The sequence below is a fragment of the Sphaerisporangium rubeum genome, from assembly GCF_014207705.1.
Classification (GTDB): domain Bacteria; phylum Actinomycetota; class Actinomycetes; order Streptosporangiales; family Streptosporangiaceae; genus Sphaerisporangium; species Sphaerisporangium rubeum.
Genome location: NZ_JACHIU010000001.1, coordinates 2007616 through 2121671, shown reverse-complemented (window position 1 = coordinate 2121671; position 114056 = coordinate 2007616). Strand labels below are relative to the sequence as shown.

General features: G+C 70.6%; 112 protein-coding genes, 1 tRNA gene and 2 riboswitches (2 of these 115 only partly in view). Of the genes, 41 read left to right on the top strand and 72 right to left on the bottom strand.

Features of this window, described 5'->3' with window-relative positions; genetic code table 11:
• Positions 1 to 849, bottom strand: the 5' portion of a protein-coding gene (rpsB, locus tag BJ992_RS09095) for a 30S ribosomal protein S2 (RefSeq protein WP_184979470.1). 102 nt of this gene lie to the left of the window's left edge; the window shows 849 of its 951 coding nt (coding positions 1-849); it begins with the start codon at positions 847 to 849; its stop codon lies off the left edge, out of view.
• 232 nt (positions 850 to 1081) lie between these two features.
• Complete coding sequence (locus tag BJ992_RS09090) at positions 1082 to 1657, bottom strand: ArsR/SmtB family transcription factor (RefSeq protein ID WP_184979469.1); 576 nt, start codon at positions 1655 to 1657, stop codon at positions 1082 to 1084.
• Between the two features lie 352 nt (positions 1658 to 2009).
• Between BJ992_RS09090 and BJ992_RS09085 the strand changes: the two genes are divergently transcribed.
• Positions 2010 to 3308, top strand: coding sequence for an MFS transporter (locus BJ992_RS09085; protein ID WP_184979468.1), 1299 nt, complete (start codon positions 2010 to 2012; stop codon positions 3306 to 3308).
• On the opposite strand, the gene BJ992_RS09080 is transcribed toward BJ992_RS09085, so the two are convergent.
• Entirely contained in the window at positions 3241 to 4845 is a 1605-nt protein-coding gene (locus BJ992_RS09080; protein ID WP_246496568.1) for a CoA transferase, read from the bottom strand. The two genes, BJ992_RS09085 and BJ992_RS09080, sit on opposite strands and share 68 nt — an antisense overlap.
• 103 nt (positions 4846 to 4948) lie before the next feature.
• The gene (locus BJ992_RS09075; protein ID WP_184979467.1) at positions 4949 to 5410 is read right to left on the bottom strand and encodes a hypothetical protein; all 462 of its coding nucleotides are present in this window, start codon (positions 5408 to 5410) and stop codon (positions 4949 to 4951) included.
• 61 nt (positions 5411 to 5471) lie between these two features.
• Here BJ992_RS09075 and BJ992_RS09070 point away from each other — a divergent pair, with 61 nt between their 5' ends.
• A complete protein-coding gene (locus tag BJ992_RS09070) occupies positions 5472 to 6032 on the top strand; it encodes a M23 family metallopeptidase (protein ID WP_184979466.1) in 561 nt (186 codons plus the stop codon).
• Positions 6033 to 6236: 204 nt separating this feature from the next.
• Entirely contained in the window at positions 6237 to 6584 is a 348-nt protein-coding gene (locus BJ992_RS09065) for a hypothetical protein (protein WP_184979465.1), read from the top strand.
• A 681-nt stretch (positions 6585 to 7265) separates the two neighbouring features.
• Here the strand turns inward: BJ992_RS09065 and dprA are convergent.
• From dprA to BJ992_RS08980, 17 genes are all read right to left on the bottom strand, one after another.
• Positions 7266 to 8384, bottom strand: coding sequence for a DNA-processing protein DprA (gene dprA, locus BJ992_RS09060; RefSeq protein ID WP_246496567.1), 1119 nt, complete (start codon positions 8382 to 8384; stop codon positions 7266 to 7268).
• Between the two features lie 316 nt (positions 8385 to 8700).
• A complete protein-coding gene (locus BJ992_RS09055; protein WP_184979464.1) occupies positions 8701 to 10281 on the bottom strand; it encodes a YifB family Mg chelatase-like AAA ATPase in 1581 nt (526 codons plus the stop codon).
• Between the two features lie 2 nt (positions 10282 to 10283).
• Positions 10284 to 10637 carry a YraN family protein gene (locus tag BJ992_RS09050; RefSeq protein WP_184979463.1) on the bottom strand — a complete coding sequence of 118 codons (354 nt, stop codon included), beginning with the start codon at positions 10635 to 10637 and terminating at the stop codon, positions 10284 to 10286.
• Between the two features lie 1054 nt (positions 10638 to 11691).
• Positions 11692 to 12015 (bottom strand): DUF2469 domain-containing protein, encoded by a 324-nt coding sequence (locus BJ992_RS09045; RefSeq protein ID WP_030511723.1) that lies wholly within the window; start codon positions 12013 to 12015, stop codon positions 11692 to 11694.
• Positions 12016 to 12054: 39 nt separating this feature from the next.
• Positions 12055 to 12750 carry a ribonuclease HII gene (locus BJ992_RS09040; protein ID WP_184979462.1) on the bottom strand — a complete coding sequence of 232 codons (696 nt, stop codon included), beginning with the start codon at positions 12748 to 12750 and terminating at the stop codon, positions 12055 to 12057.
• A 509-nt stretch (positions 12751 to 13259) separates the two neighbouring features.
• Positions 13260 to 13991, bottom strand: a complete 732-nt coding sequence (gene lepB / locus BJ992_RS09035) for a signal peptidase I (protein WP_246496566.1) — start codon at positions 13989 to 13991, stop codon at positions 13260 to 13262.
• Positions 13988 to 14842: a signal peptidase I gene (gene lepB, locus BJ992_RS09030; protein WP_184979461.1), complete on the bottom strand. Its 855-nt coding sequence runs from the start codon at positions 14840 to 14842 to the stop codon at positions 13988 to 13990. The genes lepB (BJ992_RS09035) and lepB (BJ992_RS09030) overlap by 4 nt, the downstream gene beginning before the upstream one ends.
• Before the next feature lie 188 nt (positions 14843 to 15030).
• Positions 15031 to 15396 (bottom strand): 50S ribosomal protein L19, encoded by a 366-nt coding sequence (gene rplS / locus BJ992_RS09025; RefSeq protein ID WP_184979460.1) that lies wholly within the window; start codon positions 15394 to 15396, stop codon positions 15031 to 15033.
• A 158-nt stretch (positions 15397 to 15554) separates the two neighbouring features.
• Positions 15555 to 16340, bottom strand: a complete 786-nt coding sequence (gene trmD, locus BJ992_RS09020) for a tRNA (guanosine(37)-N1)-methyltransferase TrmD (RefSeq protein ID WP_184979459.1) — start codon at positions 16338 to 16340, stop codon at positions 15555 to 15557.
• 11 nt (positions 16341 to 16351) lie between these two features.
• On the bottom strand, positions 16352 to 16867 hold the full coding sequence (gene rimM / locus BJ992_RS09015; RefSeq protein ID WP_184979458.1) for a ribosome maturation factor RimM: 516 nt from the start codon (positions 16865 to 16867) through the stop codon (positions 16352 to 16354).
• Between the two features lie 129 nt (positions 16868 to 16996).
• Entirely contained in the window at positions 16997 to 17239 is a 243-nt protein-coding gene (locus BJ992_RS09010; RefSeq protein WP_184979457.1) for an RNA-binding protein, read from the bottom strand.
• 1 nt (position 17240) lies between these two features.
• Positions 17241 to 17711, bottom strand: coding sequence for a 30S ribosomal protein S16 (gene rpsP, locus BJ992_RS09005; protein ID WP_184979456.1), 471 nt, complete (start codon positions 17709 to 17711; stop codon positions 17241 to 17243).
• 194 nt (positions 17712 to 17905) lie between these two features.
• Entirely contained in the window at positions 17906 to 19459 is a 1554-nt protein-coding gene (ffh, locus tag BJ992_RS09000) for a signal recognition particle protein (protein WP_184979455.1), read from the bottom strand.
• Between the two features lie 114 nt (positions 19460 to 19573).
• The gene (locus tag BJ992_RS08995; protein ID WP_184987773.1) at positions 19574 to 20134 is read right to left on the bottom strand and encodes a GTP-binding protein; all 561 of its coding nucleotides are present in this window, start codon (positions 20132 to 20134) and stop codon (positions 19574 to 19576) included.
• A gap of 13 nt (positions 20135 to 20147) precedes the next feature.
• Positions 20148 to 20534 carry a DUF742 domain-containing protein gene (locus BJ992_RS08990; protein ID WP_184979454.1) on the bottom strand — a complete coding sequence of 129 codons (387 nt, stop codon included), beginning with the start codon at positions 20532 to 20534 and terminating at the stop codon, positions 20148 to 20150.
• Positions 20535 to 20539: 5 nt separating this feature from the next.
• Positions 20540 to 20962: a roadblock/LC7 domain-containing protein gene (locus BJ992_RS08985; protein WP_184979453.1), complete on the bottom strand. Its 423-nt coding sequence runs from the start codon at positions 20960 to 20962 to the stop codon at positions 20540 to 20542.
• The gene (locus tag BJ992_RS08980; protein ID WP_184979452.1) at positions 20959 to 23895 is read right to left on the bottom strand and encodes a sensor histidine kinase; all 2937 of its coding nucleotides are present in this window, start codon (positions 23893 to 23895) and stop codon (positions 20959 to 20961) included. Before BJ992_RS08980 ends, BJ992_RS08985 begins: the two co-directional genes overlap by 4 nt.
• Before the next feature lie 524 nt (positions 23896 to 24419).
• Here BJ992_RS08980 and BJ992_RS08975 point away from each other — a divergent pair.
• From BJ992_RS08975 to BJ992_RS08955, 5 genes are all read left to right on the top strand, one after another.
• Positions 24420 to 25415 (top strand): ABC transporter substrate-binding protein, encoded by a 996-nt coding sequence (locus BJ992_RS08975; protein WP_184979451.1) that lies wholly within the window; start codon positions 24420 to 24422, stop codon positions 25413 to 25415.
• On the top strand, positions 25412 to 26185 hold the full coding sequence (locus tag BJ992_RS08970; protein WP_184979450.1) for an ABC transporter permease: 774 nt from the start codon (positions 25412 to 25414) through the stop codon (positions 26183 to 26185). Before BJ992_RS08975 ends, BJ992_RS08970 begins: the two co-directional genes overlap by 4 nt.
• Positions 26182 to 27033 (top strand): ABC transporter permease, encoded by an 852-nt coding sequence (locus BJ992_RS08965; RefSeq protein ID WP_184979449.1) that lies wholly within the window; start codon positions 26182 to 26184, stop codon positions 27031 to 27033. The genes BJ992_RS08970 and BJ992_RS08965 overlap by 4 nt, the downstream gene beginning before the upstream one ends.
• Positions 27034 to 27077: 44 nt before the next feature.
• Complete coding sequence (locus BJ992_RS08960; protein ID WP_184979448.1) at positions 27078 to 27848, top strand: ATP-binding cassette domain-containing protein; 771 nt, start codon at positions 27078 to 27080, stop codon at positions 27846 to 27848.
• Between the two features lie 61 nt (positions 27849 to 27909).
• On the top strand, positions 27910 to 28914 hold the full coding sequence (locus tag BJ992_RS08955) for a methyltransferase (RefSeq protein ID WP_184979447.1): 1005 nt from the start codon (positions 27910 to 27912) through the stop codon (positions 28912 to 28914).
• A gap of 43 nt (positions 28915 to 28957) precedes the next feature.
• Here BJ992_RS08955 and BJ992_RS08950 read toward each other — a convergent pair whose 3' ends face one another.
• The 5 genes from BJ992_RS08950 to BJ992_RS08930 form a co-directional block, all read right to left on the bottom strand.
• Positions 28958 to 29554 carry an ATP/GTP-binding protein gene (locus tag BJ992_RS08950; protein ID WP_184979446.1) on the bottom strand — a complete coding sequence of 199 codons (597 nt, stop codon included), beginning with the start codon at positions 29552 to 29554 and terminating at the stop codon, positions 28958 to 28960.
• Entirely contained in the window at positions 29535 to 30002 is a 468-nt protein-coding gene (locus tag BJ992_RS08945) for a DUF742 domain-containing protein (RefSeq protein WP_184979445.1), read from the bottom strand. The genes BJ992_RS08950 and BJ992_RS08945 overlap by 20 nt, the downstream gene beginning before the upstream one ends.
• Before the next feature lie 23 nt (positions 30003 to 30025).
• Positions 30026 to 30448, bottom strand: a complete 423-nt coding sequence (locus BJ992_RS08940) for a roadblock/LC7 domain-containing protein (RefSeq protein WP_184979444.1) — start codon at positions 30446 to 30448, stop codon at positions 30026 to 30028.
• On the bottom strand, positions 30445 to 33600 hold the full coding sequence (locus BJ992_RS08935) for a nitrate- and nitrite sensing domain-containing protein (RefSeq protein ID WP_184979443.1): 3156 nt from the start codon (positions 33598 to 33600) through the stop codon (positions 30445 to 30447). The genes BJ992_RS08940 and BJ992_RS08935 overlap by 4 nt, the downstream gene beginning before the upstream one ends.
• Positions 33601 to 34095: 495 nt before the next feature.
• Positions 34096 to 35370 carry a glycosyltransferase gene (locus BJ992_RS08930; protein ID WP_184979442.1) on the bottom strand — a complete coding sequence of 425 codons (1275 nt, stop codon included), beginning with the start codon at positions 35368 to 35370 and terminating at the stop codon, positions 34096 to 34098.
• Positions 35371 to 35502: 132 nt separating this feature from the next.
• Between BJ992_RS08930 and BJ992_RS08925 the strand changes: the two genes are divergently transcribed.
• Positions 35503 to 36111, top strand: a complete 609-nt coding sequence (locus BJ992_RS08925) for a TetR/AcrR family transcriptional regulator (protein ID WP_184979441.1) — start codon at positions 35503 to 35505, stop codon at positions 36109 to 36111.
• Between the two features lie 2 nt (positions 36112 to 36113).
• On the opposite strand, the gene BJ992_RS08920 is transcribed toward BJ992_RS08925, so the two are convergent.
• From BJ992_RS08920 to BJ992_RS08905, 4 genes are read right to left on the bottom strand one after another with little or no spacing between them, the layout of a single operon-like run.
• A complete protein-coding gene (locus BJ992_RS08920) occupies positions 36114 to 37187 on the bottom strand; it encodes an ABC transporter ATP-binding protein (protein ID WP_184979440.1) in 1074 nt (357 codons plus the stop codon).
• Positions 37184 to 37957, bottom strand: coding sequence for an ABC transporter permease subunit (locus tag BJ992_RS08915; protein ID WP_184979439.1), 774 nt, complete (start codon positions 37955 to 37957; stop codon positions 37184 to 37186). The genes BJ992_RS08920 and BJ992_RS08915 overlap by 4 nt, the downstream gene beginning before the upstream one ends.
• Positions 37950 to 38882, bottom strand: a complete 933-nt coding sequence (locus tag BJ992_RS08910; RefSeq protein ID WP_246496564.1) for an ABC transporter permease — start codon at positions 38880 to 38882, stop codon at positions 37950 to 37952. Before BJ992_RS08910 ends, BJ992_RS08915 begins: the two co-directional genes overlap by 8 nt.
• Positions 38883 to 38892: 10 nt before the next feature.
• A complete protein-coding gene (locus BJ992_RS08905; RefSeq protein ID WP_184979438.1) occupies positions 38893 to 40032 on the bottom strand; it encodes an extracellular solute-binding protein in 1140 nt (379 codons plus the stop codon).
• A 154-nt stretch (positions 40033 to 40186) separates the two neighbouring features.
• Between BJ992_RS08905 and BJ992_RS08900 the strand changes: the two genes are divergently transcribed.
• Together BJ992_RS08900 and BJ992_RS08895 are read left to right on the top strand one after the other, a co-directional pair.
• Positions 40187 to 41299: an aminoglycoside phosphotransferase gene (locus tag BJ992_RS08900; protein WP_184979437.1), complete on the top strand. Its 1113-nt coding sequence runs from the start codon at positions 40187 to 40189 to the stop codon at positions 41297 to 41299.
• Positions 41300 to 41377: 78 nt separating this feature from the next.
• The gene (locus tag BJ992_RS08895) at positions 41378 to 42337 is read left to right on the top strand and encodes an SIS domain-containing protein (protein ID WP_184979436.1); all 960 of its coding nucleotides are present in this window, start codon (positions 41378 to 41380) and stop codon (positions 42335 to 42337) included.
• 21 nt (positions 42338 to 42358) lie between these two features.
• Here the strand turns inward: BJ992_RS08895 and BJ992_RS08890 are convergent, their stop codons facing one another.
• The 9 genes from BJ992_RS08890 to BJ992_RS08850 form a co-directional block, all read right to left on the bottom strand.
• The gene (locus BJ992_RS08890) at positions 42359 to 42946 is read right to left on the bottom strand and encodes a GTP-binding protein (RefSeq protein WP_425503649.1); all 588 of its coding nucleotides are present in this window, start codon (positions 42944 to 42946) and stop codon (positions 42359 to 42361) included.
• A complete protein-coding gene (locus tag BJ992_RS08885) occupies positions 42927 to 43286 on the bottom strand; it encodes a DUF742 domain-containing protein (protein ID WP_184979435.1) in 360 nt (119 codons plus the stop codon). The genes BJ992_RS08890 and BJ992_RS08885 overlap by 20 nt, the downstream gene beginning before the upstream one ends.
• Positions 43286 to 43708: a roadblock/LC7 domain-containing protein gene (locus BJ992_RS08880; protein ID WP_184979434.1), complete on the bottom strand. Its 423-nt coding sequence runs from the start codon at positions 43706 to 43708 to the stop codon at positions 43286 to 43288. The genes BJ992_RS08885 and BJ992_RS08880 overlap by 1 nt, the downstream gene beginning before the upstream one ends.
• 66 nt (positions 43709 to 43774) lie before the next feature.
• On the bottom strand, positions 43775 to 46735 hold the full coding sequence (locus BJ992_RS08875) for a sensor histidine kinase (protein ID WP_184979433.1): 2961 nt from the start codon (positions 46733 to 46735) through the stop codon (positions 43775 to 43777).
• 301 nt (positions 46736 to 47036) lie between these two features.
• Positions 47037 to 49397: a [protein-PII] uridylyltransferase gene (locus BJ992_RS08870; RefSeq protein WP_184987767.1), complete on the bottom strand. Its 2361-nt coding sequence runs from the start codon at positions 49395 to 49397 to the stop codon at positions 47037 to 47039.
• A gap of 7 nt (positions 49398 to 49404) precedes the next feature.
• Entirely contained in the window at positions 49405 to 49743 is a 339-nt protein-coding gene (locus BJ992_RS08865; RefSeq protein WP_184979432.1) for a P-II family nitrogen regulator, read from the bottom strand.
• Positions 49740 to 51053, bottom strand: coding sequence for an ammonium transporter (locus BJ992_RS08860; protein WP_184979431.1), 1314 nt, complete (start codon positions 51051 to 51053; stop codon positions 49740 to 49742). The genes BJ992_RS08865 and BJ992_RS08860 overlap by 4 nt, the downstream gene beginning before the upstream one ends.
• 355 nt (positions 51054 to 51408) lie before the next feature.
• A complete protein-coding gene (locus tag BJ992_RS08855; protein WP_184979430.1) occupies positions 51409 to 52350 on the bottom strand; it encodes a sigma-70 family RNA polymerase sigma factor in 942 nt (313 codons plus the stop codon).
• A gap of 237 nt (positions 52351 to 52587) precedes the next feature.
• On the bottom strand, positions 52588 to 53280 hold the full coding sequence (locus BJ992_RS08850; protein WP_184979429.1) for an SDR family oxidoreductase: 693 nt from the start codon (positions 53278 to 53280) through the stop codon (positions 52588 to 52590).
• A gap of 144 nt (positions 53281 to 53424) precedes the next feature.
• Here BJ992_RS08850 and BJ992_RS08845 point away from each other — a divergent pair, with 144 nt between their 5' ends.
• The 5 genes from BJ992_RS08845 (at position 53425) to BJ992_RS08825 (ending at position 59611) form a co-directional block, all read left to right on the top strand.
• Entirely contained in the window at positions 53425 to 54393 is a 969-nt protein-coding gene (locus tag BJ992_RS08845; RefSeq protein ID WP_246496562.1) for an ATP-binding cassette domain-containing protein, read from the top strand.
• A 28-nt stretch (positions 54394 to 54421) separates the two neighbouring features.
• Positions 54422 to 55180, top strand: coding sequence for an ABC transporter permease (locus BJ992_RS08840; protein WP_184979427.1), 759 nt, complete (start codon positions 54422 to 54424; stop codon positions 55178 to 55180).
• A gap of 194 nt (positions 55181 to 55374) precedes the next feature.
• Positions 55375 to 56766 carry a DUF4331 domain-containing protein gene (locus BJ992_RS08835; RefSeq protein ID WP_184979426.1) on the top strand — a complete coding sequence of 464 codons (1392 nt, stop codon included), beginning with the start codon at positions 55375 to 55377 and terminating at the stop codon, positions 56764 to 56766.
• 57 nt (positions 56767 to 56823) lie between these two features.
• Entirely contained in the window at positions 56824 to 58113 is a 1290-nt protein-coding gene (locus BJ992_RS08830; protein ID WP_184979425.1) for a tetratricopeptide repeat protein, read from the top strand.
• A gap of 82 nt (positions 58114 to 58195) precedes the next feature.
• Positions 58196 to 59611: a nickel/cobalt transporter gene (locus BJ992_RS08825; RefSeq protein WP_184979424.1), complete on the top strand. Its 1416-nt coding sequence runs from the start codon at positions 58196 to 58198 to the stop codon at positions 59609 to 59611.
• Positions 59612 to 59935: 324 nt separating this feature from the next.
• Here the strand turns inward: BJ992_RS08825 and BJ992_RS08820 are convergent, their stop codons facing one another.
• Positions 59936 to 60130: a hypothetical protein gene (locus tag BJ992_RS08820; protein WP_184979423.1), complete on the bottom strand. Its 195-nt coding sequence runs from the start codon at positions 60128 to 60130 to the stop codon at positions 59936 to 59938.
• A gap of 63 nt (positions 60131 to 60193) precedes the next feature.
• Positions 60194 to 60919 (bottom strand): FadR/GntR family transcriptional regulator, encoded by a 726-nt coding sequence (locus tag BJ992_RS08815; RefSeq protein ID WP_184979422.1) that lies wholly within the window; start codon positions 60917 to 60919, stop codon positions 60194 to 60196.
• A gap of 141 nt (positions 60920 to 61060) precedes the next feature.
• On the opposite strand from BJ992_RS08815, the gene BJ992_RS08810 reads away from it, so the two are divergent.
• From BJ992_RS08810 to BJ992_RS08780, 7 genes are all read left to right on the top strand, one after another.
• Positions 61061 to 62407, top strand: coding sequence for a type I glutamate--ammonia ligase (locus BJ992_RS08810; RefSeq protein WP_184979421.1), 1347 nt, complete (start codon positions 61061 to 61063; stop codon positions 62405 to 62407).
• 1 nt (position 62408) lies between these two features.
• The gene (locus tag BJ992_RS08805) at positions 62409 to 63752 is read left to right on the top strand and encodes an aldehyde dehydrogenase family protein (protein ID WP_184979420.1); all 1344 of its coding nucleotides are present in this window, start codon (positions 62409 to 62411) and stop codon (positions 63750 to 63752) included.
• Positions 63753 to 63772: 20 nt separating this feature from the next.
• Positions 63773 to 64537 carry a 3-oxoacyl-ACP reductase gene (locus BJ992_RS08800; protein ID WP_184979419.1) on the top strand — a complete coding sequence of 255 codons (765 nt, stop codon included), beginning with the start codon at positions 63773 to 63775 and terminating at the stop codon, positions 64535 to 64537.
• Positions 64537 to 65250 carry a gamma-glutamyl-gamma-aminobutyrate hydrolase family protein gene (locus tag BJ992_RS08795; protein ID WP_184979418.1) on the top strand — a complete coding sequence of 238 codons (714 nt, stop codon included), beginning with the start codon at positions 64537 to 64539 and terminating at the stop codon, positions 65248 to 65250. The genes BJ992_RS08800 and BJ992_RS08795 overlap by 1 nt, the downstream gene beginning before the upstream one ends.
• Before the next feature lie 18 nt (positions 65251 to 65268).
• Positions 65269 to 65365, top strand: a riboswitch (glycine riboswitch).
• A riboswitch (glycine riboswitch) is annotated at positions 65366 to 65468 on the top strand.
• A gap of 33 nt (positions 65469 to 65501) precedes the next feature.
• Positions 65502 to 66593 carry a glycine cleavage system aminomethyltransferase GcvT gene (gene gcvT / locus BJ992_RS08790; RefSeq protein ID WP_184979417.1) on the top strand — a complete coding sequence of 364 codons (1092 nt, stop codon included), beginning with the start codon at positions 65502 to 65504 and terminating at the stop codon, positions 66591 to 66593.
• Positions 66590 to 66979: a glycine cleavage system protein GcvH gene (gene gcvH / locus BJ992_RS08785; protein ID WP_184979416.1), complete on the top strand. Its 390-nt coding sequence runs from the start codon at positions 66590 to 66592 to the stop codon at positions 66977 to 66979. The genes gcvT and gcvH overlap by 4 nt, the downstream gene beginning before the upstream one ends.
• Positions 66980 to 67410: 431 nt before the next feature.
• Positions 67411 to 68787 (top strand): L-serine ammonia-lyase, encoded by a 1377-nt coding sequence (locus BJ992_RS08780; protein WP_184979415.1) that lies wholly within the window; start codon positions 67411 to 67413, stop codon positions 68785 to 68787.
• Positions 68788 to 68792: 5 nt separating this feature from the next.
• Here BJ992_RS08780 and BJ992_RS08775 read toward each other — a convergent pair whose 3' ends face one another.
• From BJ992_RS08775 to BJ992_RS08765, 3 genes are all read right to left on the bottom strand, one after another.
• Positions 68793 to 69002: a DUF397 domain-containing protein gene (locus BJ992_RS08775; protein ID WP_184979414.1), complete on the bottom strand. Its 210-nt coding sequence runs from the start codon at positions 69000 to 69002 to the stop codon at positions 68793 to 68795.
• A gap of 91 nt (positions 69003 to 69093) precedes the next feature.
• Positions 69094 to 69294, bottom strand: a complete 201-nt coding sequence (locus tag BJ992_RS08770; RefSeq protein WP_184979413.1) for a DUF397 domain-containing protein — start codon at positions 69292 to 69294, stop codon at positions 69094 to 69096.
• Entirely contained in the window at positions 69284 to 70105 is an 822-nt protein-coding gene (locus BJ992_RS08765; RefSeq protein ID WP_184979412.1) for a helix-turn-helix domain-containing protein, read from the bottom strand. Before BJ992_RS08765 ends, BJ992_RS08770 begins: the two co-directional genes overlap by 11 nt.
• A gap of 216 nt (positions 70106 to 70321) precedes the next feature.
• Here BJ992_RS08765 and BJ992_RS08760 point away from each other — a divergent pair, with 216 nt between their 5' ends.
• Both BJ992_RS08760 and BJ992_RS08755 read left to right on the top strand, forming a co-directional pair.
• A complete protein-coding gene (locus tag BJ992_RS08760) occupies positions 70322 to 71755 on the top strand; it encodes a hypothetical protein (protein WP_184979411.1) in 1434 nt (477 codons plus the stop codon).
• A 33-nt stretch (positions 71756 to 71788) separates the two neighbouring features.
• The gene (locus BJ992_RS08755; RefSeq protein WP_184979410.1) at positions 71789 to 72976 is read left to right on the top strand and encodes an amino acid deaminase/aldolase; all 1188 of its coding nucleotides are present in this window, start codon (positions 71789 to 71791) and stop codon (positions 72974 to 72976) included.
• 7 nt (positions 72977 to 72983) lie between these two features.
• Here BJ992_RS08755 and BJ992_RS08750 read toward each other — a convergent pair whose 3' ends face one another.
• Positions 72984 to 73295, bottom strand: a complete 312-nt coding sequence (locus BJ992_RS08750) for a DUF3618 domain-containing protein (RefSeq protein ID WP_184979409.1) — start codon at positions 73293 to 73295, stop codon at positions 72984 to 72986.
• Positions 73296 to 73445: 150 nt separating this feature from the next.
• On the opposite strand from BJ992_RS08750, the gene bcp reads away from it, so the two are divergent.
• The 6 genes from bcp (at position 73446) to BJ992_RS08720 (ending at position 79752) form a co-directional block, all read left to right on the top strand.
• Complete coding sequence (bcp, locus tag BJ992_RS08745; protein WP_343072564.1) at positions 73446 to 73919, top strand: thioredoxin-dependent thiol peroxidase; 474 nt, start codon at positions 73446 to 73448, stop codon at positions 73917 to 73919.
• Between the two features lie 100 nt (positions 73920 to 74019).
• Positions 74020 to 74095: transfer RNA gene (locus BJ992_RS08740), tRNA-Leu, on the top strand.
• 345 nt (positions 74096 to 74440) lie between these two features.
• On the top strand, positions 74441 to 75619 hold the full coding sequence (locus tag BJ992_RS08735; protein WP_343072563.1) for a sensor histidine kinase: 1179 nt from the start codon (positions 74441 to 74443) through the stop codon (positions 75617 to 75619).
• Complete coding sequence (locus tag BJ992_RS08730; RefSeq protein WP_184979407.1) at positions 75616 to 76299, top strand: response regulator; 684 nt, start codon at positions 75616 to 75618, stop codon at positions 76297 to 76299. Before BJ992_RS08735 ends, BJ992_RS08730 begins: the two co-directional genes overlap by 4 nt.
• 184 nt (positions 76300 to 76483) lie before the next feature.
• Complete coding sequence (locus BJ992_RS08725) at positions 76484 to 77242, top strand: ABC transporter ATP-binding protein (protein WP_343072562.1); 759 nt, start codon at positions 76484 to 76486, stop codon at positions 77240 to 77242.
• 2 nt (positions 77243 to 77244) lie between these two features.
• Positions 77245 to 79752 carry an FtsX-like permease family protein gene (locus tag BJ992_RS08720; protein WP_184979405.1) on the top strand — a complete coding sequence of 836 codons (2508 nt, stop codon included), beginning with the start codon at positions 77245 to 77247 and terminating at the stop codon, positions 79750 to 79752.
• Between the two features lie 21 nt (positions 79753 to 79773).
• On the opposite strand, the gene BJ992_RS08715 is transcribed toward BJ992_RS08720, so the two are convergent.
• From BJ992_RS08715 to clpS, 14 genes are all read right to left on the bottom strand, one after another.
• A complete protein-coding gene (locus BJ992_RS08715) occupies positions 79774 to 80052 on the bottom strand; it encodes a hypothetical protein (protein ID WP_221474733.1) in 279 nt (92 codons plus the stop codon).
• Between the two features lie 28 nt (positions 80053 to 80080).
• Positions 80081 to 80953 carry a toxin glutamine deamidase domain-containing protein gene (locus BJ992_RS08710; RefSeq protein WP_184979404.1) on the bottom strand — a complete coding sequence of 291 codons (873 nt, stop codon included), beginning with the start codon at positions 80951 to 80953 and terminating at the stop codon, positions 80081 to 80083.
• A gap of 337 nt (positions 80954 to 81290) precedes the next feature.
• Positions 81291 to 82907, bottom strand: coding sequence for a molybdopterin-dependent oxidoreductase (locus BJ992_RS08705; protein ID WP_184979403.1), 1617 nt, complete (start codon positions 82905 to 82907; stop codon positions 81291 to 81293).
• A 98-nt stretch (positions 82908 to 83005) separates the two neighbouring features.
• Positions 83006 to 83611, bottom strand: coding sequence for an RdgB/HAM1 family non-canonical purine NTP pyrophosphatase (gene rdgB / locus BJ992_RS08700; RefSeq protein WP_184979402.1), 606 nt, complete (start codon positions 83609 to 83611; stop codon positions 83006 to 83008).
• 167 nt (positions 83612 to 83778) lie between these two features.
• The gene (gene rph, locus BJ992_RS08695) at positions 83779 to 84498 is read right to left on the bottom strand and encodes a ribonuclease PH (RefSeq protein ID WP_184979401.1); all 720 of its coding nucleotides are present in this window, start codon (positions 84496 to 84498) and stop codon (positions 83779 to 83781) included.
• A gap of 76 nt (positions 84499 to 84574) precedes the next feature.
• Positions 84575 to 85327: an MBL fold metallo-hydrolase gene (locus BJ992_RS08690; RefSeq protein ID WP_184979400.1), complete on the bottom strand. Its 753-nt coding sequence runs from the start codon at positions 85325 to 85327 to the stop codon at positions 84575 to 84577.
• A gap of 56 nt (positions 85328 to 85383) precedes the next feature.
• Positions 85384 to 86274 (bottom strand): glutamate racemase, encoded by an 891-nt coding sequence (gene murI / locus BJ992_RS08685; RefSeq protein ID WP_425503648.1) that lies wholly within the window; start codon positions 86272 to 86274, stop codon positions 85384 to 85386.
• Positions 86275 to 86364: 90 nt separating this feature from the next.
• Positions 86365 to 87156, bottom strand: coding sequence for a thioesterase family protein (locus BJ992_RS08680; RefSeq protein ID WP_184979399.1), 792 nt, complete (start codon positions 87154 to 87156; stop codon positions 86365 to 86367).
• 77 nt (positions 87157 to 87233) lie between these two features.
• Positions 87234 to 88181 (bottom strand): PLP-dependent cysteine synthase family protein, encoded by a 948-nt coding sequence (locus tag BJ992_RS08675; protein ID WP_184979398.1) that lies wholly within the window; start codon positions 88179 to 88181, stop codon positions 87234 to 87236.
• 2 nt (positions 88182 to 88183) lie between these two features.
• Positions 88184 to 88462 (bottom strand): MoaD/ThiS family protein, encoded by a 279-nt coding sequence (locus BJ992_RS08670; RefSeq protein WP_184979397.1) that lies wholly within the window; start codon positions 88460 to 88462, stop codon positions 88184 to 88186.
• Between the two features lie 110 nt (positions 88463 to 88572).
• Entirely contained in the window at positions 88573 to 88698 is a 126-nt protein-coding gene (locus BJ992_RS33685; RefSeq protein WP_281390321.1) for a hypothetical protein, read from the bottom strand.
• 74 nt (positions 88699 to 88772) lie between these two features.
• Positions 88773 to 89180, bottom strand: coding sequence for a M67 family metallopeptidase (locus tag BJ992_RS08665; protein WP_184979396.1), 408 nt, complete (start codon positions 89178 to 89180; stop codon positions 88773 to 88775).
• Positions 89181 to 89189: 9 nt separating this feature from the next.
• Positions 89190 to 89717, bottom strand: coding sequence for a DUF2017 family protein (locus BJ992_RS08660; protein WP_184979395.1), 528 nt, complete (start codon positions 89715 to 89717; stop codon positions 89190 to 89192).
• Complete coding sequence (clpS, locus tag BJ992_RS08655) at positions 89714 to 90004, bottom strand: ATP-dependent Clp protease adapter ClpS (protein ID WP_184979394.1); 291 nt, start codon at positions 90002 to 90004, stop codon at positions 89714 to 89716. Before clpS ends, BJ992_RS08660 begins: the two co-directional genes overlap by 4 nt.
• A 45-nt stretch (positions 90005 to 90049) precedes the next feature.
• Between clpS and BJ992_RS08650 the strand changes: the two genes are divergently transcribed.
• Together BJ992_RS08650 and BJ992_RS08645 are read left to right on the top strand one after the other, a co-directional pair.
• Positions 90050 to 91396 carry a nicotinate phosphoribosyltransferase gene (locus BJ992_RS08650; protein WP_184987759.1) on the top strand — a complete coding sequence of 449 codons (1347 nt, stop codon included), beginning with the start codon at positions 90050 to 90052 and terminating at the stop codon, positions 91394 to 91396.
• Positions 91397 to 91423: 27 nt separating this feature from the next.
• Positions 91424 to 91999, top strand: coding sequence for an isochorismatase family protein (locus BJ992_RS08645; protein WP_184979393.1), 576 nt, complete (start codon positions 91424 to 91426; stop codon positions 91997 to 91999).
• Positions 92000 to 92180: 181 nt separating this feature from the next.
• Here the strand turns inward: BJ992_RS08645 and BJ992_RS08640 are convergent, their stop codons facing one another.
• From BJ992_RS08640 to BJ992_RS08620, 5 genes are all read right to left on the bottom strand, one after another.
• Positions 92181 to 93938, bottom strand: a complete 1758-nt coding sequence (locus BJ992_RS08640) for a DEAD/DEAH box helicase family protein (RefSeq protein ID WP_184979392.1) — start codon at positions 93936 to 93938, stop codon at positions 92181 to 92183.
• 237 nt (positions 93939 to 94175) lie between these two features.
• Positions 94176 to 94874 carry a hypothetical protein gene (locus tag BJ992_RS08635; protein ID WP_184979391.1) on the bottom strand — a complete coding sequence of 233 codons (699 nt, stop codon included), beginning with the start codon at positions 94872 to 94874 and terminating at the stop codon, positions 94176 to 94178.
• A 114-nt stretch (positions 94875 to 94988) separates the two neighbouring features.
• A complete protein-coding gene (locus BJ992_RS08630; protein ID WP_184979390.1) occupies positions 94989 to 95867 on the bottom strand; it encodes a zinc metalloprotease in 879 nt (292 codons plus the stop codon).
• 79 nt (positions 95868 to 95946) lie between these two features.
• A complete protein-coding gene (locus tag BJ992_RS08625; RefSeq protein ID WP_184979389.1) occupies positions 95947 to 96195 on the bottom strand; it encodes a DUF3039 domain-containing protein in 249 nt (82 codons plus the stop codon).
• A gap of 27 nt (positions 96196 to 96222) precedes the next feature.
• On the bottom strand, positions 96223 to 97791 hold the full coding sequence (locus tag BJ992_RS08620; RefSeq protein WP_184979388.1) for an MFS transporter: 1569 nt from the start codon (positions 97789 to 97791) through the stop codon (positions 96223 to 96225).
• 137 nt (positions 97792 to 97928) lie between these two features.
• On the opposite strand from BJ992_RS08620, the gene BJ992_RS08615 reads away from it, so the two are divergent.
• Positions 97929 to 98549 carry a TetR family transcriptional regulator gene (locus tag BJ992_RS08615; RefSeq protein ID WP_184979387.1) on the top strand — a complete coding sequence of 207 codons (621 nt, stop codon included), beginning with the start codon at positions 97929 to 97931 and terminating at the stop codon, positions 98547 to 98549.
• On the opposite strand, the gene BJ992_RS08610 is transcribed toward BJ992_RS08615, so the two are convergent.
• On the bottom strand, positions 98542 to 99120 hold the full coding sequence (locus BJ992_RS08610) for a YqgE/AlgH family protein (protein WP_184979386.1): 579 nt from the start codon (positions 99118 to 99120) through the stop codon (positions 98542 to 98544). The two genes, BJ992_RS08615 and BJ992_RS08610, sit on opposite strands and share 8 nt — an antisense overlap.
• Before the next feature lie 187 nt (positions 99121 to 99307).
• On the opposite strand from BJ992_RS08610, the gene BJ992_RS08605 reads away from it, so the two are divergent.
• Both BJ992_RS08605 and BJ992_RS08600 read left to right on the top strand, forming a co-directional pair.
• Entirely contained in the window at positions 99308 to 99997 is a 690-nt protein-coding gene (locus BJ992_RS08605) for a hypothetical protein (RefSeq protein WP_184979385.1), read from the top strand.
• 103 nt (positions 99998 to 100100) lie between these two features.
• Positions 100101 to 100994, top strand: coding sequence for a hypothetical protein (locus BJ992_RS08600; RefSeq protein WP_184979384.1), 894 nt, complete (start codon positions 100101 to 100103; stop codon positions 100992 to 100994).
• Between the two features lie 45 nt (positions 100995 to 101039).
• Here BJ992_RS08600 and BJ992_RS08595 read toward each other — a convergent pair whose 3' ends face one another.
• Together BJ992_RS08595 and BJ992_RS08590 are read right to left on the bottom strand one after the other, a co-directional pair.
• A complete protein-coding gene (locus BJ992_RS08595) occupies positions 101040 to 102449 on the bottom strand; it encodes a malic enzyme-like NAD(P)-binding protein (RefSeq protein WP_184979383.1) in 1410 nt (469 codons plus the stop codon).
• 212 nt (positions 102450 to 102661) lie between these two features.
• Positions 102662 to 103612 (bottom strand): tetratricopeptide repeat protein, encoded by a 951-nt coding sequence (locus BJ992_RS08590; RefSeq protein ID WP_184979382.1) that lies wholly within the window; start codon positions 103610 to 103612, stop codon positions 102662 to 102664.
• A gap of 166 nt (positions 103613 to 103778) precedes the next feature.
• Between BJ992_RS08590 and BJ992_RS08585 the strand changes: the two genes are divergently transcribed.
• Positions 103779 to 105494 (top strand): S8 family serine peptidase, encoded by a 1716-nt coding sequence (locus BJ992_RS08585; protein WP_343072561.1) that lies wholly within the window; start codon positions 103779 to 103781, stop codon positions 105492 to 105494.
• 92 nt (positions 105495 to 105586) lie between these two features.
• Here the strand turns inward: BJ992_RS08585 and BJ992_RS08580 are convergent, their stop codons facing one another.
• The gene (locus BJ992_RS08580; RefSeq protein WP_184987757.1) at positions 105587 to 106120 is read right to left on the bottom strand and encodes a MarR family transcriptional regulator; all 534 of its coding nucleotides are present in this window, start codon (positions 106118 to 106120) and stop codon (positions 105587 to 105589) included.
• A 354-nt stretch (positions 106121 to 106474) separates the two neighbouring features.
• On the opposite strand from BJ992_RS08580, the gene BJ992_RS08575 reads away from it, so the two are divergent.
• The gene (locus tag BJ992_RS08575; protein WP_184979380.1) at positions 106475 to 107842 is read left to right on the top strand and encodes a hypothetical protein; all 1368 of its coding nucleotides are present in this window, start codon (positions 106475 to 106477) and stop codon (positions 107840 to 107842) included.
• A 146-nt stretch (positions 107843 to 107988) separates the two neighbouring features.
• Positions 107989 to 108690 (top strand): DUF4230 domain-containing protein, encoded by a 702-nt coding sequence (locus BJ992_RS08570; RefSeq protein WP_184979379.1) that lies wholly within the window; start codon positions 107989 to 107991, stop codon positions 108688 to 108690.
• 91 nt (positions 108691 to 108781) lie between these two features.
• On the opposite strand, the gene BJ992_RS08565 is transcribed toward BJ992_RS08570, so the two are convergent.
• Entirely contained in the window at positions 108782 to 109987 is a 1206-nt protein-coding gene (locus BJ992_RS08565) for an acetyl-CoA C-acetyltransferase (RefSeq protein WP_343072560.1), read from the bottom strand.
• Between the two features lie 140 nt (positions 109988 to 110127).
• Here BJ992_RS08565 and mce point away from each other — a divergent pair, with 140 nt between their 5' ends.
• Positions 110128 to 110556, top strand: coding sequence for a methylmalonyl-CoA epimerase (gene mce / locus BJ992_RS08560; RefSeq protein ID WP_184979377.1), 429 nt, complete (start codon positions 110128 to 110130; stop codon positions 110554 to 110556).
• Positions 110557 to 110822: 266 nt separating this feature from the next.
• The gene (locus BJ992_RS08555) at positions 110823 to 112127 is read left to right on the top strand and encodes a DivIVA domain-containing protein (protein ID WP_184979376.1); all 1305 of its coding nucleotides are present in this window, start codon (positions 110823 to 110825) and stop codon (positions 112125 to 112127) included.
• Positions 112128 to 112290: 163 nt separating this feature from the next.
• Here the strand turns inward: BJ992_RS08555 and BJ992_RS08550 are convergent, their stop codons facing one another.
• The 3 genes from BJ992_RS08550 to BJ992_RS08540 form a co-directional block, all read right to left on the bottom strand.
• The gene (locus BJ992_RS08550) at positions 112291 to 113049 is read right to left on the bottom strand and encodes a glucose 1-dehydrogenase (RefSeq protein WP_184979375.1); all 759 of its coding nucleotides are present in this window, start codon (positions 113047 to 113049) and stop codon (positions 112291 to 112293) included.
• Positions 113050 to 113171: 122 nt separating this feature from the next.
• Complete coding sequence (locus BJ992_RS08545) at positions 113172 to 113876, bottom strand: alpha/beta hydrolase (RefSeq protein ID WP_184979374.1); 705 nt, start codon at positions 113874 to 113876, stop codon at positions 113172 to 113174.
• An 82-nt stretch (positions 113877 to 113958) separates the two neighbouring features.
• On the bottom strand, positions 113959 to 114056 hold the 3' end of the coding sequence (locus BJ992_RS08540) for an ATP/GTP-binding protein (RefSeq protein ID WP_184979373.1). The gene runs 220 nt beyond the window's last position; 98 of the gene's 318 nt are visible here — the last part of the coding sequence; the start codon falls outside the window, past its right edge; the stop codon is at positions 113959 to 113961.

The window sequence follows — 114056 nt, the reverse complement described above, 5'->3', positions numbered from 1 at the left end:
AGCGGCCTCTTCAGCCGGAGCCTCGGCAGCGGCGGCGGTCTCCTCGGCGGGGGCCGCGGGGGCCTCCTCGGAACGAGCGAGGAGCTCGCGCTCCCACTCGGCGAGCGGCTCGGCCACCGCACCGGCGGGCTTGTCGTCCCCGCCGCGGCTCGCGCCGGCGCGGGCCATCAGGCCGTCGGCCACCGCGTCCGCGATCACCCGGGTGAGGAGGCTGACGGCGCGGATGGCGTCGTCGTTGCCGGGGATCGGGTAGTCGACCTCGTCGGGGTCGCAGTTGGTGTCGAGGATCGCGACGACCGGGATGTTCAGCTTGCGGGCCTCACTGATCCCGATGTGCTCCTTCTTGGTGTCGACCACCCACACCGCGCTCGGCACGCGCGCCATGTCCCGGATGCCGCCGAGGGTGCGCTCGAGCTTGTCCTTCTCGCGGCGGCGCATCAGGAGCTCCTTCTTGGTGAGCCCGGAGCCTGCCACGTTGTCGAAGTCGAGCTCCTCGAGCTCCTTGAGACGCTGGAGCCTCTTGTGCACGGTGGAGAAGTTGGTGAGCATGCCGCCGAGCCAACGCTGGTTGACGTAGGGCATGCCGACCCGCGCGGCCTGCTCGGCGATGGCCTCCTGGGCCTGCTTCTTGGTGCCGATGAACAGGATGGTGCCGCCGTGGGCGACGGTCTCCTTGACGAAGTCGTAGGCGCGGTCGATGAACGACAGCGACTTCTGCAGGTCGATGATGTAGATGCCGTTGCGCTCAGTGAGGATGAAGCGCTTCATCTTCGGGTTCCAGCGCCGCGTCTGGTGGCCGAAGTGCACACCGCTTTCCAGCATCTGCCGCATGGTGACGACGGGGGCCATGAGTTATGGTCCTCCTGGGTAGAGCGCCTTTGCTGAGGGCGCGTGTCTCGGTTGTGCGCGAGGGCCCGCGGCCCCCGCCCTGACGCCCTTGAACCGCCCCATCCAGACCAACGGCCTGGACCGAGGGGACGGCCCGCATAGTGGGCGTGCGAAGTCGGCCCGCTCAAACGAGCCACCTGAAAGTGTACCCGTAACGCGACCACCCCAGGCCCGGGTCCGGCGGCCCCCGGGCTCAGGCCGGCGGCCGCGGGTACAGGTGGACGACCCCCTGGATCACCCGCGCGTCGGGTGGCGCGGCCTCGGGGCCGCGGGTGCGTGCGAGGTACGGCAGGAGGATGTCGGTGACCTTGCGGCCGAGCTCGGCCAGTTCCTCGGCGTTCACGCGCAAGGTCATCTGGTTCAGCGTCGCGGCCTGCCGCCACTCCTTGGACTCGCGGACGCTGGAGTCGAGATACCGCCTGACGTCCTCGGCCAGCCCGTCCAGCACCGCTTTGGCCAGCACGTTCTTGGCCTCGGCGAGCTCCGGCGTCTGGTCGTCCGGCTCCGGCACGGTGAACCCCCGGTGCGGCGCCTGCCAGACCCGCTCCCGGCCGTCCCCCCTCGGCGGCGCGTCCTCCACGAACCCGTACTTGGCCAGCATCCGCAGGTGATAACTCCCCGCACTCGCCGAGATCCCCGCCACGGCCGCGCACTCGGTGGCCGTGGCGGGCCCTTCGAGCTGAAGCCGCTTGAGTATGGCCAGTCTGGCCGGATGCGCCAGCGCACGCATGGCCCGCGGATCCTCGACCAGCTTGCTCGGCCTATTCATGCCCCGAACGCTACTGCGTCCACCCGGCCCCGCCCCACCTCCCGCCGGCCACCGAACCCAGCCGGGGCCCGGCCGCCCCGGCGTTCCGCTCCATCCAAGACCGAGTACCGCCTCCGGCCGTCCCGGCCTCCGATCAGCCACACGCCGGCCGACCCAGGGACCGTACCCACCCCGTCCTCCGCACCCGGACCGTCCGACAGCGGCCGACACCAGGCACCCCTTCACGTCCAGCCACTCGTCCAAGCCTCTGCACGTCTCCTGGATCACATCTGACGACCTTTCGTTGCCAGGCGGGGAGGCGGCCCAATATGAAGGGTAGCTTTTACAGTTATGAAGCATTATCTTCATAACTGTGACGCACACCACCCCCCTCCGGCGGCAGCGGGACTACCGGCTGCTGTGGACCGCTCGTGCCGTATCCGAGACCGGCAGTGAGATCTCCCGCCTCGCCGTGCCGCTGACCGCCGCCGTCCTGCTCGGCGCGTCTCCCCTGCAGATGGGGCTGCTGACGGCCACCGCCACGCTGCCGTATCTGCTCATCGGCCTGCCGGCCGGCGCGTGGGCCGACCGGCTGGTCCGTAAACGACCGGTGCTGGTGGGGTGTGAGATCGTCGCCGCCACCGCCGTGGGGACCGTGCCGGTGGCCTGGGCCGCCGGGGTGCTGAGCGTGGTGTGGCTGACCATGGTCGCGTTCGTGGTGGGGACGTGCACCGTCGTCTACCGGGCGGCCTGGTTCCCGCACCTGCCGAGCGTCGTCGCCGACCACCAGCGCACCGCGGCCATCGCGGGCTTCCAGGGGGTCTACTCCACCGCGAGCGCACTCGGCCCCGGCCTCGCGGGTCTGCTCGTCCAGACACTCACCGCACCCGTGGCCCTCCTGGCCGACGCGGCGTCGTTCCTGCTGTCCGCGCTGTGCCTGCGCTCGCTGCGCTCCCCTGAACCGGCGCGCACCACCGAAGGGACGGCGCGGCCCCGAGGCGGCCTCGCCGCCGAGATCCGCGACGGGGCCCGCCTCGTGTTCACCCAGCCGGTCCTGCGCACCCTGATCACCGCCGGTGTCCTGATCAACTTCGCGTCCGCCGCGGTGATGGCGCTGTACGTGCTGTTCGCCGTGCGGGTGCTCGGTCTGCCGGCCGGGATCATCGGGCTGCTGACGGCGTCCTTCGGCGTCGGCGGGCTCATCGGGGCCGCGGTCACCCCGGCGCTGACGGCACGGTTCTCCGAGAACAAGACGCTGCTCGTCTCGTCCGTCGTCCTCCCCGCCGAGATGGTGGTGCTCGCCGCCGCGCACGGCTCACCGGCCGTGGTCGTTCCCGTCGTGATCTGCGGCTACCTGCTCAGCGGCGTCTCCACGGTGATCTTCTCCATCTGTTACGGCAGCATCCAGCTCCGTGAGTCGCCGCGCGACGCCGTCGGCCGGATCAACTCCGTCATGAGCGTCTCCACCCTCGGCGTGATGACCCTCGGGGGACTCGCCGGCGGTGTGCTCGGCGACCTCGCCGGCCTGCGTCCCGCGCTGTGGACCTGCGCCGCTCTGGTGTGCCTCGCGCCTGTCCGCGTCTGGCTCTCCCCCATCCGCCGCATCACCAGCTCGGCGGATGCTCCCCCCTCAACGGCGGAGGAGAAGCCCAATACGGCCGCCTCCGGTTGATCATCCCCGGCTGCCGTACGTAGGTCAGCCTCCCGGACACGCTCTCCATCTCCTGCGTCAGATCACCCAGGTCCACGTCCGCTGCCATCGAGCCGCCGCGGCCCACATGCTCCGCCGCCGACCCGCCAGGATTCACATGCTCCGCCATCGAGCCGCCGCGCTTCGCACGCTCCACCATCGAGCCGCCGAGAGCCACGTCCTTGCCCGGGACCTCGCGTCCCAGCCGGTCCAGCCAGTGAGCCGTCTGTGCCAGCGACACCTCGACATGCCACGACCCACCCTCGGCCCTCCTCCGTGAAAGCCCCGCGACCGCGCCGAGCGCCGCCAGCCATCCCGTCGCGTGGTCGAGCACCTGCGCCGGCAGCGGCACCGGCCGTACACCCCCTCCTCCTTCGTGCGCGATCCCGGACACCATCTGCACCAAACTGTCGAACCCCCGCCGCGTCCCCCACGGCCCCTGTCCCCCATAGGCCGACACATCCACACAAACGACCCCGGGCCGTGCCGCCGAGATCTCCTCCACGCCGAAGCCCCACCGCTCCAACGCTCCCGGCCGGTATCCCCGCACCACCACATCGGCCCCCGCCACCAGCCTCCGCAGCGCCGACCTGCCCTCCTCCGCACGCAGATCGAGCTCACAGCTCCGCTTCCCGAAGCCCGTGCACAACACGAGCCCGTCCACCTCCGGCAGATGCGCCGCCCCCACCCGGAGCACCTCGGCCCCGAACCCCGCCAGCACACGTCCCGCCACCGGCCCCGCGATGACCCGGGTCAGATCCAGCACCCGCACACCGTCCAACTCCCTCACGACTCCCCCACCTTCCCGGCCGTCTCGCTCCCCCAGGCCGTCCTCCTGTCCCCCCCGGAGGTCATCTCGTCCACCGCGACGGACCTCGCCTCCTCCCCGGCCGACGTCCTGTCCTCCCCGTCCGGCGTCCTGTCCTTCGCCACCGGCGTGCACCGGCCCGCCTCCGCCGTCCAGGCGGTGGACACCGATCAACGGCTCCCCGGCCACCGCGTGTCCCTGTGGATGCTCGGCCCACTCGGCACGGCTCCGCATCGCGGCCGCGCACCCCTGCTCCGCGATCACCGCGTCCTCGATCTCCACCGCGCCACGGTGTCCGCACGCCGCCTCGACCTCCGCTCGGCCGGCCCCTGGGCCGAGACCGAGCGCGCGAAGCGCGGCGTCCCTGTGATGGCCGAAGTTGCAGTGGAGCCTCACCCACCCGTCCGCCGTGCGGTAATCACCGGACAGGTCCCCCCACACCGCCGGCCTGACCCCGTCGACCTGGAAGTACCGCTCGTCGAGAAACGCGGCCCATGCCTCGCGTGCGTCCACCTGAACATCGAGTTCCCCTCCGTGGCGCTGCCGTGCGAGAAGCCCGACGGCCGCGGTGGCGGCCCCCACCACGGCCGTCGCAGCCATCACGACACGGAACGCCGTACGAGGGGACGGCATCTCGTCCGCCACGACACGCACCGGCGGAAGCGCCACTCCAACCCCACGACCAAGCTCGTCGATGACCTCACGCACCATCACCGGCCTCCAGCCCCACGGCACTTGTCCACAGAACCACTTTCGGCCCCCCGCCTCCGCTCCGCACGCGCGACCCTGTCTTCATGCACCCGAACCCCCCACCTCAAGCCACGCCGTCACCGACCGAGAACGCATCACTCCCGGCCGCCTTCTCCCTCACACTTCGCTCACCGCTCAACGATCCCCCGTCACCCGTGATCTCCCGGACCCTCACATCGCACTCAGCGGACGGAACTCCCCGACCGCACGCGGAACCCTCGCCACCTGGCGGCTCCACATCACCGCTACCGCCGCCCCCATGTGTGACCCCGCCGCAATACGCCGAACCCCCGGTCCTCACATCTCCGGATTCCGCACTCCCGGTCTCCACACCCCTGGTCTCCGAACCCTCAGTCTCCGAACCCCCGGTCCCCACGCCACCAGAGTCCACACCGCCGGTCTCCACAGCCTCAATCTCCACAGTCTCGATCTCCACACCTCCACGTCCCACCCCCTCGATCTCCACACCTCCAGGTCCCACCCCCTCGATCTCCACACCTCCAGGTCCCACCCCCTCGGTCTCCACGAGGTCGCGCACCTCGCTGTGCGCGGTCGCACCACTCCCCGGCCTGCTTCTCGCTCTCTGCATGCTCGCCGCGCCGTCCTCCGTCCCCCGAGTCGCCGCGTCCGCCGCGCCGCCACAACCGAGCCGCACCGACGGTGGGGGCCGAGGGGACCGGAGCGACGATCCACCACGAGGCATCCGCTGGCGATCACCCCTGGACGGCGAGCCCGACGTCGGCCGTTCCTTCGCGCCGCCGCTCCACCCCTGGCTGCGCGGCCACCGCGGAGTGGACCTCAAGGCCAGGACAGGTCAGCCGGTCCACGCCGCCGGTCCAGGAACAGTGAGATACGCGGGGCGACTCGCCGACCGCGGTGTGGTCTCGATCGTTCACACCGGTGGCCTGCGCACCACGTACCTCCCGGTCCGTCCCATGGTCCGGCCAGGACAGCGAGTAACGCCGGAGACCGTGATCGGAGTCGTCGAGGACCATCCGGCGCACTGTCCTGCCACCTGCCTCCACTGGGGATTGATCTCCGACCGCTACCTCGACCCTCTGCTTCTGCTCGCACGAGGACAGGTGCGGCTCCTACCCCGCTGGAGTGCTCTCATCGGCCCTGCCACGACACCTCCTCAGGGCCCGTGACAGCTATCGGACAGCAGCGGTGATCATGCCTTTGACCAGCGGGTTCATGAAGCCGGTGTACCGGTTCCGGCATAGGCCTGGCGGGGCTGGCAGGAAGCGGTCACGCCACTGCAGCTTGCTGACTCGGTTTCATCTGGTTCGCGGGTGGCAGAAACCGCAAAGTTGGTCGTGCAGAGCAAAGCACACCCGAGAAAGCGAAATGAAATGATTTCTCTCGCCACCACCCCGGCCGACCGCAACTTCTTCACCATCAAGGTCTCGACCGCTCTTGTCACCGGCGCCATTTCCTTCGCGATCGCTCTCGGGATCTCCGCCGGCACCGGCACCACCTGGGACGCCCCCTCCCCCGTCGCCGGCACCACCTGGGACGCCACGTCCACCACCCACATCCTCGCCGCCGGCTCCGGCACCACCTGGGACGCCGCCCCCACCGGTGACAACGGCACCACCTGGGACACTCCCCCCGCCTCCACCGACGGCACCACCTGGGACTCCGCCTCCGCCCTCGCCGCCACCGTCCCCGCCTCCACCACCGGCACCACCTGGGACTGACCCCCGCCCCAAGCCCCACCCAGATCCCCCGCCGGCCCACCGAACCGTCCCACACCGCCCCGATTGACGACTCCCCAACCCACCGACCAGAACAGACCCCTCGCAGCGCCACACCACCTAGGTCGCGAAAAGCCCACGTCAGGAGACCACGACCAGACGCCACCCGCGAGACCCCGCACCACCGACCGGCCTGGACCGCGACAAACCTGCGGCACCGCACACGGCCCACACCACCGGCCCATCGGACCGCGAAGAACCCGCGACCAGGACGCGATACACACCGCATACTCTGTCCCGCGCTGTCCCGCGCTGTCCCGCACGGCCCCGCGCTGTCCCGCACGGCCCCGCACGGCCCCGCACAGGCGCGCTGACGAGCCCAGCGACCACGACGCGACAGTCGGTACGGTCCGCACGACCGGTCTGAATGCCCCCGGTCGGACGCCTGAGAGAACCGCGAGGATCACCTCCAGAGGCACGGACCGCGAGAATCGGAGCTGAGTCTCTTTCATGGCCGTCATATGAACGGATGCCTCCGGAAATCAGCACACCACCATTCGTCATTTCTCCATGCCTCACTCCTTCCGATCCCGGACCTCGAAAATCTCTGACACCTCCATAGCCATGTCCGCATGAGGACAAGCCGACGGTCCCGCCATAGCGGTGGTGCGCAGTGGAGACGGCTCAGGTGCTTCGGCGAAGGCGCCAGCCGTGGTCGGTGCGTTCCACGTAGCCCGCGGCGGCCAGGACACCCAAGTGGCTGAGAGTGGTCATCAGGTCGACCCCGGCGGAGACGGCGATGGTGGCGGGTCCGGCGCCGGAGCGGGAAGGAACGGCTTCCAGGATGCTCCGGGACTCGGCGTCCAATCGGTCTCTCGGCAGGACCGGGGCACGCGGCTCTGGGCTCAGGTCATCCCCTATAGCGGCCATCAGTTCGATCACCTCGTGTGTCGTGGTGACGCACACGGCTTCCGCGCGGCGGATGAGGCGGTGACAGCCGATCGAGTTGCCGGAGGTGACAGGGCCGGGGACGGCCGCCACATGCCGGCTCAGCTTGACGGCGTGGCCCGCGGTGCTCAGAGCACCGCTGCGGATGGCGGCCTCCACCACCACGGTGCCCCGGGTCAGGGCGGCGATCAGGCGGTTGCGTACGAGGAACCTGATCCGGGTCGGACGAACTCCCGGCGGACATTCGCTGACCAACAGGCCCCGGGCCCGCATGCCTTCGAACAGTCCGTGGTTTCCCGCGGGGTACGCGACGTCTGTGCCGCACGCCAGCACCGCGATGGTCTCCGCCACCCCGGCCAGTGCTCCGCGGTGCGCCGCCGCGTCGATGCCGTAGGCGCCACCGGAGACGATCGTCCAGCCGGCTTCGCTGAGCCCGGCGGCCAGTTCCGCGGCGACGTGGACGCCGTAGGGGGTCGCGGCCCGTGAACCCACGATCGACACCGACCGGAGACAGGCGAAGCGCAGGTCGGCGCTTCCGTGGAGCCACAGGCCGAGGGGACGTTCGTGGTGGAGGTCGTCGAGCTGGGTCGGCCACTCCACATCCCCAGGAACCACGAGACGCGCACCGAGCTCCTCACCCCGGGCCAGATCGGCCTCGGCGTCGACGTAAGGCAGGCGGGCTCGCCAGGCGGCGAGGCGCCGCTCGCAGTCGATCGGCTTGCCTCGCCTTGCGGCGATCTCCGCGACGAAGCCAGGACCGAGCCGGCCTTCCCGCACCTGCGCGAGTGCCTCCTCCGCTCCGTACCGTGCGACCAGCTGCCCCATGAGCGGATCACCGGCGTCCGCTATCCGCATCAACGCCACCCGCGCCAGCCTCACCGCGCACCCCGCCATATCTTCAGGAACCTCGACCACCGATGAATCCACCACCGGGACCGCGACGAGGGCTTTCCTTAAGTCACATGGCGAACCCGCAGAGGTCTCGTCCTCTGCGGATGAATCGGATGAGTGCTTCGTGGCGAGCAACGGCGACACGTCCGCCGGGGTCTCCGGCGGCGGGACGGAGGAAGCGTCGGACGAGGACGTCGGTGTGGCGGACATCGGGTGAGTGAGCATGCGGTGAGTGCCGTTTCGTGGTCGGGAGCCTGAGTTGAACGAGGTGGTCGTGGGGTCATTCGAGGCCGGTCCACATGGCCAGCGCGGTGGTGGTCTCGGTGAGCTCCGGCTGGGGCTTGCCGGTCAGGTCGGCGAGACTCCAGGCGATTCGGAGAACGCGATCCAGGCCTCGTGCGCTGAGTTCACCGGTGTCCAGGCAGCGGTAGAGAGGGGACATCGCCGGGGACGGGAGCCGGAAGCGGCCGTGCAGGGCTTGGGAGGGGACCTCGGCATTGCATCGCCATGGAGTGCCGGCCAGGCGTTTGGCCGTGTTCTCTCTGGCGGTGAGCACTCGCGCCGCGACGGTCGCGCTCGTCTCGATGAACTGACGGTCCGCCAGAAGTTCGCGTCTGGTCGACCTGGTGAGACGCACCTTGACGTCGACGCGGTCGAGGAGCGGGCCTGACAGGCGGGCCAGGTAACGGCGACGCTCACTTGGAGTGCACCGGCAGGGGTTCTCCGGCGTGGACGGCTCTGCGCAGGGACAAGGGTTGGCCGCCAGCACCAGCAGGAAGCGAGCGGGGAACGTGACCGTCACCGCGGCTCGTGCCACGGTGACCTGGCCTGATTCGAGGGGTTGCCGCAGGGAGTCGAGGACGCGGGCAGGGTACTCGGGGGCTTCGTCCAGGAAGAGGACCCCTCGGTGTGCCAGGGAGACGGCTCCGGGACGGACCACGGTGCTGCCGCCGCCGATGACGGCGGCCACGGTGGCGGTGTGGTGGGGAGCCACGAACGGTGCGTGCTCCAGCAGGGGACGACCGGGTGGGAGAGTGCCGGCGACCGAATGGATGGAGGTGACCTCCAGGGCCTGGTCACGGTCGAGCGCGGGGAGCAGGGTGGGGAGACGTTCGGCCAACATGGTCTTTCCTGTGCCGGGCTGGCCGAGCATCCACAGGTTGTGGCCACCCGCGGCGCAGACCTCAAGTGCGCGGCGGGCCACCGCCTGGCCCGCGACATCGGCGAGATCGGGAGGGCGAGCGATCTGGTCGGAGGCAGGTGCCGCAGGCGTGGCCGGTTGGAAGGCCTGCGGCGGCAGAGGCAAGGGGTCGGGGATGCCGTCGAGGGAGGTGAGGCGCGCGGGGTCCGAGGTGCGCATGGACTCGATCAGCTCGGCGAGGGTCGGGACCGGGATCACGCGGACGTCCGGGACGAGGGCCGCCTCGGCGGCGTTGGCCATGGGGACGACGACGGTGCGGGCCCCCGCCTCGGCGGCGGCCACCACGGCGGGGAGAACGCCGCGCACCGGCCGGAGTGTGCCGTCCAGCCCCAGCTCGCCTATGAAGAACGGCTGGGAGAGGTGGCGGCGGGGGACGAGGCCGGCGGCACCGATGAGGGCCACTGCTATGGCGAGGTCGAAGATGCTTCCCCGCTTGGGGAGGCTCGCCGGGAACAGACTGATGGTGACCCGAGCGTCAGGCCACGGGTATCTGCTGTTGACGACGGCCGACCGGACGCGGTCACGGGCCTCGCTCAGCGCGGTGTCGAGCATGCCGATGAGGCTGACGCCGGCCAGGCCGTGGCCGACATCGGCTTCCACCTCGACGACATGGCCGCTGACGCCGACCAGGGCCACCGAACGGGTGCGTGCGACGGCCATCTTCAGGACACCCCCCGCTCGTGGCGCAGCACGAACTCGCCCGCGAAACGCTCGATGGCGACCACGTCGATGCGGATGGCGGAGAACCATCGGCTCTGGGTGCTCAGCCATTTGCCGGCCAGCGCGCGCAGCCGGCCGAACTTGGCGCGGGTCACCGACTCGAATGCCGTGCCGTGACTGCGGCCTGAGCGGGTCTTCACCTCGACGACGACGAGCACCGACCCCTCGCTGGCGAGGATGTCGATCTCGCCGCCGTCGCACCGCCAGTTCCGCTCCAGGATCTTCAATCCTGCCGCCGTGAGAAAGTCGACGGCGAGCCGCTCGCCGTGTTTTCCCAGCTCATGTATCTCGGCCATAGGACCACCTCCGGCCCCGACCTTCCCTCATCCACACAACCGCCGTCGGCCCCGAATCCCGCCCTGTGGATAACGTGTCCGAGCGCGGCCACCCCCGCCGAGATGTCCGCCTCCTGTTGCCGCCAGACCCTGCCATGCCCTCCTCACCCTGAGCCGGAGGACTTACCGCCTGTTGGCCACCCCTTGGCCGTCTCCGCGCCATGACCCCCGCCACCGCACCACTTCCCACTGGCTCCTGTCTGTCGGCGCCGCAGGTGATGGGCCAAAGCCCTGTGACACGTGTGTCTGACCAGGAGATACATGCTTCGCCGTACGTGCTTCACGGCACGGACACCCTCGGCCGAGGTAACCGCGTTCCTCCTCGACGCCATACGAGTCGCGAGCTCAAACGATCACTGCTCGGACCGACTGATCCACAGGTTGGCCACCACCACCGGCCGACCGGGTATAGCAAGATCGAGGCGCCTCAACAGGACCGGGTGCAAACAAGGACAGCGTCAGCACGACACCCGGCCCGACCTAGACGACCGGCCCACCACAACCCGGAAAGCGTCCGGTCGAGCACCGTACGACGGCGCCGGATTCGCCGTACAACGTCCCACCGCGTCGGCGCCGAAAGAACGCCACGTCCGGGGGCCGAAGAGACACCCGGACCGAAGAGACACGCGGACCGGAGAGACATCAGGCCCGGAGAACCAGCCAAAGTCGCAGCACGACACCCGGCCCGACCTAGACGACCGGCCCACCACAACCCGGAAAGCGTCCGGTCGAGCACCGTACGACGGCGCCGGATTCGCCGTACAACGTCCCACCGCGTCGGCGCCGAAAGAACGCCACGTCCGGGGACCGAAGAGACACCCGGACCGGAGAGACACCCGGACCGGAGAGACACCCGGACCGGAGAGAACACCGGGTTCAGAGAAGCATGGGTCCGGAAAGGTAACGGACGGCGCCGGAGGGGCACGTGTGAGGAAGACCGGGGGGCGGCGAGACGGATCTTTGGTGGGGTGGAGTCCTGGTGTTCCGTGCCGGGGGGGTTATGGGGGGAGGGGGGTTAGGAGGAGAAGCCTTCCTTGGGCATTTCTAGGTCGGGTTTGGCTAGTTCTTCGACGTTTACGTCTTTGAAGGTGACTACTCGGACGTTCTTGACGAATCTTGCGGGGCGGTACATGTCCCAGACCCAGGCGTCCTGCATCTTGACGTCGAAGAAGACGTCGCCGTTCTCTGCCGTGCGGACGTCGAGGTCTACCGAGTTGGTCAGGTAGAAGCGGCGTTCGGTTTCGACGACGTAGGTGAACAGGCCTACTACGTCGCGGTACTCACGGTAGAGCTGCAGCTCCATCTCGGTCTCGTACTTCTCGAGATCCTCCGCGCTCATCCCGGCCCTTCCCCTTCCTTCTTGCCCCGGTGCGGCCTGTCAGGCGACACCGGCCCCCACACCATTGTCGCCTATCTCGATGGCTGGCCCGGACCGCATCACCGAGTTCACGGTCACAAAGGAGAACCGATGATGTGGCGTGGGGCCGTGGGATGCCAGTGCTTGGCGGTGTGCGGCGGTGACGTAGCCCTTGTGCTCGGCGAAGCCGTACAGGGGGTACCGCTCATCGAGTGAGGTCATGATGCGATCCCTGCTCACTTTGGCGACGATGGACGCCGCGGCCACACACGCGCAGACCTGGTCGCCTTTCCAGACGGCCAGGGACGGAGCGGGCAAGCCGGGCACCGGGAATCCGTCGATCAGAACGTACCCGAGATCGCAGCCGAGACCCGCGACGGCCCGCCGCATGCCGGCGATGTTGCATTTGTGCAGGCCACGACGGTCGATCTCGTCGGAGGGGATCACCACGACGCTCACGGCGCGCGCGCGAGCGACGATCTCGTCGTACAGGGTCTCGCGGCGGGCCGGGGTGAGGAGCTTGGAGTCGGTCAGGCCCTCGATGGGAGGGCCGAGCACGACGGCGGCGACGACCAGAGGGCCGGCGCAGGCGCCGCGGCCCGCCTCGTCGACACCCGCGATGGGAGAGAACCCGCGCCGGGCGAGCGCGCGTTCGTACGCGTAGAGGCCCGAGTCGCGCCGGACGATGCTGGGGCGCGGGCGATAGAGGACGCTCATAAGGCTGCCGGCTCGCCGCCCCACCGCAAGTCGACGGACCCGCGAGCCGGCCTGGCACCGGTGGCGTCGAACGACGTTTCGAGCACGACCATGCGGCCAAGCCTACGCCCGATCGGTCCCATCGGGTACGGCTATCGGCGGTCCGGAAGAGCGTCCTGGTCAGGGATCGACGCACGGCGGCCGGCGGTCCCGGGTACACGTGCCGGTCGGCTGCCGCAGAACGCGGTGCGGAACAGGACGCTGGTGGGTTCGCGTGCCGGTCCTGGCGCTCGTGCCCGTCGGCTGCCGCAGAACGCGGTGCGGAACAGGACGCTGGTGAGTTCGCGTGCCGGTTCTAGCGCTCGTGCCGGTCGGCTGCCGCAGAACGCGGTGCGGAACAGGACGCTGGTGGGTTCGCGTGCCGGTCCTGGCGCTCGTGCCCGTCGGCTGCCGCAGAACGCGGTGCGGAACAGGACGCTGGTGAGTTCGCGTGCCGGTTCTAGCGCTCGTGCCGGTCGGGGACGTCGTCGTCAGGGGAGGTGGGAGAAGGCGTCGGGGACGGGGAGTGTGGCGACGCGGTCGAGGGGCCAGTAGCGGGCCACGGCGCGGCCGATCACGGCGCTGGTCGGGATGGTGCCTTTGCCGGGTTCCTTCAGGTGAGCGCGTGCGTCCTCAGAGGCGGCCCGGTGGTCACCCATCAGCCACAGGTGCTCCTTCGGCACGGTCACGTCGAACTTCTCCTGGGAGGGGAAGTCCTGGGGGTGGAGGTAGGACTCCTCGTGCAGGGGTCTGCCGTTGACGGTGATGCGGCCGTCGGCGTCGCAGCACTTGACCCGGTCACCGCCGATGCCGATGACGCGCTTGACGGTCGGGGTGCCGTCCCAGCCGGTGAAGACGACGACCTCGCCGCGGCCGATGTCACCGGAGAGCTTGTTGACGATCACACGGTCGTCGATCTCAAGGGTGGGCTCCATGGACTCGGACGGGATGTAGAACGAGCCGATGACGAAGACGTTGGCCAGGAGCGCCGCGACGACTCCACCCCCTACCAGCAGTACCGACTCCAGCCATCCGGCGCGGCGCCGCTTCCTCGCGGATGGCGCGGAAGGGCCGGCGGCGGAGGATCCTGCCGTGTCCGTGTCCGTGTCCGTGTCTGTAGCCGTGTCGGGGGAGGTGGATGCGGACATGTCCGGGTCGGACGTGGCCGGGGAGGCGCTGGAGGGGTGGGGGGTGGCGGTGTCTTCGGGGGGAGGAGTGGTCATTTCTTCGTGTCGGTCACGCCGTGGCCCTTGAGGATGGAGGGCTTCTGGTGGATCGGGTGGCGACGGCGGCGCAGGGCCACCAGGGGTACGGCGCCGGCGAAGCCGAGGAGGAGCGGGGCGGCGCCGCCGGTCACGGCGGCGGCCTGGTGGAGGGCCGGCTGGGTGAAGGTGTCGGGGATGGGGAGGATCGCGGCGCGGGAGAAGGGCCAGACGATGACGAAGGCACGGCCTACGACGCTGTCCATCGGGATGGCGCCGCCGCCGGGGTCGCCCTGGTGGGAGCGGGAGTCGAGTGACACCGAGCGGTGGTCGCCCATGACCCACAGGCGGTCCTTCGGCACCTTGATCTCGAAGAACTTCTGGGACGGCTCGTCGGCGGGGAACAGGTAGGCCTTCTCCTCCAGGGGCACACCGTTGACGGTGATGCGTCCCTGTGCGTCGCAGCACTTCACGACGTCGCCAGGCAGGCCGATGACCCTCTTGATGTAGTCCTTCTCGCCGGGGACCACGCCGAAGGCGGTGCCGACCCAGCGGAAGAAGCCGGCGACGGGGTTGCCGGGCTCCGGCACCTCGACCTCGGAGGCCCAGGAGTCGACTCCGGAGAAGACCACGATGTCGCCGCGCTCGATGTCGCGGGTGTGGTAGACGAGTTTGTTGACGAGCACCCGGTCGTTGACCAGCAGAGTCGGCTCCATCGACTCCGACGGGATGTAGAAGGCCTGCACCACGAAACTCTTGATGATCAGCGCCAGGACCAGCGCCACCACCACGAGGACGGGCAGTTCACGCCAGAAGGAGCCTTTTTTCTCCTTGCCGCCCTTGGCTGACGGCTTGGTGTCTTCCGCGACCACGCTCTACCTCGTCTTCGACAGGGCGGCTCGGCCCGCCGTCCCCCGGATGTGGCAAGTCATCGCTGTCGAGCCTAAATGATGTCTCCCGCCCGGCGGGTCGCCGACTCGGCACGGCGGTCAAAGAAAGAGCGCCGTGCGGGCAGCAGAATGGCCCGCATCCCAGGTGGGTGCGGGCCAACGCCGGGACCCTACTTGCCCGCGGGCAGCGCGTCGCGCTTCTCGCGGATGCGGGCGGCCTTCCCGCGCAGCTCACGCATGTAGTAGAGCTTGGCGCGGCGGACGTCGCCGCGGGTCACGACCACGATCTTCTCGATGACCGGGCTGTGCACCGGGAAGGTGCGCTCCACACCGACGCCGTAGCTGACCTTGCGCACGGTGAAGGTTTCACGCAGTCCCCCGCCCTGGCGGCGCAGCACGAAGCCCTTGAAGACCTGCACGCGGGAGCGGTTGCCTTCGACGACGCGCACGTGGACTTCGAGCGTGTCACCCGGGCGGAACTGCGGGATGTCACTGCGAAGGGAGGCTTTCTCAAGCTCCTGGATCTGCGTGTGCATGACGGCGTTCCTCAACTTGTGAAGCGAGCACCCGGAGGTCCGCCCGGCCATGCCCGAGGCATGGCGGCGAGGAAGACGCGGGTGCTGGACTGAAATCGTCTCGGCTGCCGGGGTGATCTCCCGGCTCAACCGACCGCAGGGCAGTCGGAGACAGCGATTCAGTCTGCCATATCTTCCGGCGTGAAGCGAAACGAAGCCTCGCGAAGCACCTCATGGTCCCGTTTGTCGAGGACGTCCGGGTCGAGCCTGGCGGCCAGCTCGGGCCGGTTGGCGACGGTGCGGCGCAGCGCCTCGTCCCTGCGCCACCTGGCGATCGCGCCGTGGTTGCCGGACAGCAGCACCGGAGGCACCTCGTGGCCGCGCCACACGGGGGGCTTGGTGTAGACGGGGCCTTCCAGCAGGCCGGACATGGCGCCGGGGGCGAAGGAGTCGTCGGCGGCGGAGTGGACGTTGCCGAGGACGCCGGGGAGCAGGCGGCCCACGGCCTCCACCATGACGAGCACGGCGGCCTCTCCCCCGGCCAGGACGTAGTCGCCGATGCCGACCTCGTCGACGCGCAGGCGGTCGCCGTACTCGGCCATGACGCGCGCGTCGATGCCTTCGTAGCGGGCCGGCGCGAACAGCAGCCAGGGCTCCTTGGCGTACGCCAGGGCCGTCTCCTGGGTGAACGGCCGTCCGCTCGGTGTGGGGACCACCAGGCGTGGCGGGGTGGCGGCGTCGCCGATGACGGCGTCGAGGGCCTCACCCCAGGGCTCGGGTTTCATCACCATGCCGGGCCCGCCGCCGTACGGGGTGTCGTCCACGGTGCGGTGGACGTCGTGGGTCCAGTCACGCAACTGGTGCACCCGGATGTCGAGCAGGCCCTTGGCCCGGGCCTTGCCGATCAGTGAGACGTCCAGCGGCGCGAAGTACTCCGGGAAGATCGTGATGATGTCCATGCGCATGGCGGCCCCCGTCACAGCGCCTGGCCGGGGTCGAGCAGACCTGGCGGCGCGTCCACGACGAGGCGTCCGCCGTCGATGTCCACCTCGGGGACCAGCGCCTTGACGAACGGCACCAGCACGTCCTCGGCGCCGCGGCGGATCACCAGGAGATCCTGCCCGTGGTGGCGGACGTCGGTGACCTCGCCGACGATCTCGCCGCCGGCGGTGACCACGGTCAGGCCGATGAGCTGGTGGTCGTGGAACTCGTCGGGATCGGACGGCGGCGGCACGTCGGCCGAGTCGATGACGAGCAGGGTGCCGCGCAGCGCCTCGGCGCCTTCGCGTCCTGAGACGCCGGCGAGGCGGAGCAGCAGGATGTTCTTGTGCCAGCGCGCGCCTTCGACGACCAGCGGCCCGGTCTGCGGCGGGTCGGTGGCGAGCGACGTACCCGGGCTGAAGCGCGCCTCGGGGTCGTCGGTGCGGACCTCGACGGTGACCTCACCGTGGACGCCGTGCGGACGGCCGATGCGGCCGACGACGAGCTGCACGTCGCTGTTCCTCCCAATGACTGTGGCCCGAAAGAGTGTGGCCACGGGGAACGTGGCCGGGAACCACGACAGGGGACCGCCCGGCTGCCGGGGGTCCCCTGTCGCGAGGGTCTCGCGTGTGTCGCCGCGTTACCGGGCTTCGTTCAGGTCGAGCAGGTCGACCCGGACGTACTTGCCGTCGGCGAGTGCGTTGACGACGGTGCGAAGCGCCTTGGCCGTGCGGCCGCCGCGCCCGATGACCTTGCCGAGGTCCTCAGGGTGGACCCGGACTTCCAGGACGCGGCCGCTGCGGATGCGGCGGCCGCGCACGAGGACGTCGTCGGGATGTTCGACGATGCCCTTGACCAGGTGCTCAAGGGCCTCCTCAAGCACCTCAGGCCTCGCCTTCCGGCTTCTCCTCCGCGGCGGCCGGCTCGGCCGGGGTCGCGGCGGTGTCGTCGGCCTTCGGGGCGGCCTTACGGCTCTTGCGCTGCGTGGTGGCGGTGTTGCCACCGGCGTCCGCGGACAGCGACTCCTTGGCGGCGGCCTCGTAGGCGGCGTGGCGGTCCGACTTGGGCTCGGCCACCAGCAGCGGCGCCGGAGCGGCCTCGCCCTTGAACTTCTGCCAGTCGCCGGTGAGCTTGAACAGCTTCAGCACCGGCTCGGTCGGCTGCGCGCCGACCCCCAGCCAGTACTGCGCGCGCTCGGAGTTCACCTGGATGAGCGAAGGGTTTTCCTTCGGGTGGTAAAGGCCGATCTCCTCGATCGCACGGCCGTCACGCTTGGTGCGGCTGTCCGCCACCACGATGCGGTACTGCGGGTTGCGGATCATGCCGAGCCGCTTGAGCTTGATCTTGACTGCCACGGGTGTGGTCTCTCCTGGGCTTTGAAAAGGGTGAGCGGGCGACGCGCCGAGTGGGGCACGGCGGGAAGACCGCCCGAGGGACAGGCCGTGACCCGCGGAGGTGAGAGGGCATCCACGGTCACGGTGTTCCAACGTGCCATTGTGCCAGACAACAGGCGTGACGCCGAATCGACGCCCCGCTTCTCCCGTGGTGCCTACTTCTGCCCGGGAAGCTTGAGCTTGGACGGGTCGAAACCAGGAGGAAGCTCCAGGCCGGGGGGCAGTTGGCCCGCGCCGAGCCCGCCGAGGCCGGGAGGCAGGCGGGGGGTGTCGCCGGACCCGCCGGACGGCGCGGTCTTGCCGAGCGCGGCCTTGCGCGGGTCGCCGCTGACCCGGCGGCCCTTCTTGGCCTTCTTCTGCGCCGCCTTGCCCTTGTTGCGTCCGCCGGGCATGCCGGGGATGCCCATGCCGCCGGCCATCTGGCGCATCATCTTCTGCGCCTCGAAGAACCGGACCACGAGGTTGGCGACCTCGGTGACGGTGACGCCGGAGCCGCGCGCGATGCGCGCGCGCCGGGAGCCGTTGATCATCTTCGGCTCGGCGCGCTCGGCCGGGGTCATCGAGCGGATGATGGCGGCGACACGGTCGAGGTCGCGCTCGTCGACCTGGTTGAGCTGGTCGCGCATCTGCCCCATGCCCGGCATCATGCCGAGGAGGTTCTTGATGGGCCCCATCTTGCGGACCATCAGCATCTGCTCGAGGAAGTCGTCGAGCGTGAAGTTGTCACCCGAGACGAGCTTGCCGGCCATCTTGGCGGCCTCTTGCTCGTCGAAGGTGCGCTGCGCCTGCTCGATCAGGGTGAGGATGTCACCCATGTCGAGGATGCGGGACGCCATGCGGTCGGGGTGGAAGGCGTCGAAGTCCTCGAGCTTCTCACCGGTCGAGGCGAACATGATGGGACGGCCGGTGATGTGACGCACCGACAGGGCCGCGCCGCCGCGCGCGTCGCCGTCGAGCTTGGTGAGCACCACGCCGTCGAAGCCGACGCCTTCCATGAAAGCCTGGGCCGTGGTGACGGCGTCCTGGCCGATCATGGCGTCGACGACGAACAGGACCTCGTCGGGCCGGACCGCGTCGCGGATGTCGGCGGCCTGCTTCATCAGCTCCTGGTCGATGCCGAGGCGGCCGGCGGTGTCGATGATGACGATGTCGTGCTGCAGGCGGCGTGCGTGGTCGATCGAGCCGCGCGCCACGGCGACGGGGTCACCGGTGCCGTTGCCGGGCTCGGGAGCGTGCACGGCGACGCCGGCGCGCTCGCCGACCACCTGGAGCTGCTGCACGGCGTTGGGCCGCTGCAGGTCGGCGGCGACCAGCAGCGGCGCGTGGCCCTGCTCGCGCAGCCAGCGGGCGAGCTTGCCCGCGAGGGTGGTCTTGCCGGCGCCTTGGAGACCAGCGAGCATGATGACGGTCGGCGGGTTCTTGGCGAACCGCAGCCGGCGCGTCTCGCCGCCGAGGATGGCGACCAGCTCGTCGTTGACGATCTTGACGACCTGCTGTGCGGGGTTGAGCGCCTGGGAGACCTCGCTGCCGCGGGCCCGCTCCTTGACGTGGGACACGAAGTCGCGGACCACGGGGAGCGCGACGTCGGCCTCGAGAAGGGCGATGCGGATCTCTCGGCAGGTCGCGTCGATGTCGGCGTCGGACAGCCTGCCCTTGGACCTCAGGGAGGAGAAGACCGATGTCAGCCGGTCGGAAAGCGTCTCGAACACGTGATTGGCCAGCCTCTGCGCTACGGGTCGTCCGGGGTCGTGCGGTGTGCGACTCGACCTCCCAGCCTAGCCGCTTCCCGGGCCGGTCACGCGTGCCCGCGAACGGCTGAGGGGTCAGCCGCGCCGGCCTGGCACCGAGACGCGCATGGTGAGCGCGTGCTCGACCAGGGAGATCAGCGTGCTCTTCACCATTTCCCGTTTCCGTGCGTCGGTGCGCACGATCGGGATGTGCGGCCCGAGCGTGAGCGCGTCGCGCACCTCCTCCTCCTGGTAGGGGTGCTGGCCGTCCCAGCCGTTGAGCCCGATGACGAACGGCAGTTTCGCCTCCTCGAAGTAGTCGATGGCGGGAAAACTGTCGGCCAGGCGCCGGGTGTCGACCAGCACGATCGCGCCGATGGCGCCGCGTACGAGGTCGTCCCACATGAACCAGAAGCGGTGCTGGCCGGGGGTGCCGAACAGGTACAGGATGAGGTCCTGGTCCAGTGACACGCGGCCGAAGTCCATGGCGACGGTGGTCGTGGTCTTGTGGGGGGTGAGTCCCAGGTCGTCGATGCCGGCGCTGGCGTCGGTCATGACGGCTTCTGTGGTGAGGGGGACGATCTCCGACACGGCGCCGACGAAGGTCGTCTTGCCGACGCCGAAGCCCCCGGCGACGACGATCTTCGTCGAGGTCAGTGCCGGGGCCCGGTTAGAGCCTGCGAAGTCCACTGAGAACCCTTTCGAGCAAGTTGAGGTCCGGCTTTCCGGCGTCCAGTTGCGGCTGGTGCAGCTGGACGAGTCCTTCGGCGGCCATGTCCGAGATGAGGACGCGGGCCACGCCGAGCGGCACGCGCAGCAACGCGGAGATCTCGGCGACCGACCGCACCTGGCGGCAGAGCGAGCAGATCGCCTGGTACTCAGGAATCAGTCCGGAGAGGTCGTGGTAAGCCGGAATTGTGGAGTGCACCAGCGTCTCCATGGCCAGATGCGTCCGCGGCGCCGACCGGCCACCGGTGACGGTGAAGGGACGCACCGGTGAGGACGGCTCCGGCTGGTAAGGCCGTAAGCCGTCCTCCCAGCCGGGACCGCCACCCATGGACGTCACCGCGGCGACGACGCCTGAAGCTCGGCGCGCACGGCCGGGGTCAGCACTTGACCGGCGCGCTCGACCATCAGCGTCATCTGGTAGGCCACCAGACCCATGTCACAGTCCGGGGCCGCCAGCACGGCCAGGCACGAGCCGTCACTGATCGACATGATCAGCAACAACCCACGCTGCATCTCCACCACGGTCTGCGTGACCGCACCCCCCTCGAACACCCGGGAGGCTCCCTGGGTCAGGCTGATCAGGCCCGCGGCGACCGCCGCCAGCTGATCGGCCCTGTCCTTCGGAAAGCCCTCCGAGTAGGCCAGTGGCAGTCCGTCGGACGAGACGACCACCGTGTGCGCCACTCCCGGAACGCCGCGGACGAAATCGGTGATCAACCAGTTGATACCGCGAGCGGCCTGGCTCAGCTCCCTCACTGCTCTTCCTCCATGCGACGCAGCTCAGTTTTGTACGGCACCTCGTCCTCGCTCAGCTCGCCCCGGGCGACCGCGCGGCCCTGCCGGATGCCTTGCTGAAAGCTGGACAGGCGGTTGCGTGCCCGCTCGGGGGACAGCGGCGGCATTGCCGGCGCCGGCGACGACGGGCCCTGCTCGGCGGTGTTCGCCGAGCCGGGGACCAGGTTGGCCTTCGGTACCCGCTTCGGCAGACCGGCGGATGTGGTGCCGTCCCGCACCGGCTCCTGTACGACGGCCGCGGCCTGCCAGCCGCGGTCCGCCGCGGCCTCCTGCCAGCCGGCCACCGGGGCCTCCGGTGCGTTCGGCTCGGCACGCCGGAACCAGGCCGACTCGACGGCGGCGAAGATCGGCAAGTACTCCTCCTGTTCCATTGGCGCGCTGCGCACGACGGGAAGCGGGCCGGTGGCGGCGTCCTGCTCGGAGGTCTCGTAACGGCGGGGGCGCATCCGCACCGGTGGCATCTCGCTCGTCGGCGGGCCCGTAGGTGGACCGAAGCGTCCCGGCCCTGGAGGAGAACCCATGGAGGGGCCGGTTGCCGGGCCGCCGAACGCGCCGGTGGCGGGCCCGGTGGACGGGCCGGCGTACCCGCCGGTGGACGGGCCGCCGAACGCGCCGGTGGCAGGACCGCCGAACATGCCCGGCCCGGACGGCGGGCCGCCGTAGCCGCCGTGGTTGCCCTGACCGGTGGACGGATCCCCGTAGCCGCCGTGGCCGCCGGGGCCGGTGGACGGATCGCCGTACCCGCCGTACCCGTAGCCGCCTCCGGTGGTGGGGCCCATCGGCCCGAGGCCTCCGGCGCCGTTGGTGCCGCCGGTGGCCGGGCCGTAGGGACCGGTCATGGGGCCGAACGACGAGGACCCGGCGGTCGCGGCCGCCGGCGTGAACAGGCCGGCCGGCTGCCCGGACGAGGCCCAGGCAGGCGCTCCGGCGGTGGCGGGACCGCCAGGCGCGTGGGTGGGTGTGCCCATCAGCGTCTCCGGCAGCAGCACCATCGCGGTGAGCCCGCCGCCGTCGTGCCGCCGCAGCTGCACGCGAATGCCGTTGCGCAGCGCGAGGCGGCCGACCACGAACAGGCCCATGCGCCGGGACACCGACACGTCCACCACCGGCGGGTGCGCGAGGCGCCAGTTGGTCTGGGCCAGTTCCTCGTCGGTCATCCCGATGCCGGCGTCGGTGATGGAGATCATCACGCCGCCGCCGTCGATGCGGTTGGCCGTCATGGTGACCCTGGTCTCGCGCGGCGAGAACGAGATGGCGTTCTCCACCAGCTCCGCCAGGAGGTGGATGACGTCGTTGACCGCCTGGCCGGCGATGGACACCCCGGTCGGGACGTTCATCGCGACCCGCTCGTAGTTCTCGACCTCCGACAGCGACGCGCGCGCGATGTCCAGCAGCGGCACCGGCTGGCTCCACCGCCGCGCGGGCTCCTGGCCGGCGAGGACCAGCAGGTTCTCACTGTTGCGGCGCATGCGGGTCGCCAGGTGGTCCAGGCGGAACAGGTCGCCGAGCCTGCCGTCGTCCTGCTCGCCCTGTTCGAGACCGTCGATCAGGCTGATCTGCCGTTCCACCAGGGTCTGCGTGCGCCGCGACAGGTTGACGAACATGGCGCTGACGTTGCTGCGCAGCTGCGCCTCGTCGCTCGCGAGGCGGATCGCCTCGCGGTGCACCTCGTCGAACGCGCGCGCGACCTCGCCGACCTCGTCGTTGGACATCACGCCGATCGGCCGCACGTCAGGCGGCCCCTCCGACGCCTCGGACTCGCGCAGCTTCTGCACCAGCTCGGGCAGGCGGCGGCCGGCGATCTCCAGCGCCTCGCGGCGCAGCCGCCGCAGCGGGCTCACCAGTGAGCGCGCCACGACGGTGGTGATGACGAGGACCATGATGAGCAGCACGGCGAGCACGGCGATGTCGATCGCGGCCTGGCTCTGGTCGGACCGCGCGAACTCCGAGGCCTGGTCGACGATGGTGCGGCCGAGGGCCCGCTGCACGACCTGCATGCGGTCCAGCCCGTCGCTCGCGGCCTTGAACCAGTAGTCGACGTCGCTCTCGGCGCCACCGCTGAGGTTTCGCAGCTCCGCGCCTTCGCGTGCGAGTGACAGCACGCGGTCCACCACACCGGCGGCGCGGTCGATCAGCGGGCTCGTGACGGTGTCGGAGTAGCGTTGACGTTCGGTGGCGCCGGCCCGGAACAGGAAGGCGCTCAGTTCGCTGGCCTGCTGCGCGCGGGCCGCGTTGAACGCCTCCAGCAACGTCGGGTCGAACGCGTGGAAGGTCAGAGCGATGGACATCAGGCCGCGCTGGCGGGACGCCTGCTCGGCGGCCCGGACCAGTGAGGTGAGCGCCGCGGCCCGCGAGCTCAGCGCCTCGTCGCCACCGCCTCGGCCCACTTCGTCGAACAGCGCGAGGATGTCGTCGTTGACCTCGTTGTACTTCTGCATCGAAGGCAGCGGCGGAAGCTGGGACTCTCCGATGGTCTCGCGCAGGGTGCGGAGCTGGGCCATCCGGCCGAGCACACGCCGGTACGCCTGCCGGCCGATGCTGCCGAGACTGGGTTCCACGACCTCGCGCCGGTCCGCGACGATCTGCGCGGCGGCGTCCACGGCGTTCTGCTGGTCCCGGATGAGCAGGCGTGCCTGGTTCCCGCGGCGGCCGTTGGCGACGAACCGCACCGACAGGTCGCGTTCCAGGTCGATCTCGTGTACCAGGTCGGCCAGGTTGATGCCGAATTCGGCGACCGTGCGGAGGCGCTCGTACTCCGAGGCGCTCTGGATCGAGCCGTACACGCGGAGACCGCCGAGGAGGACGGCCACCAGTGTCGGCACCAGGATGAGCGCGATGAGACGGGTTCGCACCCGCCAGTTGCGCAGGGCCACCGACCTTCTGGACGACTGCATCGGAGGAGCGGCCTGCTCACCCGGGTCGGAGGAAGGCGGGGTTGCGCCCGGCGTGTCGCGGCGACCGCTCTCGATTGTTGCTGTCCTCACTGGTCGCAACCTCTCGCGGCTGGTCTGCGTTGGGGGGAAACCATGTGAATGGTGTGACACATGGCAAGTCAGGGGGCAATTGGAGCATATAGCCAGGAGTTCAACCAAGCAGTATGGCGGTTTAGAACGTTCCAAATCTTTATTCCGTCGCCTACGCTTCAGTCAATGACCAGGCACACGAGTTCACCGACATCACAAGCACACGGTCGGTCTGATATATCACCAGATCCGCATTTACCGCGTTCCAAGGTCCCATAGGCCGCCTAACTTCACATAGCACACCAAACTGGACTTTCTTACGAGTTTCATGACAAATGCGGCTTGGCGGTGTAAGCCCGGAATCGTGCACGCTAGGCTTCACGCTCGCCAAGTCAGCGTCCCCAAATGGCACCCAAAGTCACAAACCCCCCACATATCCCAAATAAGGACACCGAATGAGACGATTCAGGGGTCGTACCTTCCTCATCGGCATCGGCACCGTCGTGAGTCTCGGACTCACGGCCTGCGGCGGGGGTTCGACCCCGTCGGCGGCGCCATCAGCCGAGGGGAAGGCGCTGGAGAAGACCACGATCACCGTCGGTGCCCTGCCGATTCCCGACTCGGCGGGAATGCACATCGCCATCGCGAAGGGCTTCTTCAAGGAAGAAGGGCTGACGGTCAACGTCACGCAGCTGCAGAGCAGCGCCATCGCCGTGCCGAACCTGCTCGGCGGCAGCCTGGACATGATCCTCGGCAACTACTTCGCGATCATCAACATCCAGTCCAAGAAGGGTGGGGACTTCCGCTTCGTCGCGGACGCCTACCAGGCCAAGCCCGACACCTTCGCCCTGGTCGTCCCCAAGGACTCCAAGATCGAGACGCCGAAGGACCTCAAGGGTGCCAACATCGCCGTGCCCGCGGTGAACAGCATCGGCGAGATGGCCGCCGGCTCGACGTTGCGCACGGTCGGCCTCGACCGGCTGAAGGACGTCAAGTTCCAGCAGTACGCCTTCCCCGACATGCCGGCCGCGCTGGCGACCGGCAAGGTCGACGCGGCGTGGCTCACCGAGCCGTTCCTGACCGGCGTGCAGAAGAACGCCGGCGCGCGCAAGATCGCCGACACGATGACCGGCGCGATGGCCGACTTCCCGATGGCCGGGTGGACGGTCACCAAGAAGTGGGCCGAGGCCAACCCCAACACCGTCGCCGCCTTCCAGCGGGCCTACGCCAAGGGTCAGCAGCTCGCCGCCTCCGACCGTAAAGAGGTCGAGTCGATCCTGCCGAAGTACACCAAGATCTCCCCGCAGGACGCCGCGGTCATCACCCTCGGCGCGTTCCCGACGACGCTGAGCGCGAACCGCATCCAGCGAGTCGCCGACCTGATGCTCGAGTACGGCTACCTCACCGAGAAGCTCGACGTCACCCCGCTCCTGGTGCCGCAGCCTCAATGATCGGCCGGCGCGTGGCCCGCGGCGCCATCGGCGTCGCGGGCCTGCTGATCGCGGCGGAGGCCGCAGGCGCCTCCGGGCTCGTCGACCCCGCGCTGCTTCCGCGCATGTCGGCGGTCCTGGTGGAGGCGGTGCGCCTGCCGGCCGACCCGGAGTTCCCCCCGGACCTGCTCTCGACGCTGCGGGTCTGGGCCATAGGCCTGCTCGTCGCCGTGCTCGGCGCCGTCCCCCTCGGCCTCGTGCTCGGCAACCTGCGGCGGGCCGAGCTCGCGTCCCGTCCGCTGGTGGAGTTCTTGCGGCCGATCCCCTCCATCGCGCTGATCCCGCTGGTGACCCTGCTGGTGCCGTCCACCGAGGTCGTCAAGATCATCGCGGTGGTCTACGCCTCGGCCTGGCCCCTGCTGATCAACACCATGTACGGACTGAAGGACGTGGACCCGGTGGCCAAGGACACACTGCGCAGCTTCGGCTTCGGCCGGCTCGACGTGCTGCGCAGGGTGTCGCTGCCGAGTGCCGCGCCGTTCGTGATGACGGGGGTGCGGCTGGCGTCGTCGGTGGCGTTCGTCGTCACCGTGAGCACCGAGCTGCTGGCCGGCGGGGTCAGCGGCATCGGCGTCTACATGCTCCGCGCGGCGTCCGGCCTGCGCACCGACCTCATCCTCGCGTGCATCCTGTGGACCGGTGCGCTCGGCCTCGTGGCGAACATTTTGCTGGTGCGCCTGCAACGCCGCGCGTTCCGCTGGCACGCGGTCGCGGCGGTGGGAGAGTCATGAGCGTCACCACCACCGCGCCCCCCGCTCCCCCGGCGCCGTCCCGTCCCCGCCGCACGCGCGGGGCCCTCACCGCGCTGGCCGCTCAGGTGTGGCTGGTACCGGTCGCCGTCGCCGTGTGGGAGGCCGCGGCCAGGGTCGCCGAGTCGGTGTACTTCCCGCCGCCGTCGCAGATCGCCACGCGCATGTACGAGCTGTGGCTCACCGGCCCCGCCTCCCGGCTGTTCCTCACCGACGAGGCGCTGGACACGTTCGGGCCGAGCCTCGGCCGCCTGTTCGGCGGCTGGCTCATGGCGTGCGTGGCGGGGGTCGCGATCGGCGTCGCGGTCGGCCGTTCCCGCGTGCTGGCCGACTACGTCGACCCTGTCATCGAGTTCTGCAGGGCCGTGCCGCCGGCCGCGCTGATCCCCCTGTTCATCGTGCTGTTCAAGACCAGCACGCAGATGCAGGTGGCCACCATCGTGTACGGCGTGATCTGGCCCATCCTCATCAACACCATCGACGGCGCGCGGTACGTCGACCGCGTGCACACCGACACCGCGCGGGTCTTCGGGGTGCGCGGCGCGCGCCGGTTGGTGCGCGTCGTGCTGCCGTCGGCCGCGCCGAAGATCTTCGCGGGGCTGCGCCTGAGCCTGTCGCTCGCCGTGGTGCTGATGGTCGTGTCCGAGCTGGTCGGCGCGACCGACGGCATCGGCTACCAGCTCATGTTCACCCAGCAGACGTTCGACATGGCTGCGATGTGGGGCTCCATCGTGGTGCTCGGCATTCTCGGCTACACCCTGAACGCGTCCTTCCTGCTCGCCGAGAAGCGCATCCTCTCCTGGCACCGGCGGGCCCGGCAGACGACCTAGCGGTCGGCGCGCCGGGCAGTTCACAGCGACCCGAGGAAAACACCGTGCTCGATGTCGTCAACCTCGCTCACACCTACGGCCACGGCCCGGCAGCCCACCGGGCCCTCGACGGGATCGACCTGAAGGTCGCCGAAGGCGAACTGGTCTGCGTGGTCGGCCCCTCCGGCTGCGGCAAGTCCACCCTGCTGCGGTCCATCGCGGGACTCATCCGGCCCACCGAGGGCCACATCCGCATCAGGGACGCCGCGGTGTCGGACCGCATGGGTGACCTCGCCGTGGTCTTCCAGGACTACAGCCGGTCGCTGTTCCCGTGGCTGACCGTCGGCGACAACGTGGCGCTGCCGCTGCGCCGGCGCGGCATGGACCGCGGCGCGCGGCGGTCCGCGGCGGCGGAGGCCCTGGAGGAGGTCGGGCTCGCCGGTGCGGCGGCCAAGTACCCCTGGGAACTGTCCGGCGGCATGCAGCAGCGGGTCGCCATCGCGCGCGCGCTCGCCTACCGGCCGTCGCTGCTCCTGATGGACGAGCCGTTCGGCTCGGTGGACGCGCAGACCAGGGAGGACCTGGAGGACCTGGTGCTCAAGGTGCGCGAGCACCACCGGATGACCGTCCTGCTCATCACGCACGACATCGACGAGAGCGTCTACCTCGGCGACCGCGTGGTGGTGCTGACCGGCTCGCCGGCCCGGGTCGCCGGTGAGCTGCCGGTGAGCCTGCCGTTCCCGCGCGACCAGATCGCCACCAGGGAACTGCCGGCGTTCGTGCACCTGCGCGCCGAAGTGGGACGGCTGGTGCGCGCCAGAGACCGGCGGGACTGAGGCGGCGGGTGCGCGCACCCCCGCGGTCCCGCGTGTACCACCTGTACGACTGGAGGAAGACATGACCGATCCGGCGAGCCCCATCTGGGACACGCTGCGCAGCAGCTGGCGGGCCTCGGCGATGCGGACCATGGCGGAACTGCGGGTCGCCGACCACCTGGCGGACGGCCCGCTGACCGTGACGGAGCTGGCCACCCGCTGCGAGGCCCACGCGCCGTCGCTCGGCCGGCTGATGCGCGCGATGGCGTCGGTGGGGCTGGTGGAGACGGTCGGCGAGGACCGGTACGCGCTCACCGGCACCGGCGCGCTGCTGCGCTCGGACCTGCCGTCCTCACTGCGCACCAGTGTGCTGTTCAACACCGACCCCACGCTGGCGATCGCGCTGGCGGGGCTGACGAGCACCGTGCGCACGGGCCGCTCCCACTGGGTCGAGACCAAGGGGGTCCTGTACGACTACATGGCCGGCGACCCCGAGCTGCTCGCGCTGTTCAACGAGTACATGACCGTGCGCGCCGTGCCGATGGCCGCGGGTGTCGCGGAACAGTACGACTTCGCCGAGGTCCGCACGCTGGTGGACGTCGGCGGCGGCCGGGGTCACCTCACCGCGGCGATCCTTCGGGCCAACCCTGAGATGCGCGCCACGCTGTTCGAGCTGGCACAGGTGCTGCCGGCCGCGCAGGCGGCGTTCGAGTCGTGGGGGCTCGCCGACCGGTGCGAGTTCGTGGCAGGCGACTTCTTCGCCTCGGTCCCGGCCGGCGCCGACGCCTACCTGCTCGGCAGCGTCGTGCACAACTGGGACGACAACGACGCGCTGCGCGTCCTCGGCACGGTGCGGGTCGCCGTGCCGCAGCACGGCCGGGTGCTGCTCGTGGAGATGGTGCTGCCGGACGACGACGAACCGCACTTCGGCAAGGACCTCGACATCCGCATGCTCAGCATCTTCGGTCAGGGACGCGAGCGCAGCAGGTCGGAGTACACCGTGCTCCTGGAGAAGGCGGGCCTGGAGCTGACCCGTGTGATCCCGATCCCGTTCAACGCGAGCGTCGTCGAGGCCAGGCCCGTCTAGCGTCGGCGCGGGACCGCCGGGGTGGCGGTCCGCGGCCGGAGGCTCAGCGGCCTCCCCAGCCGGGGACCGCCACCCGCATCGTCAGCGCGTGTTCCACCAGCGCGATCAGCGTGGACTTCACCGAGTCGCGCGAACGCGCGTCGGTGCGGACCAGCGGGATGTGCGGCGCGAGGGTCAGCGCCTCACGGACCTCCTCGTCGGCGTGCGCGTAGTGCCCGTCCCAGCCGTTGACGCCGACCACGAACGGCAGCTGCGCCTCCTCGAAGTAGTCGATGGCGGGGAAGCAGTCGGCCAGCCGCCGCGTGTCCACCAGCACCACCGCGCCGATGGCGCCGCGTACGAGGTCGTCCCACATGAACCAGAAGCGGTGCTGGCCGGGGGTGCCGAACAGGTACAGGATGAGGTCCTGGTCCAGTGACACGCGGCCGAAGTCCATGGCGACGGTGGTCGTGGTCTTGTGGGGGGTGAGTCCCAGGTCGTCGATGCCGGCGCTGGCGTCGGTCATGACGGCTTCTGTGGTGAGGGGGACGATCTCCGACACGGCGCCGACGAAGGTCGTCTTGCCGACGCCGAAGCCCCCGGCGACGACGATCTTCGTCGAGGTCAGTGCCGGGGCCCGGTTAGAGCCTGCGAAGTCCACTGAGAACCCTTTCGAGCAAGTTGAGATCAGGCTTACCCGTGTCCAGTTGCGGCTGGTGGACCTGGACCAGGCCCTCGGCGGCCATGTCGGCGATGACGACACGGGCCACCCCGAGGGGCACGCGGAGCAGCGCGGCGATCTCGGCGACCGACCGCACCTGGCGGCAGAGCTGGCTGATCGCCTGCTTCTCCGGGGTGAGCGTCGAGATGTCTTGATGGGTCGACAACAAGGAGGAGACCAGGGCCTCAAGGGCGAGCGCGGTCCGTGGAGCGGTGCGGCCACCCGTCATGGCGTAGGGACGTACCAGGGAGCTCTGCTCCACCGGCCCGGGGCCCGGCCCCGGTGGTGCCGGCGCGTCGCCGGGGTACCGGCGCGCGTCGTTGATCGACGGGTAGGACGGCGGCCCGCTCAGCGGGTCACCGTCATCCGTCCAGCCGCGGGGTGCCACAGCCTTCTCCTCTCACCGGCGTCTCACCGAGGTTGAGACGCCTGGAGTTCTGCACGCACCGCCGGGGTCAAGACCTGACCGGCACGCTCGACAAGCAAAGTCATCTGGTAGGCCACCAGACCCATGTCACAGTCCGGGGCCGCCAGCACGGCCAGGCACGAACCGTCACTGATCGACATGATCAGCAACAACCCACGCTGCATCTCCACCACGGTCTGCGTGACCGCACCCCCCTCGAACACCCGGGAGGCGCCTTGAGTCAGGCTGATCAGGCCCGCGGCGACCGCCGCCAGTTGATCGGCCCGATCCTTTGGAAAGCCCTCGGAGAACGCCAGCGGCAACCCGTCCGAGGAGACGACCACGGTGTGGGCCACCCCCGGCACGTTGTTCACGAAGTCGGTGATCAACCAGTTGACTCCGCGAGCAGCCTGGCTCAGCTCCCTCACGAGTCCTCCTTGTTCCGTTCACTGTTTCTCATGGGTGAAGAAGAGTCCTCGTCGAGATGTTCGCCCCGGGCCACGGCCCGGCCCTTGCGCACACCCTCTTGGAAGCTCGACAGCCGGCTGCGCACCCGGTCGGGTGACAGCGAGGGTGGCGGGCTGAACACCGAAGGGGTCGGCTCGGCCGACCCCGGCACGAGGTTGGCCTTCGGGACGCGCTTCGGGAGGCCTGAGGAGGTGACGCCGCCGAGTGACGGCTCCTTGACCGCCTGCGCGGCCTGCCAGCCGGCGTCACCTGGGGACGACCAGGCCCGCGCCGGCTCCTCGTCGTCGTGCCTGCCGGCGGACGGCACCGGCTGCTCCTCGCGCACGACGACCTCTTCGCTCTGCGGCTGCGCGGGGAGGTCGCTGCGGCGGAACCAGTCCGACTCGACCGCGGCGAAGATCGGCAGGTATTCCTCCTCGCCGCCGTCGAGCGCGGAACTGCTCACGGCGGGGAGGGGACCGGTGTGGTCCAGGTCGGGTACGCCGCCGAAGCGGCTGGACCGGCCGAGCGGACCGGCCGCCAGCGGTCCTGTGGCCGAGCCGCCGGTCGGCGGGCCGAACATCGAGCCGCCGGTCGGCGGACCGCCGAACGACGACGGTCCCTGCGGGCCGCCGAACGACGACGGTCCTTGCGGGCCGCCGAACGACGAGGGGCCCTGCGCGCCGCCGTACGACGACGGTCCCTGCGGACCGCCGGGTACGGCGGGCCACGACGCGGTCTCCTGGTCGGCGAGACCCGGCCAGCCGGCGCCGGCGCCGCTGCCCGGCGGTGGCACGTCCGCCGGCCACGGGGTGTCGAGCGGCGGGTTGGGGTTGAAGTACTTGTCGAACGGGTCCTGGCCGTCGGCGCGCTCGAACGGATTGCCTCCCGGCGGCTGCGCGACGGCGGGGCTCTCGAACATGTCGCGTGGCGCGCCTGACCGTTCGAAAGGCGACCGGGCCGCGGCGGGCCGCTCGAACGGGTCGCGCTCGAACCGCTCGAAGGGATTGTCGCGCTCGAACGACCCGGGGAACGTGCCCTGGCCGCCGGCCGGGGCCGGCACGGCGTGGTCGTCGGCGCCGAAGGCCGCCGGACGAGCGCCGCCGCGCGCCGGTTCGAAGCCGCCGCCGGGAGCGCCGAACGACGGCGCCTGCGGCGCTCCGTACTGCCCGCCGGTCGCCGGGCCCATCGCCTCGGCCGGCATGCCGGCGAACTGCGGCGCGCCGGTCGCCGACAGCAGAGCGTCCGGCAGCAGCACCATGGCGTTGAGCCCGCCGGCGTCCTGCTGGCGCAACTGGACGCGGATGTTGTGGCGCAGCGCGAGGCGGCCGACCACGAACAGGCCCATGCGCCGGGACACCGACACGTCCACCACCGGCGGGTTGGCGAGCCGCCAGTTGGCCTCGGCCAGTTCGTCGGCCGTCATGCCGATCCCGCTGTCGCTCACCGAGATCATGACGCCGCCGCCGTCGATGCGGTTGCTCGACACCAGGACCTTGGTCTCGCGCGGCGAGAAGGAGATGGCGTTCTCCACCAGCTCGGCCACCAGGTGCACGACGTCGTTCACGGCCTGGCCGACGACGGAGGTGCCGGACTGGACGCGCAGGTCCACCCGCTCGTACCCCTCGACCTCCGACAGCGAGGCACGCACGATGTCGACCAGCGGGACGGGCTGGCTCCAGCGCCGCGCGGGCTCCTGCCCCGCGAGGACCAGCAGGTTCTCGCTGTTGCGGCGCATGCGGGTGGCCAGGTGGTCCAGCTTGAACAGGTTGGACAGACGGTTCTCGTCCTGTTCGCCCTGCTCCAGTCCGTCGATGAGGCTGAGCTGCCGTTCCACCAGCGTCTGGCTGCGCCGGGAGAGGTTGACGAACATCGCGTTGACGTTGCTGCGCAGGCGGGCCTCGTCACCGGCCAGGCGGATCGCCTCGCGGTGGACCTCGTCGAAGGCCCGCGCGACCTCACCCATCTCGTCCCTGGAGGACACGCCGATGGGAATGACCTCGGCCGACGGGTTGCTGTCGGAGGACTCGCGCAGACGCTGCACCGTCTCCGGCAGCCGCACGCCGGCGATCTCCAGTGCCTCGGCGCGCAGGCGGCGCAGCGGCCGGGTCAGCGAGCTCGCGACGACGGCGGTGATGATGAGGACCAGCAGCAGCAGTACGAGGATGAGGCCACCGGAGATGAGGGCCTGCCGCTGCGCCTCGTCACGAAGGGCCTGGCTCTGCTGGACGACCGATCCGGCGAGCCGTTCCTCGACCTGGCGCATGCGGTCGACCACCGCGGAGGTGGCGGCGTACCAGACCGAGGTGTCGTCGCGGCGCAGCGGGTCGAGGTCCTGGATCTCCTTGAACTGCCGCAGCTGCGCCAGCGCGAGCGCGCGCATCGAGTCGGCCCGGTCGACCTGCTGGCCGCGCACGGTGTCGTTGTAGAAGTCCACGTCGGCCGGGGAGGCCTCGGCGAAGAACCTCGTGGTCTGGCTCTCCTGGCGGCTGAACGAACCGGGGAAGTCGACGAAGTCGTCGTAGTCGAACCCGGTGCCGCCGGAGGCGCGGGAGGTCAGGGCGACGGTCATGAGGCCGCGCTGGCGCGCGACCTCTTCCTTGGCCTGGCTGAGCGCGTTGAGCGCGATGCTGTCGCCGAGCAGGCGCTGGTCGAAGCCGGAGGTGCCGAGCTCGCCCTGCATGCTCTGCAGGACGCCGATCACGGCGGAGTACATGCGCAGCGCCGCTCGGGGGGGCACCGACGGCTCGGCGATACGTTCACGCAGACCCGGCAGGCCTTCCAGCCAGCGGCGGATCTCGTCGGCTTCGGCGCGGACACGCGCGGTGTGCGAGGAGTCCAGGTCGGAGACCATGGAGAGCACCGGTTCGCGGGCCTGGTCGACGGCGTCCTGCTGTTCGCGCACCTTCTTGAAGCGGGCCTGGCGGCGGCCCTCCGCGATGTACCACGCGGTGAGGTCGCGTTCCTTGTCCACTTCATGGATGAGGACGTCGATGCGTTCGACGAGGGCGGCGACCTCGGTGAGACGGCTGTACTCGCCGGACGTGCCGACGGCGTTGGTGAGCTGCACGGCGCCGAGGATCACGCCGACGATGGTGGGGATGATGATGAGGGCGATCAGTCGTGATCGCACACGCCAGTTGCGCAGCCTGAGCCAGCTTCCGCCCTTCTGCGTGCGTGGCAAGGGGGACGCGGACCGCTCCACGCGGCCACTACGACCCGGATTGCCCCGAGGGTCCTGTGTGCTCACTGGATTTCGCAACCTCTCACCGGGCCTGGCGTGTAGGGGGGTACGTCACGCGCGGGGCGCATGAGACGTCCGAGACATCCATCAGGCGAGGGTAATTGCAACACACCCGTACCAGATCGGCCAACAGCACATTGATTGACAAATGTCACCAAACACCCATCTAAGCGGATAAATCCCCCTTCTCGCTTCCGTAACTATGCGAGCGGAGAGCACGGGGGACCGGGACGACACGTGTTCCTGACCCGGCGGCGGATCGACTGACATCGCCCATCATGGCCCAGTCGTCCTCGCTCCGGCGCCGGTTCCGGACCGGCGCCGGGAGACAATCACGAAGGTGGCAGAACGCGACAGATGTGACCACAGAGGCGGATCACGGGCTCAGGCCGGGGCCGCGGCGCCTTCGATCAGGTCGGCGGCCTTGCGCAGGCCGTCCCGCCTGCGGATCTCCTCACCGGCCGCGGCGAGCCGCGCGCGCAGGTCCGCGTCGCCGAGCAGGCGCTCCACCGCGCCGGTGAGCTCCTCGTCGGCGAAGCTGTACGTCGACAGCCGCACGCCGTAGCCCAGCTCGTGCACACGCTGCGCGTTGTCGTACTGGTCCCAGAACAGCGGCAGCAGGATCATCGGCTTGCCGAAGTGCAGCGCCTCGGTGGTGGTGTTGTTGCCGCCGTGCGTGATGACCAGGTCGACCAGCGGAAGGATCTTGGTCTGCGGCACGATCTCGGCGCCCCACATGTTGTCCGCCAGCTTGATCTCCTCGTGCAGCGGACCCTTGGAGACGATGTAGCGGTGCGGCGTGGTGCCGAGCAGGTCGATGACCCGCTGCATCAGCTCGACGTCGGCCGAGCCGAGCGAGCCGAGCGAGAAGTAGACCAGCGAACCCTCGCCGCCGGCCAGGGATTCGGGCATCAGGAAATTGTCGTCGGTCTCGCGGACCGAGGAGTCCAGCCGGTGCCAGGACGGCCCGAGGGGCCGCGCGTCGGTGTAGTCGAGGATCTCCGGGTACACGTAGAGGTTCAGGTCCCCCTCGTGGATGAACTCCAGGTCCGGCAGCGCGGGAGCCCCCTGCTCCACCACCCAGGCGTTGAACGCCTCCCAGATCTCACGGTGCGTGCGGTCGTACTCGGCGCGGAACGCGTCCCACTGCGAGGGGTCGTCCGCCGGCAGGCCGGAGAACACCGGCGCCACGCCGTCCCCCTTCACCTCCAGCGGGTTGCACGAGACGATGCGCACGAACGGCTTTCCCGCGGTGACCAGGGCCGGGAACGCGATCACGTTGTCCTCGACGATCACGTCCGGTCGTACCCGCTCGATGATGGCCTTGAGCTGCGGCTCGCAGTACTTGGTGCCGTCGATGAGCGCGTCCCAGATCGGCTTGGTGACGGTCTCCAGCTGCTCCAGCGTGGACTTGCGGTACTCGGGTGCGGTGTCGCGGATGAAGTCCTTCCAGAACTGTCCCGCGTCCTGCTCCTCCTCGGCCGGCGGGGCCAGGTCGACCAGATCCTCCTCGAAGCCGAGCGCGGTGAGCTTGCCCTTCCACGACGCCTCCGCGGCGAAGACCACGCGGTGACCACGCTGCCGAAGGATGTCGGCGACGCCGATGCAGTTGTTCGTCGGCCCGTAGGCGCTTTCCGGCATGAACAGAATGGTGGCCATCGGTCCTCCATTAGTTGAAGGTGGGTTCAAAAAACATGGGCTGGGTACTCGGGAACGCAGGTATCGCTAGCTAGGAAGAGACAGAGCACTTTAGACTCCGTCTTCAACATCGGGGTGAACGGGGAGGGACGCATGAGCGCGCGCAAGAGCCGGGCCGATCGGCGCGTGGACCTCATCGAGGCCGCGCGGCGTGCCATCCTGCGGTACGGCACCCAGGGGGTGCACCTCAACCACGTGGCCGAGGAGGCCGGGCTGACGTCCGGCGCGGTGCTCTACCACTACCCCGACCTCGGTGAGCTGCTGGTCGAGGCGCACCACGCCGGCATGGAGCGGTTCTACGAGCTGCGGGTCAAACGCGTGGCGGGGGTCAGCGAGCCGGCGCGCAAGCTCGTGGTGACGGTGCGCTCGGGCCTGCCGTCCGGTCCCGACGACCCGGGTGTGCGGCTGCTCAACGAGCTCGGTGGCGCCGCCGCGCGCAACCGCGTGTACGCCGTGCTGCTCACCACGCTGTACGACCGGCAGGTCGCGCTGTACCAGTCGATCCTCGACACCGGCGCGGCGCTCCAGGTGTTCCGGCTCAGCGGTGAATCGCTGATGATCGCGCGCAACCTGGTCGCGCTGGAGGACGCCTACGGCTACCGCATCACGGCCAGGCACCCGGTGATCGGGCCGCGGGAGGCGGCGGAGAACATCCTCGGCTACGCGCGGGTCGCCACCGGCAACGCGCTGGACTGCGACTGAGCTCACCGCGCGATCAGCACCGCGTCGGCGGCCCGCCAGTCGAGCCCGACCTCGGCGCCGGCCTGCACCTTGGCGGGTCCCTGCGCGGCGACCAGCACCGGCCGGTCGTGTCCCGGCACCCGTACGGCGATGTGCGACACGCCGCCGAAGAAACTCACGTCGGCCACGACGCCGCGCAGCACCCCGCCTGAGGTCAGGCGCACCGATTCCGGACGCACGCCGAGCAGCGCCGGCGCGCCGGCGGCGAACCCTCCCGTGGCCGGGAGCGTGCCAAGTCCCGGCACCACCAGGCCGTCACCGGCGGCGGTGCCCTCGAACAGGTTGTTGTCCCCGATGAAGCCGGCGACGAACGGCGTCGCGGGCCGCTCGTACAGCCGCACGGGTGCGTCGACCTGCTCCACGCGGCCCTCGTCCATCACCGCGATGCGGTCGGCCAGCGACATCGCCTCCTCCTGGTCGTGGGTCACCACGACGAAGGTGATGCCGACCTCGTGCTGCAGCCGCTTGAGCTCCAGCTGCATCTCGGCCCGCACCTTCTTGTCCAGCGCGGACAGCGGCTCGTCCAGCAGCAGCAGCCGGGGCCGTTTCACGATGGCACGGGCCAGCGCGACCCGCTGGCGCTGGCCGCCGGACAGCTGGTGCGGCCGGCGTCCCGCCTGCGGGGTGAGGCCCACGGTGTCCAGCACCTCTGCGACGCGGGTGCGCACCTCGGCGCGCGGCAGCCCTTCGCGTTCCAGGCCGTAGGCGACGTTCTTCGCCACGGTCATGTGGGGGAACAGCGCGTACGACTGGAACATCAGGTTGACCGGACGGCGGTGCGCCGGCCGGGACAGCAGGTCGGCGCCGTCCAGGGTGACGGTGCCCTCGTCGGGTGACTCGAAGCCGGCGAGGATGCGCAGGAGTGTCGTCTTGCCGCAGCCGCTCGGGCCGAGCAGCGCGAAGAACTCTCCCTGCCTGATGTCCAGGGTGACACCGTCGAGGGCGACGACGTCCCCGAACCTCCGCGAGACCCCGGTGATCCCCACCAGCGCCTCTGACGCGGCGCGGGCCTGCTCGGCCCGTGAAACAGCGGTCATCGAAGCGACTCCGTCAGTCGGGTCATGCGCTGCGCGGCGATGACCACGGTGAAACTCACCGCGAGCAGCAACGTCGCCAGCGCGTTGATCTGTGGGGTGACGCCGAAGCGCACCATCGAGTAGATGACGATCGGCAGGGTCGGCTCGGTCGGCGCGGCGGTGAAGAACGCCAGCACGAACTCGTCGATGGACAACGTGAACGCGAGCAGCGCACCCGCCGCGATGCCGGGGGCCAGCGTCGGCAGCGTGATGCGCAGGAACGTCGTCAGCGGTGTCGCGCCGAGGTCGCGTGACGCCTCCTCCAGGGAGGTGTCGGCGTGCGCGAGCCGCGTGCGCACCACGGCCGCGACGAACGCCATGCCGAACACCGCGTGCGCCAGGACGATCGAGTGCAGGCCGAGCGTCATCCGGATCGCCGAGTAGAAGATCAGCAGTCCGATGGCGAGCGCCAGGTCCGGCATGACGGCCGGCAGCAGGCCGAACGCGTCGAGCAGCCGTGACCTGGTGTAGCGCGCCATGCCGACCGCGAGGAGCGTGCCGAGCACCGTGGACAGCACGGTCGCGCCGACGGCCACGATCAGCGTGTTGACCAGGCCCTGGCGCACGGTGGCGTTCCCGGCGAGCTCGCCGAACCACTTCAGGCTGAATCCCTCGTAGACGTACGGCGACTTGCCGGAGTTGAACGACATCACGACGAGCACGAGGATCGGCGCGTACAGGAAGACGTACGTCAGCCAGAACGGGACAAGGATCAGGCGGGGTCTACGCACGCCGGTCGCCTCCGTACACCCGTGAGGCCCATGCCTGCAGGAAGAGCAGCACGATCAGCGCGGCGATCACCGCGAGCTGGAGCGTGGAGCCGAACGGCCAGTCGCGCGCCTTGAGGAACTGGTCCCTGATCAGGTTGCCGACCATGATGGACCGGCCGCCGCCGAGGAGTTCGGGGATGACGAAGTTGCCGAGGCACGGCACGAAGACGAACACGCATCCGGTGAGCGCTCCGGGTGCGGTGAGCGGCAGCGTGACCGACCAGAACGTGCGGGACGGCCGCGCGCCGAGGTTGGCCGACGCCTCGAGCAGGCTCGGGTCCAGGCGCTCGATCGCGGCGTACAGCGGGAGGATCATCAGCGGCAGGTAGGAGTACAGCAGGCCGGTGACGACGGCCCCCTCGTTGTAGAGCAGCTTCAGCGGCTCGTCGATCAGGCCGAAGCCGGTGAGCACCTTGTTCACCAGGCCCGGACCGCTGAGCAGGATGACCCAGGCGTACACGCGGATCAGGAAGTTGGTCCAGAACGGCAGCACGATCGCGATCAGCGCGATGGTCTTCCACTTGCGCGGCAGCCTGGCGATGACGTACGCCGTCGGGTACCCGATGAGCAGCGCGATCAGCGTCGTCAGGACGGCGATCTTGATGGAGTTCAGGACGATGTCGAAGTAGAGCGGATCGACCAGGCGGGTGAAGTTCTCCCCGGTCGTCTCGTACACCACGCCGCCGAACCGGCCCCTGCGGAAGATCGTGTAGCTCAGCATGAGAGCGAGCGGCACGACCAGCAGCACGATCAGGTAGGTGAGGCCGGGCCCGAGGAAGATCAGGCGCGCGGCGGCGAGGCTCAGTGCGCGCGCCAGGCGCGGCGGCCGTCCCTGAGGGGGGCCGGCCGCCGCGCCGGGCCGCGCGGCTTGTCGTTCGATGGTCAACGCGGGACCGTCACTGGCCGGCGGACACTTCGGTGGACAACCGGGTGTACTTGGTGGACGCCTCACCGAGGTCCACGATCGACTCGCCCTTGAGCAGGTCGGCCGGGGTCATCTGCAGCGGCTGGTTGTCCTCGATGAGCTTTTTGTTGTTGGCGGCGAGCAGGTCCATGGCGGCCTTGTTCGGCACCTTGTACAGGATGTTCTCGGCCACCCAGCTGTGCACGGCCGGGTCCAGGATGAAGTTGATGAAGGCGTGCGCCGCCTCCTTGTTCTTGGACGACTTCATGATCACCATGGTGTCGGACCAGAGGTCGCTGCCTTCCTTCGGCACCGCGAACTTGATCTTCGGGTTGGTGGTCGGGCACCAGCCGTCCCACGCCTCCACCATCGCGGCCTCGCCCTTCTCCAGGCGCGAGCCGAACGTCGTGTCGTCGTAGGCGAGCAGCGACTGCTTGGCCTTCAGCAGCACGTCCTTGGCCTGCGCGAGCTGCTTGTCGTCGGAGGTGTTGATGGAGTACCCGAGCGACTTGAGCGCCGGCAGCGCGAGCCAGCGCTCGGTGGTCATCATGGTGACCTTGCCCTTGAGGTCGGCCGGCGGGTTGAGGATGTCGTTCCAGCTCGTCGGCGGCGCCTTCACCAGGTCGGTGCGGTAGCAGATGCCGGTGGTCCCCCAGGTGTAGGGGACGGAGAACCTGTTGCCCTTGTCGAACGACATCTGGGAGGCCTCGGGGTAGAGGTTCGCCAGGTTCGGGATGAGCTCGGGGTGCAGCGGCTCGAGCAGGCCCTGCTCGTTGAGCGCCTGCGCGTACTGGCCGGAGACGAACGCGACGTCGATGCCGCTGTCGGCGCTCGCGGTCAGCTTGGCCATGGCCGTCTCGTTGGTGTCGTGGATCGACACCTTCACGTCGAAGCCGAGCTTGGCCTTGACCTGCTGGGGCAGGTCCTTGGGGCTGTAGCCGTCCCAGATGGTGATCGTCAGCCCCTGCTTGGACAGGTCCGCGTTGGGGTTGAGCTGCTCGGCGGCAGCGGTGGGGGCTCCGCCGTCCGCGCTCGTGGGGGATTCGCCACCACCGCACGCCGTGAGGGCGAGCGCGAGACCGGCGGCGACGGCGGCGGCCGGAAGACGACGGGTGTACCGGATTCGGGACACGACCGCTACTCCTTAGGTTCTTAAGCTGCTGAGGTTCGATGTTGACCGCAGTGCCTGACCTTCGCACGGCAGACCAGGGCAGGAAGTGTTGCAGCCCATATCAACATGAGCAAGACTTTTCGGGACATTGTTAGCTCGTAGTTTGGGAGTCGCGTTGAATCTGAGTTCAACAGCCGACGCCGGGTCGTCCGGCACGCCGGTGCCTCCGTCTGCGGGTGACGGACGCAGTAGTGGCCTGGTCGCGGCGCTGTCGCTCGGTACCGCGCCACCGGGTGGCTACAGCGTGATTCAGTTCCAGCCGCTACCGGCGATCAGGCCCGGTGCGGCCGAGCGCGCGATCGAGGTCGACCAGACGAACCGCTCGGTGATCGTGGACGAACAGGTGGTCGTCAAGTGGTTCACCCCTCCGCCGCCGCTCCCCCAGCCCGCGCCGGAGTTCTTCGCGCACCTCGCCGCCGTCGGCTTCACCGAGATCGCACGGCCGTACGCCGCGCTGACCACGCGGGACGGCGACCCGGGGACGCTGGTGGCGCTGGTGACCGCGTACCTGCCGGACGCCGCGGACGGCTGGGACTGGTGCGTGACCGAGGCCGTCGCCGGCCGCACGGCCTGCGCCGCCGACCTCGGCCGGCTCGCCGCGGACCTGCACCTGGCGCTCGCGACCCCCTCCCCCGCGATCCCCGAGCCGGTACGTCACGGCGACCCCGGCGACGGGTGGGTCCGCCGCGCGACGCACGCGCTGTCAGAGGCGCTGGAGCTCACCCGAGGCGAGGACGGCGAGTGGCTGGCCGCGATCGCGGGACGGCTGCGCGAACTGGTCGAGCCGCTCGGCCGGGCCGGGGACACGCCGCGCATCCGCGTGCACGGCGACCTGCACGTGGGACAGACCCTGCGCTGGCGGGACGGGTACGCGATCATCGACTTCGACGGCAACCCCACCGTGCGCGGTGAGGACCCCTACCAGCCCGCGGCCCGCGACGTCGCGCAACTGCGCACGAGCCTGGAACACGTGGCCGAGGTGGCGATCAGGCGCAGAGGCGCCGACCCCGGCGAGGCGGTGGCGTGGGCCGCGTCCGCCAGGGACACGCTGCTGTCGGCGTACCGGACGCGGCTGGCCGAGGGAGGCAAGCCGTGGCTGCTCGAGGAGTCCCTGCTCGCGCCGTTCGAGATCGAGCAGGAGTGCCGTGAGCTGATCTACGCCACCCGGCACCTGCCGCGCTGGCGCTACGCACCCATGGGGGTGCTGCGCGCGCGCTTCCCGTCGTGACGGCGTGGCGTACCCCCCGGTGACCCGGCGCCACCGGCAGGCGCGTAAGTTCGTGGCGACCGCCGCCGAGGAGACCGTGTGAAGCCCGACCTGTACCTGGCCGATCTGGAGGCCAAACCCGCCGCGCTCGATGCGCTGGCCGCCTCGCTGGAGACGGGTGACCCGTTCGGCGAGCTCGGGGACGGCGTGCGGCGCGTGGTGTTCCTCGGCATGGGAAGCTCACGGTACGCGGCACGGGTCGCGGCGCTGCGGCTGCGGTCCGCCGGTCTGGACGCGGTGGCCGAGTACGCCTCCGCCACGGCCGGGTACCCGCCGGGCCGCGACACCCTCGTGGTGGCGATCTCGGCCACCGGCGGCAGCCGCGAGACGCTGGACGCGCTGGCCAGGCACACCGGCGCGTCCCAGGTGCTCGCGCTGACCAACACGCCGGGCTCACCGGTCACGCGGCACGCGGGGCTGGTGGTGGACATGGCCGCGGGAGAGGAACGCGGCGGGGTCGCCTGCCGCACCTTCCAGCACACGCTCGCGCTGCTGCTGGCCCTGGAGAGCCGGCTCACCGGAGTGAAGGCCGACGTACCGGGCCTGCTGCGGCGGACGGCGCTGGCCACGGCCGACCTGCTGGACCGGCGCGCGGAGTGGCTGCCTGAGGCGCTCCGCCTGCTCGACGGCCCGCACGGCGTGTACACCCTCGCGCCGGTGGAGCGCCTGTCGTCGGCCGAGCAGTCGGCGCTGATGGTGCGTGAGGGCCCCCGCCGGCCGGCCACGGCGTGCGAGACCGGCGACTGGTCACACGTGGACGTGTACCTGGCCAAGACGCTCGACTACCGTGCCGTGCTGTTCCCCGGCTCGCGCTACGACGAGCAGGCCATGGAGTGGCTGCGGCTGCGCGGCTCCACCGTGCTGGCGGTCGGCGCCGACGTGCCGGGAGCCCACGCGATCAGGTACCGCGGCGACGACGACCCCGGTGTCGCGCTGCTCACCGAGACCCTGGTGACCGAGCTGGTCGCGGCCCACTGGTGGACGGCGCAGGGGTCCTGACCCTGGCGGCCTGCCGGACGGTCAGGCGCGGCCGTACGCCGCGCGGAGGGTCAGCACGTACTCCACCAGCGCGATCAGCGTCGACTTCACGGCGTCCCTGGCACGCGCGTCGGTGCGCACGATCGGGATGTGCGGCGCGAGCGTGAGCGCCTCGCGCACCTCCATCTCGACGTGCGGGAAGTGGCCGTCCCAGCCGTTGACGGCCACGACGAACGGCAGGCCCGCCTCCTCGAAGTAGTCGATGGCGGGGAAGCAGTCGGCCAGCCGCCGCGTGTCCACCAGCACCACCGCGCCGATCGCGCCGCGCACCAGGTCGTCCCACATGAACCAGAACCGGTGCTGGCCCGGGGTGCCGAACAAGTACAGGATGAGATCCTGGTCCAGCGACAACCGGCCGAAGTCCATGGCCACGGTGGTCGTCGTCTTGTGGGGGGTGAGACCGAGGTCGTCGATGCCGGCGCTCGCGTCGGTCATGACCGCCTCGGTGGTGAGGGGAAGGATCTCCGACACCGCGCCGACGAACGTGGTCTTGCCGACGCCGAAGCCACCGGCGACGACGATCTTGGTCGACGTCAGCGCCGGGCCGCGGCTAGAGCCTGCGAAGTCCACTGAGAACCCTTTCGAGCAGGTTGAGGTCAGGCTGTCCTTGGTCGAGCCGGGGCAGGTGCAGACGTACCAGACCTTCGTCGGCCAGGTCGGCGACCAGCACGCGGGCCACTCCGAGCGGAACCCGCAGCAGTGCGGAGATCTCCGCGACCGAATGGACGGAGTGGCAGAGCACGATGATCGCCTCTTGCTCCGGGGTGAGCAAGGACAAATCATCGCTCATTATCGGGGCCGATGAGACAAGTGTCTCCATCGCGAGATGGTAATCAGGCTCGGCACGGCCCCCGGTGACGGCGTAGGGACGGAAGAGCGGCTCGTCCTCGGTCCCGTCACCCCCCAGCATCACCGGATCCTGGAGGTCTGCAACTCGGCGCGCAAGGCGGGGGTGAGAACCTGCCCGACCCGCTCGACGAGCATCGTCATCTGGTAGGCCACCAGGCCCATGTCGCAGTCAGGCGACGCCAGGACCGCGAGACACGACCCGTCGCTGATGGCCATCACCAGCATGATGCCGCGCTGCATCTCGACCACCGTCTGCGTGACCCCGCCGCCGTCGAAGACGCGGGACGCACCCACCGTGAGGCTCAGCAGGCCCGCGGCGACCGCGGCGAGCTGGTCGGCCCGGTCCGGCGGGAATCCCTCGGAGTTCGCGAGGCGCAGTCCGTCGGCCGAGACGACGACGGCGTGCGCCACGCCAGGCGTCCCGCCGACGAACTCCGTGATCAGCCAGTCGAACCTGCGTGCCTCGTGACTCAGGTCGATCATGAGCCCCTCCTCATCGCGTTCATTGCGTACTGCCGGTTCTGCTGCGGCCGGCGCCGGTGTCGCGGATCAGTCACCGGCCGGCCCCTCGGGACCGGGCCGGCGGGTGGCCGCCTCGGAGATGTCGGCGCGGCCACGCTGGATGCCCTGCTGGAAGCGGGACATCCGCGCGCGGACCACGTCGGCCGACACCTCGGGACGCGCGGGCCGCGGCGCGGGGGCCGCGGCGGGTGCGGGGGCCGGCGGCAACGAGCCCGGCACGAGATTGGCCTTCGGGGTGCGCTTCGGCAGGCCGGCCGCGGTGATGCCGCCGAGCGAGGGGTCCCGCACCGCGTCGGCCGCTCGGCGGCCCTGGTCGGCGCTCGTCCCCCAGCCGCCGGCCGGCACGGCCTCCTCGTCCTCGCGCCGGTCCGGCGTCGCGGGACCCTCGGGGGTCCCGGCCGCCTCGCCGTCGCGCGCGGCGTCGGGACGGCGGAACCACGCCGACTCCACCGCGGCGAAGATCGGCAGGTACTCGTCCCCCTGTTCCAGCGGCGAGCCGGCCGGTCCGGTACGCGGCCCGAGCGGCTCCGGGGTGACCGGTCCCCGCGCGTCGGCAGGCGGGCCGAACGGACCGGTGGGGGCCTCAGGCGCGAACCCTCCCGGGTGACCGGACGGACCGGACGGCGGCCCTCCGAACGTGTCGGGCCCGTCCGCGCGGGTCACGTACGGCTCGGGAGCGCGGGTCACGTACGGCCCGCTGTCGGCGGAGAACGGTCCGGACGGCACCCCGATCGGGCCGGCCGGGCCGGTGGCGGGGCCGGTGCGCGGAGACGCGGCCTGCCGGGGGACCTGCGGGGACTCGGCGTTGTGGGGACCGGTCGGCGGGTCGCCGAACGCGGAGACCGGGCCGGTGCCGGGTGTGGCGAACGGCGCGAAGGAACCGCTCGGCGCCGACGCGCCGTTGCCGCCGGTGACCGGTCCCCCCTGGTCGGCCCGCAGGCTCTGCTGCGGCGCCGCGGGGACGCGGCCGGCGTCCACCGTGATGAGCTGAGGCGGGAACAGCACCATGGCGATGAGGCCGGCCGAGTCCCCCCGGCGCATCTGCACGCGGATGCCGTGACGCAGCGAAAGGCGGCCGACCACGAACAGGCCCATGCGCCGGGACACCGAGACGTCCACCACCGGCGGGTCGGCGAGCCGCCGGTTGACGTCGGCGACCTCCTCCTGCGTCATGCCGATGCCGGAGTCGCTGATCGCGAGCAGCGCGCCGCCGCCTTCGATCATGCTGCTGGACACCACGACCCGGGTGGTGCCGGGGGAGAACGACAGCGCGTTCTCGACCAGCTCGGCGATGAGGTGGACCACGTCGTTGGCGGCGTGACCGGCGATGGCCGCGCTGCGGTGGACCTTCACCGTGACCCGCTGGTAGTCCTCGACCTCCGACAGCGAGGCGCGCACGACGTCCACGAGTTTGGCGGGCTGGCTGCGCTTGCGCGCGGCCTCGTGACCCGCGAGGACCAGGAGGTTCTCACTGTTGCGGCGCATGCGGGTGGCCAGGTGGTCCAGCTTGAACAGGTCCGCCAGGCGCCGGCCGTCCTCCTCGCCGCGCTCAAGGCCGTCGATCAGCGAGATCTGCCGTTCCACCAGGGTCTGGATGCGCCGCGACAGGTTGACGAACATCGCGTTGACGTTGCCGCGCAGCTGCGACTCCTCGGCGGCGAGGAACAGCGCCTGCCGGTGCACCTCGTCGAAGGCGGTGGCGACCTCACCGATCTCGTCGGCCGTGCCGACGAGGATGGGCTGGACGTCCGGCGCCTGCGTGGCGCCGTCCTCACGCATGCGGCGCACCGCGCTCGGCAGGCGGTACCCCGCGATCTCCAGGGCCTCCGCGCGCAGGCGGCGCAGCGGACGCACCATGGAGCGCGCGATCAGCACGGTGGTGGTCAGCACGAGCAGGAGCAGTGCGAGGATCAGGACGCCGGCGATGATGGCGTTGCGGCGCTCGGTGGACTCCAGCGCGACACCGCGGCTCGCCACGCCGGAGGCGACGCGCTGCTCCACCTGGCCGAGCAGGTCGATGGTCTTGGTGCTGTCGTCGAACCACTGCTTGATCGCCGAGGCCCGGCCCGCGGCGTCCCGGATCGGCAGGTTGCGGCTGGCCAGGGCGATGGCCCATGACTTGGTCAGCTCGGCCCTGATGACCTCCCCTCCCTGCACGGTCTGCGCGAGCAGCCGTCCGTTGTCGGCCCCCGCCTCGGCGTTGAAGGAGTTCAGCTCGGCCCGCTGCCGTGACCGCGAGGCGATGAACGCCTCAAGCGTGTCCGGCGTGAAGTTGCGTCCCCGTGCCAGCGTGCCGAGGAGCGTGCCGCGTTGCTGCGACGCCTCCTCCTTGGCGTGCGCGAGCGCGATCAGGCCACGCGAACCACTGGTGAGCTGCGGGTCATCGCTGTGCTGCAGAAGCTCGTCGTGCAGGCGCAGCACCGCGGCGACGACGGTGCCGTACTCGGCGGGCCGGCCGCTCTCGCGGATCACGGCGAGCGCGTCCAGCCGCGTGCCGACCTGGCGCGCGTCCTCGACGGCACGAGCGCCGTGCTCGGGGCCGATCCCGGCGACGTCCTCGCGGACCTTGGCCGCCGCGGCGTCCACGACCTCACGCTGCCGCGCCAGCGGCGTCCGCTGCTGCCGGGACACCTGCGACCAGATGGCTCTGTCGCGTTCCAGTCCGAGCGCCGCCGCGAGCGCGCGCAGGTCGGCGGCCGACGCCGCCTCGGTGGCGTGCCGCTGGTAGGTCCCCACGCTTTCGATGGACGAGACCACCCGTAGTCCCGCGAGCAGCACGCCGACGACGGTCGGCACGAGGATCAGCGCCGTGAGCCGGGCCGGCACGCGCCAGTTGCGCAGCGAGAGCCGTGAGATCCGTTCCCGGCCGTGCTGGCCGTGCTGTCCCTGCCGGGTACGTGGCCGGTCGCCGCCGCGCCGCCGTTCTCTCGCCGAGTGGCCGCCCTCAGAGACCTGTCCGGCTCCCCCCGGTTCCTTGTTCTCTGCCATCCGTACCGTGCCACCCCCCGCGATCTTCCATGCATGGATGACGGCATGGCCGATAAGTACATAAGCGGGCATAATTCGACCACAAGGTCACGGATGTCGACGCCAGAATGGCTCAGTTGAACATAATCGTTATGATCCACTCCGCAAAGCCGCAGGTGAGCACAGGAGTAGCCGCTCATCTCTCAAGGTGATGATCCACCGGACGAAACCTTGAGTGGATCTTGCGCAGGCGTCGCCATCGGACCACCCCGGACCATTTCGGTCCGTCCCGAAGTCCGTACGACCCACGCCTCCGCACGGGTCAGCGGAGCGCGGCGAGGACGTGTTCCCTTACCTGGATGCGTTGCTCGGGATCGGTGAGAGGACGGCCCGCGCGGTCGACCACGTAGAAGACGTCCACCGCCTCGGCGCCGAGGGTCTCCACCCTGGCGGCGCGGACGTCGAGGTTGCATTCGCCGAAGGCCCTGCCGATGCGCCACAGCAGACCGGGACGGTCATGAGCGCGGACCTCCACCACCGTGGCGGTCTGCGACGCGTCGTCCACCAGGCTCACCCGGGGTGGCGCCACGGGAACGCGCGCGGGACGCAGCGACCTGGTGCGGCGGGCCAGGCGTTGCTCGATGTCGAGGCGGCCCGCGAGGACCAGGCGCAGGTCGGCCTCCAGGGTCGCCGGGTCCGGCGGGGTGCCGTACTCGGGGACGACGGCGAACTCGATGACGGCGGTCGACGACGCCGAGGCGGCCGAGGCCGAGCGAACCACCATGCGGTGGGCCGCGAGGACACCGGCGGCACGCCACAGCAGGCCGGGACGGTCGGGTGCCACCACCGTCACGGCGCCGCCGTTGATGCGCACGGCGCCGCCGCCGTGGCGGGCCAGGGACGCCTGCTGCGGCGACAAGGCAGGCGCGGGGGCCGGCGCGCTGCCGGAGAGCACCGAGCGGACCCGGCGCACAAGCTCGGAGACCAGCGACGCCTTCCACGTGTTCCACGCGGCCGGACCGGTGGCGTGGCCGTCCGCCACGGCGAGCGCGGCCAGCAGCTCCAGCACCAGGCGAGAGCCGACGGCCTCGGCGACGCGCTCGATGGTGACCGGGTCGTCCAGGTCGCGGCGCGTCGCGGTCTCGGGAAGCAGCAGATGGTGGCGGACCACGGTGGCGAGAATGTCGACGTCGGCCTGAGGCAGGCCCATGCGCGCGCCGATGTCCCTGGCGACGACCTCACCGGTGGTGGAGTGGTCGCCGGGCCAGCCCTTGCCGACGTCGTGCAGCAGCGCGGAGATCAGCAGCAGGTCGGGCCGCGCCACCTCACGGGTGAACGACGCCGCGCCGGCCGCGGTCTCGATGAGGTGGCGGTCCACGGTGAAGCGGTGCACGGGGTTGCGCTGCGGCCGGTGCCGCACCCGCTCCCAGTCGGGGATGAGCCGCACGATGACGCCGGCCTGGTCGAGCTCCTCCCACACCGGGACGGCGGCACGGCCGGCGCCGAGCAGCGCCACCAGCGCGTCGCGCGCCTCGTCCGGCCAGGGGACCGGCATCGGCGGGGACTGCGCGGCGAGCAGCGACACGGTGGCCGGCGCGATCGGCAGGCCCGCCTCCGCGGCGGCGGCCGCCGCGCGCAGGATCAGCACGGGGTCGTCCTTGGGGTTCACCCCGCGCGCCAGCACCACCTCGCCGCCGTGCTCGACGACGCCGTCGGCGAGCGGCCTGCGGCCCCGAGGCGCGGGACCGGACAGCAGACGGTCCACGGTGCGCCATGTGGCGTCGAAGGCGTGCGAGATCGTGCGGCCCGCCTCGGCGAGGCGCCGCATCAGCGCCTCGGCGTCCAGCAGGCCGAGCGCGCCGGCCACGGCGTCCTGTTCCTGCAGCACCAGGCGGTCGGCGCCGCGCGCGGTGACCAGGTGGAGGCCGTGCCGGACATCGAGCAGAAGTTCGTAGGCCTCGCGGACGCGCGGCCCCGGCGCGGAGGCGACCCAGGCGGCGGCGACCGCCTGCATGGCCTGGACGTCGCGCAGGCCGCCACGGGAGTCCTGGAGGTCGGGTTCGAGGAGGAAGGCCAGCTCGCCTGAGGACTCGGCGCGCTTGTCGGCCGCCTCCCGCAGTTCGGCGAGCCTGCGCCGCGAGTCGGCGCGCCATTCGGCGAGCACCGCCTCGCGTGCGGCCCTCGTCAGCTCGGGGTCCCCGGTCACGTGCCGGGCCTGGATCAGGCCGAGGACCGCCTTGAGGTCCTCCCTGGCCACCTTGGTGACCTCGTCGACCGTGCGGACCGAGTGGTCGAGGCCCAGCCCCGAGTCCCAGATGGGGTACCAGATGCGGTCCGCGATGCGGGCCACGTCGTCCTGGCCGTTGTGGATGAGGACCAGGTCGAGGTCACTACCTGGGGCGAGCTCCCCTCGCCCCAGGCTGCCGACCGCGACCAGAGCGACACCGCTGCCCGCGTAGGGCGTGCCGGCCCCTGCGGGTGCGGTGCCGGCACCTGGTGACAGGCCGCCGGCACCGCGCTCGTCCGCGGTCGCGAACCCGCTCTTCGTCCCCCCGGGCCAGGCCCGGCCGTCCCGGCCGTACGGCTGCGGATGCGCCGTGCGGAACAGGTCGGCCAGCCAGCGATCGATGTCCGAGGTCCGCTCTTTGCGGGCCGCGGCGTATGAGCGAGCGTCGCCTCTCATCATCCCGTCAAAGGGCTTCCGGTCCGCGTTCTCCCGTGCGGACCCGGACGACCGTCTCGACCGGCACGGACCAGACCTTCCCGTCACCGATCTTGCCGGTCTGAGCGGCCTTGACGACGACGTCGATGACGTCCTCGGCGTCCTCTTCCTCGGCGAGGATCTCCACGCGGACCTTGGGCACCAGGTCCACCTGGTACTCGGCGCCACGGTAGACCTCGGTGTGGCCGCGCTGCCGGCCGTAGCCGCTGGCCTCGCTGACGGTCATGCCCTTGACGCCGAACTGCTCCAGCGCCGCTTTCACGTCGTCGAGCTTGAAGGGCTTGATCACCGCTGTGATGAGCCTCATGCTTCTACCTTCTTAGCCACTGATGGGACAGGACCGTTCACCGACGCCGAGACACCGGAGGCGTGAACGGAGCCGAGGTCGTAGCCGGTCTCGGCGTGGGTGGTGATGTCGATGCCGGTGACCTCTTCCTCTTCGGGGATACGGAAGCCCATCGTCTTGTCGATGATCTTGCCGATGATCCACGCGAGGACGAAGGAGTAGATGCCGACGACGACCGGGCCGAGAATCTGGCGTCCGAGCTGGGTCAGGCCACCACCGTAGAACAGACCCTCGGCCTGCGGGTCGAGGAAGGGGTAGGCGGCGAAGAAACCGAGCGAGATGGCGCCGAGCGCGCCACCCACCAGGTGGACGCCGACCACGTCGAGCGAGTCGTCGTAGCCGAACTTGTACTTCAGGCCGACCGCGTACGCACAGACCGCACCGGCGAGCGCACCGATGACACCGGCGGCCCAGGGGTCGACGAAACCACAGGCGGGAGTGATGGCGACCAGACCGGCCACCGCGCCGGAGGCGACGCCGAGCGTCGTGGAGTGACCGTCGCGAATCTTCTCGACCAGGATCCAGGCGCCGGCGGCGATGGCCGTGGCGATCTGGGTGTTCATGAACGCGAGACCCGCGGTGCCGTCGACCGCCAGCTCAGAGCCGGCGTTGAAGCCGAACCAGCCGAACCACAGCAGGCCGACGCCGAGCAGGACCAGGGTCAGGTTGTGCGGACGCATCGGGTCCTTGCGCCACCCGGTGCGCTTGCCGAGCACGAGGGCGAGCGCGAGACCCGCCGCACCGGCATTGACGTGGACCACCGTGCCGCCGGCGAAGTCCTCGATGCCGAGTTCGGTGAGCCAGCCGCCGCCCCACACCCAGTGCGCGACGGGGAAGTACACGACGGTCGCCCAGATCACCGAGAACACCACCCACGCGCCGAACTTGGCACGGTCGGCGATGGCGCCGCTGATCAGGGCGACGGTGATGATGGCGAAGGTGAGCTGGAACGCCGAGAACACCAGGGACGGCATGCCGGTGCCGTCGTCCTTGGTGGCGGTGTCGACAAGGCTCTGCAGGCCGATGGCGTCCAGGCCACCGACGAACTTGTTGAGGAACTCGCTACCGTTGGTGGTGAAGGCGAAGGAGTGCCCGTAGAGCATCCAGGCGATCGTGACCGTGATGATGCTGACGAATGACATCATCATCATGTTCAGGACACTCTTGGCCCGGGTCATGCCTCCATAGAAGAACGCAAGGCCCGGGGTCATGAGCAGCACCAGTGCGGTGGCCGCGAGCATCCAGGCTGTGGTGCCGCTATCGATCTTCATTCGATGCGACCCTCCTTACAAAATGGCGTGTGGCCGATTTCTCCCGCAGTGGGCGCTCCAGGGCTTCATTGACCGGCTGCGCACTGACGTTGGCCGAAAGCGTGTTCTTCCGCCGTTTCAGGTCCTTACCTGTGGTGTTTCACGTAGGTGAAACTCGCGGACACAGTGTTTCGGCCAGGTTTCGGATCGGCCAGCGACCCTTATCGGTACGTCTCTAACTGGACGCACGCATGGGGCCGGCGACGCCGGAGGCGACCCCAGGGGGCCGCCTACCTGCGTCGCGACACGGTCCGGCACGCCACCGGACCGTCACAAAAGGAAGATAAGGGTGAATCTCGCGCGGTGCGCGGTCGCGTCACGCGGCCGTCTGCGCGAGCTTCCGCAACCGGGCCAGCGCGTCGCGCTCCATGCGGCGGGCCCGGTCGCGGCCGATGCCGTACCGCTCGCCGACCTCCGTGAGGGTGTGCTCACGACCGTCGACCAGACCGTAACGCCACCGCAACATCTCGCGGAGCTGTCCCTCCAGGCCGTGCAGCCAGACCTCCAGCCGCTCGCGGTCGAGGGTGTCCATCGCCTGCTGCTCGGGGTCGGCCCAGGTGTCGTCGGCGATCATGTCGCCGAGCTCGGTCTCGTCCTCGTCACCCACGCCGAGCTGGAGGGAGACCGGGTCGGAGGCCCAGCGGCGCAGCTCGCGCACCCGCTCGATCGGCAGGTCGAGCAGCGCGGCGAGGTCGTCGTCGGTCGGCTCGGTGTCGAACTCGGCCATCAGGTCACGGCGGACCCGCATGAGCCGGGTCATCTGCTCGCCGGCGTGGGTCGGCAGCCGCACCGGCCGCGCCTGCTCGTGGATGGCGCGGCCGACGGACTGGCGGATCCACCACGTGGCGTAGGTCGAGAACTTGTAGCCACGGCTGTAGTCGAACTTCTCCACGGCGCGCACGAGACCGAGGTTGCCCTCCTGCACCAGGTCGATCAGCGGCATCCCCCGCCCGGAGTACTTCCGGGCCACCGCGACGACCAGCCGGAGGTTCGCCTGGATGAACTCGTCCTTGGCCCGCTGCCCCGAAACCGCGAGCCGTTCGAGCTCCTCGTCGGTGGCGTCCCCGTGCTTCGGCTCGGGGTCACCGCCGTCCAGGAGCTGCTCGGCGAACAGGCCCGCCTCGATGCGCTTGGCGAGCTCGACCTCCTGCTCCGCGCTCAGCAGCGGCACCCGGCCTATCTCCGCCAGATACGTGCCGAGCAGGTCCCTGTCCGCGACCTGCTGCTCCTGCGTCCGATTCCCCGTCGGCCTTGCCATCGGCACCTCGTCTCGCCGCCCGCCGTATTGAGCGGGTGGAGCGGGGCTGACCCCGCTCTCCCCCTGCTTGCCCCCAACAACGAACAGTTCACGGCAAAGATTCCCTAAAGAGATAGGACCGGAGAACGGTTTCCTGTGTCCTTCTCAAGGATGAGCCGCATACCCCCAGCGCCTGCCTGAGGAGAAAAAGACCCGAAGGGGACCGCGGGAAAAACGGCGCCTGACCGGTGAATATCGTCAGGTGAGGGGGCCGGCCGCCGGCCGCACGATGATCTCGGTGACATGCGCGTCGTCACCGGTGCCGAGCGTGGCGAGAACGGCGCGGGCCACCGACTCCGGAGCGAGGTAGCGGCCGGGCTCGTACTCGCCGCCTTCCTGCTCGCGCACCGATCGCTGCATGTCGGTGTCGACCCGGCCGGGGTAGACCGTGGTGACGCGCACGCCGTTGTCCGCCTCCTCCAGCCGCAACGCGTCGGCGAGCGCGCGCAGCGCGAACTTGCTCGCCGCGTAGGCACCCCAGTTCGGCGCGGCGCGCCGCCCCGAGCCGGAGTTGATCATCACGACGTGGCCGCGAGCGATGCGCAGCGCCGGCAGCAGCAACCGGGTGAGGGTGGCGACGGCCGTGACGTTCACCTCGAACATCTCGCGCCACGCCACCGCCGGCAGCTCCGCGATCGTGCCGAGCCGCGCCACACCCGCGCTGTGCACCAGCACGTCCAGCCGCTCCACGCCGGCCACCGCCTCGGCGACGGCCCGCTCGTCGGTCAGCTCCACCGGCCACGGCCGTGCGCCGAGCTCGGCGCACACGTGCTGGAGCGCCGTGCTCTCGCGGCCGCCGAGCAGCAGGTCGTACTCAGGCGCGAGCGCGCGGGCCACCGCGGCCCCCACGCCGCGTGAGCCACCGGTGATCAAAGCGACGGGTCTTCCCATGCCTCTCACCCTAGGCCCGGCCGGTTCCGCCGCAGCAGGCGAGCAGCGCTGTGAGCGTAAACCGGTTGACCTTCCCCCTGGCGGAGGGCCAAGAATCATCCGCTGACACGGAGAGGAAAAGATGTGATTATCACCGCGACAAGCTTGAAGAAGACATTCACCACGCGAAGCCGCAAAGGTCAGCAGACCGTCGAGGCGGTCAAAGGCATCGACCTCGCCGTCGAGACCGGTGAGATCTTCGGCGTGCTCGGCCCGAACGGCGCGGGGAAGACCACCACGATGCGCATGCTGTCCACGCTCATCGCCCCCACCGGCGGCACCGCGCAGGTGGCGGGGTACGACCTGGCCAAGGAGCCGTACGAGATCCGCCGCCGCATCGGATACGTCAGCCAGGCCGGCGGGGTGGACGAGAACAACGGCGCGCGCGCCAATCTGATGCTCGCCGCGCGCGTCAACGGCCTCGGCAGGGCCGAGGCCGCCGAGCGGGTCGAGGAGATGCTCACCGCGTTCGACCTCACCGAGTTCGCCGACCGGCCGGGACGCACCCTTTCCGGCGGTCAGAAGCGGCGGGTCGCCATCGCGCTCGGCCTCGTGCACCGGCCGCCGCTGCTGTTCCTCGACGAGCCGACCACCGGCCTCGACCCGCAGAACCGCGCCAACCTGTGGGACCAGATCCGGCTGCTGCGCCGCGAGGGCACCAGCGTGCTGCTGTCCACGCACTACCTCGACGAGGCCGACGCGCTGTGCGACCGCCTGGCGATCGTCGACCACGGCGAGATCGTCGCCGAGGGCACCCCCGCCGCACTCAAGCGTGAGGTGGCGAGCGACGTGGTGACGCTGCGCACCGGCGACACCGCTCCGCGAGACGCCGACCAGGACGCGCGGCCCGGCGTGAGCAAGCTTCTGGAGGCCCAGCCGTACACCAGGGAGGTGCGGGTGGACGGCGACGTGCTGCGTGTCTACCTCGACGACGGCGAGCACGCACTGCCGGGCCTGCTGCGTGTGCTGGAGGAGAGCGGCGTCGTGATCCGCTCCATCTCGCTGGACCGCGCCACCCTCGACGACGTCTTCCTGCACAAGACCGGCCGGTCCCTACGGGACGCCGCCGCCTGACCCACCGCCATCAGACCTGGAGAGACCCGTGCCCAACGTGCTCAAGCACACCGCGTTGTTCCTCGGCTACGAGCTGCGGAACAGCGCGCGCAACCCCGTCTGGCCGTTGTTCGGCATCCTGCAGCCGCTGCTGTACATGCTGATGTTCGCGCCACTGCTGGCCAGGCTCACCCCCGGCGTGCCTGAGGCCGAGACACTGAAACAGTTCACCCCCGGCATGATGATCATGATCGCGCTGTTCGGCTCCCTTTTCGTGGGCTTCGGCATGATCATGGAGATCCGTACCGGCGTCCTGGAGAGGCTCGCGGTGAGCCCGGTCAGCCGGCCGGCCATCGTGCTCGGCCGCACCGTGCGCGACATGATCATCCTGGTGGTCCAGGCGCTGCTCATCGTGGTGCTCGGCCTCGTCATGGGGATGCGGCCCAGCCTGCCGGGCCTCGCGCTGTTCATCGGCCTGATGGCGGTGACCGGCCTGTTCGCCTCCGGCCTGTCGTACGGCCTCGCGCTCGCGCTGCGCGACGAGAACGGCATGTCGCAGATCATGCAGCTCTTCGCGCTGCCACTGATCCTGCTGACCGGCATCCTGCTGCCCATCTCGCTCGCGCCGCAGTGGATGCAGGTCATCGCCAAGTTCAACCCGCTCTACCACGCGGTCGAGGCGGGCCGTGCGCTGTTCGACGGAAGGCTCTCCGACGGCTCGGTCCCGTTGTCGTTCGGGCTCATGGCGGTTCTCGCGCTGGTCACCGTGTGGTGGTCGGTGACGTCCATGCGCCGCCTCGCGGGCTGAACCCTTTCCGGCCGCCGGTCGCACCGGCGGGGAGACGTGCACGCGGCGAGGCCGATCGGAAGTTCTTCGAAGAACCACCAATCCGATCACGCCACCGCCGCGTATACGCGGATGAGGATCCCGGCCGGACCTCTCCCACTCCCGGACAACGACCGGTCGCACGGCGACCGGCGGCCCGAAAGGACCCGAGCGGCATGGAACTCCGGATCAACCGGCGATCTCTGATCGCGCTGGCGGCCGTGGGGGTGCTGTCGGCCTCCTCGTTCGCCGTGCTCCGCCCCGAGCCCGGCGGCGCGTCGTCCCACCGTGAGGCGCCGATGATCGCCGGCGACCCGCGCAACGACAACACCGACCTGTACGCCTTCGTCAGCCCGGACAAGCCGGACACCGTCACCCTCATCGCGAACTGGATCCCGTTCGAGGAACCGGTCGGCGGCCCGAACTACTACACGTTCGACACCCGGTCGCGTTACAACATCAAGATCGACAACAACGGCAACGGCAAGCCCGACATCACCTACCAGTGGACGTTCCGCGACGAGGACCGGCGCGGCGACGCCACCTTCCTGTACAACAACGGCCAGGTCACCTCGCTCAACGACCCGAACCTGCTGTTCCGCCAGCGGTACACCCTCAAGCGGTTCGACGCCAGGCACGGCTGGACCACGGTGATCAGGGACGGCGTGGTCGCGCCGAGCAACGTCGGCCCCGCCTCCATGCCGGACTACGCGAACCTGCGCAGGCAGTCGCTGCGCCGGCTCCCCGGCGGCGGCGTGACCTTCGCCGGCCAGGCCGACGAGGCCTTCTTCCTGGACCTGCGGGTCTTCGACCTGCTGTACGGCGGCGACCTGTCCGAGGTGGGCCAGGACACCACCAAGGGCTACAACGTGCACAGCATCGCGCTCCAGGTGCCGAAGGAAGACCTCGCGCTGCGCGGCGACGCCAGGCGCAACCCGGTCATCGGCGTGTGGACCACCACGGAGAAGTGGAGCCCCGGCGGCTTCAGGCAGGTGTCCCGCCTCGGCCATCCGCTGGTCAACGAGGTCGTCGTGCCGGCGGGGCTCAAGGACGCCTTCAACTCGCTCAGCCCGGACAAGGACGCGAGCATCCCCGCCGTGGTCAAGCGGGTCACCCACCCCGAGCTGCCGAAGCTGATCGAGGGCATCTACAAGATCCCCGCGCCGAAGACGCCGCGTGACGACCTGGTGCAGATCTTCCTCACCGGCATCGCCAAGGCCAACGGGCCGATCAAGGCCGACCTGAACTCGCAGATACTCAACAAGGACGCCGACCCGCGAGCGTTCCGGCCGTCCGAGATGCTGCGGCTCAACATGTCGGTCCCCCCTGCCGCCAACCCGCGGCGGCTCGGCCTGCTCGCGGGGGACGCGCAGGGCTTCCCCAACGGACGCCGCCTCGGCGACGACGTCGTGGACATCGCACTGCAGGTCATGGAAGGCGCCGCCCGCACCGGCAAGCTGGTCGACGCGCTCGCCGCCGGCGACAAGGTCGACGTCAACGACCGGCCGTTCCAGGCGACGTTCCCCTACATCCCGCTCCCCGGCTCCGCCGCCGTCAACACGCGCTGACCGCCTCCCCGGTCCCCGGCGTGTGCCGGGGACCGGGACATCTCAGGAGAGTTCACCATGCGCGACTTCCTCCGGCTGCGCAGGACGGCCGCCGCCGCGGCAGGCGTGCTCACCGTCGCGGTGGCCGTCACGGCGGGGGCCACGTTCCTCCCCACCGGCGCGCCGCCGGCCCGCACCGCCGCCGCGCCGGCCGACGTGTCCGGGGTGTCCGGCCCGGCGCCTGGCTCGGTGAAGGCGCTCCAGGAACGGCTGCGGCGGCTGCCGGGCGACCACCAGGCGTGGGCCGCGCTCGGCGCCGCGTACGTCCAGCAGGCCAGGGTCACGGCCGACCCGTCGTCCTACACCAAGGCCGAGCAGGCACTGGACCGGGCCGCGCGGCTCGCACCCGGCGACTTCGCCGTGCTGACCGGCCAGGCGGCGCTCGCGGCGGGACGGCACGAGTTCGCCGCCGCCGTGCGGCTGGCCCGCCGCGCCACCGAGGCCAACCCCTACGGCGCCACCGCGTACGGCGTGCTCGCCGACGCCTACACGCAGCTCGGCGACTACCCGGCGGCGTCCCGCGCGGTGCGCCGCATGACGGACCTGCGGCCCGGTGTGTCGTCCTTCACCCGCGCCTCGTACGACGCGGAACTGCGGGGGGACACCGCGACGGCCCGCACTCTCATGGAGGCCGCGCTCCAGGACGCCTTCACCCCCGAGGACCGCGCCTACTGCCGGTACCACCTCGGTGAGCTGTCCCTGCGTGCCGGTGACCTCGGCGCCGCCGTGCGGATGTACGACGAGGCGCTGCGCGCGTCACCCGGCTTCCTGCCGGCCCGTGCCGGGCTGGCCCGCGCCGCCGCGCTCGGAGGGGACCTGGAACGCGCCGCCGGCGGCTACGCCGAGGTGGTGGAGCGGCTCCCGCTGCCGCAGTACGTCGTCGAGTACGGCGAGGTGCTGGAGAAGCTGGGCCGGGACCCGTCGCCGCAGTGGACGCTGCTGCGCGCGCAGAAGGACCTCATGGCCGCCGCCGGCGTGCGCGACGACATCACGTGGGCCGAGTTCGAAGCCGACCACGGCTCCCCCGCCACGGCCGTACGGCACGCGCGCGCCGAGTACGCGCGCAACCCCAACATGGTGGCGGCCGACGCGCTCGCCTGGGCCCTGCACAAGGCGGGCCGTCCCCGCGAAGCCCTGCCGTACACACGCGAGGCCACGGCCCTCGGCTGGCGCAACGCGCTCATCGCACACCACCGCGCGCTCATCGAGAAAGCCACCGGCCGCGACACCACCCGGTTCACGGCACTGACCCGCGAATACAACCCCCGGTTCGACCCGGCACTCCCCTCTCTGGCGAGGTTCACGTGATCGCGCCGGCCGCCGTCACGCGGGACGGTTCTCGTCGCCGGCCCACCGGTACAACCTCCGACTCGACTCTGGCGAGGTTCGCATGATCGCGCTGGCCGTGGCCGCCGTGGTGGCGCTCCACCCGCTCGGCAACTTCACCGTCAACCATCACAACGGCCTTGAGGTGCGGCCCGGTCAGGTGCGGTCCACGGCCGTGGTCGACTACGCCGAACTGCCGGCCCTGCAGTCCGCGGCGCTCGTGGACACCGACCACTCCGGCGGCGCGTCCACAGCCGAACGCGCCGCGTACGCCGCGGCCACCTGCGGGGAGCTGGCCCGTTCCCAGCGGCTCGTCGTGGACGGAGCCTCGGTGCCATGGCGGGCCGGCCGGACCTCGTTCGAGTACCTGCCTGGTCAGGGGGGTCTGCGGACCGGCCGGTTGACCTGCGAGCTGTCGGCCTCGGTCCGTGTGTCGTCAACCGTGTCGCTCACCGACTCATTCCTCGGGGACAAGCTCGGCTGGCGCGAGATCACCGCCGTGGGGACTGGTCTGCGGCTCGCGCCATCCGGGGTGCCTGCCGACAGCCCCACCGATGTCCTGCGTACCTATCCCGAGGATCTGCTGGATGATCCGCTGGACCAGCGGTCCGTCACCCTGCGCGTCGCCGGGGTCTCTCCTGAAGCTGATCGCGGCGGAGCGGGCCTTCAGGCCGCCGGCGGCTTCGGGTTGCCGGGACCGCTCGGGGACGCGCTGGCCTCCCTGGACCGCACCTTCACCGGCCTCGTCGGCGGACGGTCCCTGACGGTCCCGCTCGGTCTGCTGGCGATCCTGCTCGCGGTCGTGCTCGGCGCCGGCCACGCGCTGATCCCCGGCCACGGCAAGACCATCATGGCCGCCTACCTGGCGGGCCGCCGCGGCCGTCCCAGGGACGCACTCGTCGTCGGCGCCACGGTGACGGCCACCCACACCGCCGGCGTCCTGGTCGTCGGCCTGCTGATCAGTCTGTTCTCGTCCCTAGCAGGCGAGTCGGTCCTGTCCTGGCTGGGCCTGGTGAGCGGCCTCCTCCTCGCCGTCCTCGGCACCCGCCTGTTCATCTCAGCCCTGAGAAACCGGAAGAGCCCACTCGGCCACGGACATGGACATGGCCACGGACACGGCCACGGACACGGACACGGCGAGGGTCACGAGAGGCAAGACCGTGCGGGCCTACTCGGCCTAGGGATCGCCGGAGGTCTGGTGCCGAGCCCTTCCGCGCTCATCGTCCTGCTCGGCGCGGCCGCACTGGGCCGTACGTGGTTCGGCGTCGCTCTCGTCGTGGCCTACGGCACCGGCATGGCCGCCACCCTGACCGCCACCGGCCTCCTCCTGGTCAAACTGTCCACCCGCCTGACCCGCCTCGCCACCACCCGCCAGGGCCTCGCGGCCCGCCTCGCCGGCTTGACCCCCGTAGGCACCGCCACCATGATCGTCGTCCTCGGCGGCGGCCTGGCCCTCCGCAGCCTCACCATGGCCCTGTGACCTGACCGGTGCCCCGCCGTACCAAGGCGCCGGATTCGCCGCACCACGTCCCACCGCGTCGGCGCCGTTCGAACCCCCGCGGGACACGGCGGTGAGCGACCCGGTCGCAGTCGCTCATCCCCGACCGACCAACCACCGGGCCGACCAACCACACACCACCACCAGGCCGACCCACCACTAGACGACCATCGGGCCGACCCCACCACCGGGCCGACCCCACCACCGGGCCGACCCCACCACCGGGCCGACCCCACCACCGGGCCGACCCCACCACCGGGCCGACCCCACCACCGGGCCGACCCGCCGCCGAAGGAGGTCGGGGTGTCAGGTGCGCATGCCGTATTCTCGGCGGATTTCCTTGGCGGTTTCCAGGATTTCGTCTTGGGTTCTCAGGAGTTTGGCTTCTGCTTCCTCGGTGCGGGCTTTGGCGGCGAGGCGGCGGTTGCCGGTGGATTTGGCGAGGTGATGGGTGGTTCGTGCCTTTAGTTGGCGGAGGTTCAGCTTGTCCAGGAGACCCATGAGTTTCGCCTTTCCATTGAGTGCCAGGGTTCACTCCCCTGGAAAGCGAGGTTCATGCGTGGGTCAGGCCAGGAAGGCGCGGAGCAGGGACGCGGTGGCGTCGAGGTGTTCGACCACGGCGCGGCGGGCGGCTTCGGGGTCGCCGGAGAGGATGGCGTCGACCATGGCGACGTGTTGGGTGGCGGCGTGGTCGATGTTGGGGCCGAGGACGGGGATGGCGTTGAGGAGGTCGGTCACTCGGAGGCGTGCGTCGGCGGCGGCTGCGGTGAGGAGGGGGGAGCCGGTGAGTTCGGCTATGGAGAGGTGGAAGGCGGTGTCGAGGCGGCGGTAGTCGCCTGGGGCGGCGTCGTTGACGTCGGCGAGGCGGCGCGACAGCAACGCGCGTTGGGGCTCGGTCAACTCGGTGGTGGCGAGGACTTGTGCGGCGCCGCATTCGATGGCCATGCGGAGGGTCAGTGCGTCGTCGAGTTCGCCCGGGCCCATCTCGGCCACGGCACGGCGCAGGTCGGCGGGGCCGGGACGGGGGGGCTGGTACACGACGAACGCTCCGCCGTACCGGCCGCGGCGGACGTCGAGGTAGCCCGACTCCTGCAGTGCGCGGATGGCCTCGCGGAGGGTGACGCGGCTGATGCCGAGCTGCGCGGCCAGTTCGCGTTCGGGGGGGAGTTTGCGGCCCGGCGCGACCACGCCGAGTTTGATCGCCTGTAACAGCCGCTCGACGGTCTCCTCGAAGGCGTTGCCTGCCCTGACCGGCCCGAGGAGCGCGACAAGCCGCGGCTCGGCCGTCATTCCTCCCACCTCCTGTCATCAATGGTAGGAGACCAGCGCTTTTCGCGGTCGCAGTGCGACCGCGACCGTTGACGTGAGGGTGCCGCTGATGCTTGCATGCCGCCAATGGTCTGATTCCAGACTTTTGACGGAAGGAGCGCCGTGCTCACCCTCGACGAACTGCGTGACGAGGTGACCGCCGGTCGGGTGGACACCGTGCTGCTCGCCATCACCGACATGCAGGGACGCCTCCAGGGCAAGCGGCTCGCCGCGCGGTACTTCCTGGAGGAGGTGCTCGACCACGCCGCCGAGGGGTGCAACTACCTTCTCGCGGTGGACGTCGACATGAACACCGTCGGCGGTTACCGCATGTCGTCGTGGGACCGCGGGTACGGCGACTTCGTCATGAGACCCGATCTGTCGACGCTGCGCCGCGTGCCTTGGCAGGAGGGCACGGCGCTCGTGATGGCCGACATCGTGTGGGAGGACGGCACGGAGGTGCCGGCCTCGCCGCGGCAGATCCTGCGCGGTCAGCTCGCGCGGCTCGCCGAGCGCGGCTGGCAGGCGTACGTCGGCACCGAGCTGGAATTCTGCGTCTACACCGACAGCTACGAGAGCGCGTGGTCCAAGGCGTACCGCGACCTCACCCCGGCCAATCTGTACAACGTGGACTACTCCCTGCTCGGCACCGCACGCGTGGAGCCGCTGCTGCGCCGTGTGCGGCTCGGCATGGAGGGGGCCGGCATGTACGTCGAGTCTGCCAAGGGTGAGTGCAACCTCGGCCAGCACGAGATCGCCTTCCGGTACGCCGAGGCGCTGGCGACGTGCGACAACCACACGATCTACAAGAACGGCGCCAAGGAGATCGCGGCCCAGGAAGGCATGTCGATCACGTTCATGGCGAAGCCGAACCAGCGTGAAGGCAACTCCTGCCACATCCACATCTCGCTGCGCGACACCGAGGGCCGGCCGGTGATGGCAGGCGACGGGCCGTACGGGCTGTCGAAGACCGGCGAGCATTTCATCGCGGGTCAGCTCGCCGCGCTGCGGGAGCTGACGCTGATGTACGCACCGAACGTCAACTCCTACAAGCGGTACGTGGACGGCAGTTTCGCGCCGACGGCCGTCAAGTGGGGGGTGGACAACCGCACCTGCTCGTTGCGGCTGGTCGGCCACGGTCACTCGCTGCGGGTGGAGAACCGCGTGCCGGGAGGTGACGTCAACCCCTACCTCGCGGTCTCGGCGCTGGTCGCGGCGGGTCTGAAAGGCATCGACGACGAGCTGCCGCTTGAGGAGCCGTACACCGGCAACGCCTACTCGTCCGGCGCGGAGCGGGTGCCGAGCACGCTGCGGGAGGCGCTGGCGCTGTGGGAGGGCTCGCGGATCGCCACGTCGGCGCTGGGTGAGGAGGTCGTGGAGCACTACGCCAACAACGCCAAGGTGGAGTTGGCCGCCTTCGACGCGGCCGTCACCGACTGGGAGCTTTTCCGGGGATTCGAGCGGATGTGACATGAAAATCATCAATCCGGCCACCGAGGACGTGCTGGCCGACGTCGAACCGGCCGGTCGCGGTGAGACCGACCGCGCCGTGGCGCGGGCCAAGGCCGCGTTCCCCGCCTGGCGGGACGTCGCTCCGGGGGACCGCGCGCGGCTGCTGCGGCGGTTCGCCGACCTCGTGGACCGGCACGCCGAGGAACTGGCCGAGCTGGAGCTCGCCAACTGCGGTCACACCATCGGCAACGCGCGGTGGGAGGCCGGCAACGTCCGCGACGTGCTGCATTACTACGCCGGAGCGCCGGAGCGCGACTTCGGCAGGCAGATCCCGGTGGCCGGCGGGGTGGACATCACCTTCCACGAGCCCCTCGGCGTCGTCGCCGTGATCGTGCCGTGGAACTTCCCCATGGTCATCATGACGTGGGGTGTCGCGCCGGCGCTCGCCGCCGGCAACACCGTCGTCGTGAAGCCCGCCGAGTGGACGCCGCTGACCGCGATGCGGCTCGCCGCACTCGCCTTGGAGGCCGGCCTCCCCGAGGGGGTGCTCCAGGTGCTGCCGGGAGCCGGGGAGGTCGCCGGGGCCCGGCTCGTGGAACATCCGGACGTCCGCAAGATCGTGTTCACCGGTTCCACCGAGGTCGGCAAGCAGATCGCGGCCACGGCGGCGCGCACCGTCAAACGGGTCACGCTGGAACTCGGCGGCAAGAGCGCCAACATCGTGTTCGCCGACGCCGACCTCGAACGGGCCGCGGCGTCCGCGCCTGGCGCGGTGTTCGACAACAGCGGACAGGACTGCTGCGCCAGGTCGCGGGTGCTGGTGGAGCGGCCGGTGTACGAGGAGTTCCTGGAACGGCTGGAGCGTGCCGTGGCGGCCGTCGTCGTCGGGGACCCGCGCGACCCCGGCACCGACATGGGGCCGCTGATCAGCGCCGACCACCGCGACCGGGTCGCGTCGTACGTGACCGGCACGCCGCGTTTCCAGGGCACCTGTCCGGCGGGGAAGGGGTTCTGGTTCCCGCCGACCGTGCTCACGCACGCCGCGCTGGACGAGCGGGCCTTCACCGAGGAGATCTTCGGTCCGGTGGTCGGCGTGGTGCCGTTCGACGACGAGGCGCACGCCGTGCGCATCGCCAACGACACGCCGTACGGACTGTCGGGATCCATCTGGACCGAGAACGTCGGCCGTGCGCTGCGGGTGGCGCGGGCCGTCGAGGCGGGGAACCTCTCGGTCAACTCGCACTCCTCGGTGCGGTACTGGACGCCGTTCGGCGGCTACAAGGAGTCCGGGCTCGGCCGTGAGCTCGGACCGGACGCGCTGGCCGCCTTCACCGAGACCAAGAACGTCTTCATCGCTCACTGAGATCAGGAGAGATCGCCGATATGCAACGTCTGCAGGACCGTGTCGCCGTGATCACCGGAGCGGCGGGAGGCATCGGGCTCGCCACCGCGCGCCGGCTCGCCGAGGAAGGCGCCAAGGTCGTGTGCGCCGACCTCGACGAGGAGGGAGGTGCCAAGATCGCCGACGAGGTCGGCGGGCTGTTCGTCCGGGTCGACGTCACCAGCGAGGAGGACGTGGCCCGCATGTTCGAGACGGCCGTCGAGACGTACGGCCGTCTGGACGTCGCCTTCAACAACGCCGGCATCTCGCCGCCGGACGACGACTCCATCCTGACCACCGGCATCGAGGCGTGGCGGCGGGTGCAGGAGGTCAACCTCACCAGCGTGTACCTGTGCTGCAAGCACGCCATCCCGCACATGCGGCGGCAGGGCAAGGGGTCCATCATCAACACCGCGTCGTTCGTCGCGGTGATGGGGTCGGCGACGTCCCAGATCTCCTACACCGCGTCCAAAGGCGGCGTGCTGTCCATGACCAGGGAACTCGGCGTGCAGTTCGCACGCGAAGGGATCCGCGTGAACGCGCTGTGCCCGGGGCCGGTGGACACGCCGTTGCTGCGGGAACTGTTCGCCAAGGACCCCGAGCGTGCGCAACGGCGGCTGGTGCACGTGCCGATGGGCCGGTTCGCCGAGGCGTCCGAGATCGCCGCGGCGGTCGCGTTCCTCGCCTCCGACGACGCGAGCTTCATCACCGGGGCCGAGTTCCTGGTGGACGGCGGCATCTCCGGCGCGTACGTCACCCCGCTGTGATGGGGACGTACCGGCCGGTCATCGGCATCACCTGCTACGTCGAACCCGCCGCCTTCACCGTATGGCGGATGACGGCCGCGCTGCTGCCGTACGACTACGTCGAGCGGGTCGCGGCGGCCGGCGGCCAGCCCGTGATCGTGCCACCCAGCGGGGACCCGGCGCCGCTCGTGGAGCGGCTGGACGGGCTCATCGTCGCCGGCGGCGGCGACCTGGACCCCGCCAGGTACGGCGCGGCGCCGCACGACCGGACCGGGTACGTGCGCGGCTTCCGGGACGAGGCGGAGTTCGCGCTGGTCGGCGCGGCGCTCGCCGCCGGGTTGCCGCTGCTCGGCATCTGCCGCGGCCTGCAGGTGCTCAACGTCCACCTCGGCGGCACCCTGCACCAGCACCTGCCGGACGTCGTCGGCCACGCGGCGCACGCGCCGGCACCCGGTGAGTTCGGTCACCTGCCGGTGCGGGTCGCCGAAGGCAGCAAGCTGGCCGGCGTGCTCGGCGCCGGGCCGGCCGACGCCGCGCACTACCACCACCAGGCGGTGGACCGGCTCGGCGACGGGCTGACGGTGTCCGCCGTCGCCGAGGACGGCACCGTCGAGGCGGTCGAGCTCGCGGGACACCCGTTCGCGCTCGGCGTGCAGTGGCACCCCGAGACCTCCGCCGACAGCCCCCTGTTCTCCGCCTTGGTGGCCTCCGCCGCGCCTGCCTCCCGTTGGTAGGGTGGGCCGGAACACCGGCGACCCCGTGCGGGAGAGCGTCCTGGCATCCGGTCAGGACCCCTGAAGGAGCAAGTCCTCCCACGAACCTCACAAGGCAAAGGACCGCGCGGGTCAGGTGGCCTCTGGAAAGAAGGCTCGTCCTCGACGAGCCTCGCCGAAGGTGAAAGTCCGGTAAAACTCGGGCGAAACTCTCAGGCACCGATGACAGAGGGGGAGGATGCTGACATCCGACCCTGCCTGAGGTGTGAGACATGTCCAAACCCACGCCGCTCCGCGAAGTACACGAGAGTCTCGGTGCGACGCTCACCGACTTCGCCGGCTGGCTGATGCCGCTGCGGTACGGCAGCGAGTCGGCCGAGCACAACGCGGTCCGCCAGGCCGCCGGCCTGTTCGACCTCTCCCACATGGGGGAGATCTTCGTCACGGGCCCGCAGGCCGGCCAGGCTCTCGACCACGCGCTGGTGGGCCACCTGTCGGTGCTGGAGCCCGGCCGGGCCCGGTACACCATGATCTGCGCGCCGGACGGCGGGGTGCTGGACGACCTGATCGTCTATCGCCTCCCCGGCGGGGAATACATGGTCGTGGCCAACGCCTCCAACTACCTCAAGGTCGCCGAGGAGCTCACCGCGAGGTCCGCCGGCTTCGACGCCGAGGTGGACGACCGCTCCGAGGCGTACGCGCTGGTCGCGGTGCAGGGACCACGGGCCGCCGAGATCCTCGCGACGCTCACCGACGCCGACCTGGCCGGGCTCAAGTACTACGCCGGCCTCCCCGGCACCGTCGCCGGGGTCGACGCGTTCATCGCGCGCACCGGCTACACCGGCGAGGACGGCTTCGAGCTGTTCGTCGCCGCCGAGCGTGCCGTCCCCCTCTGGGAGGCCCTCACCAAGGCCGGCGAGCCGCACGGCCTGCGTCCCGCCGGGCTGTCGGCCCGCGACACCCTGCGCCTCGAGGCCGGCATGCCGTTGTACGGCAACGAGCTGAACGCCGGCCTCACCCCCTTCGACGCCGGTCTCGGCCGCGTCGTGAAGTTCGGCAAGCCGGGTGACTTCGTCGGTCGCGCCGCGCTCGCCGCACTCAAGGACGTCCCCCCGCGCCGGCGCCTCACCGGCCTGGTCGCGCGGGGCCGCCGAGTGCCACGCCACGGTTACCCCGTGGTGCTGAGCGTGGACGGCACCGTCGTCGGCGAGATCACCAGCGGCGCGCCGTCCCAGTCACTCGGCAAGCCGATCGCGATCGCCTACGTGGACACCGAGGTGTCCGGCGGCCTCGCGGTCGACATCCGTGGCAGCCATGAACCGGTCGACCTCGTCGACCTGCCCTTTTACCGGAGGTGCATGTGAGCAGCATTCCCGAGGAGCTCAGCTACACCAAGGAGCACGAGTGGATCGCCGGCCTCGATGACGGCCCCGTCGTCACCGTGGGGATCACGGCCTACGCCGCCGAGTCCCTCGGCGACGTCGTCTTCGTCCAGCTCCCCGAAGCCGGCAGCACCCTGCAGCCCGGCGAGGCCGTAGGCGAGGTCGAGTCCACCAAGTCCGTCAGCGACATCTACGCCCCCATAGGCGGCGAAGTCGTCGAGATCAACGAATTCGTGGTGGACGACCCGTCCCTGGTCAACTCCGACCCGTACGGCGAAGGCTGGCTCTTCCGCATCCGCGTCTCCGGCGACCCCGAGGACCTCCTCACCCCGGAGGAATACACCACCCTCACCACCACAGACTCCTGACGACCCACACCCCGACCCTCGGCCGACCCCTTCGGCCGAGGCCCCACCCCTGCTCACCCACCTCCCGAACGTCCTGACCGACACCCCACCCACCCGACTCCACGACCGGCGCCGTCGGAGGCCAAGTCCCGAACGTCCTGACCGACACCCCACCCACCCGACTCCACAACCGGCGCCGTCGGAGGCCAAGTCCCGAACGTCCTGACCGACACCCCACCCACCCGACTCCACAACCGGCGCCGTCGGAGGCCAAGTCCACACCCACGCCGGCACTCCACACCACCGGCACCTGTTCCCCACCGCCAGCCGCCGGTCGTTGCCGGCGCCGCGACGGCGGGAACCACGTACGGCGAAGCCGGCGCCGCGTACGGCGGTGAGTCGCCGGACGCGCGGGGAAGTACCACGTACCACGCTCCAGAAGGGCCACCACCATGGCGATCAGCGTCTTCGATCTGTTCAAGATCGGCATCGGCCCGTCGAGCTCACACACCGGCGGTCCCATGGCGGCTGCGCACAAGTTCGCACGCGGCCTGCACCAGGACGGCCTGCTGGAGAAGACCACGAGAATCCAGGTCATCCTCTACGGCTCACTCGGCCTCACCGGAAAGGGCCACGGCAGCGACAAGGCCGTGCTGCTCGGCCTCTCCGGTGAGAAGCCGGAAACGGTCGACGTGGACACGGTGCCGGAAAAGCTCGCGGCCATGCGTGAGACCGGCAAGGTCAAGATCTACGCCGAGCAGGAAATCCCCTTCGAAGTAGGCGAGGACCTCGTCTTCGAACGCAAGATCTCCCTCCCCCGGCATCCCAATGGCATGCGCTTCACCGCCTACGGAAAAGAAGGCGGCCAACTCAGGGAGAAGACCTACTACTCGGTAGGCGGCGGCTTCGTCATCGACGAGAACGCCACCGGCGCCGACCGCATCAAGCAGGACGACACCGAACTCCCCCACCCCTTCACCACAGCCAAGGAACTCCTCGACCACTGCGAGGAGACCGGCCTGTCCATCTCCGGCCTGATGCTGGAGAACGAAAAGGCCTTCGGCCGCACAGAAGCCGAGATCCGCGAAGGACTTCTCACCCTGTGGCGCGTCATGGCCGAATGCGTCACCCGAGGCTGCACCAGCGAAGGCGTCCTCCCCGGCGGCCTGAAGGTGAAACGCCGGGCCCACCGTCTCCACCGCAAACTCCAGAGCGAATCCCCCGAGGCCGACCCCCTGAACGCCATGGACTGGGTCACCCTCTACGCCTTGGCCGTCAACGAGGAGAACGCCGCAGGCGGCCGGATAGTCACGGCCCCGACCAACGGGGCCGCCGGCATCATCCCCGCCGTCCTGTCCTACTACCACCGCTTCACCCCCGGAGCCGACGACGAGGGAACCATCCGTTTCCTCCTCACCGCCGGCGCGATAGGCGTCCTGTTCAAGGAGAACGCCTCCATCAGCGGCGCCGAGGTCGGCTGCCAGGGAGAAGTCGGCTCCGCCTGCTCCATGGCCGCCGCCGCACTGACAGAAGTCCTCGGCGGCACCCCCCAGCAGGTCGAGAACGCCGCCGAGATCGGCATAGAACACAACCTCGGCCTCACCTGCGACCCCATCGGCGGCCTGGTACAGATCCCCTGCATCGAACGCAACGCCGTGGCGTCCATCAAGGCCATAGCAGCGTCCCGAATAGCACTCCACGGCGACGGCACCCACTACGTGGCCCTGGACAAGGCCATAAAGACCATGCGCGACACCGGCCGCGACATGCTCGACAAGTACAAGGAGACCAGCCGCGGCGGCCTGGCCGTGAACGTCATCGAATGCTGACCACTTCACAGAAGCCAACGAGGATTCGATGCCCTCACACCGCTCAGGAACGCGGACCACTGATCGAGGGAGACGGCCAGTACCGGCCCGGATGGATTCTTGCTATCACGGATGAGACGAATCCCGGACAGATCGGATGCGACCACGACACACTCGCCTGAGTCGCTGCTGTAAGTGCTCTTGTGCCACCGTGCGACCCATAGGTCATACGCCAATCTGGTGCACCGCTTCCTATATGAGATGTAGTAAGTGTTCAACGGTAGGCCCTCAACGTCAGTGAATACTGACAGTGGAGCTATACGTGGTTCAGCGAAGACCCGTGGCCTTCACCTGGTTCACGAAGATGGACCACTCCTTGGAAGGGACGGCCAGCGAAGGTCCAGTGAGGTTCTTGCTGTCACGGAGGAAGTGAAATCCGGACAGATCAGACGCGACCTCGACACACTCGCCTGAGTCACCACTGAAGCTGCTCTTACGCCACTGCGCGTTCCGAAGGTCAGACGCCAATTCGGTCCACCGCTTCCTCTACGAGCCGGAGCGACTCTTTGACGGGTAGAGCCTGGGCCCTGATCGCGTCGTATCGGCGTATCAGGTCGGCGATCAGTCGGCGTTCGTCGAAAGTGCGGCCGACCGGTTGAGCTTCCGCGTAAGCAGCATAAGCGACTCCATTTCGTTCAGCGAGGACAAACCCACCCATCTGACCGCAGTGCGGACGTGCGACATAAGGAACTATCTGCATCGTCACATGCCACCGAGAAACGACCTGCAGCAAGTGGTCCAGTTGTTCACGCATGACGGCGGCCCCGCCGATCATGTGCCGGATCACGTCCTCGTCGAGCAGGATGTTGAGGTCGGGTGGTTTGTCGCCGACGAGGATCGCCTGCCGTTGCATCCGGTTGGACAACCTCTCGTCGAGTTCTTCGGCGGTGATACTCGGCCAGGCGGCCAGGATTTCGCGAGCGTAGGACTCCGTCTGGAGCAGACCGGGAACGATGGAGGGCTGCCAGGTGCGCAGAGAGGTGGCCTCCTGCTCTTCCTCCAGCCACGAACGGAGGTAGTCGGGGGCCTTGTTCCATGTCGTCGCGGTGTAGAGGCGGAGCATGTCGCCGTCCAGGCCGAGAGCACGGTCGGCCAGTTCGGCGAAGCGGCGCGTAGGAGGACGTTTGGCGGCCTCGACCATGTTGATCAACGAGTCCGAATAGTCCATGCGTCGGGCCAGTTGACGCTGCGACAGTTCCGCGGCCTGGCGGTGACGGCGGAGTTCGAACGCGAAGAGATCGCGGGGGGACTTGTACGGATCCGGCCGTTCGGTGGACATATATCTCCTGCGTCAGCGATTACCTTCTCGGTTCACGAAGGTGCTCACAAGAATTGTTGTCACTGCAAGTGAACTCTCGATTACCGAAAGTATCCGAATTCCAGGTCCACGGAGCGGCCTTTGGTGACTTCCCTGAGATTTCGCCGGTGATGACGGACGGAGTCACGGCGTGCGCCTAGCATGAAGGCTTCCCGGTGTCGGCGTGAGGAGGTCCAGGTGGGACCGGGTGCTGCTGCTTCGGTCGCCGAGAGGTCCGCGGTGGTGGAGCGGCGTGCGCCGGGGTTCTGGCGGGAGCACTGGGTGGTGGTGCTTTTGCTGGTGGCCGGGGTGGGGTTGCGGGTGGTCGCGGAGTTGGGGTATCGGCCGGCGTTGTGGTTCTGGGCTGATTCGTTTGCCTATGTGAACGCGGGGGTGGATCCGCAGCCGCTGGAGTCGCGGCCTTCGGGGTACTCGCTGTTCCTTTGGGGGCTGTGGCCGCTGCGGAGCTTCATGGTGGTGACGGTCGTGCAGCACCTGCTGGGGGTCGCGATGGGGGTGCTGGTCTACGCGGTGGTGCGGCGGCGGGGCCGGGTGCCGGGGTGGGGTGCGGCGCTCGCGGCGGCGCCGGTGCTGCTGGATGTGCACATGGTGCAGCTCGAACATCTGGTGATGGCGGATCTGCTGTTCACGTTCCTCGTGACGGCGGGGGTGGCGGCGGTGCTGTGGTGGCGCAGGCCGCCGGTGTGGACGGCGGCGCTCGCGGGGGGGCTGCTGGCGGCGGCGACGCTGACCCGTACGGTGGGGCTGGCCGTGCTGGTCGTGGTGCTTGTCTACATGGTGCTGTGCCGGGCCGGGTGGCGGGCCGTGGTGGCGGCGGGGCTGGTGGCGGCGGTCGGGGTCGGTGGGTACGCGGTGTGGTTCCGCAGTGTGCACGGGTCGTACGGGCTGGGGCAGAGCAACGTGTGGCTGTGGGCCAGGACGATGTCGTTCGCCGACTGCGCGAAGATGCCGGACCTCGGTGAGGAGCGGGTGCTGTGTCCTACCGTGCCGCCGGACCAGAGACTGACGCCGCCTCGGTACATCTGGGCCGAGGAGTCGCCGTTGGCGGCCGTGAAGAAGGACGCCGACCGGGAGCGGCTGAGCGGCCGGTTCGCCAAGGAGGCGATCCTGGCGCAGCCGTTCGACTTCCTGCGGACGGGGGTCGGGGACGCGTTGTGGGCTTTCGAGTGGACGCGGCGGGTGTATCCGGCCAAGGGACCGCAGAGCGCGTATGTCTTCCCTGCGGCGATCGATCCGTTCGACGACAAGACGGCCTCCGGGGGGATGTCCGCGGCCGAGCTGACGGCCGTGTACCAGGGGGTGCGCGCGGACACGGCGGTGGTGGAGCCGTACGCGGGGTGGTTGCGCGCGTACCAGACCCAGGGGTACGTCCGTGGGCCGCTGCTCGCGGTGATCCTGCTGGTCGGGCTGGTGGGGGTGGTGGCACGGTGGCGGCGGCTCGGCGCGCCGGTGCTGCTGCCGTGGACGGCCGCCGTGGTGCTGCTCGTCCTGCCGCCGATGATCGCGGCGTTCGACCACCGGTACGTGGTGCCGGTGCTGCCGGTGGCGTGTCTCGCGGCGGGGCTGGCGTTCGGATGGCGGGGGACGCAAGAGCCCGGAAACGTGACCTAGGCTCATGTTAGCTCGGCGGGTTAGGCTGCCGGTATGGGTGATCGTGAGCGGCTCGACAAGGCCACCGCGGAACTGGAGCCGCCGTTCGCGGTCGTCGACCTGGCGGCGATGCGCGCGAACGGGGTGGCGATGGCGCGCCGGGCCGGGGGCAAGCCGATCCGGGTGGCGAGCAAGTCGATCCGGTGCCGTGAGGTGCTGCGGCGGGTCCTCGACATGGACGGGTACGCCGGGGTGATGGCGTTCACGCTTCCCGAGGCGTTGTGGCTGGCGTCCGAGGGGTTCTCGGACATCCTCGTGGCCTACCCCACGGTGGACCGCGCCGCGCTGGCCGCGCTCGCCGGGGACGCCGGAGCGGCCGGGGCCATCAGCGTGATGGTGGACTGCGCCGAGCATCTGGATCTCATCGCGGACGCGGTGCGTGAGGTCTCTCCCCGGCACGAGATCCGGGTGTGCCTGGACGTGGACGCGGGGTTCGTCGCCTTCGGCGGCCGGCTGCGGGCCGGTGTGCTGCGGTCCCCGGTGCGGGAGCCCGGTCAGGCGGCCGGGCTGGCCGAGGCCGTCGCCAAGCGGCCGGGGTTCCGGCTGGTGGGGCTGATGGCGTACGAGGCGCAGATCGCGGGTGTCGGCGACCGGGTACCGGGGGTGTACGGTCACCTGCTGCGGTGGACGCAAGGACGGTCGCGGCGTGAGCTGATGAGCCGCCGGGGACGGATCGTGCGCGCGGTGCGCGAGGTGGCGGACCTGGAGTTCGTCAACGGAGGCGGCACCGGTTCCCTGGAGAAGACCAGCCGCGAGAAGGCCGTCACCGAGGTGACCGCGGGCTCCGGTTTTTACCATCCCCGGCTGTTCGACTTCTACCGCGGCTTCACCGGCCGTCCGGCCGCGTTGTTCGCCATGCCGGTGGTGCGTCGTCCCGCTCCCGGTGTGGTCACCGTGCTCGGCGGGGGCTATCCGGCGTCCGGCTCCCCCGGCGCGATCCGGCTGCCGCAGCCGTACCTGCCGGCGGGTCTGCGGTACGACGCGCGCGAAGGCGCCGGTGAGGTGCAGACCCCGCTGCTCGGCGCCGCCGCGGACGAGTTGCGCGTCGGCGACCGCGTGTGGTTCCGGCACGCCAAGGCCGGGGAGCTGTGCGAACGGTTCGACCACCTGCACCTGGTGGACGGCGACCGCGTGGTGGAGACCGTGCCGACGTACCGCGGCGAGGGGAAGACGTTCCTCTAGCGGCCCTCTAGCGGCGGCGGCGCCGCCACAACGTGATGGTGGCGGCGACCGCGAGAGCGGCGCCGATGCCGATCAGGATCGGGGCCAGGGACGGCGGGGCCTGCGGCTCGTCCTGCTCGTCGCCGTACGCCGGCGGAGGGGTCAGCAGGTCGCGGGTCGAGGTGAGCAGGTGGTCGGCGGTGGCCTTGACCTTGGCCATCTGCCGGCCCGCCACGCGTTTGGGGCTCACCCGGTCGGCTATGGCGTCCACCGTGGTCGCCAGTTCGGCCCGTGTGCGCTCGATCTCTCTCTCCAGCGCCTCTGGGTCGGTGTCCGCCATCGCGTGGTCCCCTTCCTCGTCGCCGGCCCCGTCCCGGCGTGCCGTGTTAGTACCGTGTTCGTGCCGTGTTCGCAAGGATCAGTCTGTCAGGTCCTGTCACCGTGTGGCATGGTGGGCCGCACGGGTGTCCTGTGCCGTAGGTTGGCTTGCGTGACTGAGACCAGACTCCAGCCGGGGGACGCCGCCCCGGGCTTCACCCTTCCCGACGCGACCGGCGCGGACGTCAGCCTCGACGCCTACCGCGGCAAGCGGGTGGTGCTGTACTTCTACCCCGCGGCGATGACGCCGGGGTGCACGACGCAGGCCTGCGACTTCCGCGACAGCCTCGCGGCGCTGCACGCGGCCGGGGTGACGGTGCTCGGGGTGTCGAAGGACACGCCGGCCAAGCTCGCGAAGTTCGCCGAGCGCGACGCGCTGACGTTCCCGCTGCTGTCGGACCCGGAGCTGAAGGTCCACCAGGCGTACGGCGCGTACGGCGAGAAGAAGAACTACGGCAAGACCATCCTCGGTGTGCTGCGGTCCACGTTCGTCATCGATCCGGACGGAAAGATCGAGAAGGCCATGTACAACGTGAAGGCGACCGGCCATGTGGCACGCCTGCGCAAGGAGCTCGGCGTCGACTGAGCCGGGACCCAAGGACATGACCCCGGACCTGGACTAACGGTCACCACGCCAGTCGCTACGGGTGCCGCCGAAGCTCAATTAAGATGGCGGAGGCCCACGCGGGGTCGTAGCCCAATGGCAGAGGCACAGGTTTTAGGTACCTGACAGTGTGGGTTCGAATCCCACCGACCCCACCAGGTCCTACCTGGACGAATAGCGGAGGCCGCCCCCACCACCTGGGGGCGGCCTCCGCGCTGTGGGCCCGCTGGGCATGGGGCCGTTCGCGCCAGGAGAGGCGGAGACGGTGGGGCCGAGGTTCCCCGGGTCACGTGGCTTCTCCCCCTGCCACGCGACCCGGGCGGCGCCGACCCGCATCGCGGTCTCCCTTTATCCACCCGAGGGTGGCTCCCTGCTAAGAACTATCCCGCATGCGCCGTAAGAGGGGTGTAAGGGCATTTGTCCTGTGTACGACCTGGGTCGTAGCCGCAGATCCCTCTCCAGACGGACGGGGATCACCCGGGCCCGAACGTAGTGTTGGAGGCGTGTTCGGCAGAGTACGCGCGTGGGGGTCGCGCCATCGCAACCTGATCGACGGGCTCGCCATCGCACCCCTCGTCATCCTGTGCGCGATGGCCATACCCGCGTACGTCGAGTCGCCGCCTCCCGGCGGCAGGCCACCCGGTGTCTGGGGCTACGTGCTGTTGTCGGCCGCACTCGTGATCCCGCTGGCCTGGCGGCGGGCCCGTCCGGTGCAGATGTTCGCCGTCGTCGCGCTGGTGTGCTTCTGCCAGTGGCTGCTCGGGATCCAGCCTGTTCCGGCCAACATAGCGGTGCTCGTCGCGATGTACGGCGTGGCGGCCCGCTGCGCGCTGCGCTGGGCCGTGGCCGCAGGCGCGGTCGTCGAGCTCGGCCTGATCCTCGCGCTGATCCGCTGGGATGTCGCCGTCGAGCCGCTGGCCATCTTCTCCGGCACGTTCTTCGTGCTCAGCCCCTGGATCGCCGGCATCTACGCCAACACGCGCCGCCGCTACCTGGAAAGCCTGGAGGAACGCGCGGAGCGCGCCGAGCGGGAACGGGACCAGCAGGCGCTCATCGCCACCGCCGCTGAGCGCGCCAGGATCGCGCGCGAGCTGCACGACGTGGTGGCGCACAACGTCAGCGTGATGATCGTCCAGGCGGACGGCGCCGGGTACGCCATGAGTTCCGACCCCGAGCAGGCACGTCAGGCCCTCGGCACCATCTCGCGCACCGGACGTGAGGCGCTCGCCGAGATGCGGCGCCTGGTCGGCATGCTGCGGCAGGACGGCCAGGCGGAGGAGTACGCGCCGCAGCCCGGTGTCGCGCAGCTCGACGACCTCGTGACCCAGGTGCGCCGTTCCGGCATGGCGGTGGAGTTCACCGTCGGCGGCACCCCGATCGACCTGCCGGAAGGCGAGCAGCTCGTGATCTACCGTGTCGTGCAGGAAGCCCTCACCAACACCCTCAAGCACGGCGGCCCGGGAGCGGTGGCCCGGGTCGACATGACGTACCGCGGCCGTGAGGTCCTGCTGCAGGTCACCGACGACGGCCGCGGCGCGGCGGCGCCTCCCGGCATCGGCGGCCACGGGCTGATCGGCATGCGGGAGCGGGTCGCCATGTACGACGGCAGCGTGCGCGCGGCCCCGATCCCCGGCGGCGGGTTCCAGGTCAGTGTGCGGCTGCCGGTGAGCAGGGCCGCGTGAGCGTCAAAGTGGTGCTGGTCGACGACCAGGAGCTGGTGCGCGCCGGTTTCCGCATGGTGCTCGGCGCGCAGCCCGATCTGGAGATCGTCGGCGAGGCCGCCGACGGGGCCGCCGCGGTGGCGCTGGCCGGCCGGGTGCGCGCCGACGTGGTGCTGATGGACGTCCGCATGCCGCACATGGACGGGGTGGAGGCGACCAGGCGCATCCGGGAGATGCCGGACGCGCCGAAGGTTCTCATCCTGACGACGTTCGACCTCGACGACTACGCGTACGCCGCGCTCAAAGCCGGCGCGTCCGGTTTCCTGCTCAAGGACGTGCCGCCGTCGGACCTGGTGAGCGCCATCCATTCGGTGCACGCCGGTGACGCCGTGATGGCGCCGAGCGCGACGCGGCGCCTGCTCGAACGCTTCACCGCGCACCTGCCGGGGCCCGAGGCGGCGGCAGGCGGGCCGCTCGGCGACCTCACCGCGCGCGAGCGGCAGGTGCTCGTGCTGGTCGGCCGCGGCCTGTCCAACGGCGAGATCGCCGCACGGCTCGACCTCGCCGAGGCGACCGTCAAGACCCACCTCGGCCGGGTGCTCGCCAAGCTCGGCGTCCGCGACCGCGCGCAGGCCGTCGTGTACGCCTACGAGAGCGGACTGATCAAGCCCCTCGGCCGTCCCGGCTCCGACCAGGGGTGACGTCTCCCGAGGAGGAGACCGGCTCAGACCTGGGTCGTAGACCCGGTACTCCGGTGGTCGCGACCGGCGCGCCGCGCACCACCGGGGTCTGATCAGGAGTCCGTCCCCAAGGCTCAGGAAACCGGCTCATGGCGCTCATAGCGTGAGGTCCACCATGAGAACCGCGTCTTTCGAGGGAGCCATCGTGACCATCACCGGAAGGGAAGCCGTACCCCAGACCACGGCCGCCGTGACCGCCAGAGGGGTGACCAAGGTCTACGGCACCGGTGACACCGCGGTGCACGCGCTGCGCGGAGTGGACGTCTCGTTCGGCACCGGAGCGTTCACCGCCATCATGGGGCCGTCGGGGTCCGGCAAGTCGACGCTCATGCACTGCCTGGCCGGCCTGGACACGGTGACGAGCGGCGAGGTGCGCGTCGGCGACGTGGACATCACCAAGCTGAACGACAAGAAGCTGACGCTGCTGCGGCGCGAACAGGTCGGGTTCATCTTCCAGGCGTTCAACCTGCTTCCCGCGCTGACCGCCGAGCAGAACATCCGCCTTCCGCTGGACATCGCGGGCCGCCAGGCCGACGAGGACCTGTTCGACACCGTCATCCGCACGGTGGGGCTGCGGGACCGGCTGAGGCACCGGCCGAGTGAGCTGTCCGGCGGCCAGCAGCAGCGGGTCGCGGTGGCACGTGCGCTGATCGGCAAGCCGCGGGTCATCTTCGCCGACGAGCCGACCGGCAACCTCGACTCGCGCAGCGGCGCCGAGGTGCTGTCGTTCCTGCGCGCGTCGGTGCGCGAGCTCGGCCAGACGATCGTGATGGTGACGCACGACCCGGTCGCGGCCTCGTACGCCGACCGCGTGGTGTTCCTGCGTGACGGTGCGCTGGTCACCGAGCTGATGGCGCCGTCCCCGCAGACGGTGCTCGACACGCTCGTGCAGCTGGAGGCCTGACCGTGATCAAGACCACGCTCGCGGGGCTGCGCACCCACAAGCTGCGGCTCCTGCTCACCTCACTGGCCATCACGCTCGGCGTCGGCTTCATCGCCGGCACGTTCGTCCTGACCGACACCCTGCGCACCGGGCTCGACCAGCGGATGGCCGCCTCGGCGAGCAAGGTGGACGTCGCGGTGCGGCAGAAGTCCGGCGAGAACGCCGGCAAACTGCGGCCCGCCGACCTCGCCAAGGTCACCGGCGTGACCGGCGTCGCCGAGGCGCAGGGCCTCGTACGCGGCGACGCGGCGCTGCTCGGCAAGGACGGCAGGGCCGTCGGCGACACCGCCACGGCGGCCGTCTCCGTCACTCCCGGCCGGCTCGACCGCACGACGATCACCAAGGGGGTCGCGCCGGTCCGCGACGGCGAGGCCATCCTGGACAAGGACACCGCGCGGACCCGCGGCTTCGCGGTCGGCGACACCGTCACCGTTCTCGACCACAAGGACGTCCGCCACCGGTTCCGCCTGGTCGGCCTGTTCGACGTCGGGCTGGACCAGTCGCTCGCCTTCACCGGCGCGCTCGGGTACACCCCGGAGGTCACGCGGGCCATGACCGGCCGACCGGACTTCACCGGCATCGACGTCGCCGCCGCGCCGGGAACAGACCCCGGCACCCTGGTGACGTCCGTGTCGGCGGCGCTCGGCGGCCGGTTCCAGGTCATGACCGGTGAGGAGCTCGGCAAGAGACTGGCCGCGCAGGCAGGCGCCGACACCGAGGTCATCATGCTCGGCCTGCTGATGTTCGGACTGATCGCCATGCTGGTGGCCGCGCTGGTGATCTACAACACGTTCAACATCCTCGTCGCGCAACGCGCCAGGGAGATGGCGCTGCTGCGGTGCGTCGGCGCGACCAGGCGGCAGGTCTTCGGGTCGGTGCTGCTGGAGTCCGTCGTGGTCGGCCTGGTGTCGTCCGGGCTCGGGCTGCTCGCCGGCGTGGGACTCGGCGCGGGTGCCCTGGCGCTGCTGCGCGCCTTCGGCCAGGACGTGCCGTCGGCGGGCCTGTGGCCGGAACCGCGCACCATCGCGATCGCCCTCGCCATCGGCCTGCTCGTCACCGTGGCCGCGGCGCTGCTCCCCGCGCGTACCGCCACGCGGGTCCCGCCGGTCGCGGCCCTGCGCACACAGACCGACGAGCAGACGTTCCGCGCCGGCGTGCTGCGCCTGGTCTTCGCGGGCCTTTTCCTGCTGGCCGGAGGCGGGGTCACCGCGCTCGGCGTCACCATCGACCCCGGCGAGGCCGCGCTGTTCACCGTGATGGCCGGCGGGGTGCTGACGTTCTTCGCCGTGCTGATCCTCGGACCGGTCCTCGTGCGGCCCCTCAGCGCTGTCGCGGGCTGGCTCCCCGCCAAGCTGGCCGGGGTGCCGGGACGGCTCGCGGTCACCAACTCCGGCCGCAACCCCAAACGGTCGGCCACCACGACCGTCGCGCTGACCATCGGGGTCACGCTCGTGACGCTGATCTCCGTCATCACCGCGACCCTCGGCGCGACATTCACCGCGCGCATCGACGAGCAGTTCCCCGTCGACTTCATGGTGACGTCCCAGTACAGCCTCGCCGACGGCGCCGGCAAGCTGCCGGCGTCCCTGGCCGGCGACCTGCGCACCCGTCCCGAGCTGACCTCCGTGGTGAGCGTCAAGGAGACCGAAGGCAAGGTGAACGGCGACACCCTGAGCGTCGGCACCTTCGACGGCCCCTTCCAGCCCACCGCGCTGGAAGGCACCACCCGGGGCTTCGCCGCGGGCTCCGTCCTGCTCGGCGCACGCACCGCCAAGGATCTGGCCGTCCACCCCGGCGCCACCCTGACCCTGAACACCCCCAAGTCAGGCCCGCAGCAGGTCCGCGTGGCGGCCCTGTTCGACGACGACACCATGCCGATGCCAGGCGTCATCGTCCCCGCCACGGTCTTCACCGACTACTACGGCCCCATGGGTGACACCCGCGTCCTCGTCGGCGCCAAGGACGGCACCGACCCCTCCACCGCACGCAGAGCCGTGGAGGCCGCCACCGCGCCGCACCCCACCGCCAAGATCCTCAGCGCCGCCGAAGTGAAGAGCCAGTTCTCCGAGGCTTTGGACATGCTCCTGATGATCGTCACCGGCCTCCTGGGCCTGGCCATCCTGATCTCCCTGCTCGGCATCGCCAACACGCTCAGCCTGTCCGTCCACGAACGCACCCGCGAATCGGCCCTCCTGAGAGCCCTGGGCCTCACCCGCCCCCAGCTCCGCCGCATGCTCACCCTGGAAGCCCTCATCCTCGGCCTCATCGGCGCCTTCGTCGGCGTGACCCTCGGAGTCACCTTCGGCTGGGCCGCCACGACCTCCCTGATCTCCGGCACCCTCTTCCACATCCCCCTCCCCCAGATCCTCTCCTTCATCGCCCTGTCCGGCCTGGCCGGCGTCCTGGCCGCCGCCCTCCCCGCCAGAAAAGCCGTCCGCACCCCCATAACCGCCTCCCTGTCCGCCGACTGACCCCCGGATGGCGCGACCGGCTCAGCGCGGGGACGGGCCGGGCCACTGGTCGGCGATGGACTCCGGGTTGAGCAACGGGTGGATGGTCAGGTCGCCGGTGTGGCGGTCGATGACCGCGCAGGCGCCGCCGATGGTGTCCGGGAGGGTGCCGGGGTCGGGGGGCTCGGGGGGACGGGGCCAGGCGATGTAGCCCGATGGGAAGGAGTGGAGGCCTACTTCGGTGGCCTCCGCTGCCGGGAGGGCTCCGTTGAGGTACTCCTCGGCCAGGGCTCGGGCCTGGGTGGGAGAGATCTCTCTCATCTGAGCTCCGCTCTTGTCGAGGAGTGGCTCATCGGCGGTGGCCTGAGCGGTCGAGGATGACGCAGAAGACGCCGGCCACCGGGCCGGTGGGTGGCTCCAAGGAGGTGTGCGCGCGCTGGCCGTCGGCCCAGACGACCTCGCCGGCCGCGTTGAGCGCGGTGAAGGCATGGCTTCCGCCTGAGGGCCAGCGGGTGATCAGGACGGCGGCGGCTCCGTGGCCGGCGGCGTGGACGCGGCGGGAGACCAAGGTGTAGGCGCGCCGGCCCTGGCCGATGTACTCGAAGGTGTGGCCCAGCCAGCGCTCGGCTCGGCCGACGCCGCCTGGCTCGCCTTGCAGGGACGGACGGCCCACCCGGTCGTACTCGGGCCGGCGGGGTGCGGCGACGACCGGCTCTCCGTGCCAGGTGGAGATCACCGCCAGAGCGCAGTCGAGTGCGTTGGCGGCGCGGAACGGGTCCTCGCCGGGGCCTTCGCCGTTGATCAGCCGTAGCCAGGTGCCGCGAGGATCGGGGAACCGGACTCCGTCGGCCACCGCCTGGCACAGGTCCTGCTGGAGTTGCGGGTCGGGCCAGGCGAAGCCGCCGGGGACGCCGTACACGCGGCAGGTGTCGAGGCGTGCCGGCCGGTCGGGTCGGTCGAACCAGTCCGGCGGGGTCTTGTTCGGAGAAGGGAGGAGCGTCCAGTCCGGCGGTATGGTGTCGGGGCCACGGCTGACCGTCCAGTCCGGCGGAGTGGTGTCAGGACCGTGGTGGAGTGGCCGGTCGTGCCAGGTGGGGTCGGGTGGAGAAAAGGGTGTGGGTGGTCCTTCTGGTGGGATGGGTGGCCGGCTTGGTAAGTCGGCGGCCAGTTCGTAGTCGCGCCAGCGGGTGCCGTCGGATGTCACCACGGGGTTGTAGGCCACGCTTCTCGGCGTGGGACGCCGGTGCGGCGTCGTGGCCCCGTGACCGGATCTGGACAATGTTCCCCCCGAAAAATCGTCCCGGTCGAAGGCCGATGCTAGGGACGGGGTGGGGGCTCGTGCCGGTGAACCGGAGAGGAAGCTGGGGCTCCGGGCTAGGTCACCGCACCGCTATGAGGATGAGGTCGCGCCGTCGGGGCCGGAGGAGCGTACTCGTCGGCCCACATGGAACCGGTGGTGCGGGGTCACTTCACCACGACGAGGATGGACTGCCGGCCGGTTGCCCCGTCGGGGCCGAAGAAGCGTACTCGTCGGCCCACATGGAACCGGTCATGCGGGGTCACTTCACCACGATGAGGATGGAGTGCCAGCCGGTGGCGCCGTCGGGGGCCGGTGGAGCGTACTTGTCGGTCTGGGTGTAGCCGGTGGCGTCGGTGGCTCGGACGGCGATGGTGTGGTTGCCGGGGGTGGCGTTCCAGCCGTCCAGGACCCACTGGCGCCAGGTGTCGGGGCTCGGGGCCTCGGCGAGGCGGGCCTGCCGCCACGGGCCCTTGTCGATGCTGACCTCGACGGCGTCCACGCCGCGGTGCTGGGCCCAGGCGACGCCGGCGATGGTGGTGGGGCCGGCGGTGATGGTGGAGCTGCCTCTCGGGACGTCGATGCGGGACTGGGTCTTGATGGGGCCCTGCGGCGACCAGCCGCGCGGGGTCCAGTACGCCTCGTCCTGGTCGAAGCGGGTCACCTTGATGTCGGTGACCCACTTGGTGGCCGAGACGTAGCCGTACAGACCCGGCACGACCTGCCGCACGGGGAAACCGTGGGACAGCGGGAGGGTCTCGCCGTTCATGGCGATGGCGAGCAGAGCGTCTCTGCCGTCCATGACGACGTCGACGGGGGTGCCGCAGGTCCAGCCGTCGGAGGACGTGGACAGGAGCATGTCGGCGCCTGAGCGGATGCCGGCGTCGCGCAGGACGTCGGCCAGGCGTGCGCCGAGCCAGCGAGCGTTGCCGACGTACGGCCCGCCGACGTCGTTGGAGACACAGGCGAGGGTGACGTCGCTCTCCATGAGGGGCCGTTTGAGCAGGTCGGCGAAGGTCAGCTCCACCGGGTGGTCGACCATGCCGTGGATCTTCAGCGTCCAGGTCCTCGGGTCGACCTGAGGGATCACCAGGGCCGTGTCGACGCGGTAGAAGTCCTTGTTGGGGGTGGAGAACGGGGAGAGGTCCTTGATGCGCAGGTCCACACCCTTGGGGAGGGGAGCGAGGGGACGGGTCGCCTTGGGGAGCGCGACGCCGGCGCGGGCCTTGTCGACGTTCAGGCGGCCCGCCAGTCCCCGGCCGGCGAGTTCACCGACACCGGCCACGACGACGCCTGCCACGACGCCGGTGAACAGGCCCCGGCGGTCGAGCTCCCCCACGGGATGCGCCTGCGGGTACTCGGTGACCGTCTCCTCGTGGTCTCCCTCTGACCGGCCGGCGTCTTCCTCGTAGGCGGTCGCCGGTCCGTACGGCCAGGCGCGGCGCGCGAGGACGCGCAGGGCCCAGGCGCCTACGGCGGCGCCGAGGACCGACGGCAGGACGTCGAGCGGGCCGGCGTCCGGACGGCCCATGGCCGCCACGGCGCCGACGAGGCCGATGCCGAGCACCCCCGCCGTGGCCCAGCTCGGCCGTCGCCGCGCCAGCACGCCGAGGCCGATCGCGATCAGCGCGAGCACCACGACGATGCCGATGATCAGCACCAGCTTGTCGTTGGCGCCGAACGTGCGGATGGCCCAGTCCTTGACCGCCGCCGGCGACCCGTCCACCGCGGCGTCCCCCACGGCCACCACCGGCGACGCCTTGGGGTTGATGACCCCCGCGACCAGTTGCCCGACCCCGAGTGCCACTGCCGCGCCGACGAGGCCGATGAGCCCCCCGGCCCAGAGGTGCGTGCGCCGGGCTCCGTGCGTGTTCTCCACACCCCGAACGGTACGCCTGCCGGGCCCTGATGATTCTTACACCCTGGTTACGACCTGGAGCCGTCCGTACGCCGCGTTCCCCGGCCGTGGTCCGGCGGTCACGGGGCCAGGAGGTCGCGGATGTGGGGGGCGAGCTCGCGGAGCGCGCGGCCGCGGTGGCTGGTGGCGTCCTTGGCGGCGGCCGGCATCTCGGCGGTGGTACGGGTCTCGCCTTCGGGGAGAAAGATGGGGTCGTATCCGAAGCCGCCGGTGCCTCTCGGCGTGTGGATGATCTCGCCGTTGAGAACGCCTTCGACGACCTTCTCCTCGCCGGTCGGCAGGACCAGAGCCGCGGCGCAGGTGAAGTGAGCGCCGCGGTGCGGAGCGGGGATGTCGGAGATCTGGGCCAGCAGCAGAGCCAGGTTGGCGGCGTCGTCGCCGTGGCGGCCGGACCAACGGGCCGACAGGACACCAGGCATGCCGTTGAGCGCGTCCACACACAGGCCCGAGTCGTCGGCCACGGCGGGGAGGCCGGTGACCGCCACGACGGCGCGGGCCTTGATCAGAGCGTTGTCGGCGAAGGTCAGGCCCGTCTCGGGGATGTCGCCGATCTCGGGGTACTTGTCCAGGCCGATCAGCTCGATCTCGCTGTGGGCTTCCGCGAGGATGCGGCGCAGCTCTTCGATCTTGCCGGGGTTCTGTGTGGCGAGCACCACCCTGTTCATGCTGAGGCTCCGTTCTGTGGGGTGAGCGCCGCGGAAGTACCAGGGTGACGCCGAGGGGCGGCCCGGCGCCACAGGTTTCTCCGGCTCGACTGAGGCGAGGTCGCGTAGGTCACGACGCCGGGATGACGTGGGGAGGAGACCGGCGCCGGAGTCGGCGCCGGGGTGGGTCACGAGGAGAGGGCCTCGCGCTGGTGCTCGGTGAGCCGGGTGCAGCCGGCGGTGGCCAGGTCGAGGAGCGCGTCGAGGGTGGAGCGGGAGAAGGGGACGCCTTCCGCGGTGCCCTGGACCTCGACGAACTCGCCTGAGCCGGTCATGACGACGTTCATGTCGGTCTCGGCGGCGACGTCCTCGGTGTAGCAGAGGTCGAGCAGGGGGGTGTCGCCGACGATGCCGACCGAGACGGCGGCGACCGAGTCGACCAGGGGGTCGCCGGGGCACATCTTGCGCTTGCGCATCCAGCGGACGGCGTCGGCGAGTGCGACGTAGGCGCCGGTGATGGCGGCGGTGCGGGTGCCGCCGTCGGCACGCAGGACGTCGCAGTCGAGGACGATGCTGTTCTCGCCGAGCGCCTTGTAGTCGACGCAGGCGCGCAGGGAACGGCCGATCAGCCGGGAGATCTCGTGGGTACGGCCGCCGATCTTGCCGCGGACGGACTCGCGGTCGGTGCGGGTGTTGGTGGCGCGCGGCAGCATGGCGTACTCCGCGGTCACCCAGCCGAGCCCGCTGCCGCGGCGCCACCGCGGGACCGAGTCCTGCACGGAGGCGGCGCACAGCACTGTGGTGGCGCCGAACTCCACCAGCACCGACCCTTCGGCGTGGGGAAGCCAGCCGCGGGTGATCGTGACGGGCCTGAGCTGATCGGGACTGCGTCCATCGTGGCGTGCCATGAGCATCACCCTAGGTCATCCGCGACACGCCTCCATCCGCTCGGCCGCGAGGCCGGCGGTCCCACCGTGAGCGGGCTCAGCCGAGGTCGTACACCTCGCCGCTGCGCGCCAGGCGCAAGGTGCCGTCGAAGCCGCCCCGGGTGGCGTCGCGATGGATGACATCGGGGTCGAACCAGGGGACCAGGTGGGTGAGGACGAGAGTGCCGACGCCGGCGCGTGCGGCGTGCTCGGCGGCCTGGCGGCCGTTGAGGTGGAGGTCCGGCGGGGTGTCGGGCCGGTCGGGCCAGGAGGCCTCGCACAGCAGCAGGTCGGCGCCGGCGGCGAGTTTCACCAGGTCGGGGCATTCCCCGGTGTCGGCCGAGTACGCGATCGACCGGCCGCCGTGCGAGACGCGGAAGCCGTAGGTCTCGACGGGGTGGTTCATCAGCGCCGTGGTCACCTCGAACGGTCCCACGGCGTAGGTGGCGGGACGCAGCGCCTCGAAGGCGAACGCGGTCTCCAGGCCGGGTTCCTCGGACATGCCGTACGCCGCCGACAGCCGCCGCGGCGCGTCGGCCGGCGCGTACACCGGCACACGCGGCAGGGGCCGCTCCGGGGAGTAGGTGCGCACCACGTGGTAGGTGCACAGGTCGAGGCAGTGGTCGGCGTGCAGGTGGGACAGGCAGATGGCGTCGACGTCGTACAGCCCGATGTGCCGCTGCAGCACACCGAGCGCGCCGTTGCCGAAGTCCAGCAACAGCCGGAAGCCCTCGGCCTCCAGCAGGTAACACGACGCGGGACTGTCCGGCCCGGGGAAGCTCCCCGCGCACCCGACGATCGTCAGCTTCACCAACGGCCTCCTTACGACCCGGGGCCGGTCACCGTCGGCCCCGCTTGCCAAATCTCCTAGCTCGGCGCGGGGACGGCTTCCCCGCCGGGGATGTCGCCGATCAAGGCACGTTCCACGGTGCCGAACTCCGGCCCGAGGAACCGCCGTCCGAGGTGCGCGAACAGGGTGCCGTCACCGGTCTCGCGGAAGCGGTGGACGGGGATGACGGGGGAAGGGGACGCGAGGCCCCGGTCGTGCAGGATGCGGTAGACGTCCTTGGCCGTCTCCTCCGCGCTGGACACCAGCGTGACCTCGTTCCCCATCACGTACGAGATGGCGCCGGTCAGCAGCGGGTAGTGCGTGCAGCCGAGCACGAGCGTGTCGCAGCCGTCCTCCACGACCGGCCGCAGGTACTCGCGCGCCACCTCGATCAGCTCGTCGCTCATCGTCTCGCCTCGCTCCACGAACTCCACGAACCGCGGCGCGGCGACCCCGGTGATGCGGATGTCCGGCGCGGCGGCGAACGCGTCGTGGTAGGCCATCGACTCGATGGTGGCCCTGGTGGCGATCACGCCGACCCGGCCGTTCCTCGTGGCGCGGACGGCCCGGCGGGTGGCCGGCTGGATGACCTCGACCACCGGCACGTCGTACCGCTCCCTGGCGTCACGCAGCATGGCGGCGCTGGCGGTGTTGCACGCGATGACCAGCATCTTCACGTCGTGCTCGACCATGTGGTCCATGACTTCCAGCGCGTACGCGCGCACCTGCGCGATGCGTTTGGGGCCGTACGGCTGGCGTGCGGTGTCGGCGACGTAGAGCACCGGTTCGCTCGGCAGCTGGTCGATGATGGCACGTGCCACGGTGAGCCCGCCGACACCGCTGTCGAAGACGCCGATCGCGGGCCCCGGCCCGGACGATTCCAGCATGCTGACCCACGGCGCGTGGGCCACGCTCCCGATGTCCACCATGATGCCCAAGGTTAGGGGACGGCGCACAATCGCTCGCGGTAAGAATGCTCACATCGGAGTAATCCCCCGTACGAAACCCGACCGATGCCTTCAACCTCGGCCAAGACGGGCCAATTGCCGTGACTGCGCGACGAGATTCCCCGCCGAGTCCCACACCTCGACGTCCTCGTCGAACCATCCGTCCCTGATCAGCCGTCCCTGGCCGACCACGGTGAGCCAGCCCGGCGCCGGCAGCGCGCGCAGGTGCCAGGTGAGCTCCACCGTGGGGGCCCAGCCGCGGTGGCCGGCGGAGAACACCACGGGAGGCAGCGCGTCCAGGGCCAGGGCCAGCACGTACGGGTCGGGGTCCTGCGGCTCGGACAGGCGGAAGTACGCGCGGGACTCGGGACGGCCGGTCGGTGCGCCGGTGAACCAGCCGACGGTCGGGGGGTCGAACCGCAGGTCCATGCGCTCGCCGAGCGTCATGCCGGACCCGGGCCGCGGCCGCGGCAGCGGCAGGCACTCCTCGGGAGGCGGCATGGTGACCGGCGGCCCCGCGGACCAGGCGGCGGGCTCCCCTGCGAGGGTGGCGGTGGTGACCAGCGCCTCGACGCACGCCGTGCCGTCCTGGACGAGGGTCGCGCGGGTCATCGCGGCGGTGCGGCCGGTCTTGAGCGGTGCCAGGAGCACCTGGGCCGGGCCGGTGGCGGGTGCGCGCAGGAACTGCGCCGACGTGGACACCGGATGGTCGTACGCCGAGGCGTCCACGGCGGCGCGCAGCAGCGCCGCGAGAAGGTAGCCGCCGTTGAGCGGGCCGCCGATCGCGTAGCCGGGGTCGAGGCAGACGTCATAGGTCGTGGCGTCGACCCGGACGGCCCCGGTCGCCTCGTCGAACTTGGTCATGCGCCTCGCTCCGGGCCGTACCGAATGTTGTTCTGGGCCCCCACTCTAACGGACGGCCCGGAGCGCGAGCGTGGCGATCAGGCCCAGAGCTGGCCTTCGAGACGGTCCTCCGCCTCGTCGAGCGTGCCTTCGTAGGCGCCGGTGGACAGGTACTTCCACCCGCCGTCGGCCACGATGAACGCGATGTCGGCCCGCTCACCGGCCTTCACGGCCTTGGCCGCCATGCCGAGCGCGGCGTGCAGCGCGCAGCCGGTGGAGACGCCGGCGAAGATGCCCTCGGCCGACAGCAGTTCGCGCGTGCGGCGCAGCGCGTCCGCCGAGGTGACCGAGTAGCGCGTGGTCAGCACCTCGGCGTCGTAGATCTCCGGGATGAAGCCCTCGTCGACGTTGCGCAGTCCGTACACCAGCTCGCCGTACCTCGGCTCGGCCGCGACGATGCTCACCCCCGGCACCCGCTCACGCAGGAAACGGCCCACCCCCATCAGCGTGCCTGTGGTGCCGAGGCCCGCGACGAAATGGGTGATGGACGGCAGGTCCTCGAGCAGCTCGGGGCCCGTGGACTCGTAGTGCGAGCGCCAGTTGGCCGGGTTGCCGTACTGGTAGAGCATGACCCAGGAGGGGTTCTCGGCGGCCAGGCCCTTGGCGACCCGCACCGCCTCGTTGGAGCCGCCGGCCGCCGGCGAGGAGATGATCTGCGCACCCCACATGCGCAGCAGCTGGCGCCGCTCCTCGGAGGTGTTCTCCGGCATGACGCAGATGAGCTTGTAGCCCTTCAGGCCGGCCGCCATCGCCAGCGAGATGCCGGTGTTGCCGGAGGTGGGCTCCAGGATGGTGCACCCGGGGGTGAGCAGGCCGTCCTTCTCGGCCTCCTGGATCATCCACAGCGCGGGACGGTCCTTGACCGAGCCCGTCGGGTTGCGGTCCTCCAGCTTGGCCCACAGACGCACGTCCGGCGAGGGGGACAGCCGGGGAAGCCCCACGAGCGGGGTGTGCCCGACGGACTCGGTCAGCGAGTCGAATCGCATGATCAGCGCGCGCCGCCCGCGACCGCGGGCAGCACCGTCACGGTGTCGCCGTCGGCGACCGGGGTGTCCAGGCCGCCGAGGAACCGGACGTCCTCGTCGTTGAGGTAGACGTTGACGAAGCGGCGCAGGCCGCCGTCGTCCACGATGCGCTCGCGCAGACCCGGGTGGCGGTTGTCCAGGTCGCCGAGCAGGTCGGACAGGGTGGCTCCGTCGGCGTTCACCGACTTGGCGCCGTCGGTGTAGGTGCGGAGGATGGTCGGAATGCGAACCTCGATGGCCATCGCGGCAGGCTCCTCGATCGATGTCTTCTAAAGTCGTCAGCGGTCGCCGGTGGGGATCACCGGACACCCGGCGGTTGGGAACACTAAGTGGTCGGCGGAGATTCCGGCGATCACGGACAGTCGTAGACGACGAAGAAGGGCGTGTGCGCGAACAGGTGGTTCTGCACAGGCGGCACGGACGACGAATGCCCGGCGCGCGCGGGAGCGCTCGCCATCGCGGGATCGATCGTCGGCATGTACACAACTGTACAGCTTCCCGCCGTCCTGCCCCATGGCCGCTGTCGCGGCATCGGCAGGCGCGCGGACGGGCTCAGCCGACGATCTCGACCGGCTCCTCGGTGATCTCGCCGTCCACGATGCGGAAGGAGCGGAACTGCACGTCGCCGGGGTCCGCGGTGGACACCAGGACGTAGTGCGCGTTCGGCTCGCCGGCGTAGGAGACGTCGGTGCGCGAGGGGTAGGCCTCGGTCGAGGTGTGCGAGTGGTAGATCACCACCGGCTCCTCGTCGCGGTCGTCCATCTCGCGCCACACCTTGAAGTGCTCGGTGGAGTCGAAGCGGTAGAACGTGGGGGAACGCTCGGCGTTCTCCATCGGCACGAAACGCTCGGGCCGGTCCGAGCCGGCGGGCCCGGCGATCACTCCGCAGGCCTCGTCCGGGTGGTCGGCCCACGCATGCGCGATGATCTTGTCCGCCAGCTCCCGTGCGATCGTCAGCATGCCTGGAAGCTACCAAAGTGCCCGGACGAGCGTGTCCTGCAGATAGGTCAGCCAGTCGTAGGTGACGAACGCCGGGTACCGAGGATCGTCCTCGCGCATCTCGGCCAGCTCGTCGTGGATCTCCTCGGTGACCTCCAGCCGCACGCCGAGCGCCAGCCGCACGTCGTTGAGCGCGCGCAGCCACGCGCCGGCCTGCTCACCGGTCAGCTCCACCCGGCCCTGCTCGGCCGTCCCCAGCAGAGTCTCGGCGTCCGAGCGCTTCCCGTCGCGCAGCGTGGCCTCGGTGTAGCGGCGGAACTCCGAGGCGGCCTTGTCGTCGTCGGCGTACGCCGAGGGGAACAGCCTGGCGAGCACCGGGTCGGACGGCTCCTCCGCCGCGCCGATGCCGAGGGCCCGCTCCAACGGGTCGTCGCTGACCGCGGCCGGCTGCACCAGGCCGAGGATCTGCGCCACGAGGGAACGCAGGATCGACGCCTCGCCGGCGTCGAGGTCGATGGTGACGCCGCCGCCGCGCGCCGCGCGGAACCCCGTGCTCACGCCGAGTCCCGCTGCACGGTGGCCCACAGGCCGTACGAGTGGAGGATCTGCACGTCGCGCTCCATCTCCTCGCGCGTGCCGCTGGCCACCACGGCCCTGCCTTTGTGGTGGACGTCGAGCATGAGCTTCTCCGCCTTGGCCTTGGGGTAGCCGAAAACGGTCTGGAACACATAGGTGACGTACGACATCAGGTTCACCGGGTCGTTCCACACGATCGTCAGCCACGGCAGGTCGGGGCGGACGTCCGACTCGGGACGCGCCACTTCGGCTGGAGCGGTACTACCCACCTTCCCATCCTGCCCTACCCCGTGCGTACTCTTCGACTTGTGAAGATGCCCATGAGCGCCGCGTTGCTCACCGATCACTATGAGCTGACGATGCTGGAGGCGGCGCTCGGCAGCGGGGCCGCGCACCGCAGAGCGGTCTTCGAGGTGTTCGCGCGCCACCTGCCGCAGGGACGCAGGTACGGCGTGGTCGCCGGCACCGGACGGGTGCTCGACGCTCTGGAGGATTTCACGTTCGGCGAGCAGGAGATCGAGTTCCTGCGGCGCGCACGGGTGGTGGACGAGCGCACGCTCGACTACCTCGCCGGTTACCGCTTCTCCGGGGACGTGCACGGGTACGCCGAAGGCGAGTGCTACTTCCCCGGTTCGCCGATCATGGTGGTGGACGGCACCTTCGCCGAGGCGGTGCTGCTGGAGACGCTGATCCTTTCCATACTCAACCACGACTCGGCGGTGGCGTCGGCGGCGTCGCGCATGGTGCGCGCGGCCGGTGAGCGGCCGATCATCGAGATGGGGTCGCGCCGCACCCATGAGGCCGCGGCGGTCGCGGCGGCGCGCGCGGCGTACGTCGCGGGGTTCGGGTCCACGTCCAACCTGATGGCGGGCCGCCTGTACGGCGTGCCGACGGCGGGGACGGCGGCGCACGCCTTCACGCTGCTGCACGACTCCGAGCACGACGCGTTCCAGGCGCAGCTCGACTTCCTCGGCACGGACACGACGTTGCTGGTGGACACCTACGACGTCGCCAAGGCGGTGCGCACGGCGGTGGAGCTCGCCGGGCCGCGGCTCGGCGCGGTGCGCATCGACTCAGGGGACCTCAGGGCCGTCGCGCACGAGGTGCGGGACATGCTGGACGGGCTCGGCGCCACCGGCACCCGCGTCGTGGTCACCGGGGACCTCGACGAGTACGCCATCGCCGCGCTCGCCGCGGCCCCCGTGGACGGGTACGGCGTCGGCACATCGGTGGTCACCGGCTCGGGAGCGCCGACCGCGTCCCTGGTGTACAAGCTGGTGGCCCGTGAGGACTCCGGCGGGACGCTGCGGCCGGTGGCCAAGCGGTCGGTCGGCAAACCCAGCCGAGGGGGCCGCAAGACGGCGTTCCGCACATTGGAGGACGGCGTCGCGACCTGCGAGCTGGTGTCCGTCCTGCCGGACTCCCCCGTGACCGACTCCCCCGTGCCTGGCTCAACCGTGCCTGGCTCACCTGTGCCTGGCTCCCCCGCGCCGGCGGGAACCCGGCCGTTGCTGCGTCCACTGGTGCGCGGCGGCGCGGTCGTGGGCCGGGAACCGCTCGCCGAGGCTCGAGAACGGCACCGCGCCTCGGTGGCGGAGTTGCCGAAGGACGCGCACCACCTGTCGCCAGGGGACGCGGCCGTCCCCACGGTGTTCACCTGACCCACCTCGCGGCGGAAAGGACCCCCGATGAAGACCACGCTGGTGATCGTGGACGTGCAGAACGACTTCTGCGAAGGCGGCAGCCTGGCCGTCCAGGGTGGCGCGGGGGTGGCGGCGGCCATCGGGCCGCACGCCGCCTCGGCGGGCTACGACCACGTGGTGGCCACCCGGGACCACCACGTGGACCCCGGCGACCACTTCTCCGACCACCCCGACTACGCGCGCACCTGGCCTCCGCACTGCGTCGCCGGCACCGAAGGGGCCGCGTTCCACCCGGCGCTCGACACCTCGCGGGTCGAGGAGGTCTTCAGCAAGGGACGCGACAGCGCCGCCTACAGCGGCTTCGAGGGCCACGGCGCGGACGGCGCCGGCCTCGCCGACTGGCTGCGGTCCCGCGACGTGTCGGCGGTGGACGTGGTCGGCATCGCCACCGACCACTGCGTGCGCGCCACCGCGCTCGACGCCGCGCGCGAGGGCTTCGCCGTACGCGTCCTGCTCGACCTCACCGCCGGCGTGGCCCGTCCCACCACCGACGCGGCCCTCGCCGACCTGCGCGCCGCCGGGGTGGAACTCGTCGGCACCCCGGTGGTCGCCTCGGCCTGACCCCCGAACACCGGCGAGCCGTGATCACGGGTCGCGTCACACCGGCGAGAGATCAACGTCGGCGCATTCCCCCTGATCACAGGTCGCGTCACACCGGCGAGAGATCAACGTCGGCGCATTCCCCCTGATCACGGGTCGCGTCACACCGGCGAGAGGTCCGTGACGGCGCTTTCCGCCGGTGTCAGCGGCCGCGCTGGGTGGCCCACTTGCGGATGGTGTCGATGCGTTTGCGTATCTCCTCGGTGGACGCCTGCGCGATGGCGGGGCCGCCGCAGACGCGGCGCAGCTCGGCGTGGATGACGCCGTGGGGCTGGCCGGTGCGGTGGTTCCAGGCGCCGACCAGGCCGTTCAGCTCCTTGCGCAGGGCCGCGATCTCCTCGTGAGGAGCGAGCACGGGCTCGGGCCGGGTCTCGGCGGCCTGGCGGCGGCGCGCGGCCTGCTGGTCGGCCTGGTGCTTGCGCAGCAGGACGGCCACCTGGTCGGGTTCGAGCAGGCCCGGCAGGCCGAGGAAGTCCTCCTCCTCGGGGGAGCCGGGCTCGGCGCCGGTGCCGAACTCGCCGCCGTCGAACAGGACGCGGTCGAACGTCGCGGACGCCTCGACGGTCTCGAACGGCAGCTCGTCGCCGAGGACGTCGGGGCTGTCCTTCTTGCGCTGAGCGTCCTCGACGAGGAAATCGTCCAGCCCCTCCTCGGGGAGCTTGCGGTCCAGGACGTGGTCGCGCTGCGCCTCCATCTCGCCGGCCAGCCCCATGAGGGTCGGCACCGACGGCAGGAACACCGACGCCATCTCGCCGCGCTTGCGCGCACGGACGAAACGGCCCACCGCCTGCGCGAAGAACAGCGGCGTGGAAGTGCTCGTGGCGTACACCCCGACCGCGAGGCGCGGGATGTCCACCCCTTCCGACACCATGCGGACGGCCACCAGCCACCGCTCCTCCGAGGCGGTGAACTGCTTGATCTTGGCGGAGGCGCCGGGGTCGTCCGAGAGCACGACCGTGGCCCCCTGGCCGGTGATCTCGCGCAGCAGCCGCGCGTACGACCTGGCGGTCTCGTGGTCGCTGGCGATCACCATGGCCCCGGCGTCCGGCACGCCGCGCCGCACCTCGGTGAGGCGCCGGTCGGCCGCCACGAGCACCTGGCGGATCCAGTCGCCCTTGGGGTCGAGCGCCGCGCGCCACGCCTGGCCGAGCTGGTCCTTGGTGAGCGGCGTGCCGAGCGTCGCGGTGATCTCGTCGCCGGCGCGGGTGCGCCACCGCATCTCGCCGGCGTACGCCAGGAAGATGACCGGCCGGACCACGCCGTCGGCGAGCGCCGGCGCGTAGCCGTAGGAGTAGTCGGAGACGCTGCGCCGCACCCCCTCGCCGTCCTCGGCGTAGGTGACGAAAGGGATGGGGTTGGTGTCGGACCGGAACGGGGTGCCGGTGAGGGCCAGCCGGCGCGCGGCGGGTTCGAACGCCTCGCGCACGCCGTCACCCCAGGACTTCGCGTCACCCGCGTGGTGGATCTCGTCGAAGATCACCAGGGTCCTGCGGCCCTCGGTGCGCGCACGGTGGAGCGCCGGGTGCATCGCCACCTGCGCGTACGTCACCGCCACACCGAGGTAGTCGCGCGACGTGGCGCCTTGGCTGTTCTTGAACTCCGGGTCGATGGGGATGCCGACCCGGCCCGCGGCGTCGGCCCACTGGCGCTTGAGGTGCTCGGTGGGGGTGACGACGGTGATGGACCGCACGACGCCGCGGGTGAGCAGCTCGCTGGCGATGCGCAGCGCGTAGGTCGTCTTGCCGGCGCCGGGGGTGGCGACGGTGAGGAAATCGCGCGGCTCACGCCGGAAGTAGAGCTCGAACGCCTCCTGCTGCCACGCGCGCAGCCGCGGCGCGGTGCCCCAGGCGGCGCGGTCGGGATAGGACGGGGAGAGGTGGGACGCCGCGAAGTTGCTCACGCACACCCCCCGCGCGCGCGGCGGGCGAACGGCGGGGTTGACACGGCGGACAGGCTCAACGCCGACCTCCTCCTCGAACCTCTCCCGGCCGCCGGGGCCGCAGCCCGGCGCATGATCGTGTCGTCGTATCGCTGCCTCACAGTGAAGCCACGATAGTAGGGACCACCGACAGGACGCGCCTTCCCCCGCGGAACCGGCAGGGCCCGCGTCACCGTCCCCCCGCCTGACCTGCCGCTTCTACTTCAACAGCGCCAGCATGCCGTCGATCTCGGCGCGCCGCCGCGGATCGTCCGGCTGCACCATGCCGACGATCACCACGCTGGTGTCCGCGCCGTCCTTGGCGAGCACCGTGACCCGCAGGTACGCCGGACGGTTCACCACGTCGCTGTACCCGGCGCGCAGCGCGCGCGAGTGGCCGGTGTAGCCGCCGGTCTCGACAGGACGGTCGTCCACGGTGTCCACGGTGTCGCCATGGAGCAGCAGCCGCGCGTACAGCTCGGTGAGCGACAGCGCGGCGGCCCGCGGGCCGGAGACCGCGACCGGGTCGCCGGGCCGGGTCATCACGATGGCCGACCCGTCGTACACCGCGGCGGAGGTGAAACCGGTCACCGGAGGCACCGCGCCGGCGCGCCAGCCCGGCGGCATGAGGTAGGTGACACCGGCGAGGCCGTCCGACACGGTGAGCCGGGTCGTGTCCGGCGCGTTCACCCGGCTCACCACCGTGGACACCACCAGGGCCACCACGGTGACCCCCGCGGCGACCGAACCGAGCAGGACGGCCAGCCGCTCGGCCCACAGCGGCAGCCGTATGCCGGACGGCGCGGACGGCGCGCCGTACACGCGGGCCGAGGGGGGCAGGCCCTCCTCCTGCTCCTGCGCGCGCGGCGGCCGCACGGGCTCGCCGTACGGCCGTCGTTTCGTACGGTGCTCCTCCACGGTCACTCCTCCCGGTGCCTTCGAGTATCGGCTCCGGGGGTGCCCCCGCGTCAACGAGCGGACGCGGCGGGTATCGGCCCGGCGGCCGGAACCCCGGCGGCCGGAACTACGGTGTCAGACGGCGGGTGCGCGGAACGCGGCCCACATGTCACGCATGCGGGCCGCCTGGCCGGGGGTGAACTCGGTCATGCAGGCGTCGGTGGAGTAGTCCATGAAGTTGTGCACGGGGTCCAGGCCCGGCTCCGCGCAGGTGTCCTTGCCTTCGGGACAGCCGCTGGTCGACCGGCTCTCCGGCGGTGTGTCGTCGATGTGGTCGCCGGGTGGCGCGCAGCCGTTCTCGAAGGTGTGCAGCAGGCCGAGCCAGTGGCCGATCTCGTGCACACCGGTGTAGCCCTTGTTGAAGTCGGTCAGCGCGCCGCCGGGCAGGGTGCGCCAGTCGATGACGACGCCGTCCAGGAAGGGCCGGCGCCTGTGCCACTGCGGGTAGGTCGAGTACCCGAGGACCTGCTCGCCGAGCCGGCCGACGTACAGGTTGAGCGTCTCTGCGCCACCCCGGTGCAGCCGGGTCTTCATGGCGACCTCGTTGCCGAGCGCGTCGCGGAACCATCGCGGCTCCTCGGTGCGGGTCACGCCGCGCAACGTGAACGTGATGCCGGTGTCCGCGCCGCCGAACCGGCCCGCGTACGCGGCGTTCAGCGTGGCGATCTGCGCGGTGACGGCGTCGTCGTCCGCGCCGAGCCCTGCCGCGGTGAGCACGTGCACCCAGACCGGGACGTCGATCGACGAGGGGACGGGCCTCGCGGCGGCACGCAGCCGTGCCCGCATGGTCGCGACCATGCGGGCCGTCTCACCGGGCTCGGGATGGTGCGGCTCCTGCGGACGCGCCGCGGCGTGCGGCGCGCCACAAGGTGCGGCGCCGGCGCGCGCGGGCCCGGGGACGGCCCCGAGCCCGAGCAGGCACAGCAAAGACACCGCCACCGCCCCCCGGGCCATGCACTCCCCCGTCGTCCCTGGTCAACTGGTCGGAGTGCTGACGCTAGCCCGGCGCGCGGCCCGGCGCCGTGAGTGACACTCAGTCGCCGGACTCGCCCTTGGGGAGACCCTCGTAGATCTCCTTGCAGTCGGGGCATACCGGGTAGCGCTTCGGGTCCCGGCTCGGCACCCAGACCTTGCCGCAGAGGGCACGGATGGGGGTGCCGGTCACCATGCTCTCGGTGATCTCGTTCTTGTCCGCGTAGTGCGAGAACCGCTCGTGGTCCCCTTCGTCGCCGTGCGACAGGTTCGGCCGGGTCTCGCTCTCGGGAAGGATCTTCGTGCTCACGGAAAACGAGTCTACGTGCGTCCGGCCTCAGCCCGCGTGCACAGGGATGTCGGTCTTGCGGCCCGCCTTGACGAACAGCGCGAGACCGGCGGCCACCACGGCGACGACGACGGCCACGGTGAAGCCGAAATGCATGCCGTCCAGGAACGACAGGTGCGCGGCCGAGGTGAGCGCGTCGGCGACCGGCTGCGGCGTTCCCGGCGGGACGGGGGCGACGCCGAGGGACACCGGGCCCTTCAGCGCCTCGATCTGCGCGGGGGTGCTCGGGATGTTGTTCGCGGCCATGTGACCCGGCAGCACGTCGGCGACCTTGGCGGTGATCAGCGCGCCGAGCACCGCGGTGCCGAGGGAGCCGCCGACCTGCATGGCGGACTGCTGCATGCCGCCGGCGACGCCGCTGAGCTCCAGCGGCGCGTTTCCGACGATGACCTCGGTGGCGCCGACCATGACCGGGGACAGGCCGAAGGCGAGAAGCGCGAACGGGATCGCGGTCTCGACGTACCCGGCCTCCAGGCCGAGGCGCGACAGCAGGAACATCGAGGTCGCGGTGATCAGCATGCCGGCCGCGATCGGGACCCTCGGGCCGAACTTGGTCAGCGCGAACCCGGCGAGCGGGGACGCGACGATCATGCCGGCGCTCATCGGGAGCATGCGCATGCCCGACTCCAGCGGGGACAGGCCGTGCACCCCCTGGAAGTAGAAGGTCAGGAAGAACATCGCGCCGAACATCGAGAAGGCCATCAGCACCATCAGCGCCGTGCCGATGGAGACCGACGCGTTGCGGAACAGCCCGAGCGGCAGCAACGGCTCCCTGGCCCTGCCCTGCCAGTACACGAAGGCCGCGCCGAGCACGACGGTCGCGGCGGCGAACCCGAGGGTGCGGCCGTCGAGCCAGCCGTACTCAGGGGCCTTGATGATGGCCCAGACCAGGCAGAACATCGCGCCGGACAGCAGCACGACGCCAGGGATGTCGATCTTCGACAGCGACTCGGCCCTGCTTTCCTTGATCACCCACATGCCGACCAGGAGCGCGACGACGCCGACGGGGACGTTGATGAAGAACACCGACTGCCAGCTGACGTTCTCGACCAGCAGCCCGCCGACGATGGGGCCGGCGGCGCTGGACACGCCGATCGCGGCACCCCAGATGCCGATGGCCATGTTCAGCCGCTCGGCGGGGAAGGCGGAGCGCAGCAGCGCGAGGGCCGCGGGCTGGAGGAGCGCGCCGAACAGGCCCTGCAGGACGCGCAGCGCGATGAGCAGGCCGACGGACTGGCTGAGGCCGATGGCGAGCGAGGTCACCGCGAAACCGGCGATGCCGACCATGAAGACGCGCTTGTGGCCGAACAGGTCGCCGAGTTTGCCGGCGGTGATGAGGAACACCGCCAGGGAGAGCAGGTAGCCGCTGGTGACCCACTGGAGATCGGCGAGGGAGGCGTTGAGGTCCTGGCCGATCACTGGGTTGGCGATGGCGACGACGGTGCCGTCCAGCATCACCATGATCACGCCGAGTGCCACGGCGAGGAGCGTGAGCCACGGGTGGCCGTGACCTCGTCTGACCGGCGCGCCGGGAGGCGCGGCCACCGCTTGGGCCATGGAAGGTTCCCCCTGTATCTCTCAGCTTTCAGCAAGCGGTAACTTATGTCAGACCGTGACAGATGACAAACGGTTTTATCCGACACAGAGTGACTTGTGGCACAATGTGACGTAGAGATGTCGAGGAGGTGTCCGTCATGGGTCTACGTGAGCGCAAGAAGCACCAGACCCGGCAGGCGCTGATCGACACCGCCTTCGACCTGTTCGACACCCAGGGTTTCGAGGCCACCACCGTCGACCAGATCGCCGCCGCGGTCGAGGTCTCACCCCGCACGTTCTTCCGCTACTTCGGCAGCAAGGAGGAGCTGGCGCTCGACTTCACCGCCGAGTACGACGAACGCCTCACGACCGCACTCGCCGCGAGGCCCGAGGACGAGCCGCCGCTCACGGCGCTGATCGCCGCGTACCGGGAGTTCGTGCGCGCCATGTGGGACAAGGACGACTCCGCGGAGGACACCGAGCGGTTCTGCAAGCACCGGCGGGTGCTCGACGCCAACCCCGCTCTGCTCGCGTCGAGCTTCGCGCGGATGACCGCGGTCGAGGACCGGCTGAGCGAGGAGATCGCGAGGCGTCTCGGCGTGCCGCCGTCCGACATGCGGCCCCGGCTGCTGGTCGCGTTCGTCACCGCCGCGATCCGTGTGGGGTTCTCCCGCACCACCGAGCACGACAGCCCGCGCGCGCTCGCGGCGGACGTCGGACGAGCGCTCACGCTCTGCGAGAAGACCCTGGCCCCCGGCACCGGTTCGCTGTCTAGTTGAGCTTGGGGTCGTCGGGGCAGGTCGCCACGAAGGCCAGCTCCCCCGGCTGACGGCGCAGCACAGACCGCCACAGGCCCGCCGGGCTGGAGTCGAAGGTGTCGCCGGGCTCGGCCTCCACGACGTACCACGAACCGTCCCTGATCTCGGCCTCCAGCTGACCGGCCGTCCAGCCCGCGTACCCCGCGAAGATGCGCATCTGGGTGATCTCGCCGGCCAGGATCTCCGGCGGCGCGTCGAGGTCGACCGTGCCGAGCTTGGAGACGGCCGAGGTGCCCGCGTGCAGCCGCCGCCAGCCGAGCGGCTCCTGGCCGCTCGGCACCGCGGCCAGCGCCAGCGCGCTGTCGGTCTGCACCGGCCCGCCTTCGAACAGGACGGGAGGGCCGCTGACCAGGCCGTCCCACGACGGAAGGACCTGGGTGACGGTGACCTCACTGGGCCGGTTGAGCATGACACCGAGGGTGCCGCCGTCGTCGTCGTGCTCCAGGATCAGCACCACACCGCGCCGGAAGTTGGGGTCGTCCAGCAGTGGCGTCGCCACCAGCAGCCTGCCGACGTAGATCGCCTCCGCCATGCATCCATCATGACGTGTGACACGCCGACCGCGCGCCCACCCCCCGGCACATTAAGCCCTTCCCCTCAAGCGATGTTACGTATCGCGTTCATCTGGGAACGCTAGGTGACGAAGATCGGATATCAGAGCCGGGGTAACGGAGGAGAGCCTTGCGCGCACCGCGCCGTCACGTCACAGGAGCCGTCCCATGAGCCGCGTCGTCCTCGTGGCTCTCATGGCCGTCGGCGCCGCCGCGGCCGGCTTCCCCGCGACCCGCGTCTCGCAGGCGTCCGGTGACGACGACCCCCGCGACGGCCGCATCGGCGTCTCGGTCAGCCGCGCGCAGTGCCCCACCGGCCGCACCGACGTCGTCATGACCGCTCCCCGCGACCGCGACACCGCCGAGTACACCGTCACGCAGGACGGCAAGGTCATCCGCACCGGCATCCTGTGGCCCGGCGTGGAACGCACCGTCCCCGTGTACGTCGACCCCGGCGAGACCGACCGCGTCGGCGTCGACATCGAGGGCCAGGGGACCACCGCCTACCGCGTGCACTCCTCCTGCTCCGACGACTCCTCCACCGAGTACCAAGCCGCGTCCTACCGCGTGGTGGAGAGCAGCAGCTCCGACGACGGCGCCGGCTCCGGCTCCGCCGCCTACAGCCGCAGCCACCACAACCCGCTGATCCGCACCGGGTACCGCTACAACCCCCTCATCCGCGACGGCAGCCTCCCTCATACCGGCCCCCCTGCCGACTTCTACGGAAAGGTCGCCACCGCGGTCGGCCTGACGGTGCTCGGCGCCATCCTCCTGTGGCTGTCCCTGATCTGGCCCGGCCGCGTCACCACCCATCCCCACATGACCCTTCGCCGCATTTCCCAATCAGCCGGCACATAACGGAAAGGGGTCCAGAAAATTATTAATATCCCCCTCGCCTGTTTACGGCCCTGTTTTTGCCTAAGTTTTGTACGCGCTTGGCGAGCGCTGTAACGTCCTCGCCATGCCGACGTTGAAACACGAGGTACTTATCCTCCTTTTCCGAAATCGTCCGACTTTGGCGGCCGAACTCCTTCGAGAGTCTTTGGGTGTGACACTTCCGGATTTCACTCAGGCGAAAATCGAATCGGCCGACCTGACCGAGTGCCCACCGGTCGAGTACCAGGCCGACTCGGTGGTGGTGCTGTACTTCGGCGACCGCCCGGTCCTCTCGGTGGTCGTCGAGGTCCAGAACAGCCGGGACACCGGCAAGCGCTGGAGTTGGCCGGTCTATCTGGCCTCGGTCCGGGCCCGCCACCGCTGCCCCGCCGTCCTGCTCGTCATCTGCACGGAGCACACCATCGCGCAGTGGTGCGCCACGCCGATAGAGATGGGCCACCCCGGCTGGTGCCTCGCCCCGATCGTCGCCGGCCCGAGGTCGGTCCCGCCGATCACCGACCCGGCCGTCGCCACCGAAGCACCGGAGCTGGCCGTATTCTCAGCGATAGCCCACAACGACGACGCCGAGACCCAGCGGGTTCTCAACGCACTGCTCCCGGCCTTGTCGTGCATCGACCAGGAACGATCCCAGTTGTACGCTGACTTCGTCTACTCGATGCTGCCCGAGGCAGCCAAAAAGCACATGGAGGTGCTGATGAACCTCACAAAATCCAACTACCCGAGTTCTTTGGCGCAGGCGTTCTTCGACGAAGGAGAAGCCAAAGGAGAGGCCAAAGGGAAGGCCAAAGGAAAGACGACAGGAAAGGCCGAAGCGGTCTTGATCTTCCTCGAGACCCGAGGGATCACCGTCACCGACGAGCAGCGGGATCGTGTGCTCGCCTGCACGGACATGGATCGGCTCGACGAGTGGATCCGGCAGGCCGCGACCGCCGACACCTCCGCCTTCCTGTTCGCCTGACCCCCGCCACGACCGCCGGGTCCGCCCCCCGGCGTGGTCGTGCGGTCAGGCCTCGGTGAGGCCGCGGACGCGGCCGCCGGCGCTCTTGCTGACGGCGGCGGCGACGGTGGTGGAGACGTCGGGGTGGAAGACGCTCGGGATGATGTAGTTGGGGCCGAGTTCTTCAGGGGAGACGACGCCGGCCAGAGCGGTGGCGGCGGCGAGGAGCATGCTTTCGGTCACCATGCGGGACTGCGCGTCCAGCAGGCCGCGGAAGACCCCTGGGAAGGCTAGGACGTTGTTGATTTGGTTGGGGTAGTCGGAGCGGCCGGTGGCCACCACGGCGGCGTGTTCGCGCGCGTCGTCGGGAGAGACCTCGGGGTCGGGGTTGGCGAGCGCGAAGACCACCGAGCCGTCGGCCATGGTGGCGATGTCGTCGCCGGTGAGGATGCCGGGGGCGGAGACCCCGATGAAGACGTCGGCGCCTTTGACGGCGCCTCTGAGGTCGCCGCCGTAGCCTTCGGCGTTGGTGTTCTCGGCGATCCAGCGCAGCGAGTCGTCGAGGTCGTCGCGGCCCTTGTGGACGGCGCCGAGGTAGTCGCAGACGACGACGTGGCGCGCGCCTGCGGCGAGCAGGAGGCGCAGGACGGCGGTGCCGGCGGCGCCGGCGCCGGCCATGGCGATGCGGACGTCCGGAAGGGACTTGCCGACGACGCGCAGCGCGTTGGTGAGCGCGGCGAGCACGCAGATGGCGGTGCCGTGCTGGTCGTCGTGGAAGACGGGGATGTCGAGCAGGTCGCGCAGGCGGCGCTCGATCTCGAAGCAGCGGGGGGCCGAGATGTCTTCGAGGTTGATGCCGCCGAAGCCGGGGGCGATGCTGCGCACGACCTCGACGATGGTGTCGACGTCCTGGGTGTCGAGGCAGATGGGCCAGGCGTCGATGCCGGCGAAGCGTTTGAACAGCGCGGCCTTGCCCTCCATGACGGGGAGCGCGGCGGCGGGGCCGATGTTGCCGAGGCCGAGCACGGCGGAGCCGTCGGTGACGACGGCCACGGTGTTGCGCTTGATGGTGAGACGCCGCGCGTCCTCGGGGTTGCGCGCGATGGCGAGGGACACACGCGCGACGCCGGGGGTGTACGCCATCGACAGCTCGTCACGGGTGCGCAGCGGCACTTTGGACTGCATCTCGATCTTGCCGCCGAGGTGCATGAGGAACGTGCGGTCGCTGACCTTGTGCAGCATGACGCCGCCGACCTGGCCGAGGCTGTCGACGATGGCCTGCGCGTGCTCGGTGTCCTTGGCGGCGCAGGTGACGTCGATGCGCAGGGTCTCGTGGCCGGCCGTGGTGACGTCGAGCGCGGTCACCACTCCCCCGGCGTTCTCGACGGCGTGGGTGAGCTGGCTGACCGCCTTGCCTCCGGCCGGGACCTCCAGACGTACGGTGATCGAGTAGGACACGCTCGGCACGGTCGCCACGTCAATCCGCTCCTTTGCGGTGTGTGTGGTCGAGCTCGCTCGGGTACCCGGGATCGCGCATCCGGCCAGCCTGCACATTCAAGGGATATCCATGGTGCCAGACCGGAGCGGCAGCTCACGCCGCCTTCGCAGCGGAGCTGTGGCGGAGCGGCGGACGAGCTGTGGACGATCCCCTCAGCCGCCGGGGTGACCCCCGGCGGCCGGGAAGAGGGTCAGAACAGTGCGCTGGCCAGACCGCGCCGGGCCTTGGCCACGACCGGGTCGCCCGCGGGCAGGGTGTCGAAAAGGCCGAGCAGGTGACGGCGCGCGCGGTCGCGGTCGTCTCCCGCTGTGCGGCGGATCACGGCGATGAGCCGGTCGAACGCGGCCTCCGGCATGCCGCTCAGCATCTCGATGTCGGCGGCCTGGGTGTGCGCCTCGACGTCCTTGGGGTCGGCGGTGGCGCGGTCGATCACCTGGCGCGCGTCGAGGCCCTCGGTGCGGCGGATCAGGCCGACGCCGGCGAGGCCGATCTTGGCGTCCTCGTCGGCGGGCGAGCGGGCCAGCAGCCGCTCGTACGCGGCGGCGGCGGCGTCGAGGTCGCCGTCGTCGATGGCCTTCTCGGCGGCGAGCAGATCGGGGTCGGCCTGCGGCGCCTCGGCGCCGGGCTCGCCGGGAGGCTGCTCACCGGCCGGTCCGAGGTACTGCGCAAGCGCGGTCATCAACTGGTCGAGCCACTGCCGCACCTGAGCCTCGGGGAGCGCACCCTGGAAGCCGGTCACGGCCTGTCCCTGGAACACGGCGAGCACGGTGGGGATGCTCTGCACCTGGAGCGCGCCGCTGATCTGGGGGCTCGCGTCGACGTCGACCTTGGCGAGGACCCAGCGGCCCGCGGCCTCGGCGGCGAGTTTCTCGAGGATCGGGCTGAGCTGCTTGCACGGCTCGCACCACGTGGCCCACAGGTCGAGGATCACCGGCACCCGCATGGAGCGCTCGATGACCTCGGTGGCGAAGGTCGCGTCGGTGACGTCGATGACGGCCGCCGCGGCCTGGGGCGGCCCGCCGGCCGCCGGGGCCTTGGCCGCCGCCTCGCGGCGGGCCTGCGCCTCCAGTGCCTGCTTGCGTGCGCCGAGGTCCACCGCCCCTTGCAGCGATGCCGGTCGAGTGAAGTCCGCTGGGCTCATACTGCTAATCCTGCCGCATCCGCCGGGTGGTCGGCATCGCATGGGGACCGCGCGAGGCCTACGCGGCGCTATGTCACACCTTTGTCGCAAATCCTCACGGGACTGTCACGACGCGGAGTTATCCCGAAATATGAACTCCGCAGAAGTTCAGCTCACTTGGAGGTGGGTGTTGAGACGCGTCATCGTCGTCGCCGCGACTGCCGCACTGATCGCGGCTATAGCGGCCAACCCGGCGCAAGCAGGCCCTTCACAGGCCTCGCCGGAGACCACGACCCAGTACGTCGTCCTGTACAAGGAAGGTGCCGCGGCCGCGGACGCCCAGAAGGCGATCGAAGCGGCGGGCGGCAGCGTCCTCAAGGTGAACACCGAGGTCGGCGTGGCCACGGTGTCGACGCAGAACCCGGGTTTCGCCGACGCCGTCAGGGCGGCCGGCGCCATCGAAGGCGTCGCGCACGACCGCAGCATCGGCAGCGTTCCCAAGAGCGCGCGGGTGAGCGACGCCTCCCGCGCGGCGGAGCTGTCCAGGGCGATCGAGAAGGAAGGCCGGGGTCACGGCCCGGTCAAGCGCGGCCGTAACGCCAAGGCCGAGCCGCTGTCGGACCTGCAGTGGGACCTGAAGCAGATCCACGCCGAGGAGGCGCACAAGTACGAAAAGGGCGACAAGGGAGTGCTTGTCGCCATCCTCGACACCGGCGTCGACGGGTCGCACCCCGACATCGCCCCCAACTTCAACCGCGCGCTGAGCCGGAACTTCACCGTCGACATCCCCGTGGACGCCAACGGCGACGAGGTGGACGGCCCCTGTGAGGACGAGCCGGACCAGTCGTGCAACGACCCGGCCGACGTGGACGAGAACGGTCACGGCACGCACGTGGCCTCGTCCATCGCCTCCCCCATCAACAACCTCGGCGTCACCGGTGTCGCTCCCAACGTCACCGTGGTGAACCTGCGCGCCGGCCAGGACTCCGGTTACTTCTTCCTCCAGGCGACCGTGGACGCGCTCACCTACGCCGGTGACATCGGGGTGGACGTGGCCAACATGAGCTACTACATCGACCCCTGGCTGTTCAACTGCACCGACAACCCGGCCGACTCCCCCGAGGACCGCGCCGAGCAGGCGACGATCATCGCTGCCGCGCAGCGTGCCCTGGACTACGCGCACCGCAAGGGTGTCACCCTGGTCGCCGCCGCCGGCAACCAGGCCGCCGACTACACCAAGACCTACAACGACAGCAGCAGCCCGAACTTCGCCAGCGTTCCCGGCGAGGCCCCGCGCGCACGCACCATCCCGGCGAGCTGCGTCTCCATGCCGGCCGAGGGCCAGCACGTGATCTCGGTGTCCTCCACCGGCATCAGCAAGCGCAAGGCGTACTACTCCAGCTTCGGCAACGACTACGTGGACGTCGCCTCCCCCGGCGGCGACGTGTACGACACCCCCGGCAACACCCGTGACGTCAGCAAGGCCACGCTGTCGGCCTATCCCAAGGCCCTCGCCGTCGCCAACGGCGAGATCGACGCGAACGGCGAGCCCACGGTGGACTACGTCGTGAAGGACTGCAAGGGCAGCACCTGCGCGTACTACCAGTACCTGCAGGGCACGTCCATGGCCTCGCCCCGCGCGGCCGGCGTCGCGGCGCTCATCGTCAGCAAGTACGGCATCCGTGACTGGCGCGGCGGCAAGACCATGCTCCCCGACCTGGTGGAGGCAGTGCTGAAGGGCACCGCCACCAAGACCCCGTGCCCGACCCCGCCGGCGTACACCTACACCCGCATCCTGCCGTCCGGGCAGACGGTGACGGCCACGCACACCTGCGAGGGAAGCTTCTTCTCCAACGGCTTCTACGGCAAGGGCATCGTGGACGCGCTGCGCGCCGTCCGGTAGGCCGCACGCACCACCGGCCGGTCGACGGCCACGCCGGGAAGGGGTCCGTCCTCACGCGAGGACGGGCCCCTTTTCCGCGTCCGCGGGGACGGCTAGGCGTCCTGCGGCTTGGTGTCGCCGGGGAAGTCGCCGGCCGCCACGCGGAGGGTGCGCAGCAGGTCGAACATGCTCACCAGGTCGGGCTCGCCGTACATGCCGAGGCAGAAGTCGGCGGCCATGAGGTCGTCCGTGGCCCGTTTGACGACCTCGCGTCCCTTCTCAGTGATCTGCGCGAGGATGCCGCGACCGTCCGCGGGGTTGCGGACACGGCGGACGAGGCCCGCGCGCTCCAGGCGGTCCACCGTGTTGGTCACGCTCGTCGGGTGGACCATCAGCCGCTCGCCGATGCGCGAGAGGGCCAGCGAACCGGTGCGGCTGAACGTGAGCAGCACCAGGGCCTCGTAGCGCGCGAAGGTCAAGTCGTGCGGCCGGAGCAGCGTGTCCAGTTGCCCGAGCAGGATCTGGTGCGCTCTCATGATCGACGTGACGGCTGCCATGGCGGATGACGGCCCGAAGTGCACACGCCACGTGTCCGCGGCGCGCTCGATCGGGTCGAACGGCAGGTTGAGCGGCTTGGGTACACCGATTGACACAGGCTTACGCTAGCGCGTGCCGCGACCGCTGACCCAGGGTGACCGCGATTCCGGTCGGTACCCAAGTCGCGGGACAGCAAACATCACGCTCCGTTATGGTGGGCATGTCAAAAGGTGAGGCGCGGCAAAGCCCGACCCAAAGCATGGGGAGAGCCCTGCCGTCCGGCGCGCGAGGTCATACGTGGCCTCCGCGGACCGGCGGGGGCGAAGGCGGCCGGGCAAAGGGTGCCAAGGGGCCGGGGGGCCCGCACCCGAGTGGCGGCGCTCACTCCAGGCAACGGGGGTTTCTAGTGAACGGCACGAACGACGCACGGACGGCGTGGCCGGTTCTCCGGTCCACGCGGGGCCGTGCTTGAGCAAAGGGGCGTTTCACGCGAGGAGCTGAAGCACAGCGCGCTGGTGGCGGTAGGGACGCTGCTCGCGCTGGGCCTGCTCGCCGCTTGGAGCGTCCTTGTTCCCGGCGTCTCCGCATGGGAGAACATCGTCGTGGCGGTCATCGGATCGCTGCGGCTCACCGGCCCGGTCGCCGCCGCCTTCGGCGCGTGGGTGGCCGTGCGCACGAGGCGGACCGCGCCGGCCCGCGTAGGGCCCGTGCGTCCGCGGCCGCACGGGTGGCGGGTGCTGAAAGCACCGCTCGCGATCCTCGGGGTCGTGGTGGGGGCCTTCTGCGCGACGGTGAGCGTGCTCGCCGTGAAGGCCTTCCTGACCGAGCAGGCGGGCCATCTGGCGCCGACGGGGCTCGCGGTCGGCGCGGCGGGGCTGGCGCTGTACGCGACGCTCGGGTGGGTCGCGGGCTGGGCTCTGCCGTGGCGGCTGACGCCGCTCGCCGCCGGCGCGGGCAGCTACGTGCTGCTCACCTCGCCTTCGGGTGGGCCGTCGTGGCTGGCCAGGCTCGCGCCGGGGGTCGCCGAGCCGTACGACCCGTTCACGGGGCTGAGCCAGGCCGCGTTCACCGACCAGGCGCTGTGGCTGCTCGGCGTCACCGGCGCGCTGCTGCTCGCCTGGACGGCCGTCGTGACCCGGCGGCCGCTCGCGCTCGCGCTCGCGGTGCTCGCGGTGCTGGTGGCGGGGGCCGGCATGGCCCGCATGGTGACCCGTCCGCGCGCGGTGGCGGCGGACGGGCCGCTGGTGTACAGCTGCCAGGAGTGGCCGATCACGGTGTGCGTCCATCCGGGGATGCGGGCCGGCCTGACCGAGCTCGGCGCCGCGTTCACCACACTCGCGGCGCGGCTCACCGGCACGCCTGCCGCGTTCTCGCGGGTGGAGCAGCGCTCACGTGACGACGCCGCCGACCCGTCGCCGGGGGTGGTGACCGTCCACGTGGACGACCTCGGCCCCGGGTTCGCCGACCGGGCCGTGTCGGAGTTCGTCGGCGGCCTGGCCCGGCCCTGCGAGGGGACGGCGGCCGAGGGGTACCGCGCCATCGTGGCGGCCTGGCTGAGGGGACGTCCGTTGCCGGCGGGGCCGCTGCGGGGACACCAGGCGGCCGCGGGGTGGTTCTCCACGCTCGCGGAGAGCCAGCGGCGCGACTGGCTGCGCATGTTCTACACCGACTTCGCGGCCTGCCGGCTGCGGGCCTCCCACTTCGGCGGCGGGGCCCGCCGGCATCGGGTCGCGATGCGTGGCGGACCGTCCGAACCGCCGCGCACGCCGGTGCCGGGACCGCCGTACCCGACGTTGCCGGTCGGCTCGGTGCACGGCGCTCAGGCACCCTGACGTACCGGCCCGCCGACCTGTCGCCGCGGAAGGTCCGACGTCGCCGCTCGACTCCGTGCACAGTCCGCAGGCACCCTGACGTGCTGCTCCATCGACCTGTCGCCGCGGAAGGTGAGAAGGAGTACTTATCGGGAAGAATCTCGGCCGTGAAACGCGACTCGCCGCCCTCCAGGACGGGATACCCGCCCACCGCCGCAGAAGCGTTCGAACAGCGCCGCTCCGGCCGCGGCCGGCGCATCCTCATCGGTGCTCTGGTCGCCGTCGTGCTGCTCGCCGGCGGCGCCTGGCTCGCCTGGACCACGATCGACCCGCTCGGCACGCGGAACGTCGACCGCAGCCCGCCGGTGCTGCTCCAGTCGATCCAGGACATGAGCCGCTTCCAGGCCGCGAGCGGCAACTTCCAGGTGATCGTGGACCTGGAGAAGGACGCACCCTTCCTGCCTGACGCGCTGAAGGGCTCCCGCACGCTGTTCGTGGGGGTCGGCAGCGTGGACGCGTACGTCGACTTCGCGGGGCTGAAGGAGAACGCCATCACGGTGTCCCCCGACCGCACCGAGGTGACGGTACGGCTTCCGCGCGCTCAGCTGGAACGTCCCAGCCTGGACAACGAGAAGTCACACGTCTATGCGCAGGAACGCGGCCTGCTGGACCGGTTCCAGGACATGATGTCCAACAGCCCGCAGGACCAGCAGGAGCTCTACGTGCTGGCCGCCAAGAAGATCGCCGAGGCGGCGCAGCAGAGCGACCTGCGCCAGCGTGCTGACCAGAACACCAAGCTGATGCTGGAAGGCATGCTGAAATCGCTGGGGTTCACCAAGGTGACGATCAAGTACGACGACGAGCCGTGACGCCGGCGCCAGGCTGCCGGTGCTCCGAGTGCCGATGCTCCGAGTACCGGTGCCAGGCTGCCGGTGGTCCGGGTGGTCCGGGTACCGGTGGTCAGGACACGGGGACGGTGATGATGAGAGCGTCCCCCTGACCTCCGCCGCCGCACAGCCCCGCCGCGCCGGTGCCGCCGCCGCGGCGGCGCAGCTCGTGCGCGAGCGTCAGCACGATGCGCGCACCGGAGGCGCCGATGGGGTGGCCGAGCGCGATGCCGCCGCCGTTCACGTTCACCTTGTCCTGCGGCAGGCCGAGCTCCTTGGCCGACTGGAGCACGACCGCGGCGAAGGCCTCGTTGATCTCGACCAGGTCGAGGTCGTCCACGGTGAGCCCCTGCTTGCCGAGGGCCTGAGCGATGGCGTTGGCCGGCTGGGACTGCAACGAGTTGTCGGGCCCGGCGACGTTGCCGTGCGCGCCGATCTCGGCCAGCCACGGCAGACCGAGCTCCTCGGCCTTGTCCCTGGACATCACGACGACCGCGCAGGCGCCGTCGGAGATCTGGGACGCCGACCCCGCGGTGATCGTGCCGTCCTTGGCGAACGCCGGCCGCAGACCGGCCAGCGTCTCCACGGTGGTGTCGCCGCGCACCCCCTCGTCGGTGGAGAACAGCACGGGGTCGCCCTTGCGCTGCGGCAGGCTCACCGGCACGATCTCGTCGTCGAACCGGCCGTCCTTGATCGCGGCGGCGGCGAGCTGGTGGGAGCGCGCCGAGAAGGCGTCCTGCTCGGCCCGGCCGAGCCCGAGGCGGGTGTTGTGGCGCTCGGTGGACTCCCCCATCGAGACCTGGTCGAAGACGTCGGTGAGGCCGTCCTTGGCCATGGCGTCCTGGATGTCGGCCGGGCCGTACTTGACCCCTTTGCGCAGACCCGGCAGCAAGTGCGGCGCGTTGGTCATGGACTCCATGCCGCCGGCCACCACGACGTCGAACTCACCGGCCCTGATGAGCTGGTCGGCCAGGGCGATGGCGTCGAGGCCGGACAGGCAGACCTTGTTGATCGTCAGGGACGGCACGGTCATCGGGATGCCGGCCTTGACCGCGGCCTGGCGCGAGGGGATCTGCCCCGCGCCGGCCTGCAGGACCTGACCCATGATCACGTACTGCACCTGATCAGGCGCGACACCGGCGCGTTCGAGCGCGGCCTTGATCGCGATGCCGCCGAGGTCGACCGCGGTGACCCCGGCCAGCGAGCCGAGGAGACGGCCGATAGGGGTGCGGGCCCCAGCGACGATGACGGAACGCCGGGCTTGGGGAAAACCGGACACCGGGGCCTCCATGATGGGTTCGTGGGCGACTTTGCCACCATACATAGGAGAGAACGCACGAAGACCTCGGGGGAGGTCGCCGCGGAGCGCACCGCGGGAGCGCCTCGTCGATCAGGGACGGGGTGGAGGAGGAGTACGCAATGCTGCTGAGAATCGATCACGTCGGCATCGCCTGTCACGATCTGGACGAGAAGATCGCTTTCTACGAGAAGGTGTTCGACGTCACGGTGGTCAGCCGCGAAATCAATGAGGAACAGGGTGTGAATGAGGCCATGCTGCACATCGCGGACGGCGAGGGCGGCGGCTCGTACATCCAGCTCGTCCAGCCCCTCGGCCCCGACACGCCGGTCGGCCGCTTCCTGGAGCGCCGCGGCGAGGGCATCCACCACATCGCGTACGGCGTGCCGGACCTGCCGAAGGCCATCAGGCAGATGGAGGCCATCGGCGTGCGCGTGCTGGACAAGGAGCCCCGGCACGGGGCAATGGGCACGTCAATCGCGTTTCTTCATCCGAAAGATGTGGGAGGAGTGTTGACAGAGCTGGTGGAGTCCCCCCGGCGCCAGTCGTAGCAGCGAAACTCAACAATGGCCTATTCGTAACAAGTCACGCAGAAAGTCTGTCGGGACCTCCAATTCGGCAACACCAGAGTACGCTGACCTACCACCGGACGTGGAACCCGCCATGGACGGGCGAGCCCAGCGCAGGACCGCCGAGCGACCGCACCAGAAGCTCCGCGGCCCCGTGCGGGGCGCGCGTGGCTTGGCGGGGCCCGCCTCGGCTGTCCGCCCCTCGTCCGGCCCCGTGTAGCCGTCTCGACAACCCAGGATCGAGCCTCATGCAGTCCTCCGACATCGACGCCCAGCTCAACAATTTCTTTGAAGACGCACCCACGCGGGAATTCGACGTGGTTCTCCGTGGCTACGACCGGCACCAGGTGCACGACCATCTGAAGCAGATCGACACCGACCTGCGTCAGTCACGCGAGCAGGTCGCGGCACTGCAACGTGAGCTGTCCGACTCCCAGCGCCAGCTACAGGAGCAGGAGCGCCCGACCTATTCCGGTCTCGGCGCACGCATCGAGCAACTGCTCCGCCTGGCCGAGGAGCAGGCCACCGAGCTGGTCCAGGCCGCGAGGGCCGAGGCCAACGAGATCAAGGCCGCGGCCAAGGTCGACGCCGCCGACCTGCGCGCCGCCGCCGAGAACGAGGCCGCCGAGAAGCGTGCGCTCGCCACCCGTGAGGCGGAGGAGACCCGCACCACGGCCGAGCGCGAGGCCGAGGAGATCCGCTCCACGGCCCGCCGCGAGTCCGACGAGCTCACCTCCACCACCGAGCGCGAGGTCTCCAAGCTGCGTGCCACCGCCGACCACGAGGTCGCCGAGAAGCGCGCCGACGCCGAGCGTGAGATCGCCAAGCTGCGCACCACCACCGAGCGTGAGGTCGCACAGCTGCGCGCTTCCACCAAGCGCGAGCGCGACGAGGTGCTCACGACCGCCAAGCGCCAGGCCGACGAGATGCGCGCGCAGGCGCAGCGGGTGCTGGAGGAGTCCGAGGCCAAGCGGGCCCAGGACGAGGCCGAGTTCGAGATCCAGCTCGCCGCGCGCCGCGAGGAGGCCGAGCGTCAGGAGTCCGAGCGTCACGCGACGGCGCAGGCCGCCACGCAGAAGCTCGTGGCCGAGGCCGAGCAGCGGGCCGCCACCGCCGAGCAGCGGGCCACCAAGGCCACGCAGCAGGCCGAGCAGACCCGCCGCGAGGCCGACACCCACGCCAAGCAGCTGCTGGCCAACGCGCGCAAGAACGCCGACCAGCTCGTCGCCGAGGCCAAGTCCAGCGCCGAGACCATCGTGTCGGAGGCCAAGTCCGAGGCCGAGCGCAACCGCACGGTCGCGCAGCGCCAGGTGGACGAGCTGACCCGCCAGCGCGACAGCATCACGAGCCACCTCGCTCAGCTGCGCCAGCTCCTCGGCGGCGCCGCTCTGCCCGGCATGGACGAGGCTCCCGCGGTCGCGGCCCCCGCGCCGAAGCCCGCCCTCGCGGCCACCCCGGTCAACGACAAGCCCCTCCCCGCGCCTGCCGCGGCACCCGCCTCGCAGCGGGCCGCCGCCCCGGCCGAGGACGACTCGGAGTGGTGGCAGGAGTAGGCGCCACGCCACGCCAAGGGCGTTAGGGACGGCTACGGGAGAGCCTGGCGACCATCAGGTCGCCAGGCTCTCTTTTGTCGTCTCCCGGCCGGCCCTGCGGCGTGCGGGGCCGGCGCTCACCCGTTCGGCCCGTCGTTCACCCGCGGGTTCCCGGGTGGGGCCGTCAGGTCGCGGTGAGGCCGCCGTCCACGTAGAGGACCTGTCCGGTCATGTAGGAGGAGGCCGGGGCCGCCAGGAAGACGGCGGCGGGGGCCATCTCCTCGGGGGTGCCCCAGCGGGCCATGGGGACGTTGCCGGTGGTGGCGCGTGAGGCGCTCTCGTCCTCCCACAGCGCGCGGCTGAGATCGGTCGCCGTCCAGCCGGGGCACAGCGCGTTGACCCGGACGCCTGAGGCGGCCCATTCGACCGCGAGGGACTTGGTGAGGGCCACCACGCCGGCCTTGGCGGCGGCGTACGGCGCGAGGAACGGCGCACCGAGGGAGGCGACGGAGGAGATGTTGATGACCGAGCCCGAGCCGCGTTCCAGCATGTGGGGGGCCACGGCGTGGCAGACGGTCATCACGGTGTCGAGGTTCAGCCTGATCAGCTTGTCCCACCCCGACAGGCGCAGGTCCTTGAACTGCGAGATGAAGTTGGACCCGCCGGCGTTGTTCACCACGATGTCCAGATGGCCGCAGGTCTCGACGGCCTCGCCGACGGCCGCCGCGGCGGCGTCACGGTCGGTGAGGTCGCAGGCGATGACGTGGGCCCGGCGGCCCGCCGCCTCGACCTCCTTGGCCACCTCGGCGAGCTTGTCCGCCGACCGGGACACCAGCACCAGGTCGGCCCCCGCCTCGGCGTAGGCCAGTGCGATGGCCCGGCCGATGCCGCGCGACGCGCCGGTCACGAACGCGTTCCGGCCGGTTAGATCGAACGCCTGCACCGCATCCTCCTCATCTGGGAACCAGAACGAAATTCTATTGTCACCGGAGGCCGTGCCGCACCCTCCGGGGCTCAGATGCCGGTGGGGAGGGGGTAGGCGGCGGGGCCGGCGCGTCGCACCCTCTAGACGTCGGTGGGGAGAGGGTGCGCGGCGGGGTTGACGCGTTCGACGATCTCGTTGAGCACGATGCGGACGTACGGCTCACCCACCCACAGGTGCTTGGCGTTGTCCACGGCCACCACCTCGGCCTGCGGGACACGGGAGAAGCGCTCGCGTGCCTCCTGCGGCCGCAGGAAGTCGTCGTGCTCGGGGACCAGCGCGACGAGGGGACGGCCGAAGGCGGCCCAGGCGTCCAGGTCCTCGTCGGTGGCGCGGCGCAGCGGCGGGGACAGCAGGATGGCTCCCTGGACCAGGGGGTCGTGACCCCATTTCAGGGCCAGCTCGGTGCCGAAGGACCAGCCGAGGAGCCACGGGTTCGGCAGGTCGTGGAACTCGGTGTACTCCAGTGCCGCGGCGACGTCGAACCGCTCACCCTCCCCCTCCTCGAAGGCCCCCTCCGAGCGGCCGCGCGCGGACTCGGTGCCGCGGGTGTTGAAACGCAGGACGGCGACGCCGGCGAGAGCAGGCAGGCGGTTGGCGGCCTTGCGCAGGACGTGGCTGTCCATCATGCCCTCGGCGGTCGGCAGGGGATGCAGGCAGACCAAGGTGGCGACCGGCTTGCCCTCAGGAGGCAGGGCCAGTTCGCCGACCAGCGTGAGCCCGTCGGCGGTGTGCAGCTCGATGTCCTGCCGTACGGCGGGAAGGACCGTCGACGCGCGGATCTCCACTGGTGTTCTCCTCGGTGAGACCTGGGATGGTGGTACGGCTTCCCGCAGGCCCACGCCGGTGACGCGGCGCGGGTGAGCCTGCTCAGTAACGGAAACGGCCAGGCCCGCGGTCCATGCGTTTGCGCCAGCAGGCGGTGTGCCAGTGGCGGCGTTCGGACTCGCCACCCTGCCAGGCGGGCC

Bases quoted from the DNA above. Each gene is read 5' to 3' on its own strand.
- BJ992_RS09090 (WP_184979469.1), bottom strand. From the start codon at position 1,657: ATGAATAGGCCGAGCAAGCTGGTCGAGGATCCGCGGGCCATGCGTGCG.
- BJ992_RS09080 (WP_246496568.1), bottom strand. From the start codon at position 4,845: ATGGTGCGTGAGGTCATCGACGAGCTTGGTCGTGGGGTTGGAGTGGCG.
- BJ992_RS09070 (WP_184979466.1), top strand. From the start codon at position 5,472: ATGCTCGCCGCGCCGTCCTCCGTCCCCCGAGTCGCCGCGTCCGCCGCG.
- BJ992_RS09065 (WP_184979465.1), top strand. From the start codon at position 6,237: ATGATTTCTCTCGCCACCACCCCGGCCGACCGCAACTTCTTCACCATC.
- dprA (WP_246496567.1), bottom strand. From the start codon at position 8,384: ATGCGGATAGCGGACGCCGGTGATCCGCTCATGGGGCAGCTGGTCGCA.
- BJ992_RS09055 (WP_184979464.1), bottom strand. From the start codon at position 10,281: ATGGCCGTCGCACGCACCCGTTCGGTGGCCCTGGTCGGCGTCAGCGGC.
- BJ992_RS09050 (WP_184979463.1), bottom strand. From the start codon at position 10,637: ATGGCCGAGATACATGAGCTGGGAAAACACGGCGAGCGGCTCGCCGTC.
- BJ992_RS09045 (WP_030511723.1), bottom strand. From the start codon at position 12,015: ATGAGCGCGGAGGATCTCGAGAAGTACGAGACCGAGATGGAGCTGCAG.
- BJ992_RS09040 (WP_184979462.1), bottom strand. From the start codon at position 12,750: ATGAGCGTCCTCTATCGCCCGCGCCCCAGCATCGTCCGGCGCGACTCG.
- lepB (WP_246496566.1), bottom strand. From the start codon at position 13,991: ATGACCACTCCTCCCCCCGAAGACACCGCCACCCCCCACCCCTCCAGC.
- rplS (WP_184979460.1), bottom strand. From the start codon at position 15,396: ATGCACACGCAGATCCAGGAGCTTGAGAAAGCCTCCCTTCGCAGTGAC.
- trmD (WP_184979459.1), bottom strand. From the start codon at position 16,340: ATGCGCATGGACATCATCACGATCTTCCCGGAGTACTTCGCGCCGCTG.
- BJ992_RS08990 (WP_184979454.1), bottom strand. From the start codon at position 20,534: ATGGGTGGCGGTCCCGGCTGGGAGGACGGCTTACGGCCTTACCAGCCG.
- BJ992_RS08980 (WP_184979452.1), bottom strand. From the start codon at position 23,895: ATGCAGTCGTCCAGAAGGTCGGTGGCCCTGCGCAACTGGCGGGTGCGA.
- BJ992_RS08975 (WP_184979451.1), top strand. From the start codon at position 24,420: ATGAGACGATTCAGGGGTCGTACCTTCCTCATCGGCATCGGCACCGTC.
- BJ992_RS08970 (WP_184979450.1), top strand. From the start codon at position 25,412: ATGATCGGCCGGCGCGTGGCCCGCGGCGCCATCGGCGTCGCGGGCCTG.
- BJ992_RS08965 (WP_184979449.1), top strand. From the start codon at position 26,182: ATGAGCGTCACCACCACCGCGCCCCCCGCTCCCCCGGCGCCGTCCCGT.
- BJ992_RS08955 (WP_184979447.1), top strand. From the start codon at position 27,910: ATGACCGATCCGGCGAGCCCCATCTGGGACACGCTGCGCAGCAGCTGG.
- BJ992_RS08930 (WP_184979442.1), bottom strand. From the start codon at position 35,370: ATGGCCACCATTCTGTTCATGCCGGAAAGCGCCTACGGGCCGACGAAC.
- BJ992_RS08925 (WP_184979441.1), top strand. From the start codon at position 35,503: ATGAGCGCGCGCAAGAGCCGGGCCGATCGGCGCGTGGACCTCATCGAG.
- BJ992_RS08920 (WP_184979440.1), bottom strand. From the start codon at position 37,187: ATGACCGCTGTTTCACGGGCCGAGCAGGCCCGCGCCGCGTCAGAGGCG.
- BJ992_RS08885 (WP_184979435.1), bottom strand. From the start codon at position 43,286: ATGCTGGGGGGTGACGGGACCGAGGACGAGCCGCTCTTCCGTCCCTAC.
- BJ992_RS08880 (WP_184979434.1), bottom strand. From the start codon at position 43,708: ATGATCGACCTGAGTCACGAGGCACGCAGGTTCGACTGGCTGATCACG.
- BJ992_RS08875 (WP_184979433.1), bottom strand. From the start codon at position 46,735: ATGGCAGAGAACAAGGAACCGGGGGGAGCCGGACAGGTCTCTGAGGGC.
- BJ992_RS08870 (WP_184987767.1), bottom strand. From the start codon at position 49,397: ATGAGAGGCGACGCTCGCTCATACGCCGCGGCCCGCAAAGAGCGGACC.
- BJ992_RS08865 (WP_184979432.1), bottom strand. From the start codon at position 49,743: ATGAGGCTCATCACAGCGGTGATCAAGCCCTTCAAGCTCGACGACGTG.
- BJ992_RS08860 (WP_184979431.1), bottom strand. From the start codon at position 51,053: ATGAAGATCGATAGCGGCACCACAGCCTGGATGCTCGCGGCCACCGCA.
- BJ992_RS08855 (WP_184979430.1), bottom strand. From the start codon at position 52,350: ATGGCAAGGCCGACGGGGAATCGGACGCAGGAGCAGCAGGTCGCGGAC.
- BJ992_RS08850 (WP_184979429.1), bottom strand. From the start codon at position 53,280: ATGGGAAGACCCGTCGCTTTGATCACCGGTGGCTCACGCGGCGTGGGG.
- BJ992_RS08835 (WP_184979426.1), top strand. From the start codon at position 55,375: ATGGAACTCCGGATCAACCGGCGATCTCTGATCGCGCTGGCGGCCGTG.
- BJ992_RS08830 (WP_184979425.1), top strand. From the start codon at position 56,824: ATGCGCGACTTCCTCCGGCTGCGCAGGACGGCCGCCGCCGCGGCAGGC.
- BJ992_RS08825 (WP_184979424.1), top strand. From the start codon at position 58,196: ATGATCGCGCTGGCCGTGGCCGCCGTGGTGGCGCTCCACCCGCTCGGC.
- BJ992_RS08820 (WP_184979423.1), bottom strand. From the start codon at position 60,130: ATGGGTCTCCTGGACAAGCTGAACCTCCGCCAACTAAAGGCACGAACC.
- BJ992_RS08815 (WP_184979422.1), bottom strand. From the start codon at position 60,919: ATGACGGCCGAGCCGCGGCTTGTCGCGCTCCTCGGGCCGGTCAGGGCA.
- BJ992_RS08805 (WP_184979420.1), top strand. From the start codon at position 62,409: ATGAAAATCATCAATCCGGCCACCGAGGACGTGCTGGCCGACGTCGAA.
- BJ992_RS08800 (WP_184979419.1), top strand. From the start codon at position 63,773: ATGCAACGTCTGCAGGACCGTGTCGCCGTGATCACCGGAGCGGCGGGA.
- BJ992_RS08795 (WP_184979418.1), top strand. From the start codon at position 64,537: ATGGGGACGTACCGGCCGGTCATCGGCATCACCTGCTACGTCGAACCC.
- gcvT (WP_184979417.1), top strand. From the start codon at position 65,502: ATGTCCAAACCCACGCCGCTCCGCGAAGTACACGAGAGTCTCGGTGCG.
- BJ992_RS08780 (WP_184979415.1), top strand. From the start codon at position 67,411: ATGGCGATCAGCGTCTTCGATCTGTTCAAGATCGGCATCGGCCCGTCG.
- BJ992_RS08765 (WP_184979412.1), bottom strand. From the start codon at position 70,105: ATGTCCACCGAACGGCCGGATCCGTACAAGTCCCCCCGCGATCTCTTC.
- BJ992_RS08755 (WP_184979410.1), top strand. From the start codon at position 71,789: ATGGGTGATCGTGAGCGGCTCGACAAGGCCACCGCGGAACTGGAGCCG.
- BJ992_RS08750 (WP_184979409.1), bottom strand. From the start codon at position 73,295: ATGGCGGACACCGACCCAGAGGCGCTGGAGAGAGAGATCGAGCGCACA.
- BJ992_RS08715 (WP_221474733.1), bottom strand. From the start codon at position 80,052: ATGAGAGAGATCTCTCCCACCCAGGCCCGAGCCCTGGCCGAGGAGTAC.
- rdgB (WP_184979402.1), bottom strand. From the start codon at position 83,611: ATGAACAGGGTGGTGCTCGCCACACAGAACCCCGGCAAGATCGAAGAG.
- rph (WP_184979401.1), bottom strand. From the start codon at position 84,498: ATGGCACGCCACGATGGACGCAGTCCCGATCAGCTCAGGCCCGTCACG.
- murI (WP_425503648.1), bottom strand. From the start codon at position 86,274: ATGGTGGACATCGGGAGCGTGGCCCACGCGCCGTGGGTCAGCATGCTG.
- BJ992_RS08680 (WP_184979399.1), bottom strand. From the start codon at position 87,156: ATGACCAAGTTCGACGAGGCGACCGGGGCCGTCCGGGTCGACGCCACG.
- BJ992_RS08675 (WP_184979398.1), bottom strand. From the start codon at position 88,181: ATGCGATTCGACTCGCTGACCGAGTCCGTCGGGCACACCCCGCTCGTG.
- BJ992_RS08670 (WP_184979397.1), bottom strand. From the start codon at position 88,462: ATGGCCATCGAGGTTCGCATTCCGACCATCCTCCGCACCTACACCGAC.
- BJ992_RS33685 (WP_281390321.1), bottom strand. From the start codon at position 88,698: ATGCCGACGATCGATCCCGCGATGGCGAGCGCTCCCGCGCGCGCCGGG.
- BJ992_RS08665 (WP_184979396.1), bottom strand. From the start codon at position 89,180: ATGCTGACGATCGCACGGGAGCTGGCGGACAAGATCATCGCGCATGCG.
- BJ992_RS08650 (WP_184987759.1), top strand. From the start codon at position 90,050: ATGCCCATGAGCGCCGCGTTGCTCACCGATCACTATGAGCTGACGATG.
- BJ992_RS08645 (WP_184979393.1), top strand. From the start codon at position 91,424: ATGAAGACCACGCTGGTGATCGTGGACGTGCAGAACGACTTCTGCGAA.
- BJ992_RS08630 (WP_184979390.1), bottom strand. From the start codon at position 95,867: ATGGCCCGGGGGGCGGTGGCGGTGTCTTTGCTGTGCCTGCTCGGGCTC.
- BJ992_RS08620 (WP_184979388.1), bottom strand. From the start codon at position 97,791: ATGGCCCAAGCGGTGGCCGCGCCTCCCGGCGCGCCGGTCAGACGAGGT.
- BJ992_RS08615 (WP_184979387.1), top strand. From the start codon at position 97,929: ATGGGTCTACGTGAGCGCAAGAAGCACCAGACCCGGCAGGCGCTGATC.
- BJ992_RS08610 (WP_184979386.1), bottom strand. From the start codon at position 99,120: ATGGCGGAGGCGATCTACGTCGGCAGGCTGCTGGTGGCGACGCCACTG.
- BJ992_RS08605 (WP_184979385.1), top strand. From the start codon at position 99,308: ATGAGCCGCGTCGTCCTCGTGGCTCTCATGGCCGTCGGCGCCGCCGCG.
- BJ992_RS08600 (WP_184979384.1), top strand. From the start codon at position 100,101: ATGCCGACGTTGAAACACGAGGTACTTATCCTCCTTTTCCGAAATCGT.
- BJ992_RS08590 (WP_184979382.1), bottom strand. From the start codon at position 103,612: ATGAGCCCAGCGGACTTCACTCGACCGGCATCGCTGCAAGGGGCGGTG.
- mce (WP_184979377.1), top strand. From the start codon at position 110,128: ATGCTGCTGAGAATCGATCACGTCGGCATCGCCTGTCACGATCTGGAC.
- BJ992_RS08555 (WP_184979376.1), top strand. From the start codon at position 110,823: ATGCAGTCCTCCGACATCGACGCCCAGCTCAACAATTTCTTTGAAGAC.